Here is a 113,657-nt window from a genome sequence, read left to right as displayed (position 1 = left end):
GAAAACTAATAACGGATAAAAAAAGCCCTTTGAAACGCTGTTTCAAAGGGCTTTTTGTTTTAAAGACCTGCTGTAACCGCTGTGAAATCTAAACGTCACACCATTTCATCTCCCATATGATGTACAATAAAGAGAAAAGAACCCAGGTTTTGTATCATAAAGGGAGGAACAAAGATGTACACCGTATTTTCAACATTTAATGTACCGGATGAAAAAGCTGAAGAAGTGATTGGAATTTATAAAAATCGTTCAAAATCAGTCGACGAGGCTCCAGGATTTGTAGACTTTCTACTTCTTCAAAACGATAAGCGAGCAGGGGAGCTCACCGTTCAGCTTACATTTGATACGAAAGAGAATTATTTAAGCTGGGTACGAAGCGAAGATTTCAAGCGTATTCATGATTTAGAGAAAAAGTACCCTGATCAAGAACTGGCAGCCGTCATCCCAAAAGTTTCCCAGTACAAAGTGGTGGCACGATGAGTTCACTTCCCGTTAATAAGATCGTCGAAAGAGTAACGGAGAAAATCTACGAGTTAGAACCTTCTTTGCTCGAAAAATTCGGAGAGCGCGGTAAAGAAAGATGCCATGAAGATAATCATTATCATATGAAGTATCTTGAGACAACATATAAGTTAGACAACCTGCAAATTTTTACGGACTATGCCTTATGGTTAAACAATTTACTCACAAGTAGAGGCATGAAAACACAGCATATTATTGATAATTTTAATTTTATACAAGAAGCGCTGTTTGAATTAGATAATTACGGTGATAAAGAAGTACAGGCGTATGTGACTTACTTAGAAGAAGCAAATCATATACTGAAGCAACAGCAGCTTTAAAAAAGAGGCTAGGACAAAAGTGTTTTAGTTAAAAGAAAATCCGAACGGGTTTGATTCTTGTTAGAGAATTCAATCTGTTCGGATTTTTTCGTGGGTAGGGTGAACGTAGGTTTCCTGTATGTAGTTATGTCTCACTTTTTTTGTTTTACATATGTATAAAGGTGGAAATAAAAAAGAAAAAGGAGAATACATATGCAAAAACAGCTAACAAAAGGAATCCTGTCTTTAATCGCTATGTGTATGATTGGAAGTGCGGCAGCTTGTTCAGGTGAACCAGCTAACAAGACAAAATCTGATAATCATAAAGCAGAGGAAAAACCAATTGAAGACCGTCAAGAATTGACAAAGCTACAGCAGTATTCGAGCGACCCGGACATTAAAAAGGGGAAAGATGAAGATTTTGACTTGATCGGTACGTTAAAAAAAGACGCTGAAAAAGAAATGACGCTGAATATCGATGATCAACTCGTTAAAGTACCAAAAAGCTCTGGGATGGAAGTGGAAGGCTCACAGCTAAAAGATATGATTAATAAAGAAGTAGAAGCTGAAATTGACGCAGCTAAACAAGAAGCAACTAGTATTGAATTAACTCCAAAAGCAAAAGCAGATAAAAATGGCGTGTATGAACAAGATGGAGACGAACGTAAAATTGTAGGTGTTTTTATAGAAGAAAGTAACAAACATATAACGGTAAAAGTTCCAAACGGCAAAAAAACGTATCAAAAAAGCACAGACTTTGAAAAAGAAGAAAAAGGCAGTTTAAAAGAAAAGACGGTATACCTTGAAATCAACTCAGCTAATGAAGTAGAAAGTATAGAAAAAGAAGACCGTGAATAAATAAAGCTACAGTTCTTCTTTCCCTCCTTGCTCTCTTGACTTTTCGAACTGTGTAACTTAACGTTACAGTAGAGAAAGAAAAAAGGTGGTTTATGGAAGATGAACAGTGAATTTACCATTGCCGTGCACAGCTTAGTGTTCCTAGCAAATTTACCAGATCACCGAGCAAGCAGTGAATCGATTGCTTATAACATCTGTACCAATCCTGCACGGGTTCGGAAAATAATGAGTACACTCAGAAAAAACAACTTGGTTCGGACAAAAGAAGGGCTAGGCGGCGGTTATACTTTAGGCTGCAGCCCTGCTGACATAAGTCTTGGGCTGATTTACCGAGCTATATCGACAGGAACGCTGAAGCCTCACTGGTGCAGCGGCGACCCTGACGCTGACTGTATTGTGAAATCAAATATTCAAACAGTGATGGACGACATTTTTACAGAGAGTGAGCAAAGCGTAATCAGGCATTTGGATCAAATTACGATCGAAGACGTGCTGAAAAAAGTTAGAACTGCTCACTAAAAAGCACCTTGCATGAGCAAGGTGCTTTTGTTATGACTCTTTGGAAGCGGCTGTTTCAGCCGCTGCTGCTTTTAAGCCGTCATTTACTTTTCTTCCATTCTCTAAATACTCCGTTTTGAAGCCGCTTTTTAAAGCCCATGTGTAGAAGAGAAGAGAAACAACAACAATAATTCCCATATCCCATCCATATTTAATGACATTAAGGCCCCCAAACTTTTCGCTTCCAAGCCATGAAATAGTCATCATACACAGTAAGTATACAACCATCCATACGCCGCCTTTGAAGTTCTGTCGAAAACCTTTCCATTTAGCCTTTACTTGATAATAAAAATAAATAGGAAGGCCGATTAAAATAATAAACAAAACCTGTCCAGTCAGCGGCCAGCGCGCCCAATATAACGTTAAAGAAGCAAAAATAAAACCTAGCGGCGCAATAATGCTTAATCCTTTTAAACGAAGAGGGCGATATAAATCGCTGCCAGTTCGTCTTAGCGTCATAACGGTAACAGGGCCTGTAATGTAAGAAATAAGCGTAGCGACTGAAATAATTTCAGCAAGCACGCCCCAGCCCCGAAATAAAAACAAAAAGACAAGAGCAACAGCTAAGTTAAAAAACATGGCTTGACGCGGAACACCATAAATAGGATGAAGGCGTCCTAGAACACTTGGCAAATATTTATTTTGTTCCATACCATAAATCATTCGAGCAGTAGTAGCTGTATACGTAATACCCGTTCCAGATGGTGAAACAAAGGCATCTGCATACAGGACAATTACAAGCCAGTTAATGTTAAGCGCAATCGCTAAATCTGCAAATGGAGAGTTAAAATTTAAATGACTCCATCCCTTCGCAATATCAGAAGGATTTACTGCCCCGATAAAGGCAATTTGTAGAAGCAAATAAATGACTGTAGCCACTAAAATTGAGCCTACAACCGCAATTGGAATAGATCTTCCAGGATGCTTTGCTTCTCCGGCCATATTAATGGGGCTTTGAAAACCGTTAAAAGCGAATACAATCCCAGACGTAGCAACAGCTGTTAGCACACTAGCCCAGCCGTTTGGTGCGATGCTGCTTCCAGAAGTGAAGTTCTCGCCGTGAAAGCCGACAAATAGAAGTGCTCCAATTGTAAGTCCCGGTATAACAATTTTAAAAATAGTAATTAACGAGTTTGCCTTGGAAAATAGTCCAACTGTCCAATAATTCAGTAAAAAGTAAATAATCAATAGCACAGTAGCGATAGCTAATCCTTCGCCAGTTAACGTTCCTTTTTCTACGAGGTGGCTTGTCCACTGTGCCCACTTCCAAGGCCACGAACTCATATACTGTACAGAAGCTACTGCTTCGACTGGAATAACGGATACAATCGCAATCCAGTTTGCCCAAGCAGCGATAAAACCAATAAACGAACCGTGTGAGTACTGCGTATACTTGACCATCCCGCCGGCTTCGGGAAACATGGATCCTAATTCACTGTAAGAAAGTGCAATAAATAAAATAACGACCATTCCAATGACCCATGATAAAATAGCAGCCGGCCCTGCAATTTGAGCTGCTCGCCATGCTCCAAATAACCAGCCGGAACCAATAATTGATCCAAGTCCCGTCATGGTTAATGCGAATGTTCCCATTCTTCGATGTAAATTGTTCATCTGACTAACACCTTTCATGTAAAATAAGTCTTTCATTTAAACATTGTTGCTTTATTATTATTATTCTGAAATCTTTGGTTGTCAACTTTTGTCGTTGCATGCAGTTCTTAATGCCTGTTGATTTCCCGTTATGCAGGACAGCTATCCTCAACCTTTCTGTCACGGTAATTAAAGCGCTTTACTTTCTTTTTCATCCTACAGGAAACCCTACAGAAATAGATAAAAACCGACAAAAAGTTATCAAGTTCATACCTTATGCACTAGCAATATGAAAAAATTAGGGGATAAGTGGTAGTTGTATTCCCTAAATATGTGAAGAGAAAACACACTTCATAATAAAGCCCCTTTTGAATAGAGGAATAAATACCTTCAAAAGGGGGGAGAATTGGACTTTTATCTTTCTTGATGTTTATACTCGAGTAGTTTTACGACGTTTTCTACATCATTTTCAGCAGAAAGTTCGTTGATATTCACTTTATAAATAAGCGTATCCGTTGCAAAAAATTCATCTTCTCCCTCAGGTTTTACTTTTAAGTTTAAGATTTTTACCCGCACAATATGAGTGAACTTACCGCCTTTACCGGGCTGTATTTCACCCATTTGTATCCCGATATCATCTTTTTTAATCGGGCGAACTTTTACTTTTTTATGCTGTTTACCGTAAACCTTCTCATAATGAGAAGTAATATCTTGATGTACCCAAGGTTCAAGAGATTGATAAATAAAATCTTTTACAACAGGCTGACTTACGTGTGATTCTATATTTTCTTCTGGTATATTTTCTTCTGCGGAAATGGAAAGCGTAAAACAAAAAAAGACAAATGCTGCTAAAAATAAAAATTTTCCCACGAAAAAACCCACCTTACCTGTTCGTTTATGTAGCCGATTTTCTAGATCTGCCTCTTTATCTTTTGAACAAAGGCAGGAAGGTATGCACAATTTTTTGTGTAATTTATCTTAATAAAATCAATTTAGTTTAAATAAAATATGTTCTAAATAATTGATTGAAAATTCAAATGCGGTTTACGTACAAAAAATAGCCAAGTGCGCCTTTACATAGGGGCACTTGGCTATTTGCATGAACATTTTATGCTGCTGTTTTCTTATTGCCTTTAAAAATAAAATAAAGAGCTAATAACATAAATGCTACACCAATCCAGCGGGCTAGATCAAAGGGTACTTCCTTGCTTCCAAACCAGCCAAAATGGTCGATAATCATACTTGCAAATAACTGACCGATAACAGTTGAGATATTAGCTGCTGTTACCCCAATTTTAGGAACAGCTAAAACGGTTAGAAATAAATAAGATGCTCCGAATAACGCGCAGGTAAGCTGCCATTTAGGGACATTAAAAACAGAGAGAATGTTTCCTTGACCAAAAAATACAACGACAATCGTTAAAATCATGGCACCTGTCGCAAAGGTTAAAAAAGCTGTTTCAAACGTACCTGTTTTTTTACTTAGTGTGCCGTTTATAGAAGACTGAGCGCTTAGCGTTAAACCTCCTATTAAGGTAAGTATCACCATTAATAAACTCATCGTAAAACCCTCCTAGAAAATAAGTACAAGCGCAATTCCCATGCATACAATAGCCATTACGCGTTCTTTGTTAATTTTAATTTTGCTGCTGCCAAGCCAACCAAAATGCTCAATGATCATGCTTGTAATCATTTGACCCACAATAACAGCAACCATTGAAACGCCAATTCCGATAAAGGGGATACTAATCACTAGAATTGTTAAATAAACCGTACCTAATAAACCGCCGGTTAAATTCCACTTAGGTGCTTTTAAGACGTAAGGTAAATCTCCTTTTCCAGCAAATAAAGTGGTCAGACCTAAAATGAGCGTTCCCATGATAAAAATATAATAACTGCTTTCAAGTTTTCCCACTGTTTTTCCAAGTTCTCCGGCAATGGCGCCTTCCATACTTAAGGCAGCGCCGCCTAGAACCGCAACCAAATAAACCAAAAACTTCACGTTTATCACTCCAATATTTCTTTATATTTATATATCTAGAAAAATAGATATAATAAGTAAAAAAAACTTGTTAAAGTTTTTTTCGTAAGAATGAAGAAAGCTCTTGAAGCGTTTCTTCATTTCGGCGATAGTATGTCCATTGACCGTGCCGAATTGACTCTAACAAACCTGCTTTTTGCATCATGGAAAGATAACTGGACACTGTGGACTGAGACAGCTGAGCTTTTTCCTGAATATCTCCCACGCAAACACCGCCTCTGCTGCTGACCTCCTTAGGCAAATGTGCTTGTTTGTCTTTAAAATGCTTTTCAGGTTCTTTTAACCACTCCAATATATTTAATCGAGTTTCATTAGATAATGCTTTAAAGATATCAATAGGTTTCATACTTATTATTTTATTCGTAACAGCTCAGATGTCAAATGTTCAAGTTTGTATTTTATAGTTGAATAACAAGCAATGGGTTGAATTATAACAGCTGTGAAAAAAAGTCAACTTATAATAGAGGATAAAGAAGAACGGTTTACCCAGTCATTTTTCTATTTATATAATCAAAAAATATCTTATTCTTTTGAGTAGAAAAGGTGACATATTCCTTATTTTTCAAGGGATAGTTTAGTAAAATAGAAAAAAGTGAATAACAAAAGAAACTAGTCTATTTACTCAGGGGGAGGGCTGCATATGCAAGGGAAAACAAAACAAGTGCGCTTTCGTAATATGGTAGCATATGGATTTGGGGATTTGTTTGGCGGAGGATCCTTTTTTATTATCGGCACATTATTTATGGTTTTTTTAACGGATGTAGTCGGGCTTTCTCCTGTAGAAGCAGGAACGATTGTAGCTCTTGGAAAAGTGTGGGATGCTTTGTTAGATCCAACCATTGGGTACATATCTGATCACCTTCAGACAAAAAAAGGACGAAGAAGAGTCTTTTTTCTTTTTGGAATCATTCCAGTTGCCATCACGTTCAGTATGCTGTGGATTCCTATTGAAGGATCGCATATGTTTAAATACACCTATTTTATCTTAGCCTATCTTTTATTTAACACGGCTTTTGGTATGGTGATGGTTCCTTACAATACGCTAGCAGCAGAGATGACGACAGATTATAGTATTCGTTCGAAAATGACGGGAATACGCATGGTCTTTTCACAAGGCGCTTCATTTTTAGGCGCTTTCTTCCCAAAACGAATCATTGATGCGTTTCCAGGTGGACAAGGGTATTTAATCATGGGCATTATCTTTGGTCTTCTTTTTGCTCTTCCATGGATTTTTGTCTATAAGGGAACATGGGATAGCGGAGAAGTAGTGAAACGAAAAAAGCAAAACGGATTTTGGTTAGAATTTAAGCAGCTTTTTATCAGTTTTGGAAGTGCATTTAAAAATAAGTCGTTTAACGTGTATCTTGCCATGTATTTAGCATCTTACATTGCAATGGATGTATTTAATGCTCTTTTCTTTTATTTTATTGCCTATTACATGCTGCGTGAAGCTATTTATGCAGACACCCTAAGCTTTGTCCAAATTACACAGGTGCTATTTATTCCTCTTGTTACGTACATAGCCATTAAGTTAGGAAATAAATTAACCTATAACTTCAGCATGATCATCTGGGGAACGGGCATTATTTTATTCAGTTTCCTAACAACAGATAGCTCTTTAGTTCTTATTTATTTAGCAGCATTTTTCTTAGGAAGCGGTCATTCTGGAGCGATTATGATTCCATGGAACGTACTGCCGTTTGTATCAGATGTAGATGAAATGATTACGACAAAAAGAAGAGAAGGCGTGTATGCAGGGCTGATGTCGTTTATTCGAAAATCTTCTCAGGCGCTTGCAATTTTTCTTGTTGGTGTTGCCTTAAAGAATATTGGCTATGTACCAAACGCCGAGCAGTCAGCGTCTACGCTAGCCGGCTTGCAAAAGCTGTTCATGATTGTACCTGCTATTTTGATTCTCGCTGGAATTATCGCAACCATATGGTTTAAAATAAGTCCGGAAAATCACAAAATCTTATTAACTGAAATTCAAAGAAGAAAAAAGGGAGGCCGAGCGAAAGACGTTACTCCTGAAGCGAAAGCGGTTTGTGAAAGTTTAACGGGTTATAAATACGAACAGCTTTGGAAAGACATAACCATTTCAAAAGAAATTCGAAATAAAACGGTTGTTTAACCTTGAATTTCGCGAAAAAGCGCAAAACTTTCAGCGCAAACATTCGCTAATTATATCCAATAAGAAACTTCCTCTGACGTATTGCCTTTTGACAAGAAAAGAAATTCTCCTGTCTATCGACTCATTTTTCAGGTGAATTTTAGAAAGGAAGGATTTCTTGCCATTAAAGATGTGCAATTTGGCACGTCTTGATAGGGTGGATTGTACAACTTATAATAAAACTATAAACTAGCCACAGGCGCTTTCAAGGCGCAGGTATAAATTAGAAAGAAGGAAGGTACAGTTTATGCCAATTCGATATGTTTGTCCACAATGCCAAGGAGCCGGTAAGAAATTTGGATTTATAAAGTGCAAAGTGTGCAACGGCGAAGGAAACATTATCATGTCTTCTAATGAGCCAGATCCAACTAAAAATAAAAAATTAAAATCATCTTCTAAACAAGACAAAGCAATGTAAGCTATTGTTAGTAAAGGTATGTATGAACCCCGCTTTTCTATAAAAAAGCGGGGTTTTCTGCTAGACAGACAAACGCTTTTCTTATGATACAATAAAATGAAAGTCGCTAAAATAAGGGATAGGGAACCGAAAGAAGAGGGAGATAGATGGAATACATCGCAAAACAGTTTACGCCGCAGTTAGAACAACATATACATACAGTTGAAAGATCTATGCAAGAACTTCTCAAATCAATATATGCACAATATAAAGAAGCTTTTGAAAAAAAAGGGATGCAGCTTTCTGTAGATGTGATCCGTGAAGGGGAAAATCCTTTTCAGCCCGGTTACCACGCCACTATTCAAGTGGGTATTTCGGAAAAAGATGAGTTTTTAGACGGTCTTTTTATTCCTATCTGGCACTGTGTACGCACATTTTGGGGCATTCGTTCTTCGAGGAAGCTCCCAGGCAGCAAGATAACCGGAGAGCTGGTGGAAGAAACAGAAGAGGAAATAACAAAAGAAGTAGTAGGCTATTTAGAAATGCAGCTAGAAGATTAGAAGCACCCTGCTTCTAATCTTCTTTAAATTGAAGAAGGTGCAGTTTCTTTTTCAATTTGTCTTTTAGCACGAATAAAAGCCGTCAGCTGCTGAATTTCTTCTTGAGATAGTTCCGCACCGTCGACTGTAATCGTATGAGTTTGAGGCGATGTTAATTCGATGGGTGCATCTGAAAGAGAATGAGGTTCCTTTTCCTTACCTAGCAAGTAGTCTGTTGATGTATCAAATAGTTCTGCGATTGTAACGAGTGCTTCAAGAGAAGGACGACGATAGCCAGATTCGTATCCTGCGTAGGTGCTTTTAGCAATTTCAAGCTGGTCAGCTGTATATTGAAGAGACCATTTTTTTTCTTTCCTGAGTTGAGCTAATCTGCTTAACATTCATGACGCTCCTTTGTAGGTGTAGTATGTAAAAACCGAGGCATTCAGCTCGCGCGCAGATCTTTGTAATCAAACCTTGAGCTAATTTACATTTTTATTCATTATATCATTGCTGCAGAAAAAAGTGTACGCGAAACGAATAATTTTTCTCTTGATTTATTGATTTTTGGTTACTATAATTACAGGTGAAGTACGCGAAATGAATATAATTTATTTGATAGATTGTCAGGTTTTTTTACAAAAATTAAGCAAAGGGGATGTCGGTTTTGAAAAAACTATTATTGTTATCAACTGGTGGAACGGTCGCTTCACTTGAAGGTGAAAATGGACTTGTTCCTGGAATGGAGCCAGATCAATTACTAAGCTACATACCTGATTTAAATGAACACTGTCAAATTGACAGCAAATCTCTTATGAATCTTGATAGTACAAATATGCAGCCAGAATGTTGGATAGAGATGGCAAAAGCGATTGAAGAGCATTATAATGAATACGATGGTTTTGTTATTACCCATGGAACTGATACAATGGCCTACACATCGGCAGCTCTTTCTTACATGCTTCAGCATTCTAAAAAACCAATTGCGATTACCGGATCTCAAATTCCTATTTCATTTAGTAAAACGGACGCGAAGCGCAATATTGCAGATGCGATTCGCTTTGCATGTGAAGAAACAGGCGGAGTCTATGTAGTCTTTGACGGTCGTGTGATTCAAGGTACAAGAGCAATCAAGCTTCGTACAAAAAGCTATGATGCATTTGAAAGCATTAATTATCCATACGTGGCGTCTATCCATGATAATACGGTGGAATATACAAAACCCGTTCGCCCTAGTAAAGAAGAGTTGACGGTTAATACATCTCTTTGTACGGATGTAGCGGTTGTTAAACTGTTTCCCGGCATTAAACCCGAATTTTTCGATGGATTAAAAGATGAATATCAAGGCGTTGTTGTTGAAAGCTATGGAAGTGGAGGTATTCCATTTCAAGTTCGCAACATTTTAGCCAAGCTTGTTGAGTTAACAAACCACGGTGTATCCGTTGTCATTACGACTCAGTGTCTTGAAGAAGGAGAAGACATGGGCATTTATGAAGTAGGCCGAATGATTAATCATGACAGCGTCGTGCGCTCAAAAAACATGAACACAGAAGCCATTGTTCCTAAATTAATGTGGGTGCTCGGACAAACCAAAGACCCTCACCAAGTTAAAAAGATAATGGAAACGTCGATTGCAGAAGATATTAATTAAAAAAGAAAGCAGGTACAGCTATGAAACAAGAAACAGCAGGATATCGTACAGAAGCTGATTTTCTAGGAGAAAAACAAATCCCAGCAGACGTATACTACGGTGTACAGACCGCACGTGCCGTAGAAAATTTCCCGATTACGGGTTATAAAGTACATGAAGAAATGATTAAAGCGCTTGCTATTGTAAAAAAAGCGGCAGCGCTTGCAAATATGGATACAAAGCGCTTGTATGAGGGTATTGGAAATGTGATTGTGCAAGCAGCTGATGAAATCTTAGCAGGTCAGTGGCATGAATACTTTATTGTTGACCCTATTCAAGGCGGAGCGGGAACATCAATGAATATGAATGCTAATGAAGTTATTGCAAACCGTGCTCTTGAAATTATGGGAAATAATAAAGGGGAGTATGGTAAATTAAGTCCTAACAGCCATGTGAATATGTCTCAGTCAACAAATGATGTATTTCCAACGGCTATCCATATTTCAACGCTGAACTTATTAAATAAACTTCTTGTTACAATGAATGATATGCATGATGTGTTTAAACGAAAAGCGCAAGAATTTGATCATGTAATTAAAATGGGCCGTACGCACCTTCAAGATGCTGTACCCGTTCGTCTTGGTCAAGAGTTTGAAGCATACAGCCGCGTGTTAGCGCGCGACATTAAGCGTATCAGCGCAACGCGTGACCACTTGCATGAAGTAAATATGGGGGCGACAGCTGTTGGAACAGGCTTAAATGCAGATCCTCGCTATATTGAAAATGTAGTCAAACACTTAGCCGATATCAGCGGTCTGCCGCTTGTGCATGCAGAGCATTTAGTGGACGCTACTCAAAATACAGATGCTTATACAGAAGTATCTGCAGCGCTTAAAATCTGTATGACGAATATGTCTAAAATCGCAAATGACCTGCGTTTAATGGCATCTGGACCTCGTGCAGGTCTAGGAGAAATCAGCCTTCCTGCTCGTCAGCCCGGCTCTTCAATCATGCCAGGAAAAGTAAACCCGGTTATGGCTGAATTAATCAATCAAATTGCGTTTCAAGTAATGGGAAATGACCAAACGATCTCTCTTGCTTCAGAAGCAGGTCAGATGGAGCTTAATGTCATGGAACCTGTGCTTGTATTTAACTTGCTTCAATCAATCAGCATTATGAATAACGGTTTCAGAAGCTTTACAGATCACTGTTTAGCAGGAATTGAAGCAAATGAAACGCGCATGAAAGAATATGTAGAAAAAAGCGTAGGAATTATTACAGCTGTTAACCCTCACTTAGGCTATGAAGTCGTATCGCGTATTGCGCGTGAAGCGATTTTAACAGGAAAACCAATTCGTGAGCTTTGCCTTCAATACGATGTGTTAACAGAAGAGGAATTAGATCTCATTTTAAATCCATTTGAAATGACGAACCCTGGTATTGCAGGAAGTTCATTGTTTGATCGTCAGTAAAAAGAACGGCTTCCATAAGGAAGCCGTTTTTTTATAAAGACATTTGCTGAATGACGCGGCGCATTTCCTGAGCTGTTGCAGCCAAAGCGTCATTTTTTTCAGCAAACTGGGGAATTTGCGTATAAAAATCCCCGAAACACTCCTCTTTATATCTCGGAACGACGTGCATGTGAAAATGAGTTAACTCGTTAAACATTCCCCCGTTTTGAGAGAGAGTAACTCCGTCTGGAACAAAGAGCGTCTCCACTGCTTTTGTCATTCGCTTCGCTGCATTCATCACGGCCAGTATGTGTTCAGTATCAAATTCGTCGATTTCCACTATATGTGTTTTAGGAAGAATTAAGACGTGTCCTTCGTTAAATGGCTTGTGATCTAATAGGCACGTCACAAACGAATCTTCAAATATCACATGCGATTTCTCTTGGTTATTTGCTAATCGACACCCTAAGCAATCTACACTTCGATTCCCCATCATACGTTCTCTCCTTTTTTAAGTATACACAGTTGTTTTTTCGGTTAGTAAAGAGAGCCCGGATATATGACCTGGGCTCTTTGTTTTGTTCTTTTTATAGGTTTAGCTTATTTATCCAAAATTTACCATGGTTTTAATTGTAAAAACAAGGAATTTACAGTATAATGATAGTGTAACAGTTAACTGTAACTAATAAGGAGGGTTTGTTTGAATACGTATACAGGAAAGCAAATTGCGGAGTTATTAAATAATGAAGGTGCGGACTTGAACTTGCGTACAGTACGGTATTACACGCAAATAGAAATTGTTCCTCCGCTAGAGCTAGTAGGGAATAAGCGTGTCTATACAGATCAGCACCTTCACTACTTTCGAGCCGTTTTAACATTATCAAAAGCAGGTGAGTCACTAGCTTCCATTCAAGAAACGCTGCGTTCAATGAGTGATGAAGAAGTAAAAAACATCGGTGCGCAGCTTCCTCTTTACCAAAGCAAACAAATTCAAAATCAAGAAATGCATCAAGTCAATGAAGATGTGTTTGTAGCTATGAATCGAAATTTATCAGCGGACGTACGGCAAAAAGTAATTGAGTCCGTTACTCAGATTTTAAAGGATCATTCATCGCATGATTAAATTAGCTGTGGCAAAATCAGTGATGGAAAAAGAAGAAGGAATGAACCACCTTTGTATTACATTTGAACGTTCCCAAGTAAAAGTAAAAAACATCACGATTGATATTCAGCTGCCCGAAGGTCTGTTTAAAACGACAAACTTAAATGGATACCGGGAAAACAAACAGGGGCAAATTGAAGTAAAACATATCGACGATGAACCTCTATTAATAGAGCTCTACACGGAAGAGACTGTTTTATATCCACAGGCAGAGATTGCAGTTGCTTTGACTTACCGCGATGAAAGCTTGCATATACAGCAAGAAAGGCATTCTCTAATGATTAAATTTACGGATGAAGAGTTGATAGATAATTCGTTTTTAAATCATGAAATCAGTGCAAAAGTGAAAAAAATTGCTCGTACTAATTCAGTGGAAAGAGGCGGTCACATGAACTTAACTCCATATGTAATAGAACAAACAAGCAAAGGAGAGCGTGCCTATGATATTTATTCAAGGCTGTTGCTCGACCGAGTGATTATGCTCACAGGTGAAGTTACGGATGAGGTGGCTACTAGCATTATCGCTCAGCTTTTATTTTTAGATGCAGAAAACCCAGAAAAAGATATCAGCATTTATATTAATTCACCGAGAGGATCTATTACAGCAGGCATGGCTATCTTTGATACGATGCAGCTTATACGTGCAGATGTAAGCACATTGTGTATAGGGCTAGCGGCATCTATGGGTTCATTTTTACTAGCGGGCGGTCAAAAAGGGAAACGTTTTGCTCTTCCTAATAGCGAAGTGATGATTCATCAGCCGCTAGGAGGAGCAAAAGGACAAGCAGCTGAAATTGAGATTCGAGCGAAGCGTATTTTGCGGTTAAAAGACCACCTAAATGAACTGCTGTCTGAACGAACAGGACAATCGCTTTCAACAATTAAAAAAGACACTGATCGAGATACATTCTTTACAGCGGATGAAGCAAAAGAATATGGCATGATTGATCAAATTTTAGTTCATCAATAAGGAGGATACCGTGTGGAAAAAATAAATCGTTATTCAGTAGAATATGAATGGGCGAACGTGATTTTTTATCAAGAGGTAGAAGCAATGACTATACAAGAAGCAAAAGAGCGCATTCAACATACAAAAGTAAACGCTGCTATTCGCGCTGTTCATGTCATAGAAGATGTCGAATCGTAACGAAAAACTGGATCCTTTCGGGGATTCAGTTTTTTTGAGCAAATGAAGCAGGGATTTAGATGAAGAAAGGAGAATGCAAAAAGAGATTTAAAAACGAGCAGCTGGTAGCATCATTCAGCAAGAACATCTCATTTCAATTACACAAAGAAAGGTAGATGTAAATGAAAAAAGTATGGTCTGGATTAGTTGTTCTCATTGCTATTTGTTGGGTGATAACAGGATGTCAGCAAAGCAATGCTTCAAGCGGTACTGTTGAACAAAAGCTCGTAATCGAAAAATACATAGCCGATAATCAATATGGCCATGCGGTTAAAATGAAAGACCAAAATCAAGTGCAGAAAGTGCAGCAGTGGTTAAAAGATGTATCATGGAGAGAAGAAAAAGCTGAAATGATTCGAAAACCTAACTACATTCTTCACTTTGAACCGGTGGAAACAAAAAAGGATATAAAGGTACAATCTTATCGGATGTGGGTCAACTTAGGAAACGAAACCGTTGAATTAGCTACAGATACACACTACGCACAGTTAAAGGGCAAACAAGCAAGATCATTTATTGAATTAGTAGAACCGAAATAGAAAGCAGCTATAAAACAATGTCCAATGAAAGCTAAAACTGCACTTGTTCATATTGAAGCTATCTTCACGGATATGCTTGATGATCTTGAAGGTCCAGAGCTGCTCATTACTAACGCGCTTGATATGAGGTGTGAAAGTATTAAATGTGAGAGGTGACAAGCAGCAATTTTTAAATGTAGCAATAAAGAATTACACTTACAGATAGGTCCATTGATAAAACCTTTTGCTATAAGAAGTAAGGGAAAAAGAGAAATCAAAACGCTGATTTCTCTTTTTTATTCAGGCATGTCGATGATTATTATTTCCGCGCATTTTGCGTAAAACAAAACTCACAATTAAGACTAAAATAACAGCACCAATAATAGCAGGAACAATTGCGAATCCGCCGATCTCTGGACCGAAATCTCCAAAAATTAGAGAGCCTAACCATGCTCCAATGAAACCAGCGATGATATTTCCGATAATTCCACCTGGAACATCTCGTCCTGTTAATACACCAGCAAGCCAGCCGATAAGTCCTCCAACAATAAGCGTCCAAATAAATGACATATACCTAACCTCCTTTTTATAGGGAATTCCTTTTCAGTCTTTCCTAAAACACATCTTGTCATGCGAAATGCTTGCTGCAAACTCTTTTACATTTTTTCATCTATTTATCATATATGCTAAGATAGCCCAACATTAAATTGAAGAGTTATGTATGAGAATTCACTGTGAAAGTAACGATAAAATAAAGGAGAGAAGTTCAGCTTATGTACGGTTTAGATTCAATTTAGCTCATTCTATTCGTAAAAGGGGACATCCGGTTCACTTTTTAAAGCTTTTTCCCCTAATTTTACTTTTTTTAACGGTATTTGTGATATCATTTTAAGTAAACAAATTCTTAACGGGAGAACAATATGGAGTCATTATTAGATAAAAAGCTTAAACACATTACGAATTTAGTTCTAGAAAAAAAAGAAGAGTTCTCAAAACAAAAACAATATGAAGAAAAAGATATTCAACAACAGTTAGAACCGTGGCGCGTTCATTTAATTCAAATATATGCTGATTCTGTCTCAACAAATGATACAAAAAACTTTGAAGTGCTTGAGGAATGGGGAAGAGAAGTAGCGAACTTACTCGTTGTCCTTCAGCTTCCGTTGGATGTAGCATTAGAAGAAATCAGCTATTATCGAAATGTTATCGGAGAAATTATTAAAGAAGAAGCAAAAGCTGAGACGTTTACGTTTGATGCCTTCTATCAAGTTATTTCTCGTTTCAACGTAGTAGTAGACAAGGCTGTACACTGGGTTAGTAAATCATATATGACGGACTTTGCAAACAAAATTCAATCCGCCCGTTATGCAATTGATGAACTTTCAATTCCTGTGGTGCGCATTACGAAAGAAATTGGCGTCATTCCTCTTGTTGGCGATTTAGATACAAATCGCGCTCAAATTTTAATGGAAAATGCGCTTCAACACGGCAGCGACTACAAGCTAAATTGGTTGATTATTGATTTATACGCGGTTCCAATTATTGACACGATGGTAGCGGACCAAATTTTTAAAGTAATCGGTGCTTTAAGATTATTAGGAATTCAAGTGGTTTTAAGCGGGATTCGTGCTGAAATTGCTCAGACGATGGTGAACTTAGGGTTAGATTTGGCTGACATTACGACTTTCAGTAGCCTTCACCAAGCAGTGGAATACGTTAATCAAGCGGATTAATACAAAATAAAAGCCCATGATATGGTTACATACTCATGGACTTTTATTGGTAGAAGAAAATTTGAAGTTTATTTAATAAAGCATCTAATGATTGACTAACTTGAAGTGTGTTAGGACTTGTCATTCCTTCACGGACAGCCGTTTGAATCATTAACGTTCGTGTCTGTTCGATTTCTTCTATTAGTATTTGGTACGTGGATTTGTCTTTTGGGTGGGTTGAAAGCAGCATGTTAATTCCTCTTTTTTCTATAGTGATTATGGTTAAATTAACATTAATAGGTTTATTTTTCAATATTATGAAATTAAAAATAGTAAATTTTAAGAATTTTTCATATAAAAAAAGAACCTCTTTTTCAACAGAGGTTCTTTTTCTAATATAATAATTTATTAGGCATGTTTATGATTACCACGCATTTTTCTCATAATGAAACTTACGATTAACACTAAAATGATTGATCCGATAATAGCAGGAATAATAGCAAATCCACCTACAACTGGTCCGAAGCTTCCAAAGATAGCTGAACCTAACCAAGAACCGATAAAACCGGCAATAATGTTACCAATAATACCTCCCGGAACGTCTCTTCCCGTAATTAATCCGGCAAGCCACCCAATAATACCACCTACAATAAGTGCCCATAAAAATGACATAAATATCATCCTCCTTTTTAATGATGTATTGCTTATATAGGTTAATACCCCACTTAAAAGAAAACTATTCACGGAATAGCAAAAAAAATAAAAAAAACTTGTAAAAGGATTTAAGAACTGCGATAGAGTCATAGAAAATAGACTAACTAGTATATAATAGAAAAAGGAACATAGTTTAGAAGAGAAGGGAGACATAAAGTGAAAATAAAAAATCAAAGCGAGGTAGTAGAACAGCACTTGATTCAGCACTGGATGTATTTTCAGCATACGAAGAAATCTGTGAAAGTGGATACGTCAGAAATTAAATGGATTTCTGCATCTCCTTACAATCGGGGGATATATGCAGGAACCCGTCACATTGAGCCCGCGTTAGGAATATGCTCTCCGGAAGGGGAGGAACCTCTATGGATTGTCGGTCCATCTTCATATGATAACCTTGGGCCAGTTCTTCATAAAAATGGATTTGTTCCTTATGAAAAATGGATCGGAATGATTCAGCACATTCAAGAAAAAGAATACATACATACAGGAGTAAAAGGGTTTCAATGTAAGCGAGTGCACACAGAAGCAGAATTGAAAGAATGGATCACGGTATACATAGACGGCTATCAAAAACCAAAAGAATATCAAGCTGACTTTCTTGAAAGGTTTAGGGAGCTTATGCAGCACGCTGACCAATATCAGTTATATCTGGGTCTTTATCACAACCGGCCAGCTGTATCTGGGTCTCTCTTTTTTTATGACGGTACAGCGGGTTTATATTGTATCACTACAGCTAGACATATGAGGAGAAAAGGCCTGGCGACCGCATATTTGAAGGAAGTTCTTACTGAAGCAAAAAAACAGGCGGATACGTGTATTTTGCATGCTACAAGTGCAGGAAAGCCAGCCTATGAAAAACTTGGTTTTACAGCGGTTAACGAATTTGATGTATACAGATGGAAAAATAGGAATGGAACAAAATGTGCTGCAGTTCACGAAAAAAGAGACAAAATTCGACAAAATTTTAAAAAAGTGTAGCTTCCATTTCGTTTTTGGTGTATCCTAGGACAAAGCAGCAGCATGAGCTAGTGTTGTACATAGAACACAGATAAAAGGAGTCATTATGAAACATTTTTTTAAAACGAGCACGTTTTGGATAGGTTTGGTTGTTGGAATCGCGCTCACATTTGGGGGATATTTTACTGTTACTAGTATTTATGATTATTATTTAGGACGAGAACAGCTGAAAGTATTGACTGCCTCTCAGAAAAACCTTCAAACTGCTTTTAAAGAGTATAATCAGCTTATGACCGAAAAAAAAACCAAAAAGCAATTTATCAATGAACTCGATGATATTTCAAATACTATAAACTATGAATATAATGAATTAGCTTCCCTTGATCCTACGGTGAAAACGATGTATAAGCATACGGGCGTCATCGATGATATGGAACTGATGATTGATAATATCGATAGCATTTATGAATTAACGATGAATGATCATAAAGACGCAACAAAACCGCTTCAAACCTACGTATCTGATTTAATGGAATATGTAGAAAAAGATATGAAAAAAGAAATAAGCATGCTAAGTAAATAGAACAAAACAGCTGTCTAAACAAATAGGCAGCTGTTTTTTTGTTGATTATAAAAGGAATCTTTTGGTTGCAGGCGAAAGAGTATACTATGCACCCACTCACTTACGTGCACCACGTTCACAAAAAGGGAGGACATAGTATGAAAAAAGTGGTGGTTATCCTATTTAGTTTGTTTTCATTAGCCGCATGTCAGATTCCTACAGCTGAAACGCTTGAAGATCCTTATCCACCCGCTATAAAAATAATAGCGGAAGGCAAAGAAGCCGTCATCAAGCCTTTATTTTTTTGCTGGACCGAATGTGAAGCTGATTTTGGCGAACGAAAAAATTTTAGACAAATTGTCATGAAAGATAGTATTCCCGTCTCTCAAGGTGGTCAAGTGTCCTTTGAAATAGATGGTAAAAAACCTAATGCCCTTTATTACAAACAAATTCGTAATCAGTCTATTTATGAAAACATAGTAGAAAAAAAGGACATAAAAAAAACATCTGCTATTACAGTAGATTCTGCCTCTCGCAGTGATCGGTATATACTCGTAGCGGACTGGAAAGATAGCAAAGGAAAAAAGTTAATCGGGCGTGTCTACTACACCCCAGTAAAATTTGAAACGCCATAGATATGGCTCTCTATGCTGTAATAGAGAGCCATATGCTTAACTAATAGAATTAAGTGCTTGTGCAAGAGAAGAAGTAGTTTTAACACGTTCAAATGAAAGCCCTAAGCGAATTGCAGTTTGAGAAATTTCCGGTCGAATTCCAGATAAAATTGTTTGCACACCAATTAAACGAAGAGCTTTTACCAAATTAAAAATCTCTTGTGCCATCATCGTATCAATCGTAGCTACACCGAGCAGGTCAATACATAAATGTTCAACGCCTTTTTCCGAGCATTGCTGAAGCGTGTTTTCTAAGATAAACTGACTTTTGACCGTTCCAATATCCCCCACAAGAGGCAGAAGTGCAACTTTGTTTTGAAGCATGATGACAGGAGAACTTAATTCATTAATTAACTCTTTCTGAGCGTTCAGCTGTTCTTGCGTATTTTTATGATATTCTTGAATAAAGATATAAACGGATAGATCAAAAGCTTTAACAATAATGTCATACCACATAAATATCTTATCTACGCTTACCTCTTCCGAATGCAAAGAGATAAATTTTTTTAAGTAATCAACGGCAATTTTTTGTGAATTAAAATATTCTCGCACAATAAAGTGGAGAGGCGTACTTAAATGCTTTGGATCACGCGCTAGTTCTATCGACCACTGCTGAAAATCCGAAAAAAAATACTCCTCATCCTTTATAAATACGTCAAATAAATGCTGAAAATAATCTTGATTTTGCTGCTTCAGTTCTTTCACAATTGCTGGATTTTTACTCGAATAGACAGAGAACTCATTTTCATCGTCGAGCTGATTGTACCAGTCTTCAGTTAATTGAAGAGAATGTTCTTTAAAAAAATGATATAAGTCCTGATTTTTATGCATGAAGACTCTCCTTACAAATGTATAGTCTAATTGATTTATAAATAAAGGCATAAAAGCATCCCCTGATCTAGAGTGAGGATGCTTATAAATAAATCCATTATGAAGCGCATTTATTTTCCTATACGCCCTGTTTTCCCTAACTGTATACTCTCAAACCCAATTTATTAAAAAATAAACATTTTTTAACTAGCATATTCATTTAACTACTTTTCTATATGAGAATTCCCGCTTATAGCCTTAGCTTCGGTAAGGCATCTTTAATGCTTTGATAGACTAAAATAAAGGACATATCATCTTCTATAGTGCTCATATGTATGGCCATGTCAGGAGAGATTCCTGTTAAAACAAGCTGAGTTCCCATGAGCTTCAGCCAATTGTAAATATTAAGAATATCACGGCCGAATGAATCATTAAATTGCGCTAACCCTGAGACGTCTAGGATTAAATAACGATCTTTGCTGGTTGTGTTACGCGAGGTGAAGCTGTTAAATAGCATTTCTATACGCCGTTCGTTTAACGTTCCGATTAATGGAAGAACAGAGATTCCTTCCTCTATTGGCACGATAGGGGTGGATAGCCTTTCCACTTCTTCCAAAGCTTGCTGAAGCTGTTCCTGGGCTGTAATTTCTATTGTCACGTCTTTTTGAACACCGATAAAGTAGTATTTGTCTTCTTCTTCTATATATGTCGGGTCAATCGTTAGCTGATTATGAAAGAAAGAGCCGTCTTTTGGATAATTAACGAGCGTAACAGAGACTGAATGATTGTGGCTGATAGCGCTGCGAATTTCATCAACGTGGTGCGGGTTTGTAAGAGGACCTTGTAGAAAACGGCAATTTTCTCCTAATACTTCTTCTTCCTTATAGACGGTCATAAGGGAAAACCCTTGATTGAGGTAAATAATTGGGTTATCAGGCAAAGAAGAGTCTGTCACGATAATACCAGATTGTGAGCTATGAAGGGCTTTATTTAAAATGGACCATTTTGAATCTTGAGCTTCAGGTGTAGTCAATGCATTCCCTTATTCCTTGGAATTTTCATAAAAATATTGTGACATAAACACGTCAAAAAAACAATTTTCGACGCATTTGTTCCTAGAGAAAGAATGAAGATAAGGAAAAATATGTTATAATGGGTTCAGGTGCAAGGGGAGTGTGAACAAACGTGATAACCATCAATTTATTTAATGTTAGTTTCTTTGTGATGGCGCTAGTAGGCTTTATTCTCATTTTTTGTTTGCGTCTAAAGTTTAACCGGCCACTGTCATTATTTAAATGGTCTTTTTTGTTGGGAACGGGGCTGCTGTCGCTAAGCTTATACTTGTTTATGGCGACCAGCCAATATATTCATTTGATATGCAATACAATCGGCTCAGTTATGGCAGCGCTCTATCTTATCAGTATTATGATTATGGTCGGAGCAGAAGAGTCATAAATACATATGTTTGAAAGTCTATTGAAAGTGAAAAAAAGGAAAGATGCATAAAAGAGAAAGAGACGAACTTACATTCTTTTAGCCGAAATGATAACAACTGGAAAAACACCTCGGTAAAAAATGCCGAGGTGTTTTTCATAAATAAAAGGGAAGGGAGAATATTTAGAGAAATACTAGTCATATTTTACTGAGTGTAGTAAAATGAAAAGTTATTATTCTATTTTTTGGTTGTTGCTATTGGCAACATGTGTTAGTCTGAAAGTGGTATACATTTTAGGCGATCTTGAAAAAGAGAGACGAGAAGCTTTTATTCAAGTTTCTTAAAAGCTTTGCGTTTACTGAGGTGAAACAATGAAATCTCAAGTACAAAAATTTGTAGACTATTTATTAGCTGGTGATCAAGACAGCGCTTGGGAAGTTGTGCTGGAAGAAATCCACCAAGGAAAGAACAGCCTAGATATTTATGAAAATTTAATTACAACCGCAATGCGAGTAACTGGAGATATGTGGGGAGAAAATATCATTTCTGTAGCTGATGAGCACGTCGCAACTACGACATGTGATTATGTGCTAACTCGCTATCGCTTTTATAAAAAAATTCAGGGACACGCTTCAGACACCGCTCCAAGGGCACTGCTTCTATGCTTGGAACAAGAACAGCACTTTATTGGTTTAAAGATGGTGGCTTTATTGTTTGAGGAACATGGTTGGAATACTCGCTTTTTAGGGGCCAATCTACCTTTGGAATACGCTGAGAAAATGGCTATAGAATGGAAGCCGCATATGGTAGGATTATCTGTCAGCATTCCTTATCATATTGAGAGGCTTGCTGAATATACCAAAACTTTGGACAAATTAGAACCAAGACCAACGGTAATGGTAGGAGGGCGCTTAGTTTCTCAAATTGATTTCCGTTCTTACTGTTCTGAGCATACATGCCTAATTCCGGATCTTCACCAACTAAATAACTGGTTAATCAGTTATCACAAAGGAGTGGAAGTTAATGTCGATGCTTGAATATGTTCCAATTCCTTACTTTTTAGTGGATACTGAATTTAATATTTTGGAATGGTCGCAACAATCAGGTCATTTATTTAAGCCTTCAGCTAATTTTTTAGACCTTGTAGACGTATTTAGTCAAGAAAAGGCGAGAAAGTTTTTAAGCTTGCGCCAAAAAGATTCTCGAGAATTGTCTGTAGACGAACCCCATGATGAGCAAACGCTTGTCCAAAGCCGAGGCCAGGCTATTCAGAAAGTAGAGCTTGTGATGCAAACCAATGATTCGCCTTATTCACTGTTTGAATGCTTAATTCAATGGGATAGTGATATAGGTCATTTAGTTTGTATTCGCCAAGATGAACGTATACAAGAGCTAACGAATCTTGTTCAAGACCATCGGAAACGATTAGCAGCTACAGATTTTGAACTGCTTGAACAAAAAGAACGTCTTGAAAAATCATTACAAAAAATTAAGCAATTGTCCGCTTCTTTTATTAAATTATCCTCTAAAGTAGGACTTATACCTCTTTTTGGAGACTTAGATACAGATCTTGTAGCTGAAAATACGTGCATTTTGCAAAATTTTGCGCATGAAGGAAATTACAGCACGCTTCTATTTGACTTTGGGGGACTAGATATATTAACGACCGAAGGAATTCAAGCTTTTGCAGGCTTTATGCAGTCCTTCTATCTCATGGGTATCACATGCTATATTATTGGCATGAAGCCGCACCATACGGCTGCTTTGAAAAATAGAACGTTTGGTGATCAAGTTATTTATATGAATAACCTAAGTGAAATTATTGCTGTGAATAAAAATGTGAGTTAAAAGATTGGAGGAGAAGAAAGAATAACTTTCTTCTCCTCTTTCTGTATACACTTCTCTTCTTATAATTAAACATCTATTAAAGAATCTTTTTATATTTCAGCTGAAAGAATGGCGTTAAGACGTTGAAGTCCTGTGTTCAAATCAGTATCACTAAGAAGGGAATAGCTTATTCGAATGTGAGCATGAAGCGGTTTGTGAACAAAACAAGCCTCACCAGGTAAAAAGCAGATATTGTGCTCCTGGGCTTTTTTTAATAACCCAAAGGTGTTTACTTTTTGAGGCAGTTTTAACCATAAGTTGAATCCTCCTTTAGGAACTTGGAATTGAACGGATTCGGAAAGAGACGAAAGCAGGTCGCTTGCATGATCTCTTCTCAGTTGCAAAGCGGTCCTCAGTTTTTCCATGTGATGTTTCATTCGCTCAGTGCGTAAAAAAGCTAGCACGGCTTTTTGGGTTAGCAAGGGACTACCAATATCCATCAGTACTTTAACCGCATATAGCCAATCAAATACAGAACCTTGTGCATAAAGTAATCCAATTCGAAGTCCTGGAGCCAAAGTTTTACTAAACCCCTTCAAGAACAAAACATGCCCATTTTTATCAAACGTTTTGATCGGCGGAGGCACCGATATATCATCGAAATAAATCTCTCCAAACGAATCATCTTCAACAATAAAAAAGTGATACAATTCGGCCAAATCAACTAGTTCTTTGCGGCGCTGTCTGCTCATTAGTATACCTGTAGGGTTTTGAAAAGAAGGGTTCACGTACAAAAGCGAAGGCTTTATTTTTTGGCAGACTTCTTCTACTAAATCAGATTGTATTCCTTCTTCATCTAGTTCAATTGAAATGACGTTAACACCTTTATTGGTGAAGACATCAATTGCAGCTCCGTAGCATGGACTCTCTACTATAACCGTATCCCCTGGCTTTAAAAGCGTTTGAGCAATTAAATCAATACCTTGCTGAGCGCCACTTGTAATCATAATTTCATGAGGATCAGCTTTTATTCCTTGCTCTCTCTGTAAATAAGAAGAAAGCTCTATGCGAAGCTCACGATCTCCTTGAATTGGACCGTATGTGGCTAAAACAAGCTCATTGGCACGTAACAGACTTTGCATTTCTTGTGCTAAAAACTGATTAGGAAGGAGACGAGGGAAAAGAATAGCCTGAGAGAAATCATAATATTTACGATCACGATTTAAGCTATACTGAGAGCGCGTGATATTTACGTTTAATTCATCCTGCCATGAAAAATTATCTAATACCTTGGAAGAACGTTTAGTAACCCCTTTAACAAAAGCTCCTTTTCCTGACTGTATTACGATTAATCCTGATTTTTGTAAGAGCTGATACGATTTTCGTACCGTTAATAAGCTTATTTCTAACTCTTGTGATAGCTTGCGTAAAGAAGGGAGCTGATCACCAGGTTTTATCATGCTCGTTTGGATGCGATAACGAATCTGCTCATAGATTTGCTGATAAATGGGGGTAGAAGATTTTTTATGTACATTAAATCTCATTGTGTCACTTAACTATTCTTTTTCTTTAGTTAACCTCAAAATAAGCATGGGCGCAACTGGAAAACAGCAACTGTTATAGTCAAGGTTTTACTGTTATACTTCCTTTCTTTTATACTCGTGGCATGTTTAAAGGAGGAAGATATATGATTATTATTAATTACGTACTTATCTGTTTTATTTTCGGCACGACATTTTTAACTATTAAATTAGGGATTGAAGCAGGAATGCCTCCACTTTTCTCAGCTGGAACTCGCTTTCTTTTAGCAGGAACCTTAGTAATCTCGTACTTTGCATATAAAAAAGACGTTCGACGCTCGTTATTATTTTCAAAAAAAGTGATGATGGTAGGGTTTTGTTTGACCTTTATGACATTTTCAACGCTCTATTGGGCAGAACAACATGTGACATCGGGTCTTGCAGCTGTTTTATCTGCTACTGGCCCAATGATGATATTGCTTATTCATGTGATGCAAAGAAAAATGGAATTAAAAAAAGAGCAGTTATTCGCTTTGCTTCTGGCTTTTACCGGTGTTATTTGCATTTCACTTCCAAATGTGACAGCCACTATGTCTTATTCGTGGACGTTAGGGTGTATCATTATCATAGTAGGAGAGGTATTTTACGGCATAGGCAGCAATTATTCGAAAGCTTTGTTAAATGAACTAAAAGAAGTGTCACCGTTTTTAATTAACGGTATTCAAATGCTTTACGGGGGAATATTTCTACTGGTGCTATCTTTATGTACAGAGCATATCCATGTTTCAACTATTATGCCTCGGAACGCAGTATGGTCTATTGTATATTTAATTTTTGTTGGTTCAATTGCTGGACACGGCTTATATTATTGGCTAATCGCCCAAACAAATCCGGTTTTTCCATCTACTTGGTTGTATGTATCTCCTTTAATCGCGATGTTAATCGGTTATGTAGTCTTAAATGAAGCTATCACGCCTTCTATTATTGGCGGAGGCCTTCTTATTTTAATAGGAGTGTTTATAGCCAATCGTGAAGCTTTGGGAGTACATTTTAAAAAAGGTGTGCTATTCAAAAAGCAGCTGTAAAACAAGTCGCCATTTGCTGACTTGTTTTTAGTTGATCGCAAGACAAAAAAGATTGAAGAAAGATATAAAAGATGACTAACAGCCTCTTCCTAATAAAAGAAGAGGCTGTTTTATTATGAATTTGCTGACATCGTATGAGACGGTAAAATGATATCTTGATCGACGAGAAAGGACAAAAGTTCTCGTGTAGCATATGACATATAGCGATCTTTTTTCAAAATGATGCCGAGCTCCCACATTGGAGTAGGTGCGGCAATTGGAATACTTTTAATAAAGGGATTATTGATTTTCGGAAACACGGACTTTGGTAAAATAGCAATACCTAATTCAGAAGCAACTAGTTCAATAATTAAATCCCATTGAGAACTTTCGTACGCTATTTTTGGATGAAAACCCGCTTGAATGCACTCATGAATAATGCGATCATGAAGAGAGAAATCTTTGCTGAACAGAACAAACGGCTCTTCTCTAAGCTCGCTCAAAGCAACAATTGATTTAGCTGCCAGCGGATGCTCATGATGAATGTATAAATTAAACTCTTCTTCAATAAACGGATAGACGTGAAAAAGAGGGTTTTGAATAGGCAACACGATAATGCCAAGGTCTACTTGTTCGTTTTCTACAAGTTCGACAATTCGCTTTGCGCCAAGCTCCACAAGCTCTAATTTCACCTGAGGATGTTTTGATGTAAAGTTTTTTGCAATCATCGGGAAAACAACAGTCCCTACTAAAGGAGGAATTCCTACTTTAATATCTCCTGTAGGCAGATTCCGTAAATCATCTAACAGAGCATGTAGCTCGTGAAGAGTGGATACCAGCTTTTGGCTTTGCCCATACACAATCTGTCCTGCATCGGTTAACGTCAGCTTTCGAGTAGAGCGATCAAAAAGATCTACGCCGAGTTCTTCTTCTAGTTTTTTTACAATTTTACTTAATGCTGGCTGAGACAAGTGAATTGCAGCTGCTGCTTTCGTGAAACTTTTTTGATTAACTACTTCCATGAAATGTTGCAGTTCTCGAATATCCATAAATTCTCCTCACTAGTATTCTTAGTTTTCATACTATTTATTCTATTTATCTATTTTACTTATGATTCAAATAAATGTAAACTCTTACATAAGGAAGTGAATAGGGATTCATCTAAAAATAGTACATCAAATTCCTCTAAATACGTTAGAAACCCGCATGTTTGTAAGCGTTAACAAAAAAGCACCCTCGAAGAAAATCCTAGAAAAATATTTTTTTCTCCCGTAAAACAAAGCCGCGAGCGTAGAAATAATACGTGTTGAAATGTTCATTTTGTATACTGTTCTGACAATTAAGAAAGAGGAATAAAATGGTATAGTACACCGCTAAGGTGAGTCTATTCATTCTGCAAACGAGCCGTACATAGAAAAAAGGGCCGGTTTGTTAAAAATAATTGGGGGAGTGGTTGAGATGACATACGTTAAAGGACTAGAAGGAATCGTTGCAGCTGAAACAAAAGTAGGGCACGTTGATGGAGAGAAAGGTCAGCTGATTTATCGCGGATATTGGGCAAAAGATTTGGCGATCAATTATTCTTTTGAAGAAGTTTCTTATTTAATTTGGAACGGCACGCTGCCAAATCATGATGAGTTAAAAGCATTTAAACAAAAAATGGTGACTCATCGTACGCTTCCAGCTAATATTGTTGCGTTAATGGACTGTTTGCCAAAAGATACAGAAGTGATGAGCGCGCTTCGCACATGTATCTCAGCATTAGGAGACCCTTCATACAGCTGGCCTCCGACAAAAGAGCAGGCGCTTGCGATTACAGCGGTAACACCTACCATTATTGCCTATTGGTATCGTAAAATGAATGATTTAGAAGTAGTAGAGCCTAACGAGCATTTGGATCATGTAGCAAACTATTTATATATGATTAACGGAGAAATTCCAGATCAAAGTTTGGTTACTGCGCTGAACGCATATTTTGTTTTGACAATTGAACATGGGATGAACGCCTCAACCTTCTCATCACGCGTTATTTCATCTACCGAATCTGACATGGTTTCAGCTATTTGCGGAGCAATTGGCGCGATGAAAGGTCCGCTTCACGGAGGAGCTCCTTCTGGTGTTATTACCATGTTTGATGAAATTGGAAGTGAAGAGAATATTGAGCCTTGGGTTCGTAAAAAATTAGATAATAAAGAGAAAATCATGGGATTTGGTCATCGCGTTTATCGTACACATGATCCAAGAGCAGAAGCATTAAAAGAAGTATCGAAACAAATCTCAGGAGACAACGGGCTATTTGATTTAATTGTTAAAATTGAAGATAAAACCATTGAATTACTCAATGAATACAAGCCGGGTAGAGGCATTTATACCAATGTAGAATATTTCGCCGCAGCGGTTATGAAAGCGGTTGAGCTTCCGTCTGAACTATTCACCCCAACCTTCACAGCAAGCCGTGTAGTTGGCTGGACAGCTCATGTCGTAGAGCAGTCAGAAAATAATCGTATTTACCGACCTCAGTCTGCGTATATAGGTTATACGCCAGTTGAACAAAATCAATAAATAAACTCGCTTTCACATAAAAACGTCGGTAGATCCGACGTTTTTTTATATGGTTAAATATATTCTTTTTGAGAATAAAATCGCTTTAATAAATAGAATAATCCGACTGCTAAGCATAAACTTGCTGCAGCTAAGCTAGAGGTAATCATGGCGTGCTCACCTTCGGTAGGGGTATGTGAAAGTTTATAGCTGCTGTAGCATAAGAGAGCTGTGATACATAAACAGCAGGAGCTAATCAATCCATACCGCTTTTTAAAGCCAATAATAGATAGTAATACAATCAAATAAATTCCGCCCACCATCATCATAATTGGAAACTGAGGGTGGAATTTAATTGTATATAACAAATAATCGATGTGAGAATAGTGATGAACCGCCGAGGACTTTGTTAGCCCTCCGGTCAAACTAGCTGATAAAGGTCCTTCAAGCATCGAAGAGCCGTTATACCAAGTAGCGACTGAGGAAAGTAAAAAAACAAAACAACTTACAAATAGCTGCGTCATGCATTTTATTGACACGTATAGAAAGCTCCTCTCAATAACCATCTTTTGTTAATACAAGTCCGAAAATTATTATAGCAGGTTTTGAAAGTAAAAAAAGTACTATTGGAATGGTTTCATAAAACGTTCATATTTGAAAAGGTTTGTTTTTTAAAAAGAAAGGGAAAAAAAGTGAAACGGAAGATATGAATAGAGGAGAGAGAAAGATGAAGGCAGCAGTGATTTTGAATCCAAACGCAGGAAACAAAAAATTAGTAAATGAAATTGACTTTATATGTGATCGGTTAAACACTGCATTTGAGACGGTTACTTTATATAAAACAGAGCAACCTGGAGATGGTGCCGATCTGGTAAGAAAATTGGAAGGCAAAGCGGATGTCATTATTGGAGCAGGAGGAGACGGGACAATTTATGAGCTCATCAACGCTCTTGCTCCGCTGCAGCAACGTCCTGTATTTGCTATTTTACCTGGTGGAACGTGCAACGACTTTTCGCGTGCAATTGGAATGAATCAAAATCCTTTAAAAGCGGTGGAGCAAATTATAGAAAAGCAGACGGAGGCAGTGGATGTTGGAAAACATGGCGAAGATTATTTTTTAAACTTTTGGGGAATCGGCCTCGTAGCTGATGTATCTGAAAATATTTTGGAAGAAAATAAAGAGAAATTTGGTAAGCTCTCTTACTACATGAGCGTAGGTAGAACTTTAAATCAAGCAGAGCCTTTTCAATTAAAAATGACGAGCGAAAAAGCTTCCTATGAAGGAGAAGCTGTTATGGTGTTAATTGGAAACGGCCCTTTTTTAGGAGGAACTCGTGCTATGCTAGGAAACAGCTCATTTCAAGACGGATTATTAGATGTATTTGTTATTAAAGAAATGGGAATCGAGCCGGTTATGGCATGGTTACAAACAAGCCCTGATGAGGAACAGCTTAACCCTGAAAGCAACCTTATGCATTTTCGTGCAAAAGAGGTTCATATTGAAACTACTCCTGAAAAAACAGTAGATTGTGATGGAGAAAAAGAAACGACGACACCTTCAACGATTACGGTTCTCCACAATCACATAAATATGATAGTCGGAAACAGATAAAAAAACGCTGGAAGTTCCAGCGTTTTTTTTATGAAGACAGCCATCGCGGAGAAGTAAAGAGCATAATCATTATGCTGCTCATCGTAATAACAAGCATGGAGTAGCAAAAAGCAGTAAATCCGATAATATGTAAGCCCACTATCATAATCGTACTGTCTAAGATAAAAATGGTTATTCCTATATTGATTTTCCATTTTTTCGATACAATAATGGCAATTAAATCAAGCCCATCCGAACTGATGCCGTAGCGAAGCATCAGTCCTATTCCCATTCCTACGAGTGCGCCTCCAAGCAATGAGCTAAAAAGCAAAGGGAGCTCCAGCGTGCCTTCGAGAATAGACAGCCATTCTGTCATAAAAAAAGAAACAAATAAACCTATACTTCCATAAAAAAAGTTTTGACGATGACGAAAAAAAGCATATAAATAGACAGGTACGTTCAAAAAGAAAATGGACAGTCCGATAGGAGTTCCAAACACATAATATACGATAAGCCCAAATCCTATAAGTCCACCGTCTAGTAAGTGATACGGAGCAATAAATCCGTTTAGCCCTAGTCCAATTAATAAGCTGCCACAGCAAATCGAAACCACTCTCGAAAAAATATTCCTCACCCTATACGTTAAATTTTAATAGGAGTACCCGTCCATCTATGTATATGGCAAGCTTAGGTTATTTAGAAGTAAAGAAGAAGAAAAAAGAAAATTATGTAAAAAGCGTTGATTCTATAACTCTGATATTCTATAGTTAATCTAACTTCGTTTTCACGACAATTTCTTGATTTTTTACGATAATGTTTAACTGTTTGTATTTTTAATATATATAAAAGTTGTGTTTTGTAAAAAGCATACGATTGTAATAAGTCGATAAAAGCAAGCCGCTATATAAAGGGGTTGATTACGTGTAGGATTCTCTTTCTTTTCAGTCATACTAAAAAGAAAGAGGGATTGTCGTGAAAAATCGTTCCGTACTTTTTTTATGGTTTGGTCAAAGCCAAGCCAATTTAGCAGATGTATTATATATTGTTGCGTTAATCAGCATTCTTTATGCTCAAAATAGTTCTCCTGTGCTGCTTTCATGCATTCCGTTTACCATTACGGCTGCTAAGTTTTTGAGCAGTTTTACTGTGCCTTTTCTTATAGATCGCTACAGGGCTAAGCGTATTCTTGTTGTGTCTCAGCTGTTAAAAACCAGTGTTTTGTCTATGTTTTTCTTGTGGCATATGTCGCTTATAACCATGCTGTGCTGCGTGGCGCTTATTGCTTTTTTCGATGGGTGGGCAGCTCCGGTTCAAAGCTCTATGCTTCCTCATTTAGTAGATAAAGAGAAGCTGTTGAAATGGAACAGTATGTTTAATGTCACCGATCAAACGATTCAAATTGCAGCCTATCCGCTTGGAAGCTTTCTGATCATTAGCTGGGATGCTACTGGCCTTTTATGGCTGTCATTTTCGTTATTCAGTTTGTCACTTGTATTTATGCAGGCCATTCGCATTAACGTTCATTCTTCTAAAACGAAGCAAAAACAAGGGTTAAAAGAGGGATGGAAGCTAATTTGGCATTATCCGCGCCTGCGGGTTTTATTAGTCATGGAGGTTTTAGAAGGGATGGCTGCCGGCGTTTGGGCATCAGCAATTGTCTACGTGTTTGTGAAAGAGATATTAAATAAAAATGAAGCTTGGTGGGGATATATCAACAGCAGTTTTTTTGTCGGAACGGTTCTTGGAGGTTTCGTTTTGTTGAAGATTTCAGTTGAACAAGAGAAAAGTCTTTATCATATCGTAACATTAGGCAGTCTTTTATCAGGTTTCTTTACATTATTGTTCGGAGTGATGCCTTCTCCTTTTCTTTCACTTTTACTTAGTTTTGCTATTGGCGTTGCTCTTCAAATAAGCGCTACGTGTTCTTACACGCTTACACAAACGGCCGTTCCTTTAGAAAAGCTTTCTAAGGTACTTTCCGCTACGCTGAGCGTTTCATATGTGACGTTCGGGCTTTCGGTGCTGCTGCTTGGAGCTGTTGCTTCGCTAAATGTGACGGCGGCGTTTCTAACAGCAGGAGGACTGATTATAATCAGCGGCTGTATAGGTTTATTCTTACGAAATTATGCGCTTGCTAACTAAAAAGGGTTGCTATTTGCAACCTTTTTTTAAAACATCGTAGTTTCTCTCCTCAATCATAAGCCGTATAAGGTTGTTTGCTTTAAATACCCCTTGTGTAAAAGTAGGGAGCTTTTCACGAAAACGAAAGGAAAAAAAATATGGCTATCGAATTATGTTAAGAGCATTGAGCTAAAAGGAGTGATTAAATGGTTGTCATTCGACAGGCGGTTGAAACTGATCGAGAGCGACTGGCTACGTTAATGCAAGAATATATAGTAAAATTCTGTGAGCAGCCTGCCCCTTCCCGGAAAGCTTTAACTTTACATATTAAGCGCTTATTGAATAATCCTTCCTATGGTATCCAGTTTGTTGCTGAATTGGAAGGGAAACTAGTAGGTTTTGCGACGGTGTACGTATCGTGGAGCACCTATTATTTTAAAGAAACAGCGATCTTAAAAGACTTGTACGTATCTCCTTTAAACAGAGGAAATAAAATTGGTGAACGTTTGTTTAAGATCTGCCTGGCCTATTCTCAAAAGTATGAGTTTGCAGGTATGACCGCTGAGTGCAGCAGTGAAAATAAAGTTGCTCAAAACCTTTATCAAAAAATGAACGGTAAAGAAAATGCAGGGGTTCAATACCGTTTTTTTTAAGAGAAGTGCAGCTTTTACTTTTAAGACTTCTACTAAATGGCAAAAATATGTTATAGTATAAAAAGTGAAATTGATGAAAATGTCGGTGGGCTATATGTTAGATGATCGTATCAATAGTAGGGGGAAGTTGGACTAGCTGCTTGAAAGGCGGCCATCCTATTTTTAGTATAGCCGCAAGGAAGGAGCAGGACCTTGAAAAAAAATCCAATCTTAAACGCGTGGAAAGTAGTAACTGCGACGAGCGGTTTTTTACTTGCGCTGTTTATCTTTAAAGTCCGAAAAGGAAGATAACCATATAAAGAAAGCTCCTCGATTGAGGAGCTTTTTATTATTTAGTAATAGGAAACGTCAAGGGAGTCACTGTTGATAAAGAATCTCTGTAAGAATGATAGGTGAAATAATGACGTGTTGGACTATAAATGGTCATGTAAAGTAAATAATCATATTTCGTTTCCATATAGAAAAAAACACCGTCTGCGTGAAGTGTATAGAAAGAGTACGAAATCCCGAGCAGCGTTTGCTTTTGTACGCTTGTGCTTGGATTTTCTTTAATCCATTCATACAGTTCAAACACACTCACTCCTGGTGATGATTGCAGCGTATGTACTTTGTCATATAACTTATCAGATACATCGGAAACTGACTGTTTTAATTGGTGAAATAAGTTGGACATTTGTTCTTTCATTGTGGTGATCTCCTTTACGGGTAGTCAGTTATTAGCATGCTCAGAGAAATCCACGCTTATGTATAGTTAGTGGATGGCTGATTTGAATTTGCCGCCATGCGCTTCTTGGGTATCCATAATGGTTGTAAATGCATGCGGATCTATTTCGGAAATAATAGTTTTAAGCTTGGTAATTTCTAAACGCGTCACAACTACGTATATGACTTCTTTTTCTGTACCTTCAAATCCGCCTTTACCATACAGTTTCGTCACGCCCCGGCCTAGACGATGCGTAATAGCGTCTGATAGCTCTTCATAGTGATTTGAAACTATAAAAGCTGCTTTTGTTTCATCAAGCCCTTGAATAATCGCATCGATTGTTTTAGAAGCAATATAGTACGTAAGGATCGAGTACATGGCCTGTTCCCAACCTAGCACAAACCCTGCCCAAGCAAAAATGAAGATATTTAAAAACATCACAAATTCGCCCACAGAAAACGGGATTTTTTTTGTTAATAAAATACCTAAAATCTCAGTTCCGTCTAACGCTCCGCCGTGACGAATGACCGTTCCTACACCTGCTCCTAACAGCAGCCCACCAAATACAGTAGCAAGAAGCGGTTCAGATGTTACAGCTGGAACATGGTGCAATTGAGATTCTACAATGGATAAAGCAACAACTGCAAACATAGATGAAAAGCAGAAGTTACGACCAATTTGTTTGTATCCACTATATAAAAAAGGGAGATTAAAGATGATGATAAGAAGACTGAACGGCAATTTCGTTAAGTAAACTAAAATTAGAGAAATACCAATAATACCGCCATCAATTACGGAATTTGGGACTAAAAATAATTCGATAGAAACGGCAGCCAAGGAAGCTCCAATTAACATCATAATGTAGCGATAAATGAGCCGACCTGCCTTTTCCTTTTTGTGCTGTTTCGTTGTCATAAAATCTTTCCTTTCAAAATACTGCCTATACGCAACTCTTACTAGTATAACTAAGTCTTGGGAACTCTATCCAATTATCTACTTTAAAAAAGACTAGCCAGAATAAACAAAATCCTGTTAAATTAAACGGTAGACATTTGCTGAAATAAAGGAGCTGTACATATGATAAACGTTTATATTCCGGCGCTTCAAACAAGCGCTGGTGAAAAAGCGGCACGCTATATTGATACATTAACCAAACCGATAGGAAGCCTTGGAAGACTCGAAGAAATAGCAGTTGAATTAGCGGCCATGACCGGGGAAGTTTTTCCGACAGTCACGCCGCCAGGAGTCCTCGTTTTTGCAGGCGATCATGGAATTGTAAAAGAAGGAGTTTCGGCTTATCCGCAAGACGTAACGGCACAAATGGCGCTGAATTTTTTGCAGGGAGGAGCAGCTATTAACGTGTTTAGTCAGCAAATAGATGCCCAGTTCAAACTGATTGACATCGGCATTGCTTCTGACCTTTCCCATAAGGACCTTGTACAACGCAAAGTGAAGCTGGGCACAGCAAGTTTTTATAAAGAAGACGCGATGACGCGCAGTGAGGCAGAACTGGCTGTTCAAGTCGGATATGAAGAAGCTGAAGAGCTTATTGCCCAAGGAATTAAATGTTTGATTGTAGGAGAAATGGGCATCGGCAATACTACGTCAAGCACGGCTATTTTAGCTGTATTGACAGGAGAAAAAGTCTCTAAGCTTGCAGGAATGGGCACAGGGATTTCTGACGAACAACTGCGCCACAAAGTGAACGTGATTGAAGAAGCGCTGCAAAATAGGCACATTAACCCTCAGGATCCAATTGATATTATTAGTAAAATAGGGGGCCTTGAAATTGCCGGGATGACAGGTGCTATGCTGGCGGCAGCTGCTCACCGTATTCCTATTTTAGTAGATGGTTTTATTTGTACAGTTGCAGCCCTTCTAGCTACGGAAATCAATACACAAGCAAGAGACTATATGTTTGCTAGTCACCAATCTGTTGAACAAGGTCATGCGTGTGCAATGAAGCTTCTTGGCAAGACACCGCTCCTCAACCTCAACCTTCGGTTAGGTGAGGGAAGTGGAGCTGCTGTTACATTTCCGCTGCTGCACTCAGCTTCACTGATGATTGCCAATATGGCCACATTTCAATCTGCGGGAGTGTCTGAGAAAGAATAAACCTAAAAAAGACATGGGAACAAAACCATGTCTTTTTTCTTTATTTTATAAAAAAATCTTATATTTTTAACATCATAAACCAATAAATACTAAAGCTAGCACCTGTTAAAATAAATGATCCAATAATTAACAATACCAGTGCAACGCGTCGTTTAATCGCTTGAATTTCTCTATCTTTTGGCAAACGTCCCATTGGTCTTCCTCCATTATGTAAATATTTCACGTATTTTCTTATTTTACTCCGCTTTAAAAAGAGAGAACATGTGTCGAAGTTACTAAAAATCAAATTATTTTACAAAAAAATTGTATCCCCGTTACAGCAGGGCAAAGAATACGTATTTTTTCAGTTAGAAAAGGACTGCTCTAAAGGTTTACTTACATGGCAACAACCTTTATCATATAACTGACTATACTATGATGTTATCCAAAGTTGGAAGAAATCTCAATAAATGTGAGTGTTATAATTACATGATAAGAGTCAGAAAATTTTAAAAAAGAGTGTGAGCAAACAATGAACGGTATGTTGATTATTCGGAACGGTGCTCCTTTTTATGAAGGAGCTTCTGTGCCTATTCCAAAAGATAAAGCCTGTATTATCGGACGAAGCAGTGAAGAATGGGAGCCTTATCTGGCCTTTCAAAGTGCTTACATTTCGCGCAAGCATTTTGAAGTAACGTACGAAAGCAATGCATTTTTCATTACGGACTTGTTTAGTAAACACGGGACAAAAGTAAACGGAGAAGAGTTACAGCCTGGAACCCCTCGTTTATTGAAAGAGCAGGATGTCATTACCTTAGCAAATGAGGAGGCAGCTTTAGTATTTAGAAATGATGATATGGATGCAACCCTCGATTTAGGACCTTTGCTAAAACAAATAAATAAGCCATTTTACACATTAGATCCAATTTTGCAGAAAGTAAAAGTAAAAGAGGAAACGTATATTCTGTCAGATAAAGAATACGCGTGCTTAGCTTATCTTCTGGAATACAACAATCAATTTGTTTCAAAAGAAGCATTAAAAAAAAGCGTTTGGCCTGAACGAGTAGAGTCAAATGGAGAAATTCTAGTAGCAGCGGAAGAGCTGAATGCGCTGATTTACCGGGTTCGCAAAAAAATAGGAACATATTTAGAAATCGAAGTAATTCGAGGAAAAGGATATTGGCTGCACTTTAACGAAAATGGACGTGAATAGAATCACGTCCATTTTTTAGTCTCGTTTTACAGCATGTACACGTATATGTTTAGCTTCTGCTAGCCAAGATCCGTTTTGAAATAGTTTGTCTTGCATTCGATTTTCTAAGCGCGTAATGAGGACATTTTTTGTTTCTGTCGTCACGTGAGCAAAAAGAGGGGCTGCATTTGTTTCCAGCCAATTACGCAAGCCGTTTTCTCCTTTTAACAAGAAGGGACGGCTGTAGTGTATAGCCGTGGTGACTTGAAAATTCTGTGATTCCAAAAGAGAAGAATATTCAGCTACAGAAGGAAAGTACCATGGGAAATCTACATCGTTATAAGGGATATCAAACGTTTTAAATTGACGAATAATTTCTGTAAAAATTTCGTCCATGTTTCCTTTTCCCCAAAATTCTGCTATAAATCGGCCATTTGGTTTTAAAGCATTGTAAATGTTTTTAATGACAAGGTGAGGGGGACGGATGTCGTGTAAAGTTGCATTTGAAAAAACTGCGTCAAATTGTTCGTAATAAGGAAGGTTAAGGGCATTTAACTGTTCAAAGGATAGAGTTGGGTACTGATGACGAGCCTGTTCAATCATATTTTCAGAGCAATCGATGCCCGTTGCACGGACATGAAGCTTATTGAGCTGCGAAATAAATTCGCCAGTGCCGCAGCCAATATCTAAAATATGTTCGCCAGCTTGAGGAGAAAGAAGGTTCGTAGCACTTCCTCCAAATGAAGAAGCAAACGGAAGATGATACACTTGAGCAATTTTTTGTTGATTAACAGTTTGACTCATGAAGTGATTCCTCCTTTGTAAAAGATGATGACTATCGTTTTATAAGAAGAAACAAGCTTTGAATAGTAGATATGAAGTTATTGATAGAATTATACCATATATCTCACTTATTATGCCGAAAACTGCAAAGAAAAAGCGCACCAAACTTCTAGCTTGGGCGCTTACAAGCACGAACTATTTTATAACCATTAACCAAACTGAACAAATAGAGGAAGATCTGTATGACCCATCTCACGTACGTAGACGTATAAATTTCCTTTATGATGAATTTCATGGTCAATGGCCATTTGTAAGAGTTGACTTCCAGGAAGCTTTCTTCCAAACGCTGCCGTGGCGTCAATTGTTTTGTTTAAATCATCTTCGCTAAGTGAACGTAATACGTCTACTGTTTTTTGCGTATATTCAGCTGCAAGGTCCGATAATGATTTACCACTAAAATCAGCTTTTTGGCCAAGTGGAGATAAATCGCCGGATTTTACCACTAATGCAAATGCATAAAAGGATGTTAAAATATGCGTAGATAAGTCAAAAGCCGACATAGATGTCGGGGCAGGTTTGTATTCGTAGTGACCTGCTTCAATTTTGTTGATTAATTCATTGGTTACGTTTCGATGTGCTAAAAAGTGATGAGTAATTTGTTCAACTGTCATGATGAAAGGCTCCTTTATTATGTATTTCGCTTCTGAGTATAGCATCTGGAAATCAGAAAGCGAAGAAAAAACTTTAACAAAAAGAAAAACAGCTGCATGTGAGCAGCTGCTTTTCTTATTATTAGAAATTACGTTGTTTTAATTCTTCAAGTAATAACTCCATACCTTCGCGGCTTAAAGTTAATTTGCCATCTGCGATTGTTACGTTATCAGAAGATACTTCGCCAGTAATCGCACAAGCACCGTTCGGCTCATATTTCTTTAAAATAATTCGATCTGTTTCGACAAAAATTTCAACAGGATCTTTTACATCTATTTCCAGAACACGTCTTAACTCTTTAGGAATTACGATACGACCTAAATCATCCACTTTTCTTACAATACCAGTCGATTTCATTTTTTAATCACCTTTACTTTTATATTTTATTGAGTACGCAAAATATTATTTTTGGAATTTCTAAGATGATTATATACTAGATAACCGCTAAATTTGTCGAAGTTATTAATATGTAAATGAACTGTAATATTATTGAAATATTATCTGTAAATACAAATCTTCCTACAATATGGAATATGCAGGGCTCTTTGTATGATATAGGAGATACAGTAATTAATTACATTTGACATACAATTTTTTTTATGCTTATGTAGCAGCCTGGGGGTAGGCTACATGTAAGCGTAGAAGCAAATAAGTTGAAAAAATGAAGAAAATATGATTAAATTTAAAAAGTAACTTGTTCAAAATAATTAAATCGTAATGATTACGTATTTCAAATAAAAAATTATTAAAACGAAAGGATGAGAAAGAGTTTGGCTAAAAAATCAAAAGTGGTAAAAGAACAAAAACGTCAAGAGATGGTAGCGAAGTATGCGCAACTACGCCAAGAGCTGAAGGACAAAGGAGATTACGAAGCGTTAAAAAAATTGCCTAGAGATTCTTCACCAACGCGCTTAAATAATCGCTGCCGCGTTACCGGTCGTCCGCGAGGCTATCTTAGAAAATTTGAAATGTCACGCATCGCTTTTAGGGAATTGGCATACAAAGGACAAATTCCAGGGGTTAAAAAAGCAAGCTGGTAGTATAAAAGCCCTCATTATGAGGGCTTTTATTATTTATTAGCTGCAAAATATCGAGCAATTCCTTGGTAAATACCTGTAGATATTTGCTGCTGATACGCGTTAGAAGAAACAATTTGCTCATCGTGAGCATTTGATAAAAAGCCTAATTCAAGAAGTACAGCTCGCTGGTTGTTTTCTCGAGTAACATAATAATCTCCAAAACGAACCCCCATATCCTTCATAGAAGGCGCGTTTTCAGCCATGCTTTCTTGAATGTATTTTGCTAATTCTTTATCTTTGGATTCACTGTAATAAAATGATGCGATGCCGTTTGCAGAAGATGAAGTAGAAGCGTTATAGTGAATACTGATAAATGCATCTGCATGCTTTGCTTCACTAACATTCACCCGTCCGCTCAGTGAAATAAAAGTATCGTTTGAACGCGTCATAAATACATTTGCTCCAGAATTAGCTAGGCGGCTTGCCACAAGTTTTGCTGTTGTTAACGCTAAATTTTTCTCAATCGATGACTTGCCTGAAGTGCCAGGATCATATCCGCCGTGCCCAGCGTCTACCACAATAATTTTATCTTTTAAAGCAGCAGAAGGAGAAGGCAAACTAGCTGAAGGTGTAGAACCAGCCCCAGCTGTTAATCCTTTTGATACCCATGCTGTTTGACTCGCAGAGTACTGAATTTGCACCCAGTCATTCGTTTCGTTTACCTTTTTGAATCTTTCACCTGCTTTTGCTACACGAATGATTCCCGCACTTAAGCTCGGCTGACTGCGCAAATTTGAAGCTTTTGTAATTTGAATCGACTGGGCTGTTTGTGAAGACTGTCCGGAATCAGCTTGCAAATATTGACTCGCTACCCAGCCCGTTTGACCCGATGCCGTTTTAATCTGTGCCCAAGACCCGCTGACTTTTACTACCGTTACTTTTGAATTGCGCGGTAAGTTCGTCACGATGGACGCACTTGTGCTTGCAGAAGAACGAACGTTTAATGAGCTCGCATTAACAACCGCTGACTTCGATGTTGTAGAGCCAGAATCCTTAGCTGGCGCAGAAGAACCGGAGTCTGCTTTTAAGTACTGACTTGCCACCCAGCCCGTTTTGCCGCTTGCCGTTTTAACCTGCGACCACGATCCGCTTTCTTTTACCACCGTTACTTTTGAATTGCGCGGTAAGTTTGTCACGATGGATGCGCTTGTGCTCGCAGAAGAGCGAACGTTTAATGAGCTCGCATTAACGACCGCTGACTTCGATGTCGAATTTGCGGTAGACGTACTGTTTGTTTGCGTTTTATTTATGTATTGAGATGAAATCCAAGCTTCTTTGCCGTTATAGGTAATTTTAGCCCATCCTTTGCTTTCATCTACTATATCAACGGTGTTTCCCTTCGTTATTTTTCCAACGATAGCACCGCTTGTACTAGGCGTTGCACGTACATTTAACGATGTAGCAGTTACTTTGGCCGATTCAGCTGCATCTGCATCAATTGAATGCAAAAGCAATGAAGAGCTTAAAAGAACAGAAGAAACGGCTGTGTACATGACATGTTTTTTATTCATTTTTTCCTCCTTGCAAATTACAAATTTCAACATAAGGTTATTGGTATACAAAGCATATATCGGCAAATAGTCCAAAATTTTGAGTTAAATCTACTATTATCTCATAATACCGATATTATCCATCATACTATATGTCGAAATTCAATTGTATAATGAATTTGAACTATCTGCCATTCTTAACGTTAAAATTTTACATTAATGTAAAATATAATTATATTAAAGGTGGAATTTAGCGATATTAAAGACCTTTAATCCTTTGTTCATCTACATTTTGAGGATATGTCTTCTACTAGCAAAAACGTAAAATAGTATAAAACAGCTGAGTGTGAATATGATAGAGGAGATATAGAAAATAAAAGCGTATCTATCTTTTGGAGGAGGAAACATCCACAATTATGAAACATTTAGAATAAAAATAACAAAAATATATAAAATAATACAAAGGCTGTCTATATGGGTGTAAAGCTCGTACCATGTTTCAAAGTAAATAGTTAGAAAATTCTTTCTTTTTACTTTGAAACATGGTACAGTATAAAAAAGTGAAAGGGTGGAAACTGATATGCGAAAGATTGTTCAGTATGAAACAAAGTGGTCGCTTTTGTATCAAATGGAAAAAGAAGCGTTGCTTAATACACTAAAAGATTTTTCAGTAGACATCGAACATATTGGAAGCACGTCCGTTCCAGGATTGGCAGGTTCACCAATCGTTGATATTTTAATCGGAGTCAAACGCGAAGAAGATATAAATGAAGTGCGCGCTATATTAAAAAATAAATCTCACGTATATGTAGCGGAAAAAGAGATGTTTGTCTTATTAAAAGAAGGCGTTCCAGCTGCACACTACCCTCCAATTATGACAGCTAAAAATGCTCGTAAGCTCATTCCACATGATGCTAGAAGAAGTCATGTGTACGTAACGGTCAGTGAATCACCTTACTGGAATGAACGAATTAATTTCAGGGAGCAGTTACGCTCGAGCGAACGTGCTAGAAAAAAATATGAAAGTATGAAATACGAGCTTTCAAAACGATTGTGGAACGATATTTCTACCTATGAGTACAAAAAAGAAGAATTCATTCAGCGCAGTCTATAAAAAAACGTCATTTCAATTGAAATGACGTTTTTTTAATTAATTATCTTGTAAAACAATGGTCTCAAGCTTGTCAGCAGTATTTACTGCGAGAATCGTATAGTTTTTACCGCTTTGAAGATTTGTTCCAGGAAGACTTAGTATTTCTTTTCCATCTGCTGTGGAAACAGATAGATCATACGATCCCGGATTTACTACTTGATAACCTGAAATGCTTTTAAAAGACAGATCTTTAAATAAAGGAGCAGCACCTTTAGGACCTACGTTTACCGCAGGAGCATCAGGAGATAAATGAGCAACACGTAAGCTTGCTTTTCCATCCGTTCCTTGCTTATTATTCGTGAAAGCCTGTAGTTCAAGGTTTTCTGCTTTATTTACAGCGGCCACTGTATACGATTTTCCACCGTCTACAACAAGGGTAGCTTCGATGATGGAATCTTTTGTTCCTTTTGTCTTCGCTTCGTATACTTCTACTTTATGAGAACCGGCTGCCAAAGGCAGGGAGTTGGAGACATCTTTAAACTTTGCTCCTTCTACTAAAGCTTTGTCATCCACAAAAATGTCTACAGCCGGAGCATCCGGTGAAGCATGAACGATGCGAACTTCTGCATTTTGAGCTGTTCGCTCATCTGCAGCAGGAGGTGTTTCAGCGGCAAATACTAACATGCGGCTAAGTGCCAAGAAGGCAATCACTGCTACCATTACGAATAGTCGTTTCATCAAGTATCACTCCTTTTTTAGTATACACAGCTTTATGTAAAGAGAAGGACTGTGCAGTTGTTAGCGTATACTAAATAAAATCAACTATTCGTTTGTTTGTTAACTTTTGACGTGTTTACTGAGATTTCTGACGAAAAAATCGAAGAATAGCCAAAATATTGTACAGAGCTGTTAAGAGCCATGTCAATAAAAAGCCTAGGCTAAGCCCAATATTGGCATCTATATACGTATGCGTGAAGTCATCATATACGACGTAGGAAAGAGGAGCAATCGACAGTAAAAATAGAAGAAAAAACAAAAGCTTTTTCCATCTGTTTAAAGTGAAGGTTAAATAAAAGAAAAGGAAAGCGGCGAACAATAGAAGACCGTCTCGAATAACCCAAGGCAAAACGCCGATATGTGGATTAGCGAGAAGAAAAGTCGGGACAATTGAAAGGAGGAAAAGGAGAGAAAGTAAAGTTACGTGAAGTGTGTGCTTTTTTGTAAAAGCCGGCACCAATAAAAACGCTGCGGTTGCACTTAAAAGAAAATTACAAATTAAAATAAACTCCATATCAACACCTCGTTTATTGAGTATTACTTTTAGTCTATTCAGCACGCTGTCAAAGTAGATAAAAAAGCTGCGATGTTCATCGCAGCTTTTGGTTATTCAAATTTAAATCCTTGTTTTTCAAGCATCGCTCGAACTTCTGGATAATAAATGGTTTTATAAATAGCTGATACAGTTTGTGACCAGTTGCGGTCATCAGCACCGTTTGTTCTCTTTTTCATATACTCTGCCATTTCAGCATCATAGTCTTGAATCAATGACTTTAAGTCGTGATTATAGCTTTCACGATGGTGCACAGCAGCTTGTGGCAATCGAGGTTTTTTCGCAGAATGATCTGCCGGATGTCCAACCACAAGACCGCTTACTGGGAATACGTATTCCGGTAAATCGAGCAGTTCAATGACTTCTAGCGGTTTTCTGCGAATTCCTCCGATTGGGACTGTACCTAAACCGAGTGATTCTGCTGCAACTGTTGCGGCTTCTAAAGAAATTCCAGCATCAGTTGCCCCGACTAAAATTGATTCAAGCCCATCGGTTACGCCAAGAGGGGCATCGTTAAGTTCAGCTGCAATCTTAGCACGATTAAAATCTGCACAAAAGATTAAAAATAGAGGAGCTTGGTCAATCCACGCTTGGTTGCCGGCAAGCTCTGAAAGTTTTTTCTTCTTTTCTTTATCTTGGACGCTAATAATAGTCACTTGCTGTCCATTAATAGAAGAAGCGGCTGACTGAGCAGATTGAATAATCGTATCTAAATGCTCGTCACTTACTGCTTCGTCTGTATACTGACGGATAGAACGATGATCTTGAATTGTACGAATTGCTTCATTCATGATGCGTCATCCTTTCGAAGAAGTTATGATTAACCTTGTAATGTTTTTACATCTAAAGGTGCTACAAGTACGCCAGTTTGAGCAAATGCTACAAAACTTTGGAAGTGAGCTGATTTATTATGTGCTTGAATTGCTTCTTCGCTTTTCCACTCTTCAATCATCATAAATGTGTTAGGTGTAAAAGCATCTTCAAATAGTTGATAGTTGCTGTTTCCTTCTTCTTGTAAAGAATGCTTAATTAGTTCTTGTACGTTTTCTAAAAATTCTTCTCTTTTTGCTGGGTTAACTTTCATTGAAGCTTGTAAATGAATCATGGATGATTCCTCCTTTAATAATGATGGTGCTTTATATTATTTGTTTTGTTTTTAATCTTTCATTCAATTTATGATTAAAATGAAGATAAGTTCGAATATCATCGAACAATGAAACTATAACACCGATTAAATAACAGTGCAAGGAATTTAGTTCGAAAGTTATCGAACATTGATACACAAAAGAAGCTGTGTTATATTTTAAGCATGAGAAAACCTTATCAACCACCGAAAGCTGAAATTAAATTAACGCCTATTTTACACGCGTTGAGTGATCCTAACCGGCTGCGAATTGTACAGTGTTTAGCGACAAGAAAGGAGCAGACCTGTTCGTATTATCAAAAATTAAATGTATCAAAATCAACGCTATCACATCATATTAAAGTACTTCGCGAAGCTGGAATTATCAAACTACGTATAGAAGGTACGCAGCACTATTATTCCTTGCGTTTAGAAGAGCTTGAGGAATTGTTCCCAGGTCTGCTCCCTTCCATTATAAATATAGATGAGCAGTTATTTTAAAAGCTGAACGATGTTTTGTTCAGCTTTTTTGTTCAAAATAAATGTGTCCATGCAGGCTGCATCCGGGATTAAAAGAAGAACGACAGTGAGGGCAAGTCGAATTACAGATTAAGTATTCATTAATTGATAACTCATGTTTACATACTCCGCAAAGAATAGCTTTTTCATTAAACATAGCTTTTGGCCACCTTTTAATATCATGATCAGCATGTCCGTTATGACATTGATAGCATGGGTAATATGTATTACAGCAATAAAATTTTATTGCGATAATATCTTTATCCGTATGATAGTGCGTACAGCGCGTTTCGGAATCCACCGTATCACCTTTTACTGCAGGTGCAGATTTGTTCATTATCATCACTCCCTATGAAAAGTATAGCATGCTTTTATACGCCTTATCATACATATGTAAAAAGAAAAATGCTATAATAAAACCATCGTTTTACATGTCAGATTGCATGCTAAAAAGATCAGATAAAAATTGATGTCAAAACAGATCAATTAAGTGAAGTAAAGAGAGGAAGAAAAAATGAGTAAGCAAGTTATCGTTTTTACCGGAGGCGGAACAGCTGGGCACGTAACACCAAACATTGCCATTATGAAAGAATTAGACAGTGAAAAATGGGATATCCATTATGTCGGTTCTCACAATGGTATCGAGAAAGAATTAATTACAAAATTAAACGTTCCATATCATGCGATTTCAAGCGGGAAGCTGCGTCGCTACGTAGATATGGAAAATGTAAAAGATGTATTTCGAGTAGCAAAAGGAGTTGGCGATGCACGTCGCGTGCTGAAAAAGTTAAAGCCTTCTCTTGTGTTTTCAAAAGGCGGTTTTGTCACAGTTCCTGTTGTAATGGCTGCTAAATCGTTAAACATTCCCGTGTTCATTCATGAAAGTGATTTAACACCGGGACTGGCAAATAAAATTGCGCAGAAATTTGCCACTAAAATTTTCACTTCTTTTGATGAAGCGGCAAACTATTTTCCAAAAGAAAAAGTGCAGGTTGTTGGTTCACCTATTCGAAAAGAATTATTTAGCGGAAGCGCAGCGAACGGGGAAAGCTGGCTTCGCTTTTATGATAAGCGCCCAATTTTAACCATTATGGGCGGAAGTTTAGGAGCACGTCGCATCAATGAAATTGTTCGAGAGTCCTTGCCTGAACTGCAAAAGAAATTTCAAATTGTACACCTGTGCGGAAAAGGCAATATTGATACAAGCCTTGAAAAAGAGTCGGGCTACCGTCAGTTAGAGTATGTAAATGAACAGCTTCCAGATGTTCTAGCGGCGACTGATTATGTGATTACACGCGGCGGATCCAATGCCATATTTGAGTTTTTAGCCCTTCATAAACCGATGATGATTATTCCTTTATCAAAAGCACAAAGTCGAGGAGATCAAATTTTAAATGCACAGTCCTTTAAGAAAAAAGGCTACTGTATGGTTGTGGAAGAAGAACAGTTAACAAAAGAACTGTTTTTGCGTGAAGTAAATGAGCTTCAGCAGCAGGCAAGTACGATGAAACGTACAATGCGTGAAGCAACAAAAACGGATGCTATTTCAATTCTTGTAAATGAAATTGAGAAAATGAGCTAAAAAAAGCGTTCTTATCGAGGAGATAAGAACGCTTTTTTCTAAAAGAGGCGGAGGAAACATACCGTAAAATAATTCATGATGAAATGGAAAGTATTTTGTCACGCGCGTCAGAACAAAATTTTGTACCAGTTGTAGATGATCAAAACATTTTTATTGGGCTCGTGCGGCGAAGAGAGATTATAGAGTATTGGATCTCTCAACTTTTTATACATGGAGAAACGCCTCTAAATGTGAAGATTTAGTTAAGTTTGCGTAAAAAACATAATTTTTACATAAAAGGTAGTCTCTTTTTATATAATTAATGTTATAATAAGAGATGTAAAGACGAAACTTGCGTAATGTAAGCCTCTAACATTTGTTAGAGGTTCTTTTTTTACATAACATAAAACATTTGATTTCAGTTCTTTCTATGGTTAAGTTAGAATAAGTGTTAAAGTAAGAGGTTTCTTGCTTTTTTACATAAGAAAAGTGAGCTGTACAAAGGAGACAAAGTATATTGACTACGGAAAAAACAAAAAGCGATCAATTACGCAGCATATTCAAAACTATTATCTTCGCTATCGCTCTAGTATTTATGATTCGCGCATTTTTATTTTCTCCGTATATTGTAGAAGGCGCTTCAATGAACCCAACGCTGCATAACGGAGAGCGTTTGTTTGTGAATAAACTGTCGTATTCGCTCCATGATATTCGCCGCGGAGATATTGTGATTATTAAAGATGAGGCTAAAAATAAGCATTATGTAAAAAGAGTAATCGGTCTGCCAGGTGAAAAAATCGAAATGAAAAAAGATCAGCTTTATATTGATGATAAAAAAGTAAGTGAACCTTATTTAAAAACGAATCGTCAAATTGCCAATAACATGGATATGGAGCTAACAGGAGATTTTGAACCCGTTCAAATACCTAAAAACGAAGTATTTGTAATGGGTGATAACCGTCTGTACAGTATGGATAGCCGCAACGGTCTAGGTCTCATTGATGAAAAACGGATTGTCGGAAAAAGCGAATTTGTATTTTACCCCGTCAAAAAAATAAGAAAAACGACGTAAAAAGAAATGCCGGCAAAGGTATTTCTTTTTTTGTGCCTATGTCTACTCGGCTTCTAGATGGGCAAGCTAAGAAAAAAAGAGGTGAACCACTTGAAGACAGCCTATGAAAAATTATTTAAACATTTTAAATTTGTTGATGCTCTTGAGATGAAAAATCGATTAGCAATGGGACCTATCCTCACATACGCTTCACGGGAAAATGGGGAAATATCCGATATCGATCTGACTTTTTACGAAAAACGAGTAGGGGGCGTTAGTACGGTAATTGTCGGCCCTGCGTTTATTACAGAAAATGGCCAAGTAGCACATGGTCAAATCGGAATTCATCGTGATCAGGTCATACGAAAGCTTCATCAACTAACCCAAATGATTCATAGAAGAGGAGCTAAAGCGATTCTTCAACTATCGCACGGGGGAAGAAAGTGCGTAGAAATGGAAAATAAGTGGCGAGCCATTAGCCCAAGTGAAAAGCCTCACAAACGTAAAGGGAAAAAGCCTGTTCAAATGACCGAGCGCGATATAACTTATATTGTTCAAGCTTTTGGCGAAGCTACCACAAGAGCTATGGAAGCAGGGTTTGATGGAGTAGAAATTGACGGAGGAAATGAATGTTTACTGCAGCAGTTTATATCAAGGCAAGCCAATGAACGAAGTGATTCTTATGGTGGAAGCGCAGAAAGCCGCTTCACTTTTGCACTTGAAGTTATTCGTGAAGTGACGCGTCGAGCAGCACATGCGGGCAAACCATTTATTGTGGGATATACATTAGCGCCCAAAGAAAAAGGCTATTTAGGAAATAAAGTGGAAGATACATTTGAGTGGATTGATCGTCTTGTTTATACAGAAATTGATTATTTACATATCAGTGCTTTGCATGAACCTACCTTACGTAGGGAAGAAAATCGGTCACTGCTTTCTTCGATTATTAAGCACGTCAATCACCGGGTCCCTCTTGTGGGGACAGGAGGACTTACGGCAACAGAAGTAGCAGAAGCTTTTGAGCAAGGGCTGGCTTTAATTACGATTGAACAAGCATTAGTTGTACAGCCAGATTGGGTAGAAAAAGTGATAAATAGCGATGAGCCCGCTTCTATGGATATGACGTCATTAAATAAAGATGTGAGTTTGCCACCTGAAGTGCTAGCTCACTGGCAAGACATGCATAAAAATGACAGCCCTTACTAAGTGAGCGGTCGTTTTTATGTTGTTGACTTAACAAGAAGAATTTTATTTTACTGATACTATAACCAAGCAGCATACATAGACTAAAAGAAAAACTAAAAACACAGTTGACTTCTAGGAATAGTTAGGATTGCAATATAAGCAACTTATTCATAAAACGGACAGCTGATCGGACATACCGAAGGCTTCTAGCAAACAACTGTTGGAGGCCTTTTTGTGCTTTCTAACAGAAGATGAAAGTGGAGGGACAACATGAAAAAGTTAATTACGTTTGCACTTATTGGCTTTTTAGCTCAGTTAATTGATGGATCACTCGGAATGGCATACGGGGTGACATCAACTACGCTGCTTTTAACGTTTGGAATTGCACCAGCTGTGGCTTCCGCATCTGTTCACTTAGCAGAAGTTGTAACAACAGCAGCTTCTGGTGTTTCGCATATTAAATTTGGAAACGTAGATAAATCGATGGTGTTAAAACTAATTATCCCAGGTTCCATTGGAGCTTTTGTAGGAGCCTGCTTTCTAAGTAATTTACCTGGAGATGCAGTAAGACCTTACGTTTCAACATTCTTATTGCTCCTAGGAGTTTATGTATTATTTCGTTTTTTATTTACGTTTAAAACAAACGAAGAAAAGAGCACCAAACCTTTATCGACGAAGCAGTCTATTCCGTTAGGATTAATTGCTGGATTTGCTGATGCTACAGGAGGAGGCGGCTGGGGGCCGATAGCAACGCCTGTATTGCTAGCTAAAAAAGGCACAACAGCACGGAAAGTCGTTGGAACTGTGGATACAAGTGAATTTGCTATTGCCGTCTCGGCTACACTTGGCTTTTTAATTTCTCTTGGCTGGGAGCAGGTAAACTGGTTCTGGGTAGGAGCCCTTATGATTGGCGGAATTATCGCGGCTCCGATTGCTGCATGGTTTGTTCGTATTATCCCGGCTCACTTGCTTGGTTCACTTGTTGGTGGGTTTATCATTTTAACAAATGCTCGAACACTCTTAAACACTTGGGTATCAAGCAGCTCTACTCAGATAGCTGTATATGCATTCATACTTATTGTGTGGGCAGCAGCGATCATTTACTCACTGTTACAAGGAAAAAAATATAATCAAAATCGAAACGTAGAAGTTTCGTAATAAAGAGGATGGAATAAAAGCAGCTCAGTTAAAGAAAGATCTGAACGTGTTTGATTCTTGATGGAGAATCAAATGTGTTCAGATTTTTTTTATGGTTAGAGTGAAGGTAGTTTCATGTATGTAGTGGTTTCTAGCTGTTGATTGGAGGGCAAGGCGAGGACTCCTGCGTGAAAAGCGGAACAGATGAGACCTGGTAGGAGCGGCCGCCCTCGGAAAGCGAAGCCTTGTACGGAAATCAACAGCGGTGTAACAAGGGATCCATACTAGCGCATTACCCCATTTGTTCGTCTTTAGATTGGGATGGTTTCGTCAAGTCTCAATCTCTTTTATCATCTGAATTCCGTAAAATGGACGAGCGTAGATATTTTTTTTGCTTCTTATGATACAATAGACGAGTTCATTCACGAGTGGGAATACTTTCTAACACATATAAAATTCATTGAATCGTCGAGGTGTGAAGAGTAAGTGGTCTATTTTATTTTAGTATTAGTAGCAGCTATCGAAGTAATTGTCTTGTTGATTAATCGACCTGTATTTGCAAACATTCCGTATGTTCAAGTATATATTGTTCCTTTGTTAATAGTAATTGTCATCACGATGTTACTTTCGCGAAATCCAAAGAGATTTATGCGGTGGTTTAAACAAGGGCTTATTACGATTTCAGTCGTTGTGCTTGTATTCGTACCGGTTCTCTATGCCAAAAACCTCCCGCTGTATGGTTATAATGAAGCAAAAAAAATGCTTGCGCAAAGAGAACAGCTCTTGCTAAGTCAGTTCCAAAAAGGAAAATACGTATATCCAGCAAAAGACAGCCCTAAAAAATACCGTTATCTATTTAAAGTCAATCGTGGAAACGGCATGCTTGAATATGTATTCGACCCATACACAGGCGGTTATGAAGTTGTGACAGATGTGATAAAAAAATAAAGGTTTAGCTTATTTAAAGCTAAGCCTTTTTATATGAGAAAAATTGAAACTTTTTGAAAATCTGTGCGTATTTATTAAAGAACGTTCACAAAAAAGTCACAAAAGGAGTTGCACAATGGGAAAGTTAGAATACCGACTGCTAAAGCCTGACGATACATTTGTATCTATTTATCACTATCAATCTATTGAACTTGAACAAATTTTAGCAAGAAGAGAATGCGAATTTTTTGTTAAAGAAGGAGTAACGTATAAACAAACTTCATCTGCAGTCGAAGATGATATACATATTATTTATGTAAAAGAACATGAACATGGACCGAAAGAGCAAGCAGAAGATGATCACAGAGAAATTACGTTAGAAGTCCGCGAACTGAATTCTCTTCGAGGACACCCGATTTTATTCGTCTCTTCATTTTATACGCATTTAGACGTATTAAGCTATATCGGAACAGTTTATACATACTACAATGGATGGGAATGGGAAAGAGACTCTGCGGAAATTGATGAAGATCGCAGCGTGTACAGTTTATATGTAACAAAAACAGGCGTAACGTATGAAGGGGGAAAGGCGTAATGTCAAAAACAAAAAAAATGATGGCCGGGGTTTTGACCACAGCTTTAATGACATCGCTCGTTGCCTGCGGTTCAACTGATCAGGCAAGACCAGCTAAACCGAAAGATAAATCGTGTGACAAGTGGAAATGGGATGAAGATACCCAAACGTATTACTGTTCAGATTCTTCTTCTTCGCACAGCGGCTCATATTATCACGGAGGCCGCTACTACGGCTCTAAAAAACAGTTGACCTCATCATCGGCGTATAAATCATTTAAATCATGCGGCTCGTATAAATCTGGAATTGGGAGCGGATCTAAAGGCGGTTTTGGCGGGTAATGCATAAAGAAAAGCGAGAAATGTTTTATAAAGAAATTGAAGATTTTTGGCACGATTTATACGGAACAGAGTATGCTCTTTATGACGTACATATAGAGCATACTCATATCATTGATTCTATTAAAGAAGCTGCAAATCGAATTGGGGAATTATTTTTTAAAACTGCACCTTTACTTCGTTCGTTAGATGATCAGACGCTTTTTTCTTTAGGATTTCCAAAAGACAGCCTCCCGTACCTACGACTGAAAACGATGGAAACAGAAAGTGTGATTTCGCGCCTTGATTTTGCTGTTACGACTGATCAAATTAAGCTTTTAGAACTAAATGCGGATACGCCTACGTTCATTAAGGAATTATTTCATGTAAATGAGTTAGTCTGTCGTCATTTTCAAGTACAAAACCCTAATAAGCTTGAGGAAAAAAAGCTTGCTTTAGCATTAAAACACGCCATTTTTGAAGCTTATAACCAGCTCGATAGAACGAACTATCCAAACGTCGTTTTTTCTTCTCATGATACACATGAAGAAGATAAGCTAACGACTCTTTATTTAATGAAGCTAGCCGATGTAGATGCTACATACGTTCCATTATCGCAGCTTCGAATTGTTCCTTCCTCTACAATTGAAGAAGGTGAACATATAGAAGCGGGCGTGTATGATCAATATGGACAAAAAATAGACGTACTCTATCGCCAAACTTATCCGCTTGAACATTTAATTGAAGATGAAGATCCGAGCACGCATGAAAAAGTCGGACACATGCTTTTAACATTGGCACAGCAAAAACAAGTAGCCATAATCAATCCGCCTTCTGCATTTTTACTGCAGTCCAAAGCCGTTCAAGCACTCATTTGGGCTTTGTATGAACAACATCATCCTTTCTTCACTAAAGAAGAGCATCACATCATTGAAACGTACTTTTTACCAACGTATTTAGAAGAAGATCCATTTATTGAAAGAAAACAAGCATTTGTGAAGAAACCATCTTTTGGTCGTGAGGGAGATACCGTTGAAATTTATAATGAAGATGGAATCAAAATAGACGAAGATCAGCATAAGACATACCAAGAATACTCGGCTGTGTATCAACTGTTTATTCCATTGCCAACTGCAACGATGAAGACTCAAACACAAACAATAGAGGCTCATATCATGTACGGGTGCTTTTTATTAAATGGAAAAGCAAGCGCAGTAGGAATACGAGCTGGAAATCAAATTACAGATAACGAATCATATTATTTGCCAATTGGATTAAAATGAAAAGGGGAATAAAAATGACACAATGGATTGATTGGGCTAGTATAGGGAGTTTTTTATCTCACGTAGCAGTAGGGTTAGGGCTATTATTTATCGGAGTCATGGTATTTGAATTAACAACAAAATTTAATGACCGTGAACTCATAAAAAAAGGCAATGTGGCGGTCGCTTTGAAGTTATGGGGAAAAGGAATTGGGCTTGCTATTGTCATTTTTACTGTATGGAGCAACAGCTTAAATTTGGTAGATGCAACTCTTTGGGGAGTAGTAGGTATCATTACTCAAGTAGTGGCATATTGGGTTATTGAATTTATTATGACGCCTAAAACGAGCCTAGCCAAAAAAGTAGAAGAAGGAAATGTAGCGGTTGGAGTAACTCTTTTTGCAGCGTCGGTTGCCGTCGGCCTTATTGTGGCCGGAAGCTTAACATATTAAAAGAAGGCGATTCCTGTTTTACGGGGAATCGCTTTTTTTATGTCCAGATTGCTCGTGTTCACTTAGTAATAATGTACGTGTATTTTCACGGTCGGCACGAACAATTTTTTGCTGTGTGTAAAGCGGAATGACAAAGAGCAAAATAAATAAAAAAACATAGCTCATTCTTGTTATCCTCCCATGTAAATTGTAAACGCCTGCTAATAGTGTGTGACAAACAATACGTAAATATAGCATATTTGATTGGGTGAACTGGAAAAAATTGAGGGATGCAAAAAGAATATAATCCTACCTACAACAAAAACTAAAAGTAGTATAGAGGCACGTCTTTTATTAAGAAAGGAGTTGGAAAAAGTGAAAAGGTGGCTCATTTTGTGCTTATTGATTGTAATCGCAGCTGGATGTGGACGCCCAGATGAAACGTCTCAACCGAGCATTTTCCTTATACCAGAAGGGTACAAAGGATGGGTTATGGTCGAATATGATAAAGATAACGGAAATCCCAGCAAGACAGAAGGAGACTACACTGTATTTAAAGTAAATGACCAGGGAGTCGGGAAAACCAAAACGCTTTTAAGCGGCGGCGGCTGGGCAAGAAATAAATATTTCTATGTAAATAAAAATGGAGAGCGAAAGCAATTGAAGCAGGGAAAGATGATTCATGGAACGACTCAAGGTAACAAAAATCATACGGTAACCTACTTTTTCGTCGGCACCGCAAAAGAGTTCGACAAGGCCGGAGACTATCGAAGAAAACTTACCGAAGAAAGTTCTTCGTAAGAAAAAGAAACGTTGCCGAAGAGGCAACGTTTCTTTTCTATCTTCATTTGAATGTGCAAAAGACGGTGTCTTTTAAACGTTGAATTTCGCTTAATGCTTCTTTCTGCTTATGAATTACCCAATCTGGCAATGAGTGTTCAACCGACAGCTCGTCGAAACAAGCCCCGCATGTTTTAACTTCAATATAAGATTCAATATACTGAAGGTGATCTAAGTTATAAGCCCAAAGTCGACGTTCAGGGCATATCGTTTCTAAGTAAAGCGGAAGCTGAAAAAAAGGATCTACTGCTTCAGAAAGTTCTAACGGTCCTTGACTATCAGCGTTGGTGACATCTAGATAGCCACAGTGAGGACACGTGCATGAGTGCGTTGACCCGCTCAATTTTTTATCCAGTTTTACAACTCGCGCACATAGTTCGCAGTTTGGACATTTTACTAAGATAAAGTCAAGGAACTTATCTAAAAATTGCTGCTGTATTACTTGCTGATTTGTCATTTTTTGTACCTCTAACTGTCAAACTTTTTTTAGTTACGAAAATAAATAATGAAACCTACATACTATTCATAACACATGATGGGGGTTAAAACAACAAAAACCCTTTTCGACAGAAGGGTTGTGTGATATAGTATGACAAATCAGAATAAATAAAGAAAAATGGTGAGAAAAAATGAGTCAAAACGAACAATGGACATCAAAACTCGGCTTTATCTTGGCATCTGCCGGTTCAGCAATTGGAATCGGAGCCATTTGGAAACTGCCTTATGTAGCCGGAACAAGCGGGGGAGGGGCCTTCTTTTTACTGTTTATCCTGTTTACAGCAATTATTGGCTTGCCGCTTTTGCTTGCTGAATTTGTACTAGGTAGGCATACACAAAAAGAAGCAATTCGTGCTTATGATGCAGTTGCTCCCGGTTCTCTATGGAAAGGAATCGGGTATTTAGGTGTGATTACATGCTTCATTTTATTATCTTTCTATAGTGTAGTAGGAGGATGGATTTTACAATATATTTTTGCAAGCGTCACAGGTCAGCTGAATGGAGTAAGTGACTACGGGAGTTTATTTAACTCGACCATTGCTAATCCAACAAGTGCTGTTATCTCTCAATTTGTTTTTCTTCTTTTAACAATTGTTGTAGTCGCAAGAGGCATTCAAAATGGTATTGAAAAAGCAAACAAAATTTTAATGCCTGCTCTCTTTATTTTATTTATTATTATCATTATTCGTTCTTTAACATTAGACGGGGCGATGGAAGGCGTATCTTTCTTTTTATATCCAGATTTTTCAAAGCTTACATCCCAAACCATTTTGTTTGCAATGGGACAAGCATTCTTTTCGCTTAGCGTAGGCGTTTCAGTTATGGTTACGTACAGTTCGTATCTATCTAAGCAGCAGAACTTGCCAAAATCGGCTATTTCAATTTCAGCGTTAAATATTTTGATTTCTTTACTAGCAGGACTGGCAATTTTCCCTGCGGTCTTTTCAATGGGCGTAAAGCCGACGGAAGGACCAGGTCTTTTATTTATCGTATTGCCTTCTATTTTTGAACAGCTTCCGTTCGGAATTGTGTTTCAAACTTTCTTTTTGGCGCTGTTTTTATTTGCTACTTTGACATCTGCATTTTCGATGTTAGAAATTATTGTCGCTTCATTAGCCAAAGGAGAGCAGCATAAGCGTATAAAGCTATCTTGGATTTCGGGCTTGCTAATCTTCGTTGTAGGGATACCTTCAGCGCTATCGTACGGTTTATTAAGTGACGTATCGATCTTTGGAAAAAGTATCTTTGACGCTTTTGATTTTCTTGTAAGTAATATCCTTATGCCACTCGGCGCTCTTTTAATTGCCATCTTTGTTCCTTGGAAGATGAAAAAGGATGTGCTAATTGAAGAATTTAAGCATGGTTCAACGAATGTGAAGCGCTGGTTCTCTTTATGGCTTCTTGCCATTCGATATATCGCACCTGTTTTAATTATCATTGTATTTATTAATATGCTAGGCTTTATCTAACGAAAAAACGCTGTTAAAACGCTTGGTTTTAACAGCGTTTTTTTGAAGGAAAAGGAGGAGTATGATGCTTGATTTCTTGTACGATATGTTTGTAGGGGCAGGGGTATTTATTTTATTAATAATTCTGTTGCTAGTAGCGAGAACGTCAGGGAAACGCAAGAAATAGGCGGGTATAATTCCCAGTGTAAAAACCCAAAAAAAGACTAACACCACAGAATTAAACTATGATAATATATTATCCTATGAGCATAATCAATGCTCACATATGTTGTGATGAAGCGTTTTTTAGAAAGAGGGATCATCTTGAGTGGAGAAGTTCTTGTCAAGATTTTATCTCAAGCGTATGAACAAAAAAAGACATTACCAATCGTCTCATTCTCGTCTTTTTTTGAACAAAAAAAGGTGGGCTTTCGTTTAAATAACGATGTGTCCGCTGATATCATCTACCATACGCTTATGTGTATTCAGAGAAAAACGTGTGTCCAAGATGTGTTAGTGGAAGTACTAAAAGTTGATAGTCCAAACAATGACGGGGCATTTTCTGATTGTGTATATATTTTAGCAAATGGTACAAAACAGCAAGTGAAAGAATGGGTTCAACCCTTACATTCTAAAAGAGTGAAACAAGGATATCAGCACGGGACACCCATTGATGCGCCACAGTTAAAAAATGACTACCACGTGTTTGCCGTTACTTGGTCATAAGCGTTTAACCCAAAAAACATCCTGCTGTCGCTGCAGGATGTTTTTTGTTAATAAGGATGAGCATCGTTTCCTTTTTCATTAGCTTCTTCTACCGCATCAGCAGCTTTGTTGCTTCCTAACGGTGAACCGCCTTCTTTTGGCAATTTCCTGTATGTAGGAGTCACTTCTGCTCCCATTTCAATTTCTAGGGAACCATCATCATGCATCAGAAGACCAATGCCATTTGCTACTCGGTTGCCGTAGTCAAAATCACATTGAGTTAAAAGCTCAATCATCTTTGTTTGAACGGTATGGTGACAACATTTTAAGCCGTCTACTAAATTTTGAATAAGCTCATCACGTTCCCAGTCCTCTAGTAAACGATAGCGTTCACCAGCTTGCTTAAAGTCATTTGTACGATCAATTTTTTCTTTTTTTACATTTCCTTCAACATAAGGCTGATGAGGTTTTGGATGGTCATGCGCTTCTTGAAGACCTCCAAGAGAAGAAGGCTCGTAATTCACGTGCGGGTTCTTACCTGGAGCAGCATCTACATGATAGGCCATTTGACCGTCGCGTTGATTTGTTGCTACATGCTTTTTCGGCGCGTTAATAGGCAGCTGCAAGTAGTTTGTTCCCACCGGTGACGCTGCGTGTCGGAATAGGAAAACGTTCTTCCTTGCAGCATTTTATCATCAGAAAAATCTAGCCCGTCTACAAGTACACCCGTACCAAATGTCACTTGCTCCGTTTCAGCAAATACGTTGCTTGGATTTTTATCTCGGACCATTTTACCTACTGGGAGAAATGGAAATTGGTCTTCTGGCCAAATTTTCGTGTCATCAAGCGGATCAAAATCTAGTTCAGGATGCTCTCCATCTTCCATGATTTGTATACAAAGTTCCCACTCGGGGTAGTTACCGCTCTCAATCGCTTCATACAAGTCTTGAGTGGCGTGACTGATATTTTTAGCTTGAATTTCTTCTGCTTGCTTTTGGGTCAAATTTTTAATTCTTTGTTTTGGTTCCCAAGGGTATTTCACAAGAAACGCATCGCCATCTTTGTTTACCCATTTATATATATTAACACCGGAACCTTGCATTTGCCGATAGTTAGCAGGTATTCCCCAAGGTGAAAATAAAAAAGTAATCATATGCATAGCCTCAGGGGTGTGAGAAATAAAATCAAAAATACGCTCGGTATCTTGACGGTTTGTCACAGGATCGGGCTTAAAAGCATGAATCAAATCAGGGAATTTAATAGCATCGCGGATAAAAAATATTTTAAGGTTATTTCCCACTAAGTCCCAGTTTCCGTCTTCTGTGTAGAACTTTACAGCAAACCCCCTTGGGTCTCGCATTGTTTCTGGAGAGTCCTTTCCATGAGTTACGGTAGAAAATCTGACAAAAACGGGCGTCTGTTTGCCTGCTCCTGAAAAAACTTTTGCGCGGGTGTATTTTTCAACGGGCTCGTCAGCAAGCTTTCCGTACGTTTCAAAATACCCGTGAGCTCCCGTTCCTCGGGCATGAACAACACGTTCCGGTATACGTTCACGATCAAAATGCGAAAGTTTTTCAATCAGCTGGTAATTTTCAAGAGTAGCAGGTCCTCTGTTGCCTACCGTTCGAGAATTTTGGTTATCACGAATGGGGTGACCTTGACGCGTCGTAAGGGTCTGCTCGTTTTCTCCGGCTGCATAGCGTTTGTCTTCCGAGTCACCTGATCCGCTAACATTTGTACCATGAATGCCTTTATGACTCATAAAATAATCCTCCTTGTTTCAAACATAACAAGACTATTTTTTTCAGTCCTCGCTTTTTATTCATTAATATGGAAATAATATAAATTTTTAGAAGAAAGCTGTTTTACTAAAGAGGGGAACAAATCTGCTAAACGAATAAATTTTAAAAAAGTTTCACATTTTTAAAAAAATAAATTGTTTTTTTTGAAATATAAAGATAATGTTACGGGTGATTTTTTACCTATTATTAGTGTAGGAAAAGGAATAACATTGGAATATATTAGCTTTTTTTCCGAACTTATTAAGTGTTAAACGACAATAAACTACGACAATATACACCATACAGCTGCGCTACTGTCGTTCCCTGTAACATAAATGTAATATTAGTGATGTTATTTTGTAATAATGTGTTGTTACAATGTAAACGTCTTATAGACTAGTAGATTATGGCATTGGAGGAACCTTTTTTTATGAAAAAGTTGATATATTCGTTAGCGTTATGTGGATCTTTAACAGTAGTACCTACAATTAGTGAAGCTGCTTTAGGAGATGCTACGCTACACCCAGGAACAAGTAATTCAGATGTGAAAGAATTACAGCAAAAATTAAAAAACAAAGGTTATTTTACATACGGTACAACAACAAACTACTACGGTTCAATCACGACTAGCGCAGTAAAGTCATTTCAGCGTGCAAATGGTTTATCTGCAGATGGTATTGCAGGTCCAGCTACATTTAATAAGCTGCTAGGAAGCGGAAGTTCATCAATTAGCTCAAGTTCATTGCTGCGCGTTGGTTCAACTGGACCAAACGTACAATCTTTACAGCAGCAGCTAAAGAATAAAGGCTATTTTAAAGGAACTACGACTCAATACTTCGGTTCAATTACAAAAAATGCAGTAATGGCATTTCAACGTGCAAACGGACTGTCTGTGGACGGAATTGCGGGTCCCGCTACGTTAAGCAAATTAAAAAATGGCGGTTCTAGCGCTTCAACTGGTGGTTCTAGCTCTAGCAGCTCAACTATTTTACGTCAAGGTATGAAAGGTTCAGCAGTAAGCAGCCTTCAGCAAAAACTAAAAAATAAAGGTTACTTCTCAGCTGGTGTAACAGGCTACTTTGGTTCAATTACAACAAGTGCAGTAAAATCATTTCAACGTGCAAATGGTTTATTAGTAGACGGAGAAGCGGGTCCAGATACGCTGAATAAATTAAATTCAAGCAGCTCTAGCAGCTCAAAACCTTCAACATCAACAGGAAGCAGCACAAGCTCAAGCTCAGCTTCAAAAGTTATTTCATACGGTAAACGTTTTATGGGAACACCTTATGTTTGGGGTGGAGCTGCGCCTGGAGGCTTTGATTGCAGTGGTTACCTTAACTATGTATATCGTAATGCAGTAGGTGTAAGTCTTCCTCGTACAGTTGCTAGCATCTATCAAACTGGTACGCGTGTAAGTTCACCTCAGCCTGGCGATATCGTTTTCTTTGAAACGTACCAACCAGGAGCTAGTCATGCTGGAATTTATATCGGAAACGGTCAATTCATGCATGCAGGTTCTTCAACAGGCGTGACAATCACATCACTAAGCAACTCTTACTGGTCAAAACGTTACTTAGGAGCAAAGCGTTACCTATAAGAGTGTAACAAAAAGGAGTAGTTGTAGAACTATTCCTTTTTTCTATGCACCATGAACGTAAAAGTAGGAAATTTTTGCGCGATTTGGTATGATAACTAGGGAACAAATAAAAGGAGTGTATAACATGGCTATTGTAGATGTAACCATTATTCCAGTAGGTACGGAAACGCCAAGCGTGAGTCAGTACGTAGCTGATATTCAAAAAGTGTTGACCAAGCATGAAGATGAAATTACATATCAATTAACCCCTATGAATACATTGATTGAAGGGGAATTAAGCACGCTGCTAAACATTGTTCAAGAGATGCATGAAGTACCTTTTGAAAATGGCATTCAGCGCGTATGTACAAATTTACGAATTGATGATCGCCGTGATAAAGAAAATCATACGATGGCTGGGAAATTACAATCAGTACAGTCTAAATTAAAAGCGAAATAAATAATATGCAATACAATAAAAAACGCTTGAGTATCCACTCAAGCGTTTTTTATTGTATTTATACTTAATTAGCATGCACAAGAGAAAAAATTTGAAAAGCTACACGCAGCCGAAGGGTTTCCTCCGACGTGTGAATAGGTCTTTTTAATAACTCTTCGCATTTTTCAATTCGATAGATCACCGTGTTCCGGTGAACGAATAACTGCTTAGCAGTCTCTGAGATTTGGCAATTGGAATTTAGATATGTTTCAAGCGTGTCAAGTAAGATGGAGCGATCTTTTTTATCGTACTGCAGCAAACCTTCTAATGTTTGAGAATAGTAATCTTGTAAATCGTTTGCTGGAAGCAACCTCAGCAGTTCTTTAAACTGTTTTGGCTGATAAAATTGAATAAGCTTCGACTGATCTTTAAAATGGATGGTTTCAAGAGCTTCAACAGCTTCTTTATATGAGTCAGCGATTGTAAGTAGGGATTGGCTTTGGTTTCCAATTCCAAATGACATTCGCTTATCGTAGTGACAGTAAACAGCTTCCTGCAAGCGATGCAAGCATTCTATAATCATAGGTTGAGAATGAGGTGTAAACAAAAGAATATAAAGATTGTCATAGAAAAACAAAACGGCCTCTGTATGATCTGCTGATAACTCATATTGAAGGAGCTCATAGATCATATCATCATCGCTGTAAGGCGTGAATGTAGAGTGGATCTTCCCGACGGCGCAAATATAGCTGTTTCCTGCTGATAAGCCCATCATCTGTGCTTGAAAGGAAGCATCTTCAAGTGTTTTATAATAATTGTTAACAAGCTGATTGAAAAAATCGTTTTTTCGTCGCCGTTCAGCTTCATACAAAGCCTGCTGTCTCATCATCTCGAAGGATAAAACGTTTGTCGCTTGTTCAATCGTTAGGAGCGCTGAATCGGATAAAGAAATTTGGTGTTCAATAAGTAAATAACTGTACTTTCTTGTATGCGTCGCAATCGGAAAAAGCGTAACGGTTTTTTTGGTGTGTAAAAAGGAAAAGGTTGTATATTTTGCGGTTCGTAAAAACAGCTGCTTAGCGCCCGCTACCGCTTCTTCCATCGGGAGTGAAAAGGGTTCGCGTTTGTTTGTATAAAAGAGTTCATGGCCATGGGTATCAAAAAGGGCAACGTGAGCATTGCATAACGTTTGAATAGATTGCATAATTTTCTCAATGCCTTTTCCTTGTAAGATGTACGAGGAAAATAGCTGATGTGTGACCATCGCTTGCTGAAGCTCGGCTGTTTTTTTATCTAAAATAAAGCTGAGAGATTCGTTAATAACTGCGCCTAACGTTTCATCCGTTTGGAAATCAATGATCGGAAAGTGAAGTTCATCAGCTAGCTGACAAATAGAAGCAGGAACGTGTTCGAAAAAGCGCTTCGTTTTTATGGCCAATCCTGCACATTTCTTTTTAGCCATTCCTTCTACAAGTTTTGCTAAGCTTTCTTCATGTTCTTTGAAGTGATAACCCGTTGTAATTAAAAATTCTCCTTCTTTTAAAAAAGATAAAATATCGGGTGCGTCCATCATATTGACGTTATGTACTTTGCGGGTGACTCCTTTTTGCCCGGCTACTACAGATGCTTTTTCATAAATTGGAATGCGTAAAAGAGTTTGTAGTTCCATTATTTATTACTCCTTTTGTTAAAAATTCTCACATTTCCCTGCGCGTATCTTTATCTATCTTTTATTTTATAAGAAAGTTTAGTTAAAATAAATAAAACTTTCAGAAAAAAATGTATAAATTGTTAATGAAGAAGTGTATTCAATCCTGTAAGATGAAATAAATAACGTATAATGTTAGAAAAAGTGACGTATATAAGACTTTGTATATTTAGTGATAATAGCCAAAAAAAACACTAAATCATTGTAGGAAGTGTTAATGAAAACAATCAGTCATTTTCTTAAAATGAAGATAGCAGGAGGGATAGCAATGGTTGCAGATATGACGGGAAAATCTAAGCTTTGTCAGCAAATCGAAGAAAACGTTAGCTGGTTGTCACAGTTTGGGTTAGATGAAAAAAAAGGGGTCACGAGGCTTTTATATACGAAAGAGTGGAATGCAGCTCAAAAGGCATTGGAAGAAAAAATGAAGGAACTTCACCTCAAAACGTATTACGATGATGTAGGAAATTTATTTGGACGGTTGCAAGGAACGGGTTCAGAACAACAAGTTATTTTAACAGGATCCCATATCGACACCGTGATAAACGGAGGAAAGTATGACGGGGCGTTTGGTGTTGTGGCAGGTATCATTGCTCTGCAGTACCTATACGCGCATTACGGCTCCCCTACAAAAACCTTAGAGGTCGTATCACTTTGTGAAGAAGAAGGTAGCAGATTTCCTCTTACGTATTGGGGATCAGGTAATATGAATGGATTACACAGCAAAAGTGATGCAAAACATGTTATAAATAAAGAAGGGGTTAAGCTGGATGACGCAATGAAACAGCTCAATTTCGGAAAAGGCCTCCACAGCGAGCCATACCGCACGGACATCGCTTCTTTTATTGAACTACATATTGAACAAGGAAAGCAGCTTGAAATGTCTCGTTGCGATATCGGAATTGTTTCTAGTATCGTCGGGCAGAAACGATTTACAGTATCTGTTAAAGGTGAAAGTAACCATGCGGGCACAACCCCGATGAACATCAGAAAAGATGCATTTTATGTGAGCTGCAAACTTGCTAAAGCATTTATTGAATTGAGCGAAAAATATCATAACGCTTTATACGTAACGGTTGGCAAAATTACACTTTCTCCAAATGCACCGAATGTAATACCAGGATATGTAGAATTCACGGTCGATATAAGACATCATGAGTATAAGATTTTACAAGAGGCAGAACGAGAAATGAAGGAAGTTATAAAGCGAACAGCAGGGGATTTAGAAGTGAATATCGACTGCTGGATGGATGAAAAACCTGTCGCCATGAGCGAAGAATTATCTGAACTTTCAAAAATTATTTCCTCGGAAAAGAATATCTCCTCCCGAGAATTAGTAAGCGGTGCAGGACACGACTCGCAGGTATTCGGACGAAGAGTTCCCACATGTTTGTTGTTCGTACCGAGCCAAGATGGAATCAGCCATTCCCCAAAGGAATTCACCAAAGGAGAACAGTTAGAAAAAGGAGTAAAGGTCTTAATAGAACTATTATATAAACTTGCCTACTAGGAGGAATTTGACATGACTATAACAAAACAGCTTCATACACCGCCGCGTACGATTATGACACCCGGACCCGTAGAAGCAGATCCACGCGTATTAAGAGCATTAGGAACACCTATTTTAGGTCAGTTTGACCCCGCATTTACGCACATTATGAACGAAACGATGGAAATGCTTCGTGAACTATTTCAAACCAAAAACAAATGGGCTTTTCCCGTTGATGGAACGTCTAGAGCTGGGATTGAAGCAGTTCTTGCAAGTGTAGTTGAGCCTGGCGATAAAGTGTTCGTCCCGATTTTCGGCCGCTTCGGCTATTTATTAACGGAAATTGCCGAGCGCTACGGAGCTGATGTACACAATATTGAATGCGAATGGGGAGAAGTGTTTGACCCTGAAACAGTTATTCGTGAAATAAAAAAAGTAAATCCGAAAATTGTTGCAATGGTTCATGGTGAAACGTCTACAGGAAGAATGCAGCCTCTTAAAGAAATTGGTGCTGCATGCCGCAACCAAGATGTTTTATTTATCGTCGACGCAGTAGCTACTATTGGCGGTACGGATGTAAAAGTAGATGAGTGGAACATTGACGCATTGATTGCAGGCACACAAAAGTGTTTATCTGTTCCGTCCGGCATGGCACCTATTACGTACAATGATCGTATTGAAAAAATTATCATGGAACGTAAAAAAGTTGAAAAAGGAATTGCGACAAAAGCAGATGCTCAAACTGTTCGTCTGCGTCCGAATATTATCAGCAACTATTTTGATTTGAGTCAACTTCAAGACTATTGGAGTGAGCGCAGATTAAATCATCACACGGAAGCAACGTCCATGCTCTATGCTTTAAGAGAAGGGCTGCGTGTTATTTTAGAAGAAGGATTAGAGGAAAGATTTGCAAGGCATCGCCTCCATGAAAAAGCACTTGTAGCCGGTATTAAAGCAATGGGATTATCTTTATTCGGAGATGAGGATTCAAAAGTTCCAACCGTTACTTGTGTTTTAATTCCCCCAGGTATTGACGGAGAGGCAGTTCGTTCTACGCTTCTTGAACAATTTGGGATTGAAATTGCAAGTTCTTTTGGGCCGATGCACGGAAAAATATGGCGTATCGGTACAATGGGATACAGCTGTCGAAAAGACAACGTTCTCTTTACATTGGCTGGTCTTGAAGCAGTGCTTATTCGAAACGGCGCAACCGTGAATGCAGGTTCTGCTTTACAAGCAGCATTAGAAGTTTACGAGGAAGAAGTAGCGTTGTCTAGTCTGTAAAGATTCGTTTTATTCATCATATAAAGAAAAGAGGAGATTTTCTATGAGCGAATACTTTTTTACACACCCCTATGCATCGCAGCGTACGTGTACGTTTGGAAAAAACGGAATGGTAGCAACTAGTCAGCCTCTTGCCGCTCAGGCGGGTCTTGAAATGTTGAAAAAAGGAGGCAATGCGGTAGATGCTGCTATTGCCTCCGCAGCTTGTTTAACGGTTGTAGAGCCTACGTCAAATGGAATTGGCGGAGACGCATTTGCTCTCGTGTGGATAAATGAAGAGCTATACGGACTCAACGCGAGCGGTCCTGCTCCTGCTTCTATCTCTATTGAGGCTCTGCGTACCATGGGGATAAAAGAGATGCCAGCTCGCGGTTTTGTTCCTGTTACGGTCCCTGGTGCCCCCAGCGCGTGGGTGGAACTATCAAAACGCTTTGGGCGACTATCGTTAAAAGAAGTGCTGCAGCCTGCTATTTCGTATGCACAAGAAGGGTTCCCAATCTCCCCGATTTTAGGGTACAATTGGGAACGAGCGTTTGAACGATTTACACACGCGTTAAAAGGTGACGAATATAAGCACTGGTTTGAGACGTTTACCAACAATGGATCAGCTCCTAAAGTAGGGGAAGTGTGGCGATCACCGGACCATGCTGCTACGCTGCTTGAAATTGCCGAAACGAATGGAGAATCTTTTTACAGAGGGGATTTAGCTGATAAAATATCAGCTTTTTCGAAAAAATACGGCGGATTTTTAGCAAAAGAAGATTTAGGAGCTTTTAAAGCAGAGTGGGTGAAGCCAATTTCAACTTCTTACCGAGGATATGATGTGTGGGAAATTCCGCCTAACGGCCAAGGCCTTATTGCACTTTTAGCTTTAAATACGCTAAAAGGCTTTTCTTTCGATGCCAAAGATTCTGTCGATACATACCACAAGCAAATTGAAGCCATGAAGTTAGCGTTTGCAGATGGCCAAAAATTCATTACAGATGCTGATAAAATGACCGTAGCAGTTGAAGACTTGTTAAATGATTCTTATGCAAACAAACGCAGAGGGCTGATTGGTGAAAAAGCGCTTATTCCCGAAGCCGGACAGCCGTCTCATAGCGGCACTATCTATTTAGCGACAGCGGATGGAGAAGGAAACATGGTATCATTCATTCAAAGTAATTACATGGATTTTGGCTCGGGACTTGTCGTACCTAATACAGGCATATGCCTGCAAAACCGCGGGCATAATTTTTCGTTAGACCCAAACCACCATAACCGATTAGAGCCTGGAAAACGAACCTACCATACTATTATTCCTGGATTTTTAACAAAAAACAAACGTGCTGTAGGTCCATTCGGCGTCATGGGTAAATTTATGCAGCCGCAAGGACATGTGCAAGTCATCATGAACATGATTGATTTCCACCTCAATCCTCAGGCAGCTTTAGATGCACCAAGATGGCAGTGGATTGAACATAAAAAGGTTCTTGTGGAAAAAGAAATGCCTTCGCATATTGTAGAAGCATTAGAACGCAAAGGGCATGATATTCATGTGGCCACAAGCAGGCATACGTTTGGAAGAGGGCAGATTATTTTAAGAGATGAACAAACCGGTGTATTATACGGCGGCACAGAAGCGCGGACAGACGGAGCCGTCGTTGCTTATTAGATCACAGAGAAAGGAGCGCGAGAAATGCGACAATTGGATATTTTTATAGCGTTTTTTCGCTCAGGTATGCTCGGCTATGGAGGAGGACCTTCAGCTATTCCACTCGTAAAAAAAGAAGTGGTCGATACGTACAAGTGGATGGATGACGATGAATTTGGCGATTTGTTAGCAATCGCTAATACGCTGCCTGGGCCTATTGCTACAAAGCTGGCTGGATACATCGGCTATCGAGTCGGCGGTATTTTGGGTCTCGGGACAGCTTTATTTGCAGCCGTTATTCCAACCGTTTTTTTAATGGTATTGCTGTTAACAACTTTAACGCAATTTAAAGATCAGCCGTGGGTTATGGGCATGACCAAAGCAGTTGTTCCTGTAGTGGGAGTTATGCTCGCGGTTATGACGTGGGACTTTTTTAAAAAATCAACGTCTGGTTTAGGGTGGACGCCAGCTATTATCTTACTGATTATTAGCTTAGGATTAATGGAATTTGCCCATATCCATCCAGCGGTCATTATTATTGTTCTTATGGCGGCAGCTTGGATTCCGTTAAAACGAAAAGAAAAAAAGGCGAAAGTGCTGAACACAAGCAGAAGAGGGAATCGGTATGATTTATATTCAGCTATTTATGGCGTTTTTTGTTTCAAATATTTTAGGCTATGGAGGCGGACCTGCGTCGATTCCGCTTATTCAAAAAGAAGTCGTAGATCGCTACCATTGGCTTACGGTCAAAGAGTTTAGTGAAATGCTGGCAATTGGAAATGCGCTTCCTGGTCCGATTGCAACGAAAATGGCGGGGTTTATCGGATATCAGCAGGCAGGGATTTTAGGCTCTGTGATTGCTCTTTTTGCAACGATTGCTCCATCGGTTTTACTTTTAGTTATTTTACTTCGAATATTATTTAAGTATAAAGATTCGCCAAATGTTAAGAAAATGACGAACTACATTCGTCCCGTTATCGCCATTTTACTGGGCTTGATGGCGTATGAATTTTTTATGAATTCATACGGTGATTCAGGGATATGGCAAACTTTATTTTTGGTAGCATCCAGCTTTCTTTTATTGGAAAAATTGCGTGTGCATCCAGCGTTCGTTATTGTCGGAGCACTCGTATACGGAGCTGTTTTTCTTGCTTAAATGAAGCTCTCAAATAATGAGAGTTTTTTTGTGTAAAAGAGACGAAAAGAGGGGAAGTCATGGTTGAAAAAGCAGCGCTAGAAAACGTTCAGGATTTGGTTAAACTGCGAATGTTGCTCATGAAAGAACTGGGAGAATTAAACGGAAACGAGGAGCTGTTTCAAAAAGCTACAGAAGAATATTTTACTGCAAATATAAATAATCCAAATAGCTATACGGCTATTTTAAAAGCGGATGGAGAAATTGTATCAGCAGGAAGCATCGTCTTTTTTATACGTCCGCCTTCACCGAGTAACCTCCAAGGAAAAGAAGCATATGTTATGAACATGTATACAGCTTTCGATCACCGAAAGAATGGCTATTCTTCAGCTATTTTAAAGCATTTGATGCAGTACTGCCAAAAAAGTGGTGTAAATCGAATATGGTTAAATGCTTCTTCCGCTGGAAAAAGCTTGTATCAAAAACATGGATTTATTGAATGTGAATCTGAAATGGAATACAAGTTTGAAAAAAATTAGAGTAGCAAAACTCTTGATAGAGATGGGTTTGAAGGAGCTATGGTTTTAAAAAAATAAAAAAAATTAATAAAAAGTGTTGACGAAGATAAAAAAACCATTCATAATACAAATCAACATCACACAACATTACACACAACTTGGAAGCGACAAACAGTTTCAAACGATCGGAACTGATTATCCAAGTACACATACATAGTCAATACTGAGCGTTGATAGGAGCACTAGTAGAAAAAATTTCCCTGTAACAGAGAGCTGACGGTTGCTGCGAGTCAGAACACAAATTTTTTCGAAGTACATTCCTTGAGCATCTTTTCCGAGCAGGAAAAGACGGCCTGGCCGTTATTTTAATGAAGAGGCAAGTGAAATGCTTGCAACTAGGGTGGTACCGCGAATTTTCGTCCCTACTGACTCTTAAGAAAAATCTTAAGGGTGAGTAGGGACTTTTTGTATTTCGGTCCATTATAATTTTATATCCATTACAAGCGATGAAAAGAGCATAGTAGCAAAATCTTCCCTGTATTCAGAGAGCTGATGGTTGGTGCGAATCAGTACAAAAGAGATTGCGAATTACATTCTTGGAGCTTTCTTTTGGCGATAGTCAAAAGCGGCAATAGCCGTTATCTTAATGAAGAGGCAAGCAATGCTTGCAATTAGGGTGGTACCGCGATCAATTCGTCCCTACTGATACAATCAGTAGGGACTTTTTGTATATCCGCATAAGCGGTTGTGTAGGTGTAAAACGGATTTTTCAATACAAACTAAACGAGAAAGTCCGTTCGAGGTTATAAAATCAAAGGAGGATTTTTAAAATGACAAAATCACTAGAACAATTACGAGGACAAATCGACGAAATAAATTTAGAAATTTTAGAATTATTAAACAAACGCGGTGAAATCGCACAAGAAATTGGAAAAGTAAAAGGTACACAAGGTGTGAATCGCTTTGATCCAGTTCGTGAACGTAAATCGTTAGATCAAATCTTAGCTAACCATAATGGTCCATTCGAAGCTTCAACAATTCAGCATATTTTCAAAGAAATTTTCAAAGCTAGCTTAGAGCTTCAAGAAGACGACCACCGCAAAGCACTTCTTGTATCTCGTAAAAAGAAATCCGAAGATACAATTGTTGACATCAACGGTACAAAAGTAGGACCTGGAAATTTAGAATTTGTAATGGGGCCATGTGCAGTAGAAAGCTACGAACAAGTAAAAGAAGTGGGCTTAGCGCTTAAAGAACAAGGCATTACATTAATGCGCGGCGGAGCGTTCAAACCACGTACATCACCTTACGATTTCCAAGGTCTTGGAGTGGAAGGACTAAAAATCTTACGTCAAGTAGGAGATGAGCTAGGCCTATCAATTATTAGTGAAATTGTTTCTCCTCAAGATATTGAAACGGCTCTAGACTACGTAGATGTGATTCAAATTGGTGCACGTAACATGCAAAACTTTGAGCTATTAAAAGCAGCAGGTTCTGTAGATAAACCAATTCTTTTAAAACGTGGATTGGCAGCAACAATTGAAGAATTCATTAACGCTGCTGAATACATTATGTCTCGTGGAAATGGAAACATTATTCTTTGTGAACGCGGTATCCGCACATACGAGCGTGCAACACGCAACACATTAGATATCTCAGCTGTTCCAATCTTGAAAAAAGAAACGCATTTACCAGTTGTAGTAGACGTAACGCATTCAACAGGACGCAAAGACTTACTATTACCATGTGCAAAAGCAGCGATTGCTATCGGCGCAGATGCTGTAATGGCAGAAGTTCATCCAGACCCAGCAGTAGCACTATCAGATTCAGCACAGCAAATGAACATTCCTGAATTCCACAAATTCATGGAAGAATTAAAAGGTGCAGCAGTAAAATTATCTTAATTTCATAGTGATACAGTGATAAGAAACTAGTAGCAAACATTTCCCTGTCTCAGAGAGCTGACGGTTGGTGGAAGTCAGTACACAAATGTGAGCGAATTACACTCTTTGAGTACTCTTTTACAGAGCGGTCAGCGGATCGTTAACAATTCGAGGTGGCAAGCAATGTTTGCAACTAGGGTGGTATCGCGAGAAAAACTCGTCCCTATGACGTAGGGGCGAGTTTTTTTATTTTTTATAACAGAAAGGAATCGATAATATGAGATATTTAACAGCAGGAGAATCGCACGGACCTCAATTAACAGCGATTATTGAAGGAGTACCGGCAGGGCTTGAATTAACAGCCGAACATATTAATGAAGATTTAGCAAGAAGACAAAAGGGACATGGGCGCGGACGCCGCATGCAGATTGAAAAAGATCAAGTTCAGATTAAAGGCGGGGTTCGCCACGGTGAGACGCTTGGTTCACCCATTGCTTTAGTCGTTGAAAACAAAGATTTTACTCACTGGAGAAATATTATGGGTGCTGATCCAGTTGATCATGATGAAGAAGTAAAGCGACAAATTACAAAACCTCGTCCAGGTCATGCGGATTTAAATGGAGCGATTAAATACGGTCACAGAGATATGCGAAACGTATTGGAACGTTCATCTGCTCGTGAAACGACGGTACGAGTAGCCACAGGCGCAGTTGCCAAACAAGTACTAAAAGCTGTAGGCGTAAATATTGCATGTCACGTGCTTGAAATCGGCGGTGTGAAAGCTGAAAAAACGGCATATGAGTCACTGACAGAACTTCAGGAAAAAACAGAAGCGTCACCTGTTCGCTGCTTAGATGAAGAAGCGGGACAGAAAATGATGAAAGCAATCGATGATGCAAAAGAAAATGGAGACAGCATTGGTGGCGTAGTGGAAGTAGTAGTAGAAGGAATGCCTACTGCAGTGGGAAGTTACGTGCACTATGATCGTAAGTTAGATTCAAAGCTAGCTGCTGCTATTATGAGCATTAACGCGTTTAAAGGCGTTGAAATCGGCGTAGGCTTTGAAGCAGCTCGCAGACCGGGAAGTGAAGTCCATGATGAAATTCTATGGGATGAACAAAACGGCTATACGCGTAAAACGAACAATGCTGGAGGTTTAGAAGGAGGCATGACAACAGGGATGCCGATTGTTGTGCGAGGTGTCATGAAACCTATTCCTACCTTATACAAGCCGCTGCAAAGTGTAGATATTGATACAAAAGAGCCATTTGCTGCAAGTATTGAACGCTCAGACAGCTGTGCAGTACCTGCGGCAGCGGTTGTAGCAGAATCAGTGATTGCTTGGGAACTAGCATCTGCTATTATCGATCAATTTGGGGCAGATCGAATTCAGTTAATTCAAGAAAATGTGAAAAAACATGAAGAATACGCAAAGCAATTTTAATGAATAGAGGAGAATGAAAGGTGAAAACACGTGTATTACTTATTGGCGTCGGCCTTATTGGAGGATCATTAGCGCTAGCTATGAAGAAGCATCGTCACGTCACAGTCGTTGGAGCTGATATCAATACAAATGAAGTACAAGTAGCCAACCAGCTAGGTATCGTTGATTATGTAGCTGAAGATATAAAAACAGAAGCAGCCCAAGCAGATTATATCGTGCTTGCTACTCCAGTAGAGTACACGACAGCATGGATACACGACCTTTCTACTTGGAAGCTTAAAGAAACGGTTATCGTAACGGATGTCGGAAGTACCAAAGGTGAAATTATGAAAGCAGCCGAAGCGCTGAATAAGAAACGTATTTCATTTATTGGCGGGCATCCGATGGCTGGTTCTCATACGAGCGGTGCAGTCAATGCACGAGCGGATTTATTTTGTTCGGCGCGCTATATTTTAACGCCGTTTGAAAATGAGCAAAAAGAAAAAATAGATGCGCTTATGCATTTGCTAGAGCCTACAGGTGCACAATTTGTACCGCTTGATGCAGCTACTCATGACCAAATCACTGGAGTTGTCAGTCATTTACCTCATGTGATTGCGACCAGTCTTGTAAGACAAGTAAAAGGATATTCAGCACAGAATCATCTTGTCACGGAAATGGCAGCAGGCGGTTTTCGAGATATTACGAGAATTGCTTCAAGCAATCCTCATATGTGGAGAGATATACTAAAACAAAACCGTTCTATGCTTTTAACATTGCTTGATGACTGGATGAAAGAAATGGAACAAGTAAAACTATTAGTAGAAAAAGGTAACGGTCACGAATTATTTGATTACTTTTCAGATGCCAAAGAATTTCGTGATTCGCTTCACGCATAAAAGGAGAGACATATTGTGACAGTAAAAGCTTTACGAGGAACGATTCAAATTCCAGGAGATAAATCCATTTCTCACCGTTCCGTTATGTTTGGTTCAATCGCAGAAGGAACAACAACGATTAACGGGTTTTTGCCAGGAGACGATTGCCTTAGCACCATTTCCTGCTTTCAAAAACTAGGTGTAGACATTCAAATGATTGATGAACAAAGCGTCGTAGTAAAAGGAAAAGGGATACAAGCTCTAAAAGAGCCATCTGATATTTTAGATGTTGGAAATTCGGGCACAACGATTCGCCTTATGATGGGGATTTTAGCAAATACACCCTTTCATTCAACATTGATTGGAGACGAATCCATTGCCAAACGCCCCATGAAGCGTGTGACCGGTCCGCTTCGTGATATGAATATTCATTTAGATGGCCGAAAAGACGCTAATTTTACACCGCTTGTTATACGAGGTGGGCAAGCAAAAGGGATACACTATACATCTCCCGTTGCGAGCGCGCAAGTAAAATCAGCTATTTTACTTGCTGGACTGCAGGCGGAAGGAACAACTTCTGTAACGGAACCGGCGAAATCGCGTGATCATACAGAACGTATGCTAGAGGCATTTGGTGTTAAAGTCGAAGAAGAAGGCTTAACCGTTTCAATTGAAGGCGGTCAAACGTTAAGAGGAACGCATGTAGAAGTGCCTGGTGATATTTCGTCAGCTGCATTCTTTTTAGTAGCGGGGGCTATTATTTCAAACAGCCGCATTGAAATTCAAAAAGTGGGGATGAATCCGACTCGAACAGGTATTTTAGATGTGCTTTCAAATATGGGCGCTTCGATCGAGACAGTCAAAGAAACAAAAGAAACAGCGGAACCCTATGCAGATTTAGTTGTAGAAGCTTCTCACTTAAAAGGTACAGAAGTAGGCGGAGACTTAATTCCACGCCTAATTGATGAAATCCCAATTATTGCACTAGCTGCCACCCAAGCAGAAGGGATTACAGTTATTAAAGATGCTGCAGAGTTAAAAGTCAAAGAAACAAACCGTATTGATACGGTAGTGAATGAGTTAACCAAAATGGGAGCTAACATTGAAGCAACGGAAGATGGAATGATTATTCACGGAGGTACAAAACTTCACGGAGCAAATGTAAACAGCCACGGAGATCACCGTATCGGTATGATGCTTGCTGTTGCCTCTTGTATTGCAGAAGGGGAAACAATTATTGAAAATCGTGACGCGGTATCCGTCTCTTACCCGCAATTTTTTGCTCACTTAGAGTCTTTACAACAGTAAATTCCCTTATTATGTTAAAATAGCAGTTTGAAAGTTGTAAGGAATTTATAAAATTAAAACCAATGACTCTATATTTCGCCGGAGAAATCCGATATAATCATTACAACACCTCTAGTATTAAATAGAATTTGGTGAATGATTATGTTTTTGATGATTGTCTACATCGGGGCCATTTTATTTTTTATAAAAATGTTTATGGATCGAGATTTTATTTGGTTTTTATTTTTATTGCCATTTTTGATGTTTGTTATGTTTTTTGAAACAGACTATCTTGATCATGTCCCTGAATCTGGAAGGTTAATTATCTTTACGTTTTCTTTTTTAGTCATTTATGCAATGGTTTTGGTGTATAATCGATACTTTAGAAAAGAAGGATGTAATGAGTAAACTCAAATGTGAATCCATTGATAATGATAAAAAAAGCATGCCCTACGGCGTGCTTTTTTTATCGCTTGAATTGACCTCCACTGGCGTAAGCGGCTTTTTAGCAGGGCCTTCTACCACAGATCCGTCGTAAGAGAAACGAGAACCGTGACAAGGGCAGTCCCACGTGCGGTCACCAGCGTTCCAATTCACTTCACATCCTAAGTGCGTGCATGTAGTATCCACGCAGTGAAGCTTCCCTTGAGGATCTTTATAAGCCCCCGTACGTTTGCTGTTTACGTATACGACCGACCCTTCATCATTTTGAAGCTGATCCAGTCCTTTTTCAGGCATTGAAAACTTACCGGTAATAAAGTGTTCAGCCACATCAAGATTTTGACGAAAGAAATGCTTAAGGCTAGGGTCCGCATAAAAACGAGATGGATTATACAACTCTGCATATGGGTTGTCTTTTCCGGTTATTGCATCTCGAATAATATGTGCTGCAATGGTGCTATGAGTCATTCCCCATTTTTTAAATCCGGTGGCAATAAAGATATTTGGCTTGCTTTCTTTAATAGGACCGATATATGGAATTTTATCAAGCGTAAATAAATCTTGTGCAGACCATTTATAACGAAAATGTTGAACAGTAAAATTTTCTTCGGCGAACCTCTGAAGGGACTCATAGTGGAATATAGTATTAATTCCTTGTCCAGCTTTGTGGCCTTCTCCACCAATTAAAATGAGTTCTTCTCCGTCAACTTTTGTTGAACGCAGCGAATGAGTAGGCTGATCAGCACTTAAATACATGCCTCCAGGGTAAGCTTGTTCAACTTTTGCTGCTAACACATACGAACGTTTGGCATACATGCGCGTATAGTAAAAGCCCGCTCCATCATAAAATGGAAAGTGTGAACACGCCACTACATATTTGCAAGAAATTCGATGGCCGTCTCTTGTGACAACGGTGGGCGACGTGCTTTCTTCTACGTCCGTTGCTACGGTGTTTTCAAAAATCAATCCGCCGCTTTCTGTGAATTTTTTCACTAAATGAAGCAGATATTTTAGCGGATGAAACTGAGCTTGATCTTTCATAATAGCTGCTGCCCTAATATCAAAATTAAAAGGAAGCTCTGTTGCAAATTCACATGGAATATGTAATCGCTGATAGGCTCGAAATTCTTTACGAACTCGATGATCAAACTCCAGCGTTTCTCCGTACAAGTAAGCATCTTGTACCGAAAAATCACAGTCAATGTTTTCCGTTTGAATTAAGTTTTTCATAAACTGCAGAGCTTGTTCGTTTGCTTTATAATACAGCAGCGTTTTTTCTTCGCCAATGTGTGAAAGCAGCTCATCGTAGATAACGTCATGCTGAGCTGTAATCTTTGCTGTTGTGTGACCGGTTGTCCCATTTAAAATATTATCAGCTTCAATTAACGCCACGTTCAGTCCTTCTTTTTGTAATAAATAAGCTGTTGTAATACCGCTAATACCGCCTCCTACTACTACAACATCAACTTTTCGATTTTCTGAAAGAGATGGGTATGTTGGAAACTTTAAATGATCGCGCCAGTAGGGCTCAGTATCCTTTGGGATATTTGCCACTTTATTCACCTCCATATGATAAGTCTTATTTTTACCATAGTTTTCTAAAAAATGTATGCAAAATAAAGGAATCTACTCTAATAGTGTCTCTTTGCTATACCCATTTAAGCAAAAGGAGAGGAAAAGAGTGATTACAATCAGCCTTTGTACGATTGTTGCGAACGAAGCAGAGGCTAAACGAAAATATTTGCTCTTCAAGATTCCTCTGTTTCAAGGTGGCTTCCGCACCTGCACCTTGCCGTTTGCTACGATAGAATTGGTGAATAAAAAGCAGAGTATGAAATAGTAAAGGTTACAGATTTAAACATGAAGAGCAATAAATTCATATAAATGATAGGGAGCATCATATAATAAAAGTATAGAGGCTTAATTCGGCAAAAGATATTTAAACATACAAGGTCCAAATAAAAGGGCAAACGGCATGTTTGTCCTTTTTTCATGATTATAGTGACAATTTTCATATATAGTAATAAAGTATATATATAGCAAAAAAATCCCAAATTTCAAGAATATAAAAAACGGCTTAAAACCAAAACAAGTTTTACTCTCAGAGTATGTAGAACGTGCAAAAACACGAAATAATATGTAGTATTGTAATACAGGACGTAATTGGGAAGAAAAATGAAAACGTTGACAAAAAGAGGAGGGGTACCATGTTGGGTTCACTACCTAATGTTATAAATACGTCAACGCTTGTGTCTTCAAGTGAACAACAAGAAGCGTCATCTGAATCATTTAAAACATATACTCATAAAGGAAAAAAATTCAAGGTCTATTTACCTAAATCCTATCATATTTTAAAATCTTATCCACTAATGGTTATGCTGCATGGATGTACACAAAATGCAGATGATTTTGCGATAGGCACGCAAATGAATGAGCTCGCCGACGAAAAGGAATTTATTGTCGTATATCCACAGCAGTCTTCTAACTCAAATATGAATAAATGCTGGAACTGGTTTGAACCTCTTCATCAAATTAGAGGGTTTGGCGAGCCAGCTATTATTGCAGGGATTGTAAAGAAAGTCCAAAACATGCATTTTATTCAGAAAAATAAAGTGTTTATTGCCGGTCTGTCAGCAGGAGGAGCAATGAGCATCGTTATGGGGGTAACGTATCCAGAACTGTTTGCTGGAATAGGTGTGTCAGCGGGTATCGAATATCAGGCGGCTCTTAACGTATTTAATGCGTATTCTGTTATGGCCAGTAAAGGTCCTTCCCCCGTTAAACAAGGGAGAATTGCTTATCAGCAAATGGGGAAACGGGCAAAGCCACTGCCGCTCATTGTATTTCATGGTAACGCTGATTCTACGGTAAATGTAGCCAATGCAGATCAAGTGGTTCACCAGTGGATTACAACGAATAATCTTGCTTATAACGGAAGAATAGATGGATGGATTCAAGATAGCCCGGTTAAAACGAGAGAAGAAAAAATTCTCTTTGGACGGGATTATACAACATATCGCTACGAAAGCAGTAAGGGAGAATTGGCTATTGATAAATATATTATCAATGGAATGGGGCATGCATGGTCAGGAGGGAATTCAGCGGGCAGCTATACAGATCCTAAAGGACCCAACGCTAGCCGAATCATGTGGGACTTTTTCATGAGTCAAAAAGTATAAACAGAGCATATAATGAGGTTCAGTTGCGTTCTTATCGCAGAGAAGAAGAGCTGAAAGTAGCTCTTCCGGCCCTTATTAGTATAAAAAAGCAGCTGCAGGAACCATTATTTTAACTAGACGTGTTTTTCTAAAAATTAGGATTTGATTATTTAGAAAACGGGTACTGTAATAAAGAAAATAAGAAGCCAAAATTACATAGCTTAGGATTGACAGCTTATAGTTGTAAATGTAAGATAACTGCGAGCTGCATTTTGTATGATTAAAACATTCAAATAAACCGAAAACTGAAAAAATAAATAGAAATTGTAAGATGAGCGGGTAAGGAAAAGGAGATTAAAAAATGAATATTGCATTTTTCTTAGTACCAAAAAGTGATGTTGTAACACTAAATATTCAATCCACATTAAGACAGGCTCTTGAAAAAATGGAGTACCATCGCTATTCTACAGTTCCGCTGGTTGACGATGATGGTAAATATGTGGGCGTTCTTACTGAAGGAGATATTCTTTGGAAGTTAAAAAGCCTAGGAGACTATCGCTTTCAAGATACGGAAAATATTAAATTAACAGAGATTGACCGCTATCAAGATTATAACCCAGTTGCTATATATGATGAAGTTCAAAACATCCTTTCAAAGGCAATTGACCAAAATTTTGTTCCTGTAACGGATGATCAAGGTGTATTTATTGGAATTGTGAGAAGAAGAGAAATTCTAGAGTTTTATGCAGAAAGCGCAAGTAAAGTGAAAAATCAAATATAAAAAAAGCCATCTCTAGATGGCTTTTTTTCTTGTCTTATCTGCCCCGTACATACTCCTAAAAACAGGCTTAGGTCATGGCCCACAGCAATGCACTTCCTTGTACTAGTTTACATAATCTATTTATATAGGTATAAAATTGCCTATATAAATCTTATTTATAGATAAGGATGGTTTATGTGAGTTACAACAACAAAAAGAAGTGTTGCTGGTGTTCTAATCAGTATTATTACAAAACTTCTGGCTATGATCCAAGAAGTAGCCACGAAGGAAAATGCTGTAATAACGATTATAAGCATAACGATCATTGTCCTAAACATGATGATGATCATCGTTCTGGGCATAAAAAATGCCATCATGGTGGCAACCATGGCGGAAGTCACGACGGTAACCATGGCGGAGATCATGGCGGTAACCATGGCGGAGGTCACGGCGGTAACCATGGCGGTAATCACGGTGGTTGCAAAAGACGTCGCTGCTGTTGGGGCTGGGTGTTTTAATTCAATAAACATTTGAATTAAAATGAAGCGTTGATTTAGCAGAAAGAACTCAAGAAATTGAGTTCTTTTTTTGTAAGTTGAAACTTATAAACGGTATACTTCGTATATATAGTAAGAGCATTTTGGAGGAGGAAAAAGAATGTTTAAAAAAATGTTTGCTAAAATTGGGGTTGGAGCTGCCAAAGTCGATTTACGATTAAATGAAACGGCTTATACCCTCGGTCATGTAATTGAAGGAGCTATCGTCATCCGAGGCGGAAACGTTCAGCAACATATTAATTTAATCGATGTTGAATTTTGGCTTGAAGTTCAAATGAAAAACGGTCAAATGCATACACATCGTGTTGAAAGCCTACGCGCAGCTTCTTCATTTACAATTAATGAAGGAGAGAAAAAAGAAATTCCATTTACATACCATTTGCCTCTGGATCTTCCAATCTCTGCGAGTAATGTTGGCTATTTCTTTAAAACACACTTAGATATTGAAGGGGGAGTTGACTCAACAGACCGGGACCCTGTGCGCATTAAAGCTCCAAAAAGCTTATATCAGCTAGTGGAAGGCTTTGAAGCACTTGGTTTCAGAGAAAAGCATCATTCAGGAAAATTTAATGGATACAAACAAGAATTTGCATTTTTCCCTACAGACTTCTTAAAGGGATATGTAAATGAGGTTGAGTTTGAGGTAGCCATTGAAAGAGAAGGTATCCGCGTGCTATTGGAGCTAGATTTGCCTTCTTTCGGCCGAGAGAGAGAAATAAAAAACGAACTCTTTTTTACAAACGATGAATTAAGCCATTCATCTACTATTGCTCGTTTGCTGGAAGAAGCGATGGAAGAGATGATGGAAAATCCTCGGGACTATGAATATTATAAGCCTTCTCACTATGATCAGCACTCACATCACTCCCGTATGAGCGGGTTAGGAGGAGCAATGGGAGGCTTTGCAGCCGGTATGTTAGGTGGACTGCTCATTGAAAATTTGATGGATGATATGTTTGAAGATTCGGTGCTTGGTGAAATAGGAGAAGATATTGAAGAAGCCGGAGAGGATCTGCTTGATGGAGATTTCTTTGATGGAGGAGACGATTGGTAAAATGGATTTTGAATAAATAAAAAGGATGATTAATCATGATCATCCTTTTTTTCTTTCTTCTTTCTTTTTTTTACTTCTATATACTTAATGTGAAAATCTTCTATAATCAAAACTTTAAAGTAAAATTGCTCATGCTGAATGATATCATTTTTGGTCACATCAAACTTTTCGGTTAACACCCACCCGGCAATGGTATCTACTTCTTCGTCGCTAATATCTGTGCCGAGTAAATCATTTACTTGGCTAATGAGCATTTTTCCGTCAAGAATATAATGATCCTCTTTAATTTTTTGTACATAAGGAATTTCGTCAGTATCAAACTCATCTCGAATTTCTCCCACAATTTCTTCAATAATGTCTTCTACTGTGACAAGCCCAGCAGTTCCGCCATACTCATCAAAGAGAATAGCCATTTGAATACGTTCTTTTTGCATCTTTACAAGCAAGTCGTGAATAGGTACGGTTTCAATTACTTTAAAAATAGGCTTGACGTACGATTCTAACGTATTGGTGCCGTCTTTTTCGTTGAATACAATATCATTATAAATTTCTTTAATATTAACGAGACCGATTACTTTATCTTTATCCCCATCTTCAACAATTGGATAGCGCGTATATTTTTCGACATTTGCAATTTGTAAAAAAACCTCTACCACGTCGTCTTTAGAAGCACTTACAATTTCTGTACGAGGAACCATTACTTCTTTAGCTAAACGATCATCAAAATCAAAAATTTTGCTCATATATCGATATTCGGATTGATTGATTTCACCGCCTTCAAAGCTCTCAGATAATAAAATGCGAAGTTCTTCTTCACTATGGGCAGCTTCATTTTCTGAAATCATCGTTATACCAAAAACCTTGGTCAACATACGAGCTGAGCCGTTTAATATTTTAATGAACGGATACATAAGTCTGTAAAACACGATAATCGGTTTTGCAAAGTTCAGCGTAATTTGTTCAGCCATTTGAATAGCAAACGTTTTAGGAGCTAATTCTCCTAAGACAACATGTAAAAAAGTAATAACAACAAATGCAATGACAAAAGATAAAATACCGGCAAGCGGCTCATTCGTATGGAAGGTAGTGAAAAGAGGGTGAAGCAACCGGTCTAGCGTCGGTTCACCAAGCCAACCAAGCCCGAGAGCCGTGATGGTGATACCAAGCTGACAAGCGGATAGATATTCATCTAGATGCGTAATAACGTGTTTGGCAGAGACGGCTTTTTTATTTCCTTCTTCTAGAAGCTGATTGATTTTTGAACTCCTTACTTTTACAATAGCGAATTCTGTGGCTACAAAAAAAGCAGTTAATGCAATTAAAACTGCGACTAATAGTAATTTTACGGCGATCATTAAAGTCACCACCTTGTGCGTAAATGTATATCTTAAGTGTTAGCCAAAGTGGAGAAAACATGTATTAAATCCGGAAAAGAAAAACGCACATAAAAAAACTGCTTCTATCTTTTAAAAGAAAAAGAAGCAGTTTATTATGTTACATGTTCATTTAGGGGAATTAACCTTAACTTTACCATCATGGTCTATCACATATCGGTTCTACAGTTCAACTGACTTTTAGCAAACGTATTGCGAGCGTGTTATGACACCTCCTTTAACTGTAATCCGAGTATATATGATGCATCCCTCACTCCTTTCTATTAGTTAACTGTATTATAATACATAATTAATCAAAATACTACAAATATTCAGAAAATAATTCGAAATGCATAGTTTTTTGTCATTTTCTGAAATATACACACAAAACGAGATTGAGATATAACAAAATCAATACAATCTAAAGACGAATAAACTGAGTAAATGATCTAGTATGGGTCGTTTGGTTACACTGCTGGTGATTTCCGTGCAAGGCTACGCTTTCCGCGGGCGGCCGATGAGCCTCCTCGTCGCTTGCGCTCCTGTGGGGTCTCATCTATTCCGCTTTTCCCGCAGGAGTCTTCGCCTTTCCCTCCAATCAACAGCTAGAAGCAGCTCTAAACATAACCTATATTCACCATACCAATGAAAAGATCCGAACGATGAATCGTTCGGATCTTCCTTCAACCAAAATACGTTTGTATCAGCCTCTTTTTAATTAATGCAGGTTATGGTTATTAGGCATCTGAGGAGAGGCAGTGGCTTTTGCAAAACTTGTGATCATTTGCTGCATATCTTCTTTTGCAAGCTGCGGCACTTGATAATAATGGTGTTTATTTTGATAAAGAGAAATTTCATAAGCCATTTCAATCCAGTTAGGAACACTGTCTCCGAATATTCGGCGAACAACAGGATTCGTTATTTCTAAAGCGGTCATGGTTAAAAGAGATGCCTGAGACTTAACTAGACCTAGCATATGACCTGAAATTCCTTTTTCATTAATTTCCTCAACGGACTGATTCGGTTTTTTAGGCTGCGAAGGCTTTAAGCCATAAACAAAGGTATGAGACTGCTTCATGTTGTATACATGTGTAGAACCCGCCGACTTTTGACCGGTAGAAAAAGCTTCTACAATCAAATTATATTCGTCTAAAATAAACTGATACTGACGATCAATAATATCAAGCAGTTCTTGTTCTTTTACATATTGCCGAAACATCATAAACTGATCCATTACATTAATTGAGCCCGCAAGCGTTTCATGAACATCAAACAGTTCATGCCCTCCATGATTCAATTGAGGGGGGACAGCTCCAGTTTGCATGTTTGTAGGAAGTTCGTGATTATTCATACTAAGTCCTCCTTAAAATCGGTATCGACTATAGTCTTTAAACTTTTTCTGGTTTTATACTCAAACTTTCTTTATTCATAAAATATTGCTTTAAATAACTAAATTTACATTCAGTTATTTTTAATTAAAGGGTAAAAATGAAAGGGTTTTATGAAAAAAAAGCGAATATCAATAACAATTCACGATCTATAGATAGGGGAATCAAAAAACATGAATGAGCTGCTGTCATACTCAAGTGAATTAAAACACGAAGCAAATCAATTGGTGGTATCCAATCGTTTATTGGATCTGTTAAGAGAATACGGTTGTCCTCTCTCAGGAGAGAGTTTTGAGTTAAATGTCATGACAAATCGCATCATTCATTTTTACGTAGGAAATGATGAAATGGATGAAGAATCTATTTTTCACATGGGGTATCAGCTTACAAAGCGTTTTAACCCTTATAAGATGATATTTGCTAATGAAAAAGATAAGTATCAGTGGAGTCTGTATATGATTCAGAAGGGAGAAGAGTGGAAGCTTGATATTTCCGTGCTTCCAGAAAATATCGTGAAAGGCAAAGTTGAGAAACAAGAGTTATTAAAATCACTTCTCACTGAAAAGAAGCGGGAATGCATTTTATTTTTCAAGCAGCAAAGCGGATATAATCGCTATTATACGAGTGATCATGTCTATAAGGCTGTGCTAGAAGATGACATTCACGATGATATGTCTTTTTTTATGTGGCTGCAAAGACAAAAAAAAGTAAATCAACAAACGTAAAAAAGAGCCGCTTAGGCTCTTTTTATGCGTTTACGGATATTTTCACAGGTAAAGCAGCTTTTAGCATCCAAATATGTTTTTCAATGTTGCCGATTGTTCCAATGAATAAGTCAGCTGTTACGTGATCCTGTGCTGCTTCAGCGTTTTCAACTGCATTTTTTAGGTTTTTAACAAGTAGCGTATAGTCATTAATTAAGGTTTCTACCATTTCTTCACTCGTTTGCTCGTTTCCATCTTCAGAAAGAGTAGCTGCTTGCAAAAATTGCTTCATTGTAGCAATTGGGCTTCCTCCAATGGCTAGTAATCGTTCTGCATATTCATCTATATAGTCCGCCGTCTCATTATAGAATTCTTCAAATTTTTCATGAAGCGTAAAAAATTGAGGCCCTTTTACATACCAGTGAAAGCGATGTAGCTTCGTATACAATACGTTAAAATCGGCAATTTGTTGGTTCAATACGTTTTCTAAATTCATAGTTAATAGCCTCCTAATGAGTTGTTATTATCTTATATTTATATTATATCAAATATCAAATTAAAATCAATGCTTATTTATAATTATTATTAAATAATAATCAGGGTACTTTTAAATTATAGCTATTCTGTTTAAAAACTCTAAAGATATGATAGGATAGAGCAAGAGTATTGAAAGGAAGAAGGGTTAGTCATGCATATTACACCAGAAGCAAAACAATTAATTAACAATATACTTGAAGAGCAGGAGATAACAGGAATTCGCTTGTATTTCAAAGGAATTAGCTGTGAAATCCCTAATATTGGGTTAGCTTTTGAAGAGCCTTTTGAAAATGATGAAATGTATGAAGTCGACGGAGTACAAGTAGCAATGGAAGCTTCTATTGTGCCTTATACAAATGAATTAATGTTAGATGTTCATACAACGCCATACGGTCGAGGTTTAGCATTAGTTGGGGCTAAAGAGGCTGAGTAAAAAATTTATGTAAGAGAAGCTAACAGGTTTGTTGTTTGTTTTGGTAAACCTTGGTTTACTTAATTCAAACGTTAGTGAAATGGAGGGGGACCTATGCTTCTTTCTCATCATGTAACGGTTGAACAAAGACAGCAAATCAAACGCTTTAAGCAGCAAATACAAGACGCAAAAACACTAGATGAGCGCCGTTTGTATCAAGCCCAGCTAAATAAATTTGTTGAGCGCCTATTTATTGAGAATCGCTTGCAGCGCAGCGGCGAACAATAAAAAACACCTAAAAAAGAAGCCTTCGAAGAAGGTTTCTTTTTTTAAGTAGATTATTATACTTTTACATCTTGTAATTATTCATTTTCTTATATATCGCCCTTTATCTACTTGAAATCCGGTTTTCTGTATGAATATAGCACTAAAAACGTATAAGTCACTATTAAATGAAAGCGCTTTCTGTTATAGTGAAGGTATAGAATTGTACTTGTTCACCTACAATGTTCATAAGGAGTGGTTTGTATGATTGAAAGAGGAAACTTCTTAATTGGTTTAGCGTGGGGAACATCTTTGAGCATACCTTTATGGATCGCCTTCTTTGGCTGGATAAAATTAGTTTGGCGCTTGCTTTAAATAAATAAAAACAAAAAAAGTAAAAAAACTTCAGTGAATATGCGCTGAAGTTTTTTTAAAAAATATAAATAGGTATTAAGAACTATTAAATAAATTATAATTTGTAACGATAAGTAAATAAGACTACTTTAAATATTATTTTTGGATTTTTTAGGATTCTAATGTTTCGGGTCTTATTACACAATGGAAAGCAGGAGTACAAATTGAAAAGCTATCGTTTAGTAAGTTTCTCTACCTTATGTATCTGTCTATTCGTTTTATTCATTTCACCTTTTCAAGACACATCTAGTGCATCAACTGATAAATATCAAAATTTCAAGCAGCTCTCACAGCACGAGTCTTCAGCTAGCTATAAAGTGACGACCAAAGAAATGAAAAGCCCCGTCCTTGTCTTTGCTCCACACGGTGGAGGAATTGAAGGGGGACAAGCGAAATTGCCAAAGAGCTTAGCAAACAAAATGCTCTTTACCTATTCGAATCGTTAAAGTCGAAAGGGTCACGAGACCTGCACCTCACAAGCACTCATTTTGATGAGCCCACAGCGCGTAAGATGGTAAGCAAGTATGATAATGTTTTATCTCTTTACGGGTATTCTGGGAACGAAAAACATATTTTTGTGGGCGGGACCGATCGGGAGCGTGCAAAAAAATTAATGCAATTATTAAATCAAAATGGATTTCCAGCGGAACTGATTACAAAAGGGCACGATGAGATTGCAGGCATTAACCCTGGAAATATTGCAAATAAAAATCGTACCGGGAAAAGTATTCAATTAGAGATTAGCCAACCGCTGCGAAGTGCTATGTTTCATTCATTCACTTCAAAAGGAAGAGCTTCGTCTAAAACTCAAACTTTTTATAGGTTTACAAATGTGCTTTCCACATTTGTTTCCACTTCTTACTGAATCCAAAAAAGAATGCTTTCGCAAGCATTCTTTTTTTATAAACTAGTTTTGCTACTCGTGACTTATAATAGGTTTCCAGTTAAAATCTTTTACATCTTGAACAGAAGGCTTTCTCACGTGCTGTAAGCTTTCTTTATTACACGCTCCATAAACTATAAAATTTTCCTGAGCTTCTATTAAAGAAATAGAGTTAGCTCCTAATTCGTTGGCATTCAGCTTTTGGTACGGATCGTCTTCCCAAAAACATATCTCACAAATATCATAGTCACCATCACTGTCTAACGATTGATAACCACAGCAAGGGCATGTATACTTTTTCATTGTTTCTATCCTTTCTGTATGGGATTTTAAGCTAGAAAAAAGTCAGCCATCTTATTTAACTATTTTACTATATTCAAGGATAGTCTGAAAGAATATTCAAAAAATTACAGCGGCACCTTTCCTAGGATTTGTGAACATTTTATAACGAATTGGTAATAGTTATTGTGAGACTGAGTAAAAAAGGAGTACACTTACTAGGAAAATAGATCGTGTTCGGAAACGTCTACATAAAAACATTTTTGGATATGATGAAAAAAGAAAAAAGAGATAGGGAGTCATAAATATGAAAAAAATAATAGGTTTACTTTTAGCATGCTTTTTAGCTGTTCCGACAGTTAGTTTTGCTCATACACATGTGCAAACAACAGTGCCGGAAAATGGTGCAACTGTTACAACTCCTCTAAAAGAAATTAAATTAATCTTTGAAACACACATCGAGAAAATCAGTACTGTAACCGTTACAAAAGATGGACAAAAAATTTCACTTGCATCGCAAAAAGTAGAGGGTCATGATTTAATAGCTTCTCTCGATCAGCCTCTTGAAAACGGATCTTACACAGTGAACTGGGAAATTGTAGGGGAAGATGGTCATGTAATGAAAGATTCGATTGCTTTTAAAGTAGATGTGAAAGATGAAGCGAAAGAAGAGAATACTCAAGCAGCCGGAAAAGATAGTGAAAAAAAGCAAGACGCCACGCAATCCGAACAGCACCAAAAAAGTGCAGTAGCAAATGATGAAAAAGCAGAGAACAATGATTCTTCATCGTTTTTTGTTATCATGATTATTGCTATTGTAGTGGTGGTTGGAGCATTACTCTTAATCTTCAGGAAGAAAAAGGCTTAAAAAGATGAGTATTTTGTTGCCTGTTTTTGAGTGGGTCACATACGTAGGTCTTTCCTTATTATTAGGATTTGCCGTACTGCAATATGTACCTCTTACAAAAAAGCCAACAATTTTATTATCAAAGCGATGGCTACTTGCAAGTGCAGCGGCTGTCGCTATTTTTTCGGTTGGAAATTCGCTTGAGATTATTTTATCTTTTTCAAAAATAAGAGGGTTAGGTGAAACAGTTCATCTTGTATTATTGGAAACAAGAACGGGACACGCCTGGATCTTTGTTGTGCTGATTGCTATTTTATGTATGGTTGCTGTTTCAATAGAGAGCCACCCTCATATGTATACATTACTGACTGTAGCCTTGGTGGGAGGAATCGCCTATGCAAGTCACGCAGCATCCGCTTCTGCGCTTAGCGGCATGCTTTCTCATTCTCTTCATATTTTAGCAGTTGGACTGTGGGGAGGGGTGGTTCTGATTGTTGCCGCTTTTTCAAAAGAAACCTCCAATTGGAAAAGTTTCTTAAGCTGGTTTACTCCTTTTGCAATCGCTTGTTTTGTGCTTCTTTCATTAAGTGGGTTCATTTCGATGGTCATTATCATGGGGCTGCCCAACTATGTAAATTCATGGGCTACAGATTACGGGCAGTCTCTTTTACTAAAGCATATTACGATTATTCCGCTGCTTGCATTTGCCGTCATCAATGGCTTTCTTATGAAAAAAACGATAAAACATCCAGAATATAAGCCCGTGATGTGGATTCGAGCAGAAAGCATTATTTTGCTTATCATTTTTTTATTTACAGCTGTCATGGTGACGCAATCGCCGCCAACTAATATAAGTCATATGGCAATGGATTCATCGATTCTTCCGTTTATCTATGGGAAACAAGTGACGCTCCCTCTAACGTTTCACGTAACGATTGTAGGAATCCTATTCTTATTTGTCGCACTGCTGTTTTTTGTGTATTTACTTGTTTGTTTTTACAAAAAGACAGTATGGCTTAGCGTATTAAGTGCGGGTTTGTTTGTTTTTGCTTTTTATATTGCGATGATGACAAGTATTAAAGTCTAAAAACAGTGAGAAATATCTCACTGTTTTTTTATTAGCCATTAAAAGCTGTGTTATCTCTCGGGCCTTTTCCCGGAGAAGGAGGCATCAGCATTTGGGAATTAGTACCAGATCTAGAACCAGAGCCGGACGTAGAGCCGCTTGGAGGCGATATATTTCCTACGTTTCCAAAAATAACGATCCCGCCAGAAATTGTTCCAATAGAAATAGATTTAATATAAACAGACATCCTTATTCAACCTCTCATCTAGTAAAAGAATTCAGTGTACCATAGTATATGACCAGCTTGTCATTTTCGTATAGACGAGTTTGAAAAATAGGTAAAAGCTTAGAAGTTCAGGTTGAGAAAGGAAATGGTGTAAAATAAGATAGAACTTTGAAGGTAAAGTGTGTGATGTCTGCCTAAAGTGTGTATACCACCTATTAAAAGAATTAGAAAGGAACTAAGATGAATACGCAAAAAGGAATTCATTTTTCATTTAAAAAATTATGGTTGCTAACGAACCCTCCGACAGGAAAGCTACTCATTTCGTTCATACTGGCCTTAATTAATACCGGAGCGTCGCTTTCTATTCCTCTTGTCATTAAAGAAGTGATGGAGAAAATTGCAGTAGGCGTCTCACCGCAGCTTATAGCAGGACTCCTTGGTTTATTTGCTGCTCAAATGGTAACAAGCGCAGTATCTCTTTATCTCCTTGCTCAAGTAGGGCAAGGTGTTGTAAAAGAACTCAGACATAAAGTGTGGAACAAGCTCATAAAGCTTCCAGTTTCATTTTACGACCAAAACCGTTCCGGTGAAATGGTAAGCCGCATTACAAATGATACAACCATTGTGATGAATTTATTGTCAACAGAAATGATTGACTTTGTTAAAAATATTTTATCTATTATCGTTGCCATTGTTATTTTATTTACGCTTGATGTACCCATGACGCTCATTTTATTAGCGGTTATTCCCGTTATGTTTGTACTGGTTATGCCCCTAGCGCGAAAAATACATAAAATTTCACGTGAGCAGCAGGATAAAATGTCCAAGCTTACGGCTTTTTTAGCTCAAATGCTGAGTGAAATCCGCTTGATTAAAGTATCCGGTTCAGAGAAAAAAGAAGTTGATTCCGCCTTACAATCGTTTCAGTCACTCTACCTCTTCGGTGTAAAGAGAGCTAAAATTGAAGCCATCATTACCCCGATTATTAGTACGGTGATGACCGCTGTTATGATTGCCATCGTCGGGTTTGGTGCCTACCGAGTGAGTGAGGGATTTATCACTGCAGGAGAGCTGGTGGCTTTTGTTCTTTACCTTTTTCAAATTATGGTTCCGGTTGGTTCACTTACCCGATTTGTTACGAGCTTTCAGCAAACTAAAGGAGCTTCAGAAAGAATCTTTGATATATTAGCTGAGAAAGAAGAGAACTATGAAAATGGAGAAGTGCTTGAACAGGTAGGGAGTTTAAGGTTCGATAAAGTTGCTTTTCAATATGAAGATAAACCAGTATTGCAGAAAGTTTCATTTTCTGCTAAAAAAGGAGAAGTTACCGCTTTTGTTGGACCTAGCGGAGCTGGAAAATCTACTGTTTTTTCGCTTATCGAACGCTTTTATGAGCCTTCATCGGGGCGCATATTCTTGGATGAAACAGACAGTCAAAACGTCAACTTACGTTCGTGGCGTCACCTGTTTAGCTATGTTCAGCAGGATTCTCCGATTTTAGCAGGAACAATTCGAGAAAATCTCATTTACGGATTAGAGCGGCATGTGACGGATGAAGAAATAGAAGAAGCAGCGAAGTTAGCGAATGCTCATCATTTCATTCAGTCCTTTGAAGCTCAATATGAAACAATGATTGGAGAAAGAGGTATTAATCTCTCAGGAGGACAGCGACAGCGTATTGCAATTGCCCGAGCGCTGTTACGCAATCCCCAGTTTTTACTACTGGACGAAGCGACAGCTAGCTTGGACTCCGAATCAGAAAAGCTTGTGCAAGAGTCATTGGAAACGGTAATGAAAGAACGCACATCACTCGTCATTGCCCATCGTCTATCTACGGTCATTAATGCGGACCAAATTGTTGTAATAGAAGAAGGGCAGGTTACAGGAAGCGGAACGCATAAAGAGCTGTTAGCCTCTCATTCTTTTTACCGGCGTTTGGTAGAGCAGCAGTTTCAAACATCCCTATAGAACAAACAAAAAAAGACTGCTTTCAAGCAGTCTTTTTTTAGTTTATTTATTTAGCTTTTTAACTAATTCATCGCCCATTAACTCAGAAGAAAAAGGATCTCGGCTTGTGACAATTTGATCATTTGCCCAAACGGCATATGCTTTTTTATCCATCTCAGGGATGTAGTTAGCCACTTCACGAAGTTCTTGTTCTAAACTGTATGGTAAAAAGGGAAGTACTTCTTCCGGTTCGATTTCATCAGGATAGCCGGTTACGTCTAGTCCTTTAATTAACAGTTTATCATCGGATCCTTTCAAGAAAGCAAAAACAGAAGGTCCGTGACACTCAGCTGCTAAAATACCTCCGTTGTCGTACACTTTGTTCATAAGTGCATGCAAGTCCACATTTTTTGCTAAGTCAAACATAGCGCCGTGGCCGCCTACTACTAAAATAACGTCATAGTTCTCAGCATCTACTTCTTCAAGTTTCATTGTCTGATCCGCTCTCCCTGATTCATATAATTTCTTATATGTTCCGTCTGGATCAAAGTCTTCTGAAATACTTCGAACGTCTACTTCCGGCTTACCTCCAAAAGGTGAGGCTAAATCAACGGTGTGCCCTGCGTCCTCAAGCTTTTGCAGCGGAGCAAATAATTCTTCTGCCCACCAACCTGTGTGATAATCTTTCTCTTCGTATCCGCTTGATAATACAGCTAACACTCTTGCCATGTTTATACCTCCTAAATGATGTAAAACGTATAGTGATACATATCATGTATTCATTGTGAACTGTACCCTATATAAAAAAACTTTAAACAATGGCAAGTTATGAAAAGGTAGCGTGAATCATAAACAAAACCAAAAAAGAGATAGCAAATGTAAGATGCCACTTTTTATCTGTACGCTTATAGCGCTTCACGCCCATGACGAGTAAACAAGCTAGAACAGCCATCGTAATAATTCCTGAAAAGTACGTAAAATTTGTTTGAAATCCTTTTATTAAAGCCATATAACCATGTAAAATAATCAAGGCTGTTGATATAAGAGCAATGGGAACGTGCCACTGACGAACGTACTTGGCTAAAAATTGGATAAGCGGTTTTAACTCAAAATTTCCTTTTTTTATGTGCGGTAACGGTTTCCATTTTAATAATAAAAAAATAGGATAAATGGCTAAAGCTGCAAAGAAACCAATTCGTGCGATTGAACCAAGCTCTTTAAAATTTCCTTCATATATTTTAGAATCGAGTGGAAGGGAATGTTTATAAATAGGAATGTAAACAAGCCCTGCTACAACTAGTAAAAAAGAGATAGTAAAGATAAAGATCACTTTTTTACGCTCACTTTTATTTTTGATTAATGTCTGTAGCCATGATTTTTTAGCTGGAGATTTAGCTGAATTCATTTTCTTCCTCCTTGGAAAAAACTAGTTAGTATGAGTATGAACTTTTGTTCTTAAAAAATCTTTAAAAATCCTTCTTTTTTAGAAAAATTCATTTTTTTCTTTGCAATACGCGTTATAGTTAAACAAAGGGTTTAAAAAGGAGATGAATACATGAAAAAAAGAATAAGTATATCTATAATCAGTCTTTGTTTACTTTTAACAGCCTGTGGTCAGGAACCTACTCAAAGCACAAATGCTGAGCAGCCAAAACCGTTGGATGTAAATCTTCAAGGCCCAGGGGCGTTACAGAAAAATGAAAGCGGTATCTACAAAGCCGAAGTTACATATGGAGACGAAAAAGTGAAAAATGATGATGTTGAAATGATTGAGTTTGAAATAGAGAAAAAAAGATGGTGAAGGGAAAGGGAAGATGTTAAAGCCTAAACAAGTAGGAGAAGGTGTATATGAGATACAAACATCTTTCTCTGAGCCTGGCACATATACCGTGCAATCACATGTTTCTGCAAAAGGGACACATAATATGCCTCTTATAACCGTTACGGTTAAATAAAAGAAGTCAAGGATTCTAATTCCTTGACTTCTTTTCGTTTAGTATGTCCATTGAATTCCCATTCTACAAGGGGAAAAGGTTATTTGGAATAGGATGATTTTTTCTATCATCAATTAAAGTAATGCACTGAGCTAGCTGTTCAATTCCTCGTTTGATCGTATTCGTATTTACTTGTGAGATGCTTAATCGGAGAAGAGTGTCTCTTTTATATTCTGGTAAAAAAAATCTAGAGGCATCATCAACATATATGTGCTGCTCGTTTAGCATGTGAACGATCTGTTTTGCTTTCACATGCTCAGGCAAACTAACGGATAAATAGAATCCTGAAGTTGGTTTAGAAAAATGTGTATGAACGGATAGCAATGAATCACATGCTTCTACAAGGGTTTGCATTTTGGTATGGTATACCTCTTTTATCTTTTTAAGATGACTAGTAAACATGCCGCTTTTTAAATAAATTTCAAGAGCACCTTGAGAAAGCGCTGAACTATTAAAATCTGAACTGAATTTATATCTTAAAAAGCTGCTATTCATTAACGAAGGAAGCACGACAGCAGCAATGCGTAAACCGGGAAGAAAGATTTTCGAAAAGCTTTTAATGTAAATGACTCGTCCAGAAGGACTAAAAGAAAATAAAGGATCTGATTTTGTATCGGGATCAAGGTCACCCAAAAAGTCATCTTCCACTATATATACATCGTATTTTTCGGCTAGCTCCACGATTTTTTTCTTCTCAAAATTTGTATAACAATGCCCAAGAGGATTGTGAAATCTTGGAATAATATAGAAAAATTTTATGTCATTATTTCGAAAAAGGTACTCCAAACGATCAAGATCAATCCCTTCCATCGATAGCTCGATCCCAAAAGTAGTAGCTTGGTGCAGCGTAAGAGACTCGATAAAACCGAAATAAGTGGGCTGTTCAATTAGGATACTATTTTTTCCATTTGGAAAGGGCATAGAAACTAGTAAGTGAAGAGCTTGCTGAGACCCGGATACAACAACTAACCTTTCAGCTTGAGTGAACACCTGTAGGTTCTGCAAGTGTTTCACTAACTGTACCCGCAATGAGTAAGAGCCTTGTTGATCAGAGTATGTAAAAAGCTCTTCTTTGTAGTGTTCAATCGCTTGGTTTATACAATGCTGAAATTCAAGATAAGGCATAACGTTTTTATCTGGACCAGCAGACAAGAAATCAATCACTTCATTTTCATTCGTCCTATGTTGAAATTCTGCCACAACGTAGTAGCCGCTTTTAGGAACAGAATAAATTAAATGCTCTTTTTCTAGTTCGCTGTACGCTTTAATAACGGTATTCTTGCTGCACGAAAAATGTTGGGAGAGTCGGCGAACAGAAGGGAGTTTACCACCTGCAATAAGCGATCCATTTGCTAGGCCAAGCTTAATTTCTTCCATAATTTTTAGATATTTCAAACTCATAGGTCCTACTCCTTTAATTGTACCCGTACAGATAGGTAAAAGAATCATTTATTTTAGTAGTTGTCCTGGGCTATCCTTTTAATTATATCAGAACTTTTTTAGAAAAATGGTACAGTTCTGAAAAATAAAAAGACAGGGGTAGGGTAAGATGCAAAAAGAAATTAGAGAGAAAATGGGCTTATTGTTGGGGGTAGTAGGCGTTATCTGTTTTAGCTTAACCCTTCCTTCTACAAGCATTGCAGTCAAGTATTTCGGAACGACAGTCGCCGGTTTAGGAAGAACAGCTGTAGCTGCTATTTTAGTAGCTGTGATATTGATTGTACGAAAAGAGAAATTTCCTTCTCTTCGCCAATTTAAAAGTCTGCTGATTGTCGCTTTAGGCGCAGTTTTAGGGTTTCCTCTGCTCACTTCTTGGGCAATGAAATCATTGCCTGTTTCTCACGGAGCGGTTGAACTCGCTCTTTTACCATTAGCCACAGCCGGTTTTGCGATGTTTAGAGGAGGTGAACGCCCTACTTTAAAATTCTGGGTCTCAAGTATAATCGGTTCGGCAGCTGTTATCGTGTATGCTCTTCACCTCGGATTCGGTCAACTGCAGTTTGCTGATGCAGCTTTACTAGCAGCGGTGCTGATACTTGGACTGAGCTATGCAGAAGGAGGGGTGTTAGCAAGAGAATTAGGCAGCTGGCAAGTGATTGCTTGGGCCATTATCATCGGTGCGCCATTTTTTATGATTCCAGTGGGACTAAGCATTACAGCTGAGATGCTTCATGCGCCTTTACAAGCATGGGTTAGTTTGATTTATCTCTCAGTAGTGAGTCAATTTTTAGCATACGTTGCTTGGTACAGCGGGATGGCTATGGGTGGAATAGCCAGAGTTAGCCAGGTTCAATATTTACAGCCATTTTTAATGATTCTGTTTGCAGCTCTATTTCTAGGCGAATCAATTACCCTTTTTACTCTTGCTATAGCAATAATTGTTGTCTTTTCGGTTGTACTAGGCAAAAACGCCTCGGTAGCAAAAAAAGAAGTGCATCCACAGAAAATGATGAATAAAGACGCTTAACTAATATGTGAATTTGTTGCATTAAAACAACCTGCTCTATTCCCGCTAGCAATCGGCAGGTTCATTCGGTCTCCTGTTTTTTCTATGTAAGTTTCAAGAGCCAAAAGATAAGAAATGAATGAATTTCCTATGTAAAAAAGGTATATAACGTTTTTTTTTCACATAGGCTGAACATTATACAAGAACTTGTACAACGAAAAATACAATTAGATAAATAATTCGTATGGAGCTTGTCATATACATAGAGAGAAGAGGTAGTGATGAAAAAGGACGGGAAATAGAGGAGATAACGAGATGAACACTTTTTTGAAAGGAACGTTTATTCTAGCAGGTGCTGCCTTTGCAGGAGAGTTAATTGAATTTCTTGTAAATATGGTACTTGCTAGAGAATTAGGAAGGGAAGGCATGGGCATGTACATGACTGTTCTTCCTATCATTTTTCTTATTGCCACCGTAGCCAACTTGGAACTGCCTATTTCTATTTCTAAATTTCTTGCTGAACATCATCGCAAAGAACATCAGCATATGATGAAGCATGCCACCATTTTTGCGACTGCTGTGAGCTTGGGAATCTTTTTTATTACACTGGCCGTATTAGCAGCCTTTCCATTTTTTAGTCACTATCATCCTTACTTGAAATGGGTTGTACTATGTTTCATTCCGGTTGTTTCATTTTCAGCGGTGCTTCGTGGATATTTTACGGGTAAAAATAATATGACGACTATCGCTGTGTCTAATTTTATCCGCAAAGCCTTTCAGCTAACGATTTTATTTGTTGTTTTTCAAATGTTTGCTTTCACAGATGTTAAAATGTCGCTGTTTATTGCGATTTGTACGCTAATTGGAACTGAAGCTGTTATATTGCTTTATTTTTTTATCACGTACGTTACTCAGTTAAGTGTTTTATCAAGAGGGTACAGACCCCTGCTTTCTCCAAGTGAGATTCGGAAAAAGCTGTTAGGCGTCTCACTTCCGACCACGGGACTGCGTTTATTTAATGCGGTATGTAATGCTATTCAGCCGTTTTTAATCAAACACGCGCTCGTTTTATCGGGCATGACTTTAACCGGGGCAACGCAGCATTTTGGTATGCTAACAGGGGTAGCGATGTCGATCGGTTTTTTTCCAGCTTTCTTTGCTCATTCTCTTTTAGTGGCACTAATACCTGCTGTATCTGAAGCTCATGCGAAAAATCAGGAAGAACAGCTTCAAAGACTTTTGACTCAAAGTATGCAAATGACATTTTTATATGGGATTCCGTCTATAGTGGCGATGTATTTCTTTGCTGAGCCGCTTACCAACTTGTTTTTTCATTCTACAGAAGCCGTGTACTACCTAAAGGCTCTATGGCCGTATTTTCTTTTTCACTTCTTTGCCGTCCCGCTTCAAGCTTATTTAATTGGCCTTGGCTATGTAAAAGATGCTTTTTATCATACGATTTGGTCTCATATTGTATCTTTTTCCCTGATGTTTTTCTTAGGATCACAAACAAATATTGGCATGCAGGGAATTATTATCGGGATGAACTGTGGCGTGGTTGTCTTGACCGTTCTGCATTATGTAACGATTTGCAAAGTCATTAACGTTTCCTTTTTTTCACTTAAGCATAAAACGCATTTATCTTAAAAAAACCTCCAACAGTGAAGTTGGAGGTTTTTTGGTTACCAGTTATTCATAATTGAGCTAAACAGTGTAGCAGGGTCTTGTCCGCCGCCGCCTGATAAGTATTTCGTTGTTTGCGTAGAATTAGCATTATCAAAGCCAGCGTGGATAGAAACGACTGCATCATCGGTATACCCGACAAACCAAGCATCTTTGACATCGTTGGTTGTACCGGTTTTACCTGCAGCATCTCGTGAAGAACGAGCGTTAACACCTGTTCCATAGCTTTTTTCAATCACATCTTGCAGCATGGATGTCATTGTATCCGCATTTTCTTCACTCATTACTCGCTCTGTCTGAATGTCTGGCTTTTTCACTTCACCGTCGCGCATCTCAATTTTTCGAATTGCGTACGGCTTAGTCATGACGCCTTTGTTAGCAAAAGTTGTATATCCTTGTGCTAACTGAAGGGGAGAGAACGTTGTGGTCGTTCCTCCAAGAGCAAGCCCCAATTTTGACTTATCGTCATCTTCAAGAGGAAGTCCAGCTTTTTCCATGAATTTTGCGCTTGTGTCAATACCAATTTGTTTTAAAAGCCAAACAGCTGGAACGTTAAGTGAACGGGTAAGTGCTTCACGCATTGTCACATGCTTTTGGTATTCACCTTCTGCATTTTTAGGGCTATATCCACCGCCAAAGTCTTGTCGTTCGTCACTTAAGAGTGAAGTTGGCGTATAATCTCCAGTTTCTAAGGCTGGACCATATACGGCTAAAGGCTTAATAGCTGAACCAAGCTGATAGCCGCTTGTAGCACGGTTTAAGCCGTTTCGCTCATAGCTGCGCCCTCCATACATCGCTGAAATCCCACCTGTTTTAGGGTTAACAGCTGAAATCCCAACCTCTACTTTGCTGTTAATGTCATCATCTCGGAACGTATGATTTGCTACAGAGTTATTAATCGATTCCTGTAAATTAGGATCTAAATCTGTATAAATGGCATAACCACCCTTGTAAAGGTCATCAGCAGATACGCCATACTGTTGAGCAGCTTCATTAATCACATAATCGATAAATGCTTGATTTGAGTTCGGTTTTTTAACCGGAATACTAGGCTTGACTACACGTTCGTTTAAGGCTTGCTGATACTGAGTATCGCTAATAACGTTTTGGTCATGCATCAGTTTTAATACAACGTTTCGTCGGGCTGTCGCTTTTTCTGTACTATTGCTTGGTGAATACGTACTCGGCGCTTTTGGCAGTCCTGCTAAAAGCGCAGCTTCGCCTACGGTTAAATCTGATACAGGCTTATTAAAATAAAGCTGAGAAGCTGCACCAATACCATATACACCGCTTCCGAAATAAATTTGATTTAAATATAATTCCAAGATTTGATCTTTTGTAAATTGTCTTTCTAAGCCTAGTGATAGAAACATTTCATCTACTTTACGTTTAATGGTCTTATCACTAGATAAGTAAAGATTTCTTGCTAACTGCTGTGTAATGGTACTTGCGCCTTCAGCTTTACTCATTGTTACAATGTTCTTAAAAAGGGCGCGGCCAATACCTTGTAAATCAATCCCAAAATGCTTGTAAAAGCGACGGTCTTCCGTTGCAACAAACGCCATTTTTACATAATCGGGAATTTCATTGCTCGAAACATTTTGACGGGGAACGGTTTTATACAATTCGTCAATCTTACGGTCATTTTTGTCATAGACTACCGTACTTTGAACCGACTGCAGTTTCGAGTAAGATAAATCAGCCGTTTGCTGAAATTGCTTTAATACATAGGTAACTCCTAGCATTACAATTAAAACAACGACTAAAAAGGCTAAAATAAATTTCCTCATGTTGGTTCACTCCACTAAGTAATAATTCCATGTTCACACATAGCTACATTCTTCGTCTTTACAAGGTCGTTATGTAAAGAATGCTGAAGTTTGTTGGCCCATTCAATCTTTTAACAGAGAGATGGATGATAAAGTATTAACGTTCACAAGCTGACGCGCTAAGTTTTATAAAGGCTATTATTCAAGTGCAGGTAAGTTTTTAGGGTATAAGATGATTGACATAAATAGCTCTTTACGCAGTTATTTTTTGCTTACTCGCAGATGCTTCGTTTTTTTATTAAACTGAAACGAAGTGAAATACAATCATCTGAACTTAGTTTACCCATAAATTTGTGTTTGTCAAATAAAGCACCATTCGGGGCTTTGTTCCCCTTTATGAAAAAACAAGCTGGTATTTTACGTTCTGTTTCTCATAGAAAAAAGTTGTTATAACACGTATACGAAATACGATTTGGTACGTTCGGGTATAAATGCTGATATCTGTTGAAAGTGACGAAATAAAGCAAAAATTAACTAATTTATCAGACTAGGGAACTTTTTATACGACGGAGGACGGGTGATTTTTAATCATTATCCACCTTTTGGCGGGAGCACTTAGCTAAAAGTGGAATATTTCTTTTCCCGTTGTAAGTCAAACGAATTAAATACCTAGCTGCATATGAGCAATGGCTATATGAAGTTATTCAGTATTATGTGATACTGCCAGCAAAACATACAGGTATTTCTTTGACAGTGGTTCCTTTACAAATGCTTCGAAAGTTCTTATAATAAAATTATCTTTAATTCAAGATATTTAAAAGGAGTGGATATACGTGAAACATATTTTTAAAAAAGGAACGGACGAGACGAAACCAACTTTATTGCTGTTGCATGGTACAGGAGGTACAGAACAAGATCTGCTTCCTGTTGCAGATATGATTGATTCCTCTTGCTCCGTATTATCTGTAAGAGGAAATGTACTAGAAAACGGAATGCCCCGTTTCTTTAGACGTTTACAAGAAGGAATATTTGATATAGAAGATTTAATTGAACGTACAAAAGAACTTCATCAATTTTTAGACGAAGCGGCTGAAACATATTCATTCGACCGAAACAACATCGTAGCTGTAGGCTACTCAAATGGTGCCAATATTGCAGGAAGTTTGCTATTTCATTATGAGAATTCTTTAAAAGGGGCGGCTCTTCTTCATCCGATGGTTCCAAGAAGAGGAATTGAAGTGCCTAAGACCAACGCCTCTATCTTTATCGGCGCAGGCACAAACGACCCTATTTGCCCAGCATCAGAAACAGAAGAACTTTCTGCGCTTTTAGAAAAAGCCGGAGCAGACGTACAGGTGCATTGGGAATCATTTGGACATCAGTTAACACGAACAGAAATTGAAGCAGCTGAAAAATGGTATCGGTCAAAATTTTAATTTAAAAACTTTCCGCACTCGTGCGGGAAGTTTTTTTATTTTAAAAAAGTAATGACAGTTGTCATACAAAAGATAGATATAAATGGTAAAAAGTACTTTTTTTACTGAATGAAGGGAAATTTTATGATATCATTTTATTTCCGGTATATCCTTGCAGAACAGCTATTTTTAGGTAAAGTATCAAATTATTTTAAAATTCCTGGCTTCTATCACAAAAAAATGAAACCAAAGTCTGAGTAAACCGTTATAATAAATGCAGGATTTAAATTCAAAAGGATGGTTAAAAGCATATGACTCGTTTTTTTATTGTTTTACTTTTCGTTCTAATGGTTATATGTGTATATACCATTATTTCGCAAACCCTTTATCGTCGCTATCATTCATCAGTCATAATAAAAGGGAAAAAAAGCATAAAATAGCTATAACATTTGACGACGGACCTCATCCTGTTTATACACCAAAAATTTTGGACTTGTTCAAACTGCATGAAATGAAAGCTACTTTTTTTATTGTGGGAGAACTAGGGGAGAAACACCCGTCTATTTTAAACAGAATGATTGATGAAGGACATGAAGTAGCTATACATCATCATCGTCATGTGAGTGCATGGACGCAAACACCTTGGCAATTAAAAAGACAAATTCATCAATGTGCACAGGTTATAGAGAAAGTAACAAATCAAAAGCCGCTTTTTTATCGTCCGCCGTGGGGACATTTAAATATGAGCAGTTTATCAATGGCCAAGCCATATCACCTTGTGATCTGGACAGGAATCTTTCAGGATTGGACACTAAAAACAACGAAAACGGCATTAGTTCAAAAACTAATGCGTAAAGTAGAAGATGGAGCCATTTTTGTGTTACACGATAATGGAGATACCCCGGGAGCAGATGAAAAAGCACCTGAAATGACGATTGCGGCGTTAGAAGAGTTTTTACCTTACTTAAAACAGCAAGGGTATGAAAGTATAACCATGCAGCAATTGATGAATCAATCGTAAATAGAGGAGCGAGCAGTGGACTTAACAATTATTTCTCAGTATATACATTCCTATGGTTATATTGTTATTTTACTTGTACTTTTTTGTGGGATTGTTGGAATTCCAGCGCCTGAAGAATCATTTTTAATATTATTAGGCATGTTTATTGCCAAACATCAGCTGAACTTATACGAATCATCTCTTTTTGCTTTTTTAGGTGTTATAACTGGAATGCTTATTGCTTACGGGCTAGGAAGGTATGCGGGAACCCCATTTTTTGATAAATACGGAAAATACGTAGGGTTAACCAAAGAGAAAATTGAAGCGGCAAGCGGCAGCTACCATAAATATGGGATATGGACCATTTTATTTGGTTTATATATTCCAGGCTTGCGTCAAATTAGCCCATATATGGCAGGAATAAGTCGCTATCCGTTTTTGCTTTATTTATTGTTATCGGTAGTAGGAAGTCTAGTATGGGTCCTTTCTTTTCTGATTCTAGGTTACTACGTAGGAGATCGAATTCATATTTCGTATATTATCATGGGCGCTGTAGCTTTTTTTGTAATTTATTTACTTATAAAAAGAACAAGAAACCGAAAACGTCTTGAGAGGAGGGATGGTCAATGAGGAAGGTTTTATTCTTACCGCTTTTTCAGATGCCATCTGGTCATCACCAAGTAGCAGACGCCGTTATGGATGCCATCATGGAGCGTTTTTCGCACGTTATTTGTCAAAAAATTGATTGTTTAAGCTATTGGAGCAAACCGCTTGAACAAATGATTTCATCGATATACATGAAATGGATTTCTGTTTTTCCAAAGCAGTTTGAAAAATTTTATTACGGTCATGTATACAAAAAAAACGACCATACGATGGATGATTTTGTTGTGAAAAAGTGGCCGATTATCGAATACCATATGAAGAAATTAATTGATGCAGAGCAGCCGGATGTTATTGTTTGTACACACAGCTTTCCTTCCTGTGTATTAAGCGGGTTAAAAGAAAAAGGAATCATTGATCTTCCTATTATAAACGTATACACAGACTTCTTAGTAAGCGACGTATGGGGTAAAAATGGAATTGAGCTTCACTGCGTGCCTGATCAGGATACAAAAGCGTTTTTACAAAACGTTCACGGTGTAAAAGAGTCTTCTATTTATGTAACGGGCATTCCCGTTCATAAAGCATTTTTAAAAAGACGGATTGACCATCTCATGCCACAGAAACATATACTGATTGCCGGAGGGAATTCCGGCCTTGGAAATGTACGCAAAATGCTTCAGCAGCTTCCGCAAAACTGTACGTATATGTATTATGTGCTGTGCGGAAAAAACAAAAAGTTGTATCAAGAACTAATAAAATTGAACCACCCGAGAATTAAAGCGGTCTCGTATGTAAAATCGAGAGAGAAAATGAATGATTTATATGAGGGAGCAGATGCTATTGTCACAAAAGCGGGGGGAGTGACAATTAGCGAAGCCCTTCACAAGAGACTACCTATTTTTATTCACTCATCTCTTCCCGGTCAAGAACAAATTAACATTGAATATCTAAAAGAAAAAGAGCTGCTGATACCGCTTAATGATGCTGAAGCCTTTGAACAGCAGCTTAAGAACATTTTAGAAAATGATGTGAAGAGAAACCGGCTGATAAAACGGATGGACGAATATGTAGACAGCTTAGAAGTAAAAGTAGATCGCGTGCTTGCAGATCACTTTAAGCTGTATCGATATGAGACAAGTCAAAATCAATTTTAAGCAGAACATTGGTTATTTCTTTTTACATTCGCTAAACTAACTGTAGAGATAACATCTGTAGAAGGTTAAATGAAGTAAAAGGAGATTATAATATGAACTCAGTTATTGAAACGATTTTAAATCATCGTTCTATTCGCAAATATGAAGACAAACCATTGTCGGAAGAGCAAATTCAGACGATTGTAGAAAGCGCACAGGCAGCTTCCACATCAAGCTATATTCAAGCGTACTCCATTATTGGAGTAAAAGATAAAGAAACGAAGCGAAAACTTGCTCAATTAGCAGGAAATCAGCCTTACGTAGAAACAAATGGACACTTCTTTGTATTTTGCGCTGACTTTCATCGTCATGATGTCATTGCGGAAATGGAGAAAAAAGATTTATCGACAGCGCTCGAAAGCACAGAGCAGTTTATGGTAGCTATTATTGACGTTGCCCTTGCTGCGCAAAATGCAACGCTTGCTGCTGAATCAATGGGGCTTGGAGCTTGTTACATTGGCGGTTTGCGTAACGAATTAGAAGAAGTAAGCAAATTGTTAAAATTGCCTCATCATGTAATCCCGTTATTTGGTCTAACGGTTGGACATCCAGCGGGTATTACGGATAAAAAGCCGCGCTTACCATTTAAACATGTGTATCATGAAGAAACATATGAGCCGAACGATGAGCAGACCAAAAAAGAATTAACAGCGTATAACGAAGAAATTTCTGCTTATTACAACGAAAGAACAAATGGCAAACGCCAAGACACATGGACTGGTCAAATGGCCGACATGCTTTCCAATCCTAAGCGTATGTATATGAAAGAATTTGTTGAAAAGCAAGGATTTAACAAGAAATAAAAAAGCTGGGACACAAGTATTTTAGCCGAATTGAAAAACGAACCGCTGATCAAAATTTTTGATTAGCGGTTCGTTTTTTTTTGTTATGAAAAAAACTTAATATACCCTTAAATGATCAATAAAAAAGAAGAGGCATAGCCAGCAATGGTGGAGAAATTTAACTATTTTAGTAAAAACAACAATAAAAAGCAGTAAAAAGTAGAAACGTTTCATCATATAGCCAAATTATCAGAAATATTACGATTGAATGTTCTGTTTTGTTAAGTTTTGTAATAAAAGTAGCATGGCTCTGTAACGGCTGTGAAATGTGAGGATGATATCATTCAATCATTGAGTAAATAAGGAGGTATTCGTAATGAAAAAATTTATATTTACTCTAGGAACAACAGCAATCCTTTCAGCAGGATTTGTAGGTGCAGCTTCTGCTTCTACAAGCGGAACGTATCACGTAGAAAAAGGTGATACGTTATGGAAAGTCGCTCAAAAGCACAGCGTGAGCGTAGACGAGCTAAAAGATGCAAACAACTTAACATCTAATATTATTTATCCAAATCAAGAATTAAACGTAGCTACTATAAAAGAAATGACGCACAAAGTTCAGCAAGGAAACACATTATGGTCCATCAGTCAGCAATACGGCGTGACGGTAGATCAAATTAAAGAATGGAACGGACTGAAGTCAGATTTAATTTATCCTGGCGAACAATTAAAAATTCAGTCTCCAAACGGCCAAGCTCAGCAATCAAGCCCTTCAGTAGTCCAAGCTGCTCCAGAAGCTCAAGCGCCGGCTGAACAAACTCAAGCTGAACAGGCTCAAAAAGAGCAACAGCAGGCTCAAGCTGAACAGGCTCAAAAAGAGCAGCAGCAAGCTCAAGCTGAACAGGCTCAAAAAGAGCAGCAGCAAGCTCAAGCTGAACAGGCTCAAAAAGAGCAGCAGCAAGCTCAAACTGAACAGGTTCAAAAAGAGCAGCAGCAGGCTCAAGCTGAACAAGCTCAAAAAGAACAGCAGCAAGCTCAAGCTGAACAGGCTCAAAAAGAACAACAACCTGCTGAATCGTCACAACAAGCCAGCGGCAAATCAATGACAGTTGAAGCAACTGCCTATACGGCTAATTGTGCTGGATGTAGCGGTACAACTGCTACAGGAGTGGATTTAAAAGCAAATCCAAATCAAAAAGTAATCGCTGTTGACCCTAGTGTTATTCCATTAGGTTCGAAAGTTTATGTAGAAGGCTATGGTGAAGCTGTAGCTGCCGATACAGGTGGAGCAATTAAAGGTAATCGAATTGACGTATTCGTTCCTTCTGAAGGTGATGCTCAACAGTTCGGAAGAAAATCTGTTAAAATCACGGTTATGAACTAAGAACTTCTTTATAAAATTGCTAGTCTAGTATAGAAATACATAGCTAGTAGAACAAAAGAGGTGCCATAAGGCACCTCTTTTTACTTTATAATACGCTTTGCGCCCGCATAGCTGTTTTTCCAGTACGCTGTTGAAAGTGATTGCGTTTTAACGCCTTTGCTGCTGACATAAATGAATTCTTGTTTGTCTAGGTAAATTCCTACGACTGAAACGGATTTGCCGTTTTTAAAGAAAACTAAATCTCCAGCCTGCAGGCTGTTTTGCTTTACGTCCGTGCCGCTTTTATACTGATCTGCTACTGTACGGGGGATAGAAATATGTGAACCCGCGTTTTTATATACATACTGTGTGTACCCTGATACATCAAAACCTTTTGGTGTCGTACCTCCATATTTATATGGCTTTCCAATTAGCGTTTTGGCATACGATACAATTTGCTGCTGTTTTGCACTAACAGAAGCTTGAGGTGCTGGAGCCGGCGAAGGTGCGCTTGTACTTTTCACTTTCAGCACTTGTCCAACTTTTAGCGCATCTGTTTTTAAATTGTTTAATTTTTTTAATTCAGCTACCGTCATGCCGTACTTTTTAGCGACTGCTGTCAGCGTGTCTCCTTTTTTCACCGTGTAGGTGCCATTGCTATCAGCCGGTGTAGATGGAGCTGTTGGGGAAGGTTGAATATCTTCATCAAGCAAATAACTCATATTTGCGTTAAACGTTACTTTTCGCTTCGTTTTATAGCTCTTCGCTTTTTGCTGAAATTGCGTATTGTATGCGTTGATTTCTTTTTCGAAATTTGCAGAGATCTTATTAAATTCCGCGTCACTTACATCTCCATACGCATAGTCTTCAAGATCCACAATGTAATTGTAAAGAGCAATTAAGCTGTCGTATAAATACCCTTGAAGCTGATCGGCTTCTGAATTAAGGTGATTCATCGCATAATTTTTATCAGTCTTTGTTAGAAACTGGTCAATATGATCCGCAAGCTGATCATATGCAGCTAACGCTTTTTCGTCATCTTTTATTCCTTCAATTTCTTTTAGCTTTTTTTCTACGGTTTTATAAAATGGTGCGTAATAATCTGCTAGCGAATTAACGTCTTTTTGATAAACGCTGACAGAAGAAGCAGCATAAGCAGAGTGACTAAAAACAGGCGTTGTCACCGATGCTCCTACTAAAACGGATGCTGCTATAAATGGTACAAGTAGTTTCTCTTTTTTCATTTGTAAAGTCCCCCAAATATCCAAATAATAGTATAGCAGATAGATTATACTATATTAGGTTATAAAAGAACTAGTACTTTTCCTTTAATTTCATATTTTTTTAGCAGTTTGCGTACCTAATAGAAGATAATCTAAGGAACAAAGAAAATATGTGATACAATGTACAAATATTCAGTTAAAAAGGAAGTGTACGATATGCAGCAATTTATCAAAGAAATAGCGCGCGGAAAAAGAGGATCAACTGACTTAACGTATGAACAAGCAAAAGAAGCAGCTCGCTTAATCGCTTCTGGACAAGCTACGGATGCTCAGATCGCTGCTTTTTTTATTGCGGAACGTATTAAAACTGAAAATGCAGATGAACTATTGGGATTCGTTCATGCTTTTCGTGAAAAAACAAAAGAAATACCGCTGTCTCAGCCGCTAAAAGATAAATCAATTGATTTTGCAAGCCCTTATGCAGGGAGAAATTCATTTTTTGCGACCATTCCTGTATCGATTTTATTAGCTGAAAGAGGTGTGCCAGCTTTTTTACACTGTACAGAAGCGCTTCCTCCAAAGTTTGGAACAACGATTGAAGATGTACTTCATTCATTACAGATCCCTCAAGCTCAAACGATTGAAGACGTCGGTCATGCGTTTGAAACGTTAAAAATTGGCTTTGTAAATGCCGAAACAATCTCTTATCCTCTTAGCCGCATCAAACAAGTTCGTCATGAAATTGGCGTAAGAACACTAATTAATACGGTTGAAAAACTATTAAATTTATCAAATGCTTCTTCTTTAATGATGGGCGCTTTTCACCGCACAGCCATTAACAAAATTGTGCCCATTTTTGCTTCGCTCCCGTTCAAACATGTATACGTGGTACAAGGGATAGAAGGATCTGAAGATGTACCTGTACATAGAAGCAGCTTTGTTTTTACTATCTCAGAAGGAGAGATGGAGTCGTTTATTGTCAATCCAAAAGAATACGGACTGTTTGTGGAAGAAGAGCACTTTGAAAAGAAAATAAGTGTTGAAAAACAAGCGGAATATGTGACGCGCATTTTGGAGGGTGAAACTTCTTCCGAACTGACTTACGTCTATAATCAAGTAGTATTAAACGCTGGCTTGCGCTATTATTTATTTGGGTATGAAGCTTCTATTGAAAAAGGAGTAGACTATGCAAAACGTCAGCTAGCTGAAGGTTTGGGCTGGAAACACCTGCAGAAATGGAAAACACAAGCGATTTCAGAAGAGTAAAAGGTGAGCAAATATGCTCATCTTTTTTTATCGGAAGAGATAAATTCTTTGTTTTTTGTCAGAAAATTTACTATAATTAGTTATGCATTTGTGTTAGAAAATATCACACTTGATGTTAATAAGAAAATAGATTAGCAGAAAGGAAGCTTTCATTGAAACTTACGTCGAGAGAACAAGAAAAATTAATGATTGTCGTAGCTGCAGACTTAGCAAGACGCCGTCAGACAAGAGGATTAAAACTTAACTATCCCGAAGCAGTAGCTATCATTACATATGAAATTATGGAAGGAGCTCGTGATGGCAAGACGGTAGCACAGCTAATGCGAGAAGGGACCAAGATTTTAAAACAAGAAGATGTAATGGAAGGTATTCCGGAAATGATTCATGATATTCAAGTAGAAGCTACCTTTCCAGATGGAACCAAGCTCGTCACTGTGCACGATCCAATTCGTTAAGAGGAGGGAAAGATATGATTCCAGGGGAATATTTTTTGAAAAAAGACCCAATTACATGTAATAACGGTAAGAAATCGATTAGCGTGACTGTAATCAATAGAGGCGATCGACCTGTTCAAGTAGGGTCCCACTTTCATTTTTTTGAAGTGAATGCTGCGCTCGAATTCCCCCGCGAAGCTTCGCTTGGCTATCATTTAAATATTCCGGCCGGTACAGCCGTTCGTTTTGAACCAGGTGATGCAAAAGAAGTCGATCTCGTTGCTTTCTCCGGAACAAGAGAAATCTACGGTCTTAACAATAAAACAAACAGATCGCTTTCTGATAGAAAGGAAGATGTATAAGATGAGTTTTCAAATGTCCCGACGTCAGTACGCAGATATGTTTGGACCAACCGTTGGAGACGCTGTTCGTTTAGCAGACACAGAGCTATTTATTGAAATTGAAAAAGATTTCACCACGTACGGAGATGAAGTAAAGTTCGGCGGAGGAAAAGTCATTCGTGACGGAATGGGGCAGCATCCTCTTGCAACACGAAGCGAAGCAGCGGACTTAGTGTTGACAAATGCAATTATTGTTGATTATACAGGCATATATAAAGCAGATATTGCAATAAAAGATGGACTCATTCAAACCATCGGAAAAGCGGGCAATCCCCTGCTGATGGATGAAGTAGACATTATCATTGGTGCGAGTACAGAAGTGATTGCAGCAGAAGGGAAAATTGTAACCGCCGGCGGTATTGATGCACATATTCATTTCATTTGTCCGCAGCAAATTGAAACTGCTCTTGCCTCTGGAGTTACAACAATGATTGGAGGAGGAACAGGACCGGCTACAGGAACAAAAGCTACAACTTGTACACCCGGAGCTTGGCATATTGAACGAATGCTTGAAGCTGCTGAAGCATTCCCAATGAATATTGGCTTTTTAGGAAAAGGGAATGCAAGTGCCAAAGAGCCTTTAATTGAGCAAATTGAAGCTGGAGCGATTGGACTAAAGCTTCATGAAGACTGGGGAACCACGGCATCTGCCATTGACACAAGCTTACAGGTAGCAGACGAGTACGATGTTCAAATCGCGATTCATACAGATACTTTAAATGAAGGCGGCTTTGTCGAAGATACGATTGCAGCGATTGGCGATCGAGTCATTCATACCTATCATACTGAAGGAGCTGGAGGCGGACATGCACCTGATATTATGGAAATGGCAAGCTTTCCAAACGTGCTTCCATCATCAACTAATCCAACAAGACCCTATACTGTCAACACGCTTGAAGAACATTTAGATATGCTCATGGTATGTCATCATCTTGATCCCTCTGTACCAGAAGACATCGCTTTTGCTGATTCTCGCATTCGCAAAGAAACGATTGCAGCTGAAGATATTTTACACGATTTAGGTGTATTCAGTATGATTTCTTCAGATTCCCAAGCAATGGGACGTGTAGGAGAAGTGATTACAAGAACGTGGCAAACAGCTGACAAAATGAAAAAGCAGCGAGGGAAACTTGATGGTGACAGCGAAGCTGGCGATAACGCACGTGTCAAACGCTATGTAGCTAAATATACGATTAATCCAGCTATTGCCCATGGAATTTCCGAATACGTAGGATCAGTAGAAACAGGGAAAATGGCTGATTTAATTCTATGGGAGCCAGCGTTTTTTGGAATAAAGCCTGACTTGATTGTAAAAGGCGGTTTGATTGCACACAGCTTAATGGGAGATCCTAACGCTTCAATTCCAACCCCACAGCCGGTTTTATACCGTCCGATGTTTGCTTCTTATGGAAAAGCAAGAGCTAAAACGTCTCTTACGTTTGTGTCAAAAGCAGCGTACGAGAACAAAGTAGGCGAGAAACTGGGGTTACAAAAGCTGCTTCAACCGGTTAAAAATATTCGTCAATTAAAAAAAACAGATATGAAGTTAAACGGGGAAATGCCTAAAATTGAAGTTGATCCCCAAACGTACGAAGTAAAAGTAGATGGACAAATGATTACATGTGAAGCAGCAGAAGTTGTGCCTATGGCGCAGCGATACTTTTTATTTTGAGGTGAAAGAAATGGTAATCGAAAAAATTATCGGAAATATGGCAACATTAGAAAAACGGGCTCCGCATATAGAAAAGGTATATATCGAAAGTGATCACTTAGTAAAACGCGTTCTGCGCGTTGTAACAGATCACGGTAAGGAACTAGGAATTCGTCTAAAAGAAAATCGCGAGCTCACGGATGGTGACGTGCTGTTTATGGATGAAAGCAATATGATTGTTGTGCAGGTGCTGGCAGACGATATTTTGACGATTCAGCCGTTTGATATTCAGCAAATGGGAGAAATTGCTCATCAGCTTGGCAACCGACATTTGCCGGCACAGTTTGAAGGTGGAGACATGCTCGTACAGTACGATTATTTAGTCGAAGAATTGCTCCAGCAGCTTGATATTCCCTATAAGCGCGAAAAAAGAAAAGTAAAACAAGCTTTTAAGCATATCGGACACAGTCATGACTAATTCATTGCTTTCGCTGATTCAACTATGTGATTCAAATTTTCCATCCGGTGCATTTTCACATTCGTTTGGCTTTGAAACGTATATTCAGCGAAATCAAATTTACAACACAGAAACCTTTCAAGAGGCGCTTCGTACATACCTTGATGTTCAGCTGACGTATACGGACGGCTTAGCATGCAGACTGGCTTATGAGTATGCGGCTCATGACCAGTTTAACGAAATTATGAGAGTGGATCATGATTTATACGCTCTTGCTTTGTCAAAAGAAACAAGAGAAGGGACAAGACGCGTGGGCCAGCGCATGTTAAAACTTTGCTTAGAGTTATTTCAAGGCTCTTATTTAGAAAAGTATATGAGTGAGGTAAAAGCAAAGAAGGCGTATGGACATCCTGCTGTTGTATTTGCGTTAGCCAGCCTGCAGTTAAATATCACAAAAGAAGAGGCAATTTTAAGTCACTTGTACGCTAGCATTTCTTCGTTAGTTCAAAATGCTGTTCGCGGCATACCAATCGGTCAAACGGATGGACAAAAAACGCTCGTTCTTTTTCAGCCGCTGCTGCAGCAAGCACTTCAGCATATTTTACAAGCGGATCAAGAGGAATTTGGTGCCGTGACACCAGGGTTAGAAATCGCTCAAATGCAACATGAACAATTGCATGTCCGATTGTTCATGTCATAAAAAAGGAGGGAAGGCCTTCTAACGATGAAGGCGTAAAAAATGAATGCAATTAAAATTGGAATTGGTGGACCTGTTGGTGCAGGGAAAACAATGTTAGTAGAACGATTAACGCGTGCACTAGAAGGACAGCTAAGCATGGCGGTCGTTACAAACGATATTTATACAAAAGAAGACGCGCAATTTCTAGTAAAAAACAGTATTTTACCGGAAAATCGTATCGTAGGAGTAGAAACAGGAGGATGTCCTCATACGGCTATTCGAGAAGATGCATCTATGAACTTTGCTGCGATCGATGAGTTAGTGGAACGTCACCCCGATGTTGAACTTATTTTTGTAGAAAGCGGAGGAGATAATTTAGCGGCAACGTTTAGCCCAGAGCTCGTTGATTTTTCGATTTATATCATCGACGTAGCACAAGGGGAAAAAATCCCGCGTAAAGGCGGTCAAGGAATGATTAAATCTGATTTATTCATTATCAACAAAACAGATTTAGCCCCGTATGTAGGAGCCAGTTTAGAAGTAATGGAAAAAGATACAATCCAAGCGAGAGGGCACAAGCCTTTTGTTTTCACCAATTTAAAAGAAGATAAAGGGCTCGACCAAGTGATAGAATGGATTAAAAAAGAGGCCTTTTTAACCGGCCTTGAATCATGAGCTACACGGGTTATTTAGAGCTTCGAGCAGAAAGAAACAGTGAGCGAACCGTTATTAAAGATACGTACCATTACGGTGCTTTCAAAGTTGCCAGACCTATTTACATGACTCCTGAATCCCCTTTTGTTTATATGCTTCACGTAGGCGGAGGATACGTGAGCGGAGACAAGTATAAAACCATGATAACGGTAGAGAAAAATGCCCAGCTGACGGCTACTACTCAATCTGCGACAAAGGTGTACAAAACACCGAACGAAGCTGTTTTACAAGAAACGTGTATAACCCTTGAAGAACAAGCCATCATGGAATATATACCAGACCCGCTTATTTTGTATGAAAATGCTGCATTTGTCCAAGAAATAACGGTTCATATGGTACAAAACGCTGCTTTGTTTATGTGTGACAGCATAACTCCGGGATGGTCGCCGGATGGGCAGCTGTTTCAATATACCTCTATGCGTTCCAAGCTTAAACTGTATGTAAACGAGCAGCTGAAGGTATACGATCACTTATACTTGAAGCCAGAAAGCCATTTGCGCGGCATGATGAAAATGGAAGGGTATACTCATTTTGGATCGATTATCATTGTTCATCCAAAAGCCGACGACGCATTTATAGCGAAAGTACATCAGCTGTGCGAAGAGGCAGGCTGTAAAGTAGGAGCTTCCGCACTGCCGATCCCCGGATGTGCTATTCGAATATTAGCTGCTAGTACACAAGAAGTTGAAGACATAATCGCTAAAGTATACGGATTGTTCCGACAGCATTTACTAAAAGCTGAAGTATCACTTTTGCGTAAGTATTAAAGAGGCTGGGACAGAAGTATTGTAGTTGAAGGAAGATCCGAACGAGCTGGATTCTTAATAGAGAATCAAATTCGTTCGGATTTTTTTATTAGTAGGGTGAACGTAGGTTTCCTGTATGTAGTTCCTTCTAGCCGTTGATTAGAGGACAAAGCGACGTCTTGCACAGAAATCAACAGCTGTGGAACAAGCAGTCCAGATCATTTATCCTACTTATTCGTCTTTAGATTGAATTGTTTTCGTTATGTCTCATTCGCTGTTAGAACCACAGGCTAAACAATCCGTCGCTTACACCTAAATTATACATATAATAAAGGCCAAATATAATGCTGACAGCGCCTGTTACCTGCATCAAGCAGCGGTTTAACGTCACTTGTTTTTTAGTTGTAACGAATGGAATCCCAATAACCGTTGTAAATAACAGCATGCCAAGACAAGTGCCGATTCCAAAAATGATAATGTACAGAGCACCCTGCCATACGTGAGTAACGGTGCTCATCGTTAATACAACCATCGCTGCGCTTCCGGCCAGTCCATGAACAAAGCCAATGCCCAATGACTTTAAGTAAGACGTTTTTTCGTGATGCGTATGTACTTGTTTTTTGTAAGACAGAAAAGATGTAAAACCAAGATAAACGAGCATAATGCCCACTAAAAATTCAAGTGACATGCTCATACGTTCAGAAATACTGCTTTTTAACACCATTAAAATCATGCCAAAAATAAACAGCGTAAGCGTATGGCCAATCCCCCAGTATACTCCTGCAAGCGAAGAGCGCCACAGTTTTTTACTTTTTGAAGCAATGGTTGATACAGCGATAATATGATCTGGTTCTAGAGCATGCTTGATTCCTAAAAAAAACCCTAGTATTAAAATTGAAAAAAAACTTGTTTCCATGTCAGCTTTCTCATCCTTTCTTACGTATAAAACTAGTATATCGTACGATTTTGTTTTAATAAACAGAAAATTCTAAACAAAAATGTCTGGTCGAATAGCTAAATATTTATCAATTTACAATAAGTTACAAATATTAAAGGAGATGTAGTATAAAAATTTTACATTTACAAAAACTATGAGTAAATTATTGTGAGGTTGATAACTATGGACAAAATTTCTACTGATATCATGCTGTGGAGTTCTTTTATACGTCAAAATGTTAGGACAGAACGTGACTAGACTAGAAGCTCTTTTATGGAGCATTGCGTTGCCGGGCTTTGGACAATTACTAAACAAAAAACATATAAAAGGAATTTTGTTTATTGTACTTGAATTTCTCATTAATATGGGCGCAAATTTTAATGAAGGCATTCGCTT

Annotated in this window: 130 protein-coding genes, 2 pseudogenes and 3 other annotated features (2 of these 135 running past the window's edge); of the genes and pseudogenes, 87 read left to right on the top strand and 45 right to left on the bottom strand. The window is 38.2% G+C overall.

Features of this window, described 5'->3' with window-relative positions:
* The 5 genes from Q5794_RS16205 to Q5794_RS16185 all read left to right on the top strand — a co-directional run.
* Positions 1–9, top strand: the end of a protein-coding gene (locus Q5794_RS16205; protein ID WP_013057787.1) for an NADP-dependent malic enzyme. It extends 1,224 nt beyond the left edge of the window; only the last 9 of its 1,233 coding nucleotides appear in the window; its start codon lies off the left edge, out of view; the stop codon is at positions 7–9.
* Between the two features lie 165 nt (positions 10–174).
* The gene (locus Q5794_RS16200; RefSeq protein ID WP_013057785.1) at positions 175–480 is read left to right on the top strand and encodes an antibiotic biosynthesis monooxygenase; all 306 of its coding nucleotides are present in this window, start codon (positions 175–177) and stop codon (positions 478–480) included.
* Positions 477–842 (top strand): hypothetical protein, encoded by a 366-nt coding sequence (locus Q5794_RS16195; RefSeq protein ID WP_214988399.1) that lies wholly within the window; start codon positions 477–479, stop codon positions 840–842. The genes Q5794_RS16200 and Q5794_RS16195 overlap by 4 nt, the downstream gene beginning before the upstream one ends.
* Positions 843–1,034: 192 nt before the next feature.
* On the top strand, positions 1,035–1,679 hold the full coding sequence (locus tag Q5794_RS16190) for a hypothetical protein (protein WP_214988401.1): 645 nt from the start codon (positions 1,035–1,037) through the stop codon (positions 1,677–1,679).
* 99 nt (positions 1,680–1,778) lie between these two features.
* On the top strand, positions 1,779–2,198 hold the full coding sequence (locus Q5794_RS16185) for an Rrf2 family transcriptional regulator (protein ID WP_075420949.1): 420 nt from the start codon (positions 1,779–1,781) through the stop codon (positions 2,196–2,198).
* A 30-nt stretch (positions 2,199–2,228) separates the two neighbouring features.
* On the opposite strand, the gene Q5794_RS16180 is transcribed toward Q5794_RS16185, so the two are convergent.
* From Q5794_RS16180 to Q5794_RS16160, 5 genes are all read right to left on the bottom strand, one after another.
* Positions 2,229–3,851, bottom strand: coding sequence for an APC family permease (locus tag Q5794_RS16180; RefSeq protein WP_374988155.1), 1,623 nt, complete (start codon positions 3,849–3,851; stop codon positions 2,229–2,231).
* Between the two features lie 393 nt (positions 3,852–4,244).
* Positions 4,245–4,700 (bottom strand): hypothetical protein, encoded by a 456-nt coding sequence (locus Q5794_RS16175; RefSeq protein ID WP_014459377.1) that lies wholly within the window; start codon positions 4,698–4,700, stop codon positions 4,245–4,247.
* Positions 4,701–4,938: 238 nt separating this feature from the next.
* Positions 4,939–5,391, bottom strand: a complete 453-nt coding sequence (locus tag Q5794_RS16170) for a DMT family transporter (RefSeq protein ID WP_192994167.1) — start codon at positions 5,389–5,391, stop codon at positions 4,939–4,941.
* 12 nt (positions 5,392–5,403) lie between these two features.
* Complete coding sequence (locus Q5794_RS16165) at positions 5,404–5,832, bottom strand: DMT family transporter (protein WP_214988404.1); 429 nt, start codon at positions 5,830–5,832, stop codon at positions 5,404–5,406.
* Between the two features lie 70 nt (positions 5,833–5,902).
* A complete protein-coding gene (locus Q5794_RS16160) occupies positions 5,903–6,217 on the bottom strand; it encodes a helix-turn-helix transcriptional regulator (RefSeq protein WP_013083854.1) in 315 nt (104 codons plus the stop codon).
* Positions 6,218–6,511: 294 nt separating this feature from the next.
* Here Q5794_RS16160 and Q5794_RS16155 point away from each other — a divergent pair, with 294 nt between their 5' ends.
* The 3 genes from Q5794_RS16155 (at position 6,512) to Q5794_RS16145 (ending at position 8,998) form a co-directional block, all read left to right on the top strand.
* Positions 6,512–8,002 (top strand): MFS transporter, encoded by a 1,491-nt coding sequence (locus Q5794_RS16155; protein WP_192994163.1) that lies wholly within the window; start codon positions 6,512–6,514, stop codon positions 8,000–8,002.
* Positions 8,003–8,288: 286 nt separating this feature from the next.
* The gene (locus tag Q5794_RS16150) at positions 8,289–8,459 is read left to right on the top strand and encodes a hypothetical protein (protein ID WP_013057775.1); all 171 of its coding nucleotides are present in this window, start codon (positions 8,289–8,291) and stop codon (positions 8,457–8,459) included.
* Positions 8,460–8,605: 146 nt separating this feature from the next.
* Positions 8,606–8,998 (top strand): hypothetical protein, encoded by a 393-nt coding sequence (locus Q5794_RS16145; RefSeq protein WP_192994161.1) that lies wholly within the window; start codon positions 8,606–8,608, stop codon positions 8,996–8,998.
* Positions 8,999–9,021: 23 nt separating this feature from the next.
* Here the strand turns inward: Q5794_RS16145 and Q5794_RS16140 are convergent, their stop codons facing one another.
* On the bottom strand, positions 9,022–9,378 hold the full coding sequence (locus Q5794_RS16140; protein ID WP_013057773.1) for a helix-turn-helix domain-containing protein: 357 nt from the start codon (positions 9,376–9,378) through the stop codon (positions 9,022–9,024).
* Between the two features lie 266 nt (positions 9,379–9,644).
* Between Q5794_RS16140 and Q5794_RS16135 the strand changes: the two genes are divergently transcribed.
* Positions 9,645–10,628 carry an asparaginase gene (locus Q5794_RS16135; RefSeq protein WP_214988406.1) on the top strand — a complete coding sequence of 328 codons (984 nt, stop codon included), beginning with the start codon at positions 9,645–9,647 and terminating at the stop codon, positions 10,626–10,628.
* 20 nt (positions 10,629–10,648) lie between these two features.
* Positions 10,649–12,079: an aspartate ammonia-lyase gene (gene aspA, locus Q5794_RS16130; RefSeq protein ID WP_374988154.1), complete on the top strand. Its 1,431-nt coding sequence runs from the start codon at positions 10,649–10,651 to the stop codon at positions 12,077–12,079.
* Positions 12,080–12,110: 31 nt separating this feature from the next.
* Here the strand turns inward: aspA and Q5794_RS16125 are convergent, their stop codons facing one another.
* Positions 12,111–12,554, bottom strand: coding sequence for an HIT family protein (locus tag Q5794_RS16125; RefSeq protein WP_214988407.1), 444 nt, complete (start codon positions 12,552–12,554; stop codon positions 12,111–12,113).
* Positions 12,555–12,758: 204 nt separating this feature from the next.
* Here Q5794_RS16125 and Q5794_RS16120 point away from each other — a divergent pair, with 204 nt between their 5' ends.
* The 4 genes from Q5794_RS16120 (at position 12,759) to Q5794_RS16105 (ending at position 14,945) form a co-directional block, all read left to right on the top strand.
* Positions 12,759–13,181: a MerR family transcriptional regulator gene (locus Q5794_RS16120; protein ID WP_214988408.1), complete on the top strand. Its 423-nt coding sequence runs from the start codon at positions 12,759–12,761 to the stop codon at positions 13,179–13,181.
* Positions 13,182–13,608: 427 nt separating this feature from the next.
* Positions 13,609–14,190, top strand: coding sequence for an ATP-dependent Clp endopeptidase proteolytic subunit ClpP (clpP, locus tag Q5794_RS16115; RefSeq protein WP_374989225.1), 582 nt, complete (start codon positions 13,609–13,611; stop codon positions 14,188–14,190).
* Between the two features lie 12 nt (positions 14,191–14,202).
* Positions 14,203–14,367 carry a hypothetical protein gene (locus tag Q5794_RS16110; protein ID WP_165574957.1) on the top strand — a complete coding sequence of 55 codons (165 nt, stop codon included), beginning with the start codon at positions 14,203–14,205 and terminating at the stop codon, positions 14,365–14,367.
* Between the two features lie 161 nt (positions 14,368–14,528).
* Positions 14,529–14,945 (top strand): hypothetical protein, encoded by a 417-nt coding sequence (locus tag Q5794_RS16105; RefSeq protein WP_214988409.1) that lies wholly within the window; start codon positions 14,529–14,531, stop codon positions 14,943–14,945.
* A 279-nt stretch (positions 14,946–15,224) separates the two neighbouring features.
* Here Q5794_RS16105 and Q5794_RS16100 read toward each other — a convergent pair whose 3' ends face one another.
* A complete protein-coding gene (locus Q5794_RS16100; RefSeq protein ID WP_013083843.1) occupies positions 15,225–15,494 on the bottom strand; it encodes a GlsB/YeaQ/YmgE family stress response membrane protein in 270 nt (89 codons plus the stop codon).
* A gap of 350 nt (positions 15,495–15,844) precedes the next feature.
* On the opposite strand from Q5794_RS16100, the gene Q5794_RS16095 reads away from it, so the two are divergent.
* On the top strand, positions 15,845–16,657 hold the full coding sequence (locus tag Q5794_RS16095) for an STAS domain-containing protein (protein WP_214988411.1): 813 nt from the start codon (positions 15,845–15,847) through the stop codon (positions 16,655–16,657).
* A 43-nt stretch (positions 16,658–16,700) separates the two neighbouring features.
* Here the strand turns inward: Q5794_RS16095 and Q5794_RS16090 are convergent, their stop codons facing one another.
* Complete coding sequence (locus tag Q5794_RS16090; protein WP_192994153.1) at positions 16,701–16,886, bottom strand: aspartyl-phosphate phosphatase Spo0E family protein; 186 nt, start codon at positions 16,884–16,886, stop codon at positions 16,701–16,703.
* 158 nt (positions 16,887–17,044) lie between these two features.
* The gene (locus Q5794_RS16085; RefSeq protein ID WP_013057762.1) at positions 17,045–17,308 is read right to left on the bottom strand and encodes a GlsB/YeaQ/YmgE family stress response membrane protein; all 264 of its coding nucleotides are present in this window, start codon (positions 17,306–17,308) and stop codon (positions 17,045–17,047) included.
* Between the two features lie 198 nt (positions 17,309–17,506).
* Here Q5794_RS16085 and Q5794_RS16080 point away from each other — a divergent pair, with 198 nt between their 5' ends.
* From Q5794_RS16080 to Q5794_RS16070, 3 genes are all read left to right on the top strand, one after another.
* Positions 17,507–18,328 (top strand): GNAT family N-acetyltransferase, encoded by an 822-nt coding sequence (locus tag Q5794_RS16080; RefSeq protein WP_374988153.1) that lies wholly within the window; start codon positions 17,507–17,509, stop codon positions 18,326–18,328.
* Positions 18,329–18,413: 85 nt separating this feature from the next.
* A complete protein-coding gene (locus Q5794_RS16075; protein ID WP_214988415.1) occupies positions 18,414–18,890 on the top strand; it encodes a hypothetical protein in 477 nt (158 codons plus the stop codon).
* A gap of 137 nt (positions 18,891–19,027) precedes the next feature.
* The gene (locus Q5794_RS16070) at positions 19,028–19,504 is read left to right on the top strand and encodes a hypothetical protein (protein WP_214988417.1); all 477 of its coding nucleotides are present in this window, start codon (positions 19,028–19,030) and stop codon (positions 19,502–19,504) included.
* A gap of 36 nt (positions 19,505–19,540) precedes the next feature.
* Here Q5794_RS16070 and Q5794_RS16065 read toward each other — a convergent pair whose 3' ends face one another.
* Together Q5794_RS16065 and Q5794_RS16060 are read right to left on the bottom strand one after the other, a co-directional pair.
* The gene (locus Q5794_RS16065) at positions 19,541–20,374 is read right to left on the bottom strand and encodes an STAS domain-containing protein (protein WP_214988419.1); all 834 of its coding nucleotides are present in this window, start codon (positions 20,372–20,374) and stop codon (positions 19,541–19,543) included.
* 229 nt (positions 20,375–20,603) lie between these two features.
* Positions 20,604–21,386, bottom strand: a complete 783-nt coding sequence (locus Q5794_RS16060; RefSeq protein ID WP_214988421.1) for a PAS domain-containing protein — start codon at positions 21,384–21,386, stop codon at positions 20,604–20,606.
* Between the two features lie 152 nt (positions 21,387–21,538).
* Between Q5794_RS16060 and Q5794_RS16055 the strand changes: the two genes are divergently transcribed.
* The 3 genes from Q5794_RS16055 (at position 21,539) to Q5794_RS16045 (ending at position 23,636) form a co-directional block, all read left to right on the top strand.
* Positions 21,539–21,808, top strand: coding sequence for a hypothetical protein (locus Q5794_RS16055; protein WP_192994143.1), 270 nt, complete (start codon positions 21,539–21,541; stop codon positions 21,806–21,808).
* Positions 21,809–22,159: 351 nt separating this feature from the next.
* Entirely contained in the window at positions 22,160–22,825 is a 666-nt protein-coding gene (locus tag Q5794_RS16050) for a B12-binding domain-containing protein (protein ID WP_214988422.1), read from the top strand.
* Positions 22,812–23,636 (top strand): hypothetical protein, encoded by an 825-nt coding sequence (locus tag Q5794_RS16045; RefSeq protein ID WP_214988425.1) that lies wholly within the window; start codon positions 22,812–22,814, stop codon positions 23,634–23,636. Before Q5794_RS16050 ends, Q5794_RS16045 begins: the two co-directional genes overlap by 14 nt.
* 89 nt (positions 23,637–23,725) lie before the next feature.
* On the opposite strand, the gene Q5794_RS16040 is transcribed toward Q5794_RS16045, so the two are convergent.
* Complete coding sequence (locus Q5794_RS16040; protein ID WP_215054698.1) at positions 23,726–25,159, bottom strand: PLP-dependent aminotransferase family protein; 1,434 nt, start codon at positions 25,157–25,159, stop codon at positions 23,726–23,728.
* Positions 25,160–25,302: 143 nt separating this feature from the next.
* On the opposite strand from Q5794_RS16040, the gene Q5794_RS16035 reads away from it, so the two are divergent.
* The gene (locus Q5794_RS16035) at positions 25,303–26,220 is read left to right on the top strand and encodes a DMT family transporter (RefSeq protein ID WP_374988152.1); all 918 of its coding nucleotides are present in this window, start codon (positions 25,303–25,305) and stop codon (positions 26,218–26,220) included.
* A gap of 113 nt (positions 26,221–26,333) precedes the next feature.
* On the opposite strand, the gene Q5794_RS16030 is transcribed toward Q5794_RS16035, so the two are convergent.
* A complete protein-coding gene (locus Q5794_RS16030) occupies positions 26,334–27,248 on the bottom strand; it encodes a LysR family transcriptional regulator (protein ID WP_013083830.1) in 915 nt (304 codons plus the stop codon).
* Positions 27,249–27,657: 409 nt separating this feature from the next.
* Between Q5794_RS16030 and Q5794_RS16025 the strand changes: the two genes are divergently transcribed.
* Entirely contained in the window at positions 27,658–28,761 is a 1,104-nt protein-coding gene (locus Q5794_RS16025; RefSeq protein ID WP_016764746.1) for a citrate synthase/methylcitrate synthase, read from the top strand.
* Between the two features lie 53 nt (positions 28,762–28,814).
* Here the strand turns inward: Q5794_RS16025 and Q5794_RS16020 are convergent, their stop codons facing one another.
* Positions 28,815–29,279 carry a DUF4306 domain-containing protein gene (locus tag Q5794_RS16020; RefSeq protein ID WP_311590709.1) on the bottom strand — a complete coding sequence of 155 codons (465 nt, stop codon included), beginning with the start codon at positions 29,277–29,279 and terminating at the stop codon, positions 28,815–28,817.
* A gap of 188 nt (positions 29,280–29,467) precedes the next feature.
* Between Q5794_RS16020 and Q5794_RS16015 the strand changes: the two genes are divergently transcribed.
* Positions 29,468–30,352 carry a diacylglycerol kinase family protein gene (locus Q5794_RS16015; protein WP_025751162.1) on the top strand — a complete coding sequence of 295 codons (885 nt, stop codon included), beginning with the start codon at positions 29,468–29,470 and terminating at the stop codon, positions 30,350–30,352.
* Positions 30,353–30,380: 28 nt separating this feature from the next.
* Here Q5794_RS16015 and Q5794_RS16010 read toward each other — a convergent pair whose 3' ends face one another.
* Entirely contained in the window at positions 30,381–30,944 is a 564-nt protein-coding gene (locus Q5794_RS16010) for a YitT family protein (protein ID WP_016764744.1), read from the bottom strand.
* Between the two features lie 359 nt (positions 30,945–31,303).
* Between Q5794_RS16010 and Q5794_RS16005 the strand changes: the two genes are divergently transcribed.
* Positions 31,304–32,473, top strand: a complete 1,170-nt coding sequence (locus tag Q5794_RS16005; protein WP_214988431.1) for an MFS transporter — start codon at positions 31,304–31,306, stop codon at positions 32,471–32,473.
* A gap of 185 nt (positions 32,474–32,658) precedes the next feature.
* Positions 32,659–33,105 carry a GNAT family N-acetyltransferase gene (locus Q5794_RS16000; protein WP_013057744.1) on the top strand — a complete coding sequence of 149 codons (447 nt, stop codon included), beginning with the start codon at positions 32,659–32,661 and terminating at the stop codon, positions 33,103–33,105.
* Positions 33,106–33,433: 328 nt separating this feature from the next.
* On the opposite strand, the gene Q5794_RS15995 is transcribed toward Q5794_RS16000, so the two are convergent.
* The gene (locus tag Q5794_RS15995; protein ID WP_013083823.1) at positions 33,434–33,790 is read right to left on the bottom strand and encodes a hypothetical protein; all 357 of its coding nucleotides are present in this window, start codon (positions 33,788–33,790) and stop codon (positions 33,434–33,436) included.
* Between the two features lie 66 nt (positions 33,791–33,856).
* On the bottom strand, positions 33,857–34,723 hold the full coding sequence (locus Q5794_RS15990) for a YitT family protein (protein ID WP_013057742.1): 867 nt from the start codon (positions 34,721–34,723) through the stop codon (positions 33,857–33,859).
* Between the two features lie 162 nt (positions 34,724–34,885).
* Between Q5794_RS15990 and cobT the strand changes: the two genes are divergently transcribed.
* Positions 34,886–35,923: a nicotinate-nucleotide--dimethylbenzimidazole phosphoribosyltransferase gene (gene cobT, locus Q5794_RS15985; protein ID WP_116071294.1), complete on the top strand. Its 1,038-nt coding sequence runs from the start codon at positions 34,886–34,888 to the stop codon at positions 35,921–35,923.
* Between the two features lie 58 nt (positions 35,924–35,981).
* Here the strand turns inward: cobT and Q5794_RS15980 are convergent, their stop codons facing one another.
* Positions 35,982–36,116 carry a hypothetical protein gene (locus Q5794_RS15980; protein WP_013057740.1) on the bottom strand — a complete coding sequence of 45 codons (135 nt, stop codon included), beginning with the start codon at positions 36,114–36,116 and terminating at the stop codon, positions 35,982–35,984.
* Positions 36,117–36,434: 318 nt separating this feature from the next.
* Here Q5794_RS15980 and Q5794_RS15975 point away from each other — a divergent pair, with 318 nt between their 5' ends.
* A complete protein-coding gene (locus Q5794_RS15975; protein WP_013083820.1) occupies positions 36,435–37,115 on the top strand; it encodes an FHA domain-containing protein in 681 nt (226 codons plus the stop codon).
* 15 nt (positions 37,116–37,130) lie between these two features.
* On the opposite strand, the gene Q5794_RS15970 is transcribed toward Q5794_RS15975, so the two are convergent.
* The 3 genes from Q5794_RS15970 to Q5794_RS15960 all read right to left on the bottom strand — a co-directional run bounded on the left by Q5794_RS15970 (position 37,131) and on the right by Q5794_RS15960 (position 38,945).
* Positions 37,131–37,898, bottom strand: a complete 768-nt coding sequence (locus Q5794_RS15970) for a trans-aconitate 2-methyltransferase (RefSeq protein WP_214988433.1) — start codon at positions 37,896–37,898, stop codon at positions 37,131–37,133.
* A gap of 188 nt (positions 37,899–38,086) precedes the next feature.
* A complete protein-coding gene (locus Q5794_RS15965; protein ID WP_214988435.1) occupies positions 38,087–38,548 on the bottom strand; it encodes a DinB family protein in 462 nt (153 codons plus the stop codon).
* Between the two features lie 121 nt (positions 38,549–38,669).
* Positions 38,670–38,945 (bottom strand): AbrB/MazE/SpoVT family DNA-binding domain-containing protein, encoded by a 276-nt coding sequence (locus Q5794_RS15960; RefSeq protein WP_013057736.1) that lies wholly within the window; start codon positions 38,943–38,945, stop codon positions 38,670–38,672.
* A gap of 413 nt (positions 38,946–39,358) precedes the next feature.
* Between Q5794_RS15960 and rpsN the strand changes: the two genes are divergently transcribed.
* Positions 39,359–39,628, top strand: a complete 270-nt coding sequence (gene rpsN / locus Q5794_RS15955; protein WP_164795622.1) for a 30S ribosomal protein S14 — start codon at positions 39,359–39,361, stop codon at positions 39,626–39,628.
* 29 nt (positions 39,629–39,657) lie between these two features.
* On the opposite strand, the gene Q5794_RS15950 is transcribed toward rpsN, so the two are convergent.
* Entirely contained in the window at positions 39,658–41,178 is a 1,521-nt protein-coding gene (locus Q5794_RS15950) for an SH3 domain-containing protein (RefSeq protein WP_214988437.1), read from the bottom strand.
* Between the two features lie 559 nt (positions 41,179–41,737).
* On the opposite strand from Q5794_RS15950, the gene Q5794_RS15945 reads away from it, so the two are divergent.
* On the top strand, positions 41,738–42,271 hold the full coding sequence (locus Q5794_RS15945; RefSeq protein ID WP_214988439.1) for a GrpB family protein: 534 nt from the start codon (positions 41,738–41,740) through the stop codon (positions 42,269–42,271).
* 36 nt (positions 42,272–42,307) lie between these two features.
* Here Q5794_RS15945 and Q5794_RS15940 read toward each other — a convergent pair whose 3' ends face one another.
* The 4 genes from Q5794_RS15940 to Q5794_RS15925 form a co-directional block, all read right to left on the bottom strand.
* Positions 42,308–42,988: a DUF4397 domain-containing protein gene (locus tag Q5794_RS15940; protein WP_214988441.1), complete on the bottom strand. Its 681-nt coding sequence runs from the start codon at positions 42,986–42,988 to the stop codon at positions 42,308–42,310.
* Between the two features lie 115 nt (positions 42,989–43,103).
* Entirely contained in the window at positions 43,104–43,541 is a 438-nt protein-coding gene (locus Q5794_RS15935) for a hypothetical protein (RefSeq protein WP_214988443.1), read from the bottom strand.
* A gap of 92 nt (positions 43,542–43,633) precedes the next feature.
* Positions 43,634–44,371: an oxygen-insensitive NADPH nitroreductase gene (nfsA, locus tag Q5794_RS15930; RefSeq protein ID WP_016764733.1), complete on the bottom strand. Its 738-nt coding sequence runs from the start codon at positions 44,369–44,371 to the stop codon at positions 43,634–43,636.
* A gap of 29 nt (positions 44,372–44,400) precedes the next feature.
* Positions 44,401–44,685, bottom strand: a complete 285-nt coding sequence (locus Q5794_RS15925) for a putative quinol monooxygenase (RefSeq protein WP_013057729.1) — start codon at positions 44,683–44,685, stop codon at positions 44,401–44,403.
* 204 nt (positions 44,686–44,889) lie between these two features.
* Here Q5794_RS15925 and Q5794_RS15920 point away from each other — a divergent pair, with 204 nt between their 5' ends.
* Positions 44,890–45,204 (top strand): helix-turn-helix transcriptional regulator, encoded by a 315-nt coding sequence (locus tag Q5794_RS15920; protein WP_192994109.1) that lies wholly within the window; start codon positions 44,890–44,892, stop codon positions 45,202–45,204.
* A 19-nt stretch (positions 45,205–45,223) separates the two neighbouring features.
* Here Q5794_RS15920 and Q5794_RS15915 read toward each other — a convergent pair whose 3' ends face one another.
* Entirely contained in the window at positions 45,224–45,559 is a 336-nt protein-coding gene (locus Q5794_RS15915) for a CHY zinc finger protein (protein WP_214988445.1), read from the bottom strand.
* Positions 45,560–45,736: 177 nt separating this feature from the next.
* Here Q5794_RS15915 and Q5794_RS15910 point away from each other — a divergent pair, with 177 nt between their 5' ends.
* The 9 genes from Q5794_RS15910 (at position 45,737) to Q5794_RS15870 (ending at position 53,688) form a co-directional block, all read left to right on the top strand.
* Positions 45,737–46,804: an undecaprenyldiphospho-muramoylpentapeptide beta-N-acetylglucosaminyltransferase gene (locus Q5794_RS15910; RefSeq protein ID WP_029714620.1), complete on the top strand. Its 1,068-nt coding sequence runs from the start codon at positions 45,737–45,739 to the stop codon at positions 46,802–46,804.
* Positions 46,805–47,300: 496 nt separating this feature from the next.
* Positions 47,301–47,855 carry a signal peptidase I gene (gene lepB / locus Q5794_RS15905; RefSeq protein ID WP_028412768.1) on the top strand — a complete coding sequence of 185 codons (555 nt, stop codon included), beginning with the start codon at positions 47,301–47,303 and terminating at the stop codon, positions 47,853–47,855.
* A 90-nt stretch (positions 47,856–47,945) separates the two neighbouring features.
* The gene (locus tag Q5794_RS15900) at positions 47,946–49,040 is read left to right on the top strand and encodes an NADH-dependent flavin oxidoreductase (RefSeq protein ID WP_214988446.1); all 1,095 of its coding nucleotides are present in this window, start codon (positions 47,946–47,948) and stop codon (positions 49,038–49,040) included.
* Between the two features lie 249 nt (positions 49,041–49,289).
* Positions 49,290–50,177: a sulfite exporter TauE/SafE family protein gene (locus tag Q5794_RS15895; protein WP_013057718.1), complete on the top strand. Its 888-nt coding sequence runs from the start codon at positions 49,290–49,292 to the stop codon at positions 50,175–50,177.
* A gap of 465 nt (positions 50,178–50,642) precedes the next feature.
* Complete coding sequence (locus Q5794_RS15890) at positions 50,643–51,104, top strand: hypothetical protein (protein WP_013083806.1); 462 nt, start codon at positions 50,643–50,645, stop codon at positions 51,102–51,104.
* A 115-nt stretch (positions 51,105–51,219) separates the two neighbouring features.
* Entirely contained in the window at positions 51,220–51,678 is a 459-nt protein-coding gene (locus Q5794_RS15885; RefSeq protein WP_098277625.1) for a hypothetical protein, read from the top strand.
* Positions 51,678–51,998, top strand: coding sequence for a hypothetical protein (locus Q5794_RS15880; protein WP_374988151.1), 321 nt, complete (start codon positions 51,678–51,680; stop codon positions 51,996–51,998). Before Q5794_RS15885 ends, Q5794_RS15880 begins: the two co-directional genes overlap by 1 nt.
* Positions 51,998–53,257, top strand: coding sequence for a glutathionylspermidine synthase family protein (locus Q5794_RS15875; RefSeq protein ID WP_374988150.1), 1,260 nt, complete (start codon positions 51,998–52,000; stop codon positions 53,255–53,257). Before Q5794_RS15880 ends, Q5794_RS15875 begins: the two co-directional genes overlap by 1 nt.
* Positions 53,258–53,271: 14 nt before the next feature.
* The gene (locus Q5794_RS15870) at positions 53,272–53,688 is read left to right on the top strand and encodes a DUF350 domain-containing protein (protein WP_013057713.1); all 417 of its coding nucleotides are present in this window, start codon (positions 53,272–53,274) and stop codon (positions 53,686–53,688) included.
* An 18-nt stretch (positions 53,689–53,706) separates the two neighbouring features.
* On the opposite strand, the gene Q5794_RS15865 is transcribed toward Q5794_RS15870, so the two are convergent.
* Entirely contained in the window at positions 53,707–53,853 is a 147-nt protein-coding gene (locus Q5794_RS15865) for a hypothetical protein (RefSeq protein WP_016764718.1), read from the bottom strand.
* A gap of 189 nt (positions 53,854–54,042) precedes the next feature.
* Here Q5794_RS15865 and Q5794_RS15860 point away from each other — a divergent pair, with 189 nt between their 5' ends.
* The gene (locus Q5794_RS15860; RefSeq protein ID WP_025751186.1) at positions 54,043–54,468 is read left to right on the top strand and encodes a DUF6843 domain-containing protein; all 426 of its coding nucleotides are present in this window, start codon (positions 54,043–54,045) and stop codon (positions 54,466–54,468) included.
* A gap of 43 nt (positions 54,469–54,511) precedes the next feature.
* Here Q5794_RS15860 and Q5794_RS15855 read toward each other — a convergent pair whose 3' ends face one another.
* Positions 54,512–54,964, bottom strand: coding sequence for a hypothetical protein (locus tag Q5794_RS15855; RefSeq protein WP_214988452.1), 453 nt, complete (start codon positions 54,962–54,964; stop codon positions 54,512–54,514).
* Between the two features lie 172 nt (positions 54,965–55,136).
* Between Q5794_RS15855 and Q5794_RS15850 the strand changes: the two genes are divergently transcribed.
* Positions 55,137–56,474: a sodium-dependent transporter gene (locus tag Q5794_RS15850; RefSeq protein ID WP_014459442.1), complete on the top strand. Its 1,338-nt coding sequence runs from the start codon at positions 55,137–55,139 to the stop codon at positions 56,472–56,474.
* Between the two features lie 303 nt (positions 56,475–56,777).
* The gene (locus Q5794_RS15845; protein ID WP_251034252.1) at positions 56,778–57,179 is read left to right on the top strand and encodes a hypothetical protein; all 402 of its coding nucleotides are present in this window, start codon (positions 56,778–56,780) and stop codon (positions 57,177–57,179) included.
* A gap of 47 nt (positions 57,180–57,226) precedes the next feature.
* Here the strand turns inward: Q5794_RS15845 and Q5794_RS15840 are convergent.
* Positions 57,227–58,920 (bottom strand): annotated as a pseudogene (locus tag Q5794_RS15840) (catalase).
* A 449-nt stretch (positions 58,921–59,369) separates the two neighbouring features.
* Here Q5794_RS15840 and Q5794_RS15835 point away from each other — a divergent pair.
* Together Q5794_RS15835 and Q5794_RS15830 are read left to right on the top strand one after the other, a co-directional pair.
* Positions 59,370–60,536 (top strand): peptidoglycan-binding protein, encoded by a 1,167-nt coding sequence (locus Q5794_RS15835; RefSeq protein WP_214988458.1) that lies wholly within the window; start codon positions 59,370–59,372, stop codon positions 60,534–60,536.
* 124 nt (positions 60,537–60,660) lie between these two features.
* Positions 60,661–60,975 carry an MTH1187 family thiamine-binding protein gene (locus tag Q5794_RS15830; protein WP_192994097.1) on the top strand — a complete coding sequence of 105 codons (315 nt, stop codon included), beginning with the start codon at positions 60,661–60,663 and terminating at the stop codon, positions 60,973–60,975.
* 64 nt (positions 60,976–61,039) lie between these two features.
* On the opposite strand, the gene Q5794_RS15825 is transcribed toward Q5794_RS15830, so the two are convergent.
* Positions 61,040–62,623, bottom strand: coding sequence for a PucR family transcriptional regulator (locus Q5794_RS15825; RefSeq protein WP_214988460.1), 1,584 nt, complete (start codon positions 62,621–62,623; stop codon positions 61,040–61,042).
* Positions 62,624–62,930: 307 nt separating this feature from the next.
* Here Q5794_RS15825 and allC point away from each other — a divergent pair, with 307 nt between their 5' ends.
* The 11 genes from allC to Q5794_RS15770 all read left to right on the top strand — a co-directional run bounded on the left by allC (position 62,931) and on the right by Q5794_RS15770 (position 74,600).
* The gene (allC, locus tag Q5794_RS15820) at positions 62,931–64,172 is read left to right on the top strand and encodes an allantoate deiminase (RefSeq protein ID WP_251034260.1); all 1,242 of its coding nucleotides are present in this window, start codon (positions 62,931–62,933) and stop codon (positions 64,170–64,172) included.
* Between the two features lie 12 nt (positions 64,173–64,184).
* Complete coding sequence (locus tag Q5794_RS15815; protein WP_192994091.1) at positions 64,185–65,435, top strand: alanine--glyoxylate aminotransferase family protein; 1,251 nt, start codon at positions 64,185–64,187, stop codon at positions 65,433–65,435.
* 43 nt (positions 65,436–65,478) lie between these two features.
* Positions 65,479–67,089, top strand: coding sequence for a gamma-glutamyltransferase (gene ggt, locus Q5794_RS15810; RefSeq protein ID WP_374988149.1), 1,611 nt, complete (start codon positions 65,479–65,481; stop codon positions 67,087–67,089).
* A gap of 24 nt (positions 67,090–67,113) precedes the next feature.
* Positions 67,114–67,827, top strand: coding sequence for a chromate transporter (locus Q5794_RS15805; RefSeq protein WP_374988148.1), 714 nt, complete (start codon positions 67,114–67,116; stop codon positions 67,825–67,827).
* Positions 67,715–68,224, top strand: a complete 510-nt coding sequence (locus Q5794_RS15800; RefSeq protein WP_374989224.1) for a chromate transporter — start codon at positions 67,715–67,717, stop codon at positions 68,222–68,224. Before Q5794_RS15805 ends, Q5794_RS15800 begins: the two co-directional genes overlap by 113 nt.
* A gap of 59 nt (positions 68,225–68,283) precedes the next feature.
* A complete protein-coding gene (locus Q5794_RS15795; protein ID WP_192994085.1) occupies positions 68,284–68,742 on the top strand; it encodes a GNAT family N-acetyltransferase in 459 nt (152 codons plus the stop codon).
* A 200-nt stretch (positions 68,743–68,942) separates the two neighbouring features.
* Positions 68,943–69,148: a binding site (T-box leader), on the top strand.
* 70 nt (positions 69,149–69,218) lie between these two features.
* Positions 69,219–69,425 (top strand) — a binding site (T-box leader).
* Positions 69,426–69,551: 126 nt separating this feature from the next.
* Positions 69,552–70,625: a bifunctional 3-deoxy-7-phosphoheptulonate synthase/chorismate mutase gene (locus tag Q5794_RS15790; RefSeq protein ID WP_013057698.1), complete on the top strand. Its 1,074-nt coding sequence runs from the start codon at positions 69,552–69,554 to the stop codon at positions 70,623–70,625.
* A gap of 6 nt (positions 70,626–70,631) precedes the next feature.
* Positions 70,632–70,832: a binding site (T-box leader), on the top strand.
* 49 nt (positions 70,833–70,881) lie between these two features.
* Positions 70,882–72,048: a chorismate synthase gene (aroC, locus tag Q5794_RS15785; RefSeq protein WP_013057697.1), complete on the top strand. Its 1,167-nt coding sequence runs from the start codon at positions 70,882–70,884 to the stop codon at positions 72,046–72,048.
* Positions 72,049–72,068: 20 nt separating this feature from the next.
* Positions 72,069–72,926, top strand: coding sequence for a prephenate dehydrogenase (locus Q5794_RS15780; protein WP_214988468.1), 858 nt, complete (start codon positions 72,069–72,071; stop codon positions 72,924–72,926).
* A gap of 15 nt (positions 72,927–72,941) precedes the next feature.
* The gene (gene aroA / locus Q5794_RS15775; RefSeq protein WP_192994082.1) at positions 72,942–74,213 is read left to right on the top strand and encodes a 3-phosphoshikimate 1-carboxyvinyltransferase; all 1,272 of its coding nucleotides are present in this window, start codon (positions 72,942–72,944) and stop codon (positions 74,211–74,213) included.
* 141 nt (positions 74,214–74,354) lie between these two features.
* A complete protein-coding gene (locus tag Q5794_RS15770; RefSeq protein WP_374988147.1) occupies positions 74,355–74,600 on the top strand; it encodes a hypothetical protein in 246 nt (81 codons plus the stop codon).
* Between the two features lie 42 nt (positions 74,601–74,642).
* On the opposite strand, the gene Q5794_RS15765 is transcribed toward Q5794_RS15770, so the two are convergent.
* On the bottom strand, positions 74,643–76,187 hold the full coding sequence (locus Q5794_RS15765) for an FAD-dependent oxidoreductase (protein WP_215054697.1): 1,545 nt from the start codon (positions 76,185–76,187) through the stop codon (positions 74,643–74,645).
* A gap of 127 nt (positions 76,188–76,314) precedes the next feature.
* Here Q5794_RS15765 and Q5794_RS15760 point away from each other — a divergent pair, with 127 nt between their 5' ends.
* The 5 genes from Q5794_RS15760 to Q5794_RS15740 all read left to right on the top strand — a co-directional run bounded on the left by Q5794_RS15760 (position 76,315) and on the right by Q5794_RS15740 (position 80,162).
* On the top strand, positions 76,315–76,473 hold the full coding sequence (locus Q5794_RS15760) for a hypothetical protein (RefSeq protein ID WP_192994078.1): 159 nt from the start codon (positions 76,315–76,317) through the stop codon (positions 76,471–76,473).
* Between the two features lie 367 nt (positions 76,474–76,840).
* A complete protein-coding gene (locus tag Q5794_RS15755) occupies positions 76,841–77,812 on the top strand; it encodes a PHB depolymerase family esterase (protein ID WP_016764703.1) in 972 nt (323 codons plus the stop codon).
* Positions 77,813–78,152: 340 nt separating this feature from the next.
* Entirely contained in the window at positions 78,153–78,572 is a 420-nt protein-coding gene (locus Q5794_RS15750) for a CBS domain-containing protein (RefSeq protein ID WP_214988472.1), read from the top strand.
* Between the two features lie 243 nt (positions 78,573–78,815).
* Positions 78,816–79,085: a hypothetical protein gene (locus Q5794_RS15745; protein WP_214988474.1), complete on the top strand. Its 270-nt coding sequence runs from the start codon at positions 78,816–78,818 to the stop codon at positions 79,083–79,085.
* Positions 79,086–79,208: 123 nt separating this feature from the next.
* Positions 79,209–80,162 carry a sporulation protein gene (locus Q5794_RS15740; RefSeq protein WP_214988476.1) on the top strand — a complete coding sequence of 318 codons (954 nt, stop codon included), beginning with the start codon at positions 79,209–79,211 and terminating at the stop codon, positions 80,160–80,162.
* 29 nt (positions 80,163–80,191) lie between these two features.
* Here Q5794_RS15740 and Q5794_RS15735 read toward each other — a convergent pair whose 3' ends face one another.
* The 3 genes from Q5794_RS15735 to Q5794_RS15725 all read right to left on the bottom strand — a co-directional run bounded on the left by Q5794_RS15735 (position 80,192) and on the right by Q5794_RS15725 (position 82,886).
* Positions 80,192–81,517, bottom strand: coding sequence for a hemolysin family protein (locus Q5794_RS15735; protein ID WP_192994072.1), 1,326 nt, complete (start codon positions 81,515–81,517; stop codon positions 80,192–80,194).
* 485 nt (positions 81,518–82,002) lie between these two features.
* A complete protein-coding gene (locus Q5794_RS15730) occupies positions 82,003–82,137 on the bottom strand; it encodes a hypothetical protein (protein ID WP_257128798.1) in 135 nt (44 codons plus the stop codon).
* 116 nt (positions 82,138–82,253) lie between these two features.
* Complete coding sequence (locus Q5794_RS15725) at positions 82,254–82,886, bottom strand: spore coat protein (protein ID WP_374988146.1); 633 nt, start codon at positions 82,884–82,886, stop codon at positions 82,254–82,256.
* A 210-nt stretch (positions 82,887–83,096) separates the two neighbouring features.
* On the opposite strand from Q5794_RS15725, the gene Q5794_RS15720 reads away from it, so the two are divergent.
* Positions 83,097–83,648: a hypothetical protein gene (locus tag Q5794_RS15720; RefSeq protein ID WP_214986867.1), complete on the top strand. Its 552-nt coding sequence runs from the start codon at positions 83,097–83,099 to the stop codon at positions 83,646–83,648.
* Positions 83,649–83,670: 22 nt separating this feature from the next.
* Here Q5794_RS15720 and Q5794_RS15715 read toward each other — a convergent pair whose 3' ends face one another.
* Positions 83,671–84,123 (bottom strand): Dps family protein, encoded by a 453-nt coding sequence (locus tag Q5794_RS15715; RefSeq protein WP_192994066.1) that lies wholly within the window; start codon positions 84,121–84,123, stop codon positions 83,671–83,673.
* A 192-nt stretch (positions 84,124–84,315) separates the two neighbouring features.
* Here Q5794_RS15715 and Q5794_RS15710 point away from each other — a divergent pair, with 192 nt between their 5' ends.
* From Q5794_RS15710 to Q5794_RS15700, 3 genes and pseudogenes are all read left to right on the top strand, one after another.
* Positions 84,316–84,597: a Fe-S cluster assembly protein HesB gene (locus Q5794_RS15710; protein WP_214986866.1), complete on the top strand. Its 282-nt coding sequence runs from the start codon at positions 84,316–84,318 to the stop codon at positions 84,595–84,597.
* Between the two features lie 93 nt (positions 84,598–84,690).
* The gene (locus Q5794_RS15705; protein ID WP_013057683.1) at positions 84,691–84,864 is read left to right on the top strand and encodes a hypothetical protein; all 174 of its coding nucleotides are present in this window, start codon (positions 84,691–84,693) and stop codon (positions 84,862–84,864) included.
* A 512-nt stretch (positions 84,865–85,376) separates the two neighbouring features.
* Positions 85,377–86,119: pseudogene (locus tag Q5794_RS15700) on the top strand (poly-gamma-glutamate hydrolase family protein).
* A gap of 51 nt (positions 86,120–86,170) precedes the next feature.
* On the opposite strand, the gene Q5794_RS15695 reads toward Q5794_RS15700, so the two are convergent.
* A complete protein-coding gene (locus Q5794_RS15695; RefSeq protein ID WP_013057680.1) occupies positions 86,171–86,440 on the bottom strand; it encodes a CPCC family cysteine-rich protein in 270 nt (89 codons plus the stop codon).
* Between the two features lie 283 nt (positions 86,441–86,723).
* Between Q5794_RS15695 and Q5794_RS15690 the strand changes: the two genes are divergently transcribed.
* Positions 86,724–87,284 carry a copper resistance protein CopC gene (locus tag Q5794_RS15690; RefSeq protein ID WP_214986865.1) on the top strand — a complete coding sequence of 187 codons (561 nt, stop codon included), beginning with the start codon at positions 86,724–86,726 and terminating at the stop codon, positions 87,282–87,284.
* 4 nt (positions 87,285–87,288) lie between these two features.
* Positions 87,289–88,350 carry a copper resistance D family protein gene (locus tag Q5794_RS15685; protein ID WP_251034059.1) on the top strand — a complete coding sequence of 354 codons (1,062 nt, stop codon included), beginning with the start codon at positions 87,289–87,291 and terminating at the stop codon, positions 88,348–88,350.
* A gap of 31 nt (positions 88,351–88,381) precedes the next feature.
* Here the strand turns inward: Q5794_RS15685 and Q5794_RS15680 are convergent, their stop codons facing one another.
* A complete protein-coding gene (locus Q5794_RS15680) occupies positions 88,382–88,576 on the bottom strand; it encodes a hypothetical protein (RefSeq protein WP_214986864.1) in 195 nt (64 codons plus the stop codon).
* A gap of 219 nt (positions 88,577–88,795) precedes the next feature.
* Between Q5794_RS15680 and Q5794_RS15675 the strand changes: the two genes are divergently transcribed.
* Positions 88,796–90,523, top strand: a complete 1,728-nt coding sequence (locus Q5794_RS15675) for an ABC transporter ATP-binding protein (RefSeq protein WP_374988145.1) — start codon at positions 88,796–88,798, stop codon at positions 90,521–90,523.
* 42 nt (positions 90,524–90,565) lie between these two features.
* On the opposite strand, the gene Q5794_RS15670 is transcribed toward Q5794_RS15675, so the two are convergent.
* The gene (locus Q5794_RS15670; protein WP_171777016.1) at positions 90,566–91,231 is read right to left on the bottom strand and encodes a type 1 glutamine amidotransferase domain-containing protein; all 666 of its coding nucleotides are present in this window, start codon (positions 91,229–91,231) and stop codon (positions 90,566–90,568) included.
* A 97-nt stretch (positions 91,232–91,328) separates the two neighbouring features.
* Entirely contained in the window at positions 91,329–91,907 is a 579-nt protein-coding gene (locus Q5794_RS15665) for a hypothetical protein (RefSeq protein WP_214986862.1), read from the bottom strand.
* A gap of 150 nt (positions 91,908–92,057) precedes the next feature.
* On the opposite strand from Q5794_RS15665, the gene Q5794_RS15660 reads away from it, so the two are divergent.
* Positions 92,058–92,303 carry a hypothetical protein gene (locus tag Q5794_RS15660; RefSeq protein WP_374988144.1) on the top strand — a complete coding sequence of 82 codons (246 nt, stop codon included), beginning with the start codon at positions 92,058–92,060 and terminating at the stop codon, positions 92,301–92,303.
* Positions 92,304–92,316: 13 nt separating this feature from the next.
* Positions 92,317–92,457: a FixH family protein gene (locus Q5794_RS15655; RefSeq protein ID WP_280146905.1), complete on the top strand. Its 141-nt coding sequence runs from the start codon at positions 92,317–92,319 to the stop codon at positions 92,455–92,457.
* A 63-nt stretch (positions 92,458–92,520) separates the two neighbouring features.
* Here the strand turns inward: Q5794_RS15655 and Q5794_RS15650 are convergent, their stop codons facing one another.
* The gene (locus Q5794_RS15650) at positions 92,521–93,897 is read right to left on the bottom strand and encodes a PLP-dependent aminotransferase family protein (RefSeq protein ID WP_214986861.1); all 1,377 of its coding nucleotides are present in this window, start codon (positions 93,895–93,897) and stop codon (positions 92,521–92,523) included.
* 148 nt (positions 93,898–94,045) lie between these two features.
* On the opposite strand from Q5794_RS15650, the gene Q5794_RS15645 reads away from it, so the two are divergent.
* Positions 94,046–94,963 carry a DMT family transporter gene (locus Q5794_RS15645; protein ID WP_214986860.1) on the top strand — a complete coding sequence of 306 codons (918 nt, stop codon included), beginning with the start codon at positions 94,046–94,048 and terminating at the stop codon, positions 94,961–94,963.
* Positions 94,964–95,257: 294 nt separating this feature from the next.
* Positions 95,258–96,589, top strand: a complete 1,332-nt coding sequence (locus Q5794_RS15640; RefSeq protein ID WP_214986859.1) for a polysaccharide biosynthesis protein — start codon at positions 95,258–95,260, stop codon at positions 96,587–96,589.
* A 35-nt stretch (positions 96,590–96,624) separates the two neighbouring features.
* Here the strand turns inward: Q5794_RS15640 and Q5794_RS15635 are convergent, their stop codons facing one another.
* Positions 96,625–98,415, bottom strand: a complete 1,791-nt coding sequence (locus Q5794_RS15635) for a transglycosylase domain-containing protein (RefSeq protein ID WP_057235356.1) — start codon at positions 98,413–98,415, stop codon at positions 96,625–96,627.
* 812 nt (positions 98,416–99,227) lie between these two features.
* Between Q5794_RS15635 and Q5794_RS15630 the strand changes: the two genes are divergently transcribed.
* From Q5794_RS15630 to Q5794_RS15605, 6 genes are all read left to right on the top strand, one after another.
* On the top strand, positions 99,228–99,830 hold the full coding sequence (locus Q5794_RS15630; RefSeq protein ID WP_057235358.1) for an alpha/beta hydrolase: 603 nt from the start codon (positions 99,228–99,230) through the stop codon (positions 99,828–99,830).
* 253 nt (positions 99,831–100,083) lie between these two features.
* Positions 100,084–100,830, top strand: coding sequence for a polysaccharide deacetylase family protein (locus tag Q5794_RS15625; RefSeq protein ID WP_374988143.1), 747 nt, complete (start codon positions 100,084–100,086; stop codon positions 100,828–100,830).
* Positions 100,831–100,845: 15 nt separating this feature from the next.
* Complete coding sequence (locus tag Q5794_RS15620) at positions 100,846–101,439, top strand: DedA family protein (protein WP_214986857.1); 594 nt, start codon at positions 100,846–100,848, stop codon at positions 101,437–101,439.
* Complete coding sequence (locus tag Q5794_RS15615; RefSeq protein WP_013057664.1) at positions 101,436–102,569, top strand: glycosyltransferase; 1,134 nt, start codon at positions 101,436–101,438, stop codon at positions 102,567–102,569. Before Q5794_RS15620 ends, Q5794_RS15615 begins: the two co-directional genes overlap by 4 nt.
* 92 nt (positions 102,570–102,661) lie before the next feature.
* Positions 102,662–103,411, top strand: coding sequence for an oxygen-insensitive NADPH nitroreductase (gene nfsA, locus Q5794_RS15610; protein ID WP_025751217.1), 750 nt, complete (start codon positions 102,662–102,664; stop codon positions 103,409–103,411).
* Positions 103,412–103,766: 355 nt separating this feature from the next.
* Positions 103,767–104,774 (top strand): LysM peptidoglycan-binding domain-containing protein, encoded by a 1,008-nt coding sequence (locus Q5794_RS15605; RefSeq protein WP_374988142.1) that lies wholly within the window; start codon positions 103,767–103,769, stop codon positions 104,772–104,774.
* Positions 104,775–104,854: 80 nt separating this feature from the next.
* Here Q5794_RS15605 and Q5794_RS15600 read toward each other — a convergent pair whose 3' ends face one another.
* Complete coding sequence (locus Q5794_RS15600; protein ID WP_214986855.1) at positions 104,855–105,997, bottom strand: C40 family peptidase; 1,143 nt, start codon at positions 105,995–105,997, stop codon at positions 104,855–104,857.
* Between the two features lie 195 nt (positions 105,998–106,192).
* Here Q5794_RS15600 and Q5794_RS15595 point away from each other — a divergent pair, with 195 nt between their 5' ends.
* The 8 genes from Q5794_RS15595 (at position 106,193) to Q5794_RS15560 (ending at position 112,345) form a co-directional block, all read left to right on the top strand.
* Complete coding sequence (locus Q5794_RS15595) at positions 106,193–107,242, top strand: anthranilate phosphoribosyltransferase (protein ID WP_214986854.1); 1,050 nt, start codon at positions 106,193–106,195, stop codon at positions 107,240–107,242.
* A gap of 152 nt (positions 107,243–107,394) precedes the next feature.
* Positions 107,395–107,697, top strand: a complete 303-nt coding sequence (locus tag Q5794_RS15590) for an urease subunit gamma (RefSeq protein ID WP_214986853.1) — start codon at positions 107,395–107,397, stop codon at positions 107,695–107,697.
* Between the two features lie 14 nt (positions 107,698–107,711).
* Positions 107,712–108,038, top strand: coding sequence for an urease subunit beta (locus tag Q5794_RS15585; protein WP_013083758.1), 327 nt, complete (start codon positions 107,712–107,714; stop codon positions 108,036–108,038).
* A 1-nt stretch (position 108,039) separates the two neighbouring features.
* Positions 108,040–109,749 carry an urease subunit alpha gene (gene ureC, locus Q5794_RS15580; RefSeq protein WP_214986852.1) on the top strand — a complete coding sequence of 570 codons (1,710 nt, stop codon included), beginning with the start codon at positions 108,040–108,042 and terminating at the stop codon, positions 109,747–109,749.
* Between the two features lie 10 nt (positions 109,750–109,759).
* A complete protein-coding gene (ureE, locus tag Q5794_RS15575) occupies positions 109,760–110,206 on the top strand; it encodes an urease accessory protein UreE (protein WP_214986851.1) in 447 nt (148 codons plus the stop codon).
* Positions 110,199–110,885 (top strand): urease accessory protein UreF, encoded by a 687-nt coding sequence (locus Q5794_RS15570; RefSeq protein ID WP_374988141.1) that lies wholly within the window; start codon positions 110,199–110,201, stop codon positions 110,883–110,885. The genes ureE and Q5794_RS15570 overlap by 8 nt, the downstream gene beginning before the upstream one ends.
* A 39-nt stretch (positions 110,886–110,924) precedes the next feature.
* Positions 110,925–111,539 carry an urease accessory protein UreG gene (gene ureG / locus Q5794_RS15565; RefSeq protein WP_214986849.1) on the top strand — a complete coding sequence of 205 codons (615 nt, stop codon included), beginning with the start codon at positions 110,925–110,927 and terminating at the stop codon, positions 111,537–111,539.
* Positions 111,536–112,345 carry an urease accessory protein UreD gene (locus tag Q5794_RS15560; RefSeq protein ID WP_192994022.1) on the top strand — a complete coding sequence of 270 codons (810 nt, stop codon included), beginning with the start codon at positions 111,536–111,538 and terminating at the stop codon, positions 112,343–112,345. The genes ureG and Q5794_RS15560 overlap by 4 nt, the downstream gene beginning before the upstream one ends.
* A gap of 256 nt (positions 112,346–112,601) precedes the next feature.
* Here the strand turns inward: Q5794_RS15560 and Q5794_RS15555 are convergent, their stop codons facing one another.
* Positions 112,602–113,240 (bottom strand): urease accessory protein UreH, encoded by a 639-nt coding sequence (locus tag Q5794_RS15555; RefSeq protein WP_028409110.1) that lies wholly within the window; start codon positions 113,238–113,240, stop codon positions 112,602–112,604.
* 271 nt (positions 113,241–113,511) lie between these two features.
* On the opposite strand from Q5794_RS15555, the gene Q5794_RS15550 reads away from it, so the two are divergent.
* Positions 113,512–113,657 carry the start of a hypothetical protein gene (locus Q5794_RS15550; RefSeq protein WP_013057650.1) on the top strand. 316 nt of this gene lie beyond the right edge of the window, so only the first 146 of its 462 coding nucleotides appear in the window; it begins with the start codon at positions 113,512–113,514; its stop codon lies beyond the right edge, outside the window.

The organism is Priestia megaterium (assembly GCF_041941685.1).
Taxonomy (GTDB): domain Bacteria; phylum Bacillota; class Bacilli; order Bacillales; family Bacillaceae_H; genus Priestia; species Priestia megaterium_C.
Note: the sequence above shows the minus strand (reverse complement) of the source record. Positions and strands in the feature narration are given on the sequence as shown.

Coding starts and splice junctions, on each gene's coding strand:
- Q5794_RS16040 (WP_215054698.1), bottom strand. CDS start 25,159: ATGAGATTTAATGTACATAAAAAATCTTCTACCCCCATTTATCAGCAA.
- Q5794_RS16000 (WP_013057744.1), top strand. CDS start 32,659: ATGGTTGTCATTCGACAGGCGGTTGAAACTGATCGAGAGCGACTGGCT.
- ggt (WP_374988149.1), top strand. CDS start 65,479: ATGAGCGAATACTTTTTTACACACCCCTATGCATCGCAGCGTACGTGT.
- Q5794_RS16065 (WP_214988419.1), bottom strand. CDS start 20,374: ATGCATAAAAATCAGGACTTATATCATTTTTTTAAAGAACATTCTCTT.
- Q5794_RS16190 (WP_214988401.1), top strand. CDS start 1,035: ATGCAAAAACAGCTAACAAAAGGAATCCTGTCTTTAATCGCTATGTGT.
- Q5794_RS15795 (WP_192994085.1), top strand. CDS start 68,284: ATGGTTGAAAAAGCAGCGCTAGAAAACGTTCAGGATTTGGTTAAACTG.
- Q5794_RS16025 (WP_016764746.1), top strand. CDS start 27,658: ATGACATACGTTAAAGGACTAGAAGGAATCGTTGCAGCTGAAACAAAA.
- Q5794_RS15980 (WP_013057740.1), bottom strand. CDS start 36,116: ATGGGACGTTTGCCAAAAGATAGAGAAATTCAAGCGATTAAACGACGC.
- Q5794_RS15555 (WP_028409110.1), bottom strand. CDS start 113,240: ATGGAAACAAGTTTTTTTTCAATTTTAATACTAGGGTTTTTTTTAGGA.
- Q5794_RS15655 (WP_280146905.1), top strand. CDS start 92,317: ATGTTAAAGCCTAAACAAGTAGGAGAAGGTGTATATGAGATACAAACA.
- Q5794_RS16180 (WP_374988155.1), bottom strand. CDS start 3,851: ATGAACAATTTACATCGAAGAATGGGAACATTCGCATTAACCATGACG.
- Q5794_RS15710 (WP_214986866.1), top strand. CDS start 84,316: ATGCATATTACACCAGAAGCAAAACAATTAATTAACAATATACTTGAA.
- Q5794_RS16170 (WP_192994167.1), bottom strand. CDS start 5,391: ATGAGTTTATTAATGGTGATACTTACCTTAATAGGAGGTTTAACGCTA.
- Q5794_RS15705 (WP_013057683.1), top strand. CDS start 84,691: ATGCTTCTTTCTCATCATGTAACGGTTGAACAAAGACAGCAAATCAAA.
- Q5794_RS15950 (WP_214988437.1), bottom strand. CDS start 41,178: ATGAATAAAAAACATGTCATGTACACAGCCGTTTCTTCTGTTCTTTTA.
- allC (WP_251034260.1), top strand. CDS start 62,931: ATGGTTGCAGATATGACGGGAAAATCTAAGCTTTGTCAGCAAATCGAA.
- Q5794_RS16085 (WP_013057762.1), bottom strand. CDS start 17,308: ATGTCATTTTTATGGGCACTTATTGTAGGTGGTATTATTGGGTGGCTT.
- Q5794_RS16075 (WP_214988415.1), top strand. CDS start 18,414: ATGAAACATTTTTTTAAAACGAGCACGTTTTGGATAGGTTTGGTTGTT.
- Q5794_RS16100 (WP_013083843.1), bottom strand. CDS start 15,494: ATGTCATTTATTTGGACGCTTATTGTTGGAGGACTTATCGGCTGGCTT.
- Q5794_RS16015 (WP_025751162.1), top strand. CDS start 29,468: ATGAAGGCAGCAGTGATTTTGAATCCAAACGCAGGAAACAAAAAATTA.
- ureE (WP_214986851.1), top strand. CDS start 109,760: ATGGTAATCGAAAAAATTATCGGAAATATGGCAACATTAGAAAAACGG.
- Q5794_RS15945 (WP_214988439.1), top strand. CDS start 41,738: ATGCGAAAGATTGTTCAGTATGAAACAAAGTGGTCGCTTTTGTATCAA.
- ureG (WP_214986849.1), top strand. CDS start 110,925: ATGAATGCAATTAAAATTGGAATTGGTGGACCTGTTGGTGCAGGGAAA.
- Q5794_RS16030 (WP_013083830.1), bottom strand. CDS start 27,248: ATGGATATTCGAGAACTGCAACATTTCATGGAAGTAGTTAATCAAAAA.
- Q5794_RS15595 (WP_214986854.1), top strand. CDS start 106,193: ATGCAGCAATTTATCAAAGAAATAGCGCGCGGAAAAAGAGGATCAACT.
- Q5794_RS15970 (WP_214988433.1), bottom strand. CDS start 37,898: ATGAGTCAAACTGTTAATCAACAAAAAATTGCTCAAGTGTATCATCTT.
- Q5794_RS16160 (WP_013083854.1), bottom strand. CDS start 6,217: ATGAAACCTATTGATATCTTTAAAGCATTATCTAATGAAACTCGATTA.
- Q5794_RS16185 (WP_075420949.1), top strand. CDS start 1,779: ATGAACAGTGAATTTACCATTGCCGTGCACAGCTTAGTGTTCCTAGCA.
- Q5794_RS16070 (WP_214988417.1), top strand. CDS start 19,028: ATGAAAAAAGTGGTGGTTATCCTATTTAGTTTGTTTTCATTAGCCGCA.
- Q5794_RS15755 (WP_016764703.1), top strand. CDS start 76,841: ATGTTGGGTTCACTACCTAATGTTATAAATACGTCAACGCTTGTGTCT.
- Q5794_RS15750 (WP_214988472.1), top strand. CDS start 78,153: ATGAATATTGCATTTTTCTTAGTACCAAAAAGTGATGTTGTAACACTA.
- Q5794_RS15650 (WP_214986861.1), bottom strand. CDS start 93,897: ATGAGTTTGAAATATCTAAAAATTATGGAAGAAATTAAGCTTGGCCTA.
- Q5794_RS15740 (WP_214988476.1), top strand. CDS start 79,209: ATGTTTAAAAAAATGTTTGCTAAAATTGGGGTTGGAGCTGCCAAAGTC.
- Q5794_RS15960 (WP_013057736.1), bottom strand. CDS start 38,945: ATGAAATCGACTGGTATTGTAAGAAAAGTGGATGATTTAGGTCGTATC.
- Q5794_RS16035 (WP_374988152.1), top strand. CDS start 25,303: ATGATTATTATTAATTACGTACTTATCTGTTTTATTTTCGGCACGACA.
- Q5794_RS15615 (WP_013057664.1), top strand. CDS start 101,436: ATGAGGAAGGTTTTATTCTTACCGCTTTTTCAGATGCCATCTGGTCAT.
- nfsA (WP_016764733.1), bottom strand. CDS start 44,371: ATGAATGAAGCAATTCGTACAATTCAAGATCATCGTTCTATCCGTCAG.
- Q5794_RS15715 (WP_192994066.1), bottom strand. CDS start 84,123: ATGAATTTAGAAAACGTATTGAACCAACAAATTGCCGATTTTAACGTA.
- Q5794_RS15870 (WP_013057713.1), top strand. CDS start 53,272: ATGACACAATGGATTGATTGGGCTAGTATAGGGAGTTTTTTATCTCAC.
- Q5794_RS16195 (WP_214988399.1), top strand. CDS start 477: ATGAGTTCACTTCCCGTTAATAAGATCGTCGAAAGAGTAACGGAGAAA.
- Q5794_RS15865 (WP_016764718.1), bottom strand. CDS start 53,853: ATGAGCTATGTTTTTTTATTTATTTTGCTCTTTGTCATTCCGCTTTAC.
- Q5794_RS15670 (WP_171777016.1), bottom strand. CDS start 91,231: ATGGCAAGAGTGTTAGCTGTATTATCAAGCGGATACGAAGAGAAAGAT.
- Q5794_RS15830 (WP_192994097.1), top strand. CDS start 60,661: ATGGCTATTGTAGATGTAACCATTATTCCAGTAGGTACGGAAACGCCA.
- Q5794_RS15800 (WP_374989224.1), top strand. CDS start 67,715: ATGGCGTTTTTTGTTTCAAATATTTTAGGCTATGGAGGCGGACCTGCG.
- Q5794_RS15935 (WP_214988443.1), bottom strand. CDS start 43,541: ATGGAGTTTATTTTAATTTGTAATTTTCTTTTAAGTGCAACCGCAGCG.
- Q5794_RS16145 (WP_192994161.1), top strand. CDS start 8,606: ATGGAATACATCGCAAAACAGTTTACGCCGCAGTTAGAACAACATATA.
- aspA (WP_374988154.1), top strand. CDS start 10,649: ATGAAACAAGAAACAGCAGGATATCGTACAGAAGCTGATTTTCTAGGA.
- Q5794_RS15965 (WP_214988435.1), bottom strand. CDS start 38,548: ATGACAGTTGAACAAATTACTCATCACTTTTTAGCACATCGAAACGTA.
- Q5794_RS15725 (WP_374988146.1), bottom strand. CDS start 82,886: ATGAATAATCACGAACTTCCTACAAACATGCAAACTGGAGCTGTCCCC.
- Q5794_RS15805 (WP_374988148.1), top strand. CDS start 67,114: ATGCGACAATTGGATATTTTTATAGCGTTTTTTCGCTCAGGTATGCTC.
- Q5794_RS16105 (WP_214988409.1), top strand. CDS start 14,529: ATGAAAAAAGTATGGTCTGGATTAGTTGTTCTCATTGCTATTTGTTGG.
- Q5794_RS15605 (WP_374988142.1), top strand. CDS start 103,767: ATGAAAAAATTTATATTTACTCTAGGAACAACAGCAATCCTTTCAGCA.
- Q5794_RS15585 (WP_013083758.1), top strand. CDS start 107,712: ATGATTCCAGGGGAATATTTTTTGAAAAAAGACCCAATTACATGTAAT.
- Q5794_RS15875 (WP_374988150.1), top strand. CDS start 51,998: ATGCATAAAGAAAAGCGAGAAATGTTTTATAAAGAAATTGAAGATTTT.
- ureC (WP_214986852.1), top strand. CDS start 108,040: ATGAGTTTTCAAATGTCCCGACGTCAGTACGCAGATATGTTTGGACCA.
- Q5794_RS16155 (WP_192994163.1), top strand. CDS start 6,512: ATGCAAGGGAAAACAAAACAAGTGCGCTTTCGTAATATGGTAGCATAT.
- Q5794_RS16150 (WP_013057775.1), top strand. CDS start 8,289: ATGCCAATTCGATATGTTTGTCCACAATGCCAAGGAGCCGGTAAGAAA.
- Q5794_RS15560 (WP_192994022.1), top strand. CDS start 111,536: ATGAGCTACACGGGTTATTTAGAGCTTCGAGCAGAAAGAAACAGTGAG.
- Q5794_RS15735 (WP_192994072.1), bottom strand. CDS start 81,517: ATGATCGCCGTAAAATTACTATTAGTCGCAGTTTTAATTGCATTAACT.
- Q5794_RS15975 (WP_013083820.1), top strand. CDS start 36,435: ATGAACGGTATGTTGATTATTCGGAACGGTGCTCCTTTTTATGAAGGA.
- Q5794_RS15640 (WP_214986859.1), top strand. CDS start 95,258: ATGAACACTTTTTTGAAAGGAACGTTTATTCTAGCAGGTGCTGCCTTT.
- Q5794_RS15995 (WP_013083823.1), bottom strand. CDS start 33,790: ATGAAAGAACAAATGTCCAACTTATTTCACCAATTAAAACAGTCAGTT.
- Q5794_RS15885 (WP_098277625.1), top strand. CDS start 51,220: ATGGGAAAGTTAGAATACCGACTGCTAAAGCCTGACGATACATTTGTA.
- Q5794_RS15600 (WP_214986855.1), bottom strand. CDS start 105,997: ATGAAAAAAGAGAAACTACTTGTACCATTTATAGCAGCATCCGTTTTA.
- Q5794_RS16050 (WP_214988422.1), top strand. CDS start 22,160: ATGAAATCTCAAGTACAAAAATTTGTAGACTATTTATTAGCTGGTGAT.
- Q5794_RS15675 (WP_374988145.1), top strand. CDS start 88,796: ATGAATACGCAAAAAGGAATTCATTTTTCATTTAAAAAATTATGGTTG.
- Q5794_RS15925 (WP_013057729.1), bottom strand. CDS start 44,685: ATGATTCATTTACAAGCTTCAATGAAAGTTAACCCAGCAAAAAGAGAA.
- Q5794_RS16125 (WP_214988407.1), bottom strand. CDS start 12,554: ATGATGGGGAATCGAAGTGTAGATTGCTTAGGGTGTCGATTAGCAAAT.
- Q5794_RS15570 (WP_374988141.1), top strand. CDS start 110,199: ATGACTAATTCATTGCTTTCGCTGATTCAACTATGTGATTCAAATTTT.
- Q5794_RS15680 (WP_214986864.1), bottom strand. CDS start 88,576: ATGTCTGTTTATATTAAATCTATTTCTATTGGAACAATTTCTGGCGGG.
- nfsA (WP_025751217.1), top strand. CDS start 102,662: ATGAACTCAGTTATTGAAACGATTTTAAATCATCGTTCTATTCGCAAA.
- Q5794_RS15880 (WP_374988151.1), top strand. CDS start 51,678: ATGTCAAAAACAAAAAAAATGATGGCCGGGGTTTTGACCACAGCTTTA.
- Q5794_RS15915 (WP_214988445.1), bottom strand. CDS start 45,559: ATGAACAAATCTGCACCTGCAGTAAAAGGTGATACGGTGGATTCCGAA.
- Q5794_RS15910 (WP_029714620.1), top strand. CDS start 45,737: ATGAGTAAGCAAGTTATCGTTTTTACCGGAGGCGGAACAGCTGGGCAC.
- Q5794_RS15835 (WP_214988458.1), top strand. CDS start 59,370: ATGAAAAAGTTGATATATTCGTTAGCGTTATGTGGATCTTTAACAGTA.
- Q5794_RS15920 (WP_192994109.1), top strand. CDS start 44,890: ATGAGAAAACCTTATCAACCACCGAAAGCTGAAATTAAATTAACGCCT.
- Q5794_RS15625 (WP_374988143.1), top strand. CDS start 100,084: ATGCAGGATTTAAATTCAAAAGGATGGTTAAAAGCATATGACTCGTTT.
- Q5794_RS16095 (WP_214988411.1), top strand. CDS start 15,845: ATGGAGTCATTATTAGATAAAAAGCTTAAACACATTACGAATTTAGTT.
- Q5794_RS15990 (WP_013057742.1), bottom strand. CDS start 34,723: ATGACAACGAAACAGCACAAAAAGGAAAAGGCAGGTCGGCTCATTTAT.
- Q5794_RS15720 (WP_214986867.1), top strand. CDS start 83,097: ATGAATGAGCTGCTGTCATACTCAAGTGAATTAAAACACGAAGCAAAT.
- Q5794_RS15790 (WP_013057698.1), top strand. CDS start 69,552: ATGACAAAATCACTAGAACAATTACGAGGACAAATCGACGAAATAAAT.
- Q5794_RS15745 (WP_214988474.1), top strand. CDS start 78,816: ATGATCCAAGAAGTAGCCACGAAGGAAAATGCTGTAATAACGATTATA.
- Q5794_RS15850 (WP_014459442.1), top strand. CDS start 55,137: ATGAGTCAAAACGAACAATGGACATCAAAACTCGGCTTTATCTTGGCA.
- Q5794_RS16140 (WP_013057773.1), bottom strand. CDS start 9,378: ATGTTAAGCAGATTAGCTCAACTCAGGAAAGAAAAAAAATGGTCTCTT.
- Q5794_RS15690 (WP_214986865.1), top strand. CDS start 86,724: ATGAAAAAAATAATAGGTTTACTTTTAGCATGCTTTTTAGCTGTTCCG.
- Q5794_RS15770 (WP_374988147.1), top strand. CDS start 74,355: ATGTTTTTGATGATTGTCTACATCGGGGCCATTTTATTTTTTATAAAA.
- Q5794_RS15645 (WP_214986860.1), top strand. CDS start 94,046: ATGCAAAAAGAAATTAGAGAGAAAATGGGCTTATTGTTGGGGGTAGTA.
- Q5794_RS16045 (WP_214988425.1), top strand. CDS start 22,812: ATGTCGATGCTTGAATATGTTCCAATTCCTTACTTTTTAGTGGATACT.
- Q5794_RS15940 (WP_214988441.1), bottom strand. CDS start 42,988: ATGAAACGACTATTCGTAATGGTAGCAGTGATTGCCTTCTTGGCACTT.
- Q5794_RS16090 (WP_192994153.1), bottom strand. CDS start 16,886: ATGCTGCTTTCAACCCACCCAAAAGACAAATCCACGTACCAAATACTA.
- Q5794_RS15695 (WP_013057680.1), bottom strand. CDS start 86,440: ATGAAAAAGTATACATGCCCTTGCTGTGGTTATCAATCGTTAGACAGT.
- clpP (WP_374989225.1), top strand. CDS start 13,609: ATGAACTTAACTCCATATGTAATAGAACAAACAAGCAAAGGAGAGCGT.
- Q5794_RS15815 (WP_192994091.1), top strand. CDS start 64,185: ATGACTATAACAAAACAGCTTCATACACCGCCGCGTACGATTATGACA.
- Q5794_RS15825 (WP_214988460.1), bottom strand. CDS start 62,623: ATGGAACTACAAACTCTTTTACGCATTCCAATTTATGAAAAAGCATCT.
- Q5794_RS15665 (WP_214986862.1), bottom strand. CDS start 91,907: ATGAATTCAGCTAAATCTCCAGCTAAAAAATCATGGCTACAGACATTA.
- Q5794_RS15635 (WP_057235356.1), bottom strand. CDS start 98,415: ATGAGGAAATTTATTTTAGCCTTTTTAGTCGTTGTTTTAATTGTAATG.
- Q5794_RS15895 (WP_013057718.1), top strand. CDS start 49,290: ATGAAAAAGTTAATTACGTTTGCACTTATTGGCTTTTTAGCTCAGTTA.
- aroC (WP_013057697.1), top strand. CDS start 70,882: ATGAGATATTTAACAGCAGGAGAATCGCACGGACCTCAATTAACAGCG.
- Q5794_RS15685 (WP_251034059.1), top strand. CDS start 87,289: ATGAGTATTTTGTTGCCTGTTTTTGAGTGGGTCACATACGTAGGTCTT.
- Q5794_RS15660 (WP_374988144.1), top strand. CDS start 92,058: ATGAAAAAAAGAATAAGTATATCTATAATCAGTCTTTGTTTACTTTTA.
- Q5794_RS15855 (WP_214988452.1), bottom strand. CDS start 54,964: ATGACAAATCAGCAAGTAATACAGCAGCAATTTTTAGATAAGTTCCTT.
- cobT (WP_116071294.1), top strand. CDS start 34,886: ATGATAAACGTTTATATTCCGGCGCTTCAAACAAGCGCTGGTGAAAAA.
- Q5794_RS16200 (WP_013057785.1), top strand. CDS start 175: ATGTACACCGTATTTTCAACATTTAATGTACCGGATGAAAAAGCTGAA.